Source organism: Lysinibacillus sp. DFXJR4 (assembly GCF_057196045.1).
This window is the reverse complement of record NZ_JBXUNW010000003.1, coordinates 173,015-267,382: the sequence shown is the minus strand read 5'-3', so window position 1 is coordinate 267,382 and position 94,368 is coordinate 173,015. Positions and strand designations below refer to the sequence as shown.

General features: G+C 37.4%; 83 protein-coding genes, 3 tRNA genes, 1 pseudogene, 1 riboswitch and 1 other annotated feature. Of the genes and pseudogenes, 53 read left to right on the top strand and 34 right to left on the bottom strand.

Going from position 1 to position 94,368, the window contains the following annotated elements; translation table 11 throughout:
• The 4 genes from AC2CGN_RS11465 to AC2CGN_RS11450 all read left to right on the top strand — a co-directional run bounded on the left by AC2CGN_RS11465 (position 1) and on the right by AC2CGN_RS11450 (position 3,336).
• Positions 1–77, top strand: a tRNA-Asn gene (locus AC2CGN_RS11465).
• Positions 78–87: 10 nt separating this feature from the next.
• Positions 88–178 (top strand) — tRNA-Ser (locus AC2CGN_RS11460).
• A gap of 2 nt (positions 179–180) precedes the next feature.
• Positions 181–252: transfer RNA gene (locus AC2CGN_RS11455), tRNA-Glu, on the top strand.
• A 303-nt stretch (positions 253–555) separates the two neighbouring features.
• Positions 556–3,336, top strand: a complete 2,781-nt coding sequence (locus tag AC2CGN_RS11450) for an S-layer homology domain-containing protein (RefSeq protein WP_484513930.1) — start codon at positions 556–558, stop codon at positions 3,334–3,336.
• Between the two features lie 99 nt (positions 3,337–3,435).
• On the opposite strand, the gene AC2CGN_RS11445 is transcribed toward AC2CGN_RS11450, so the two are convergent.
• Complete coding sequence (locus AC2CGN_RS11445; protein ID WP_429987875.1) at positions 3,436–4,074, bottom strand: NAD(P)H-binding protein; 639 nt, start codon at positions 4,072–4,074, stop codon at positions 3,436–3,438.
• A gap of 145 nt (positions 4,075–4,219) precedes the next feature.
• Between AC2CGN_RS11445 and AC2CGN_RS11440 the strand changes: the two genes are divergently transcribed.
• The 3 genes from AC2CGN_RS11440 to AC2CGN_RS11430 all read left to right on the top strand — a co-directional run bounded on the left by AC2CGN_RS11440 (position 4,220) and on the right by AC2CGN_RS11430 (position 6,482).
• Positions 4,220–4,981 carry a MerR family transcriptional regulator gene (locus AC2CGN_RS11440; protein WP_484513928.1) on the top strand — a complete coding sequence of 254 codons (762 nt, stop codon included), beginning with the start codon at positions 4,220–4,222 and terminating at the stop codon, positions 4,979–4,981.
• A 91-nt stretch (positions 4,982–5,072) separates the two neighbouring features.
• Positions 5,073–5,510: a TraR/DksA C4-type zinc finger protein gene (locus AC2CGN_RS11435; protein ID WP_484513938.1), complete on the top strand. Its 438-nt coding sequence runs from the start codon at positions 5,073–5,075 to the stop codon at positions 5,508–5,510.
• 45 nt (positions 5,511–5,555) lie between these two features.
• Positions 5,556–6,482: a dipeptidase gene (locus AC2CGN_RS11430; protein ID WP_429985931.1), complete on the top strand. Its 927-nt coding sequence runs from the start codon at positions 5,556–5,558 to the stop codon at positions 6,480–6,482.
• A 32-nt stretch (positions 6,483–6,514) separates the two neighbouring features.
• On the opposite strand, the gene AC2CGN_RS11425 is transcribed toward AC2CGN_RS11430, so the two are convergent.
• Positions 6,515–7,435, bottom strand: a complete 921-nt coding sequence (locus AC2CGN_RS11425; RefSeq protein WP_286923418.1) for a 1,4-dihydroxy-2-naphthoate polyprenyltransferase — start codon at positions 7,433–7,435, stop codon at positions 6,515–6,517.
• 408 nt (positions 7,436–7,843) lie between these two features.
• Between AC2CGN_RS11425 and AC2CGN_RS11420 the strand changes: the two genes are divergently transcribed.
• From AC2CGN_RS11420 to AC2CGN_RS11395, 6 genes are all read left to right on the top strand, one after another.
• Complete coding sequence (locus tag AC2CGN_RS11420) at positions 7,844–9,229, top strand: isochorismate synthase (protein WP_484513925.1); 1,386 nt, start codon at positions 7,844–7,846, stop codon at positions 9,227–9,229.
• A complete protein-coding gene (menD, locus tag AC2CGN_RS11415) occupies positions 9,222–10,946 on the top strand; it encodes a 2-succinyl-5-enolpyruvyl-6-hydroxy-3-cyclohexene-1-carboxylic-acid synthase (protein WP_484513923.1) in 1,725 nt (574 codons plus the stop codon). The genes AC2CGN_RS11420 and menD overlap by 8 nt, the downstream gene beginning before the upstream one ends.
• Positions 10,934–11,743, top strand: a complete 810-nt coding sequence (gene menH / locus AC2CGN_RS11410; RefSeq protein WP_484513921.1) for a 2-succinyl-6-hydroxy-2,4-cyclohexadiene-1-carboxylate synthase — start codon at positions 10,934–10,936, stop codon at positions 11,741–11,743. The genes menD and menH overlap by 13 nt, the downstream gene beginning before the upstream one ends.
• A gap of 213 nt (positions 11,744–11,956) precedes the next feature.
• Positions 11,957–12,775, top strand: a complete 819-nt coding sequence (gene menB, locus AC2CGN_RS11405) for a 1,4-dihydroxy-2-naphthoyl-CoA synthase (protein WP_054771366.1) — start codon at positions 11,957–11,959, stop codon at positions 12,773–12,775.
• Positions 12,776–13,013: 238 nt separating this feature from the next.
• Entirely contained in the window at positions 13,014–14,438 is a 1,425-nt protein-coding gene (locus AC2CGN_RS11400) for an o-succinylbenzoate--CoA ligase (RefSeq protein WP_484513919.1), read from the top strand.
• A gap of 221 nt (positions 14,439–14,659) precedes the next feature.
• Positions 14,660–15,892 carry a transglutaminase domain-containing protein gene (locus tag AC2CGN_RS11395; protein ID WP_429980036.1) on the top strand — a complete coding sequence of 411 codons (1,233 nt, stop codon included), beginning with the start codon at positions 14,660–14,662 and terminating at the stop codon, positions 15,890–15,892.
• Here AC2CGN_RS11395 and AC2CGN_RS11390 read toward each other — a convergent pair.
• The 4 genes from AC2CGN_RS11390 to ytzI form a co-directional block, all read right to left on the bottom strand.
• On the bottom strand, positions 15,834–16,859 hold the full coding sequence (locus AC2CGN_RS11390) for a metal ABC transporter solute-binding protein, Zn/Mn family (protein WP_286923412.1): 1,026 nt from the start codon (positions 16,857–16,859) through the stop codon (positions 15,834–15,836). The two genes, AC2CGN_RS11395 and AC2CGN_RS11390, sit on opposite strands and share 59 nt — an antisense overlap.
• A 108-nt stretch (positions 16,860–16,967) precedes the next feature.
• Positions 16,968–17,201, bottom strand: coding sequence for a membrane protein insertion efficiency factor YidD (gene yidD, locus AC2CGN_RS11385; RefSeq protein ID WP_054771367.1), 234 nt, complete (start codon positions 17,199–17,201; stop codon positions 16,968–16,970).
• Positions 17,198–17,359 (bottom strand): hypothetical protein, encoded by a 162-nt coding sequence (locus tag AC2CGN_RS11380; protein ID WP_286923411.1) that lies wholly within the window; start codon positions 17,357–17,359, stop codon positions 17,198–17,200. Before AC2CGN_RS11380 ends, yidD begins: the two co-directional genes overlap by 4 nt.
• A gap of 61 nt (positions 17,360–17,420) precedes the next feature.
• The gene (gene ytzI, locus AC2CGN_RS11375) at positions 17,421–17,576 is read right to left on the bottom strand and encodes a YtzI protein (protein WP_429980034.1); all 156 of its coding nucleotides are present in this window, start codon (positions 17,574–17,576) and stop codon (positions 17,421–17,423) included.
• Positions 17,577–17,714: 138 nt separating this feature from the next.
• Between ytzI and AC2CGN_RS11370 the strand changes: the two genes are divergently transcribed.
• Positions 17,715–18,032, top strand: a complete 318-nt coding sequence (locus AC2CGN_RS11370; RefSeq protein WP_283869262.1) for a transposase — start codon at positions 17,715–17,717, stop codon at positions 18,030–18,032.
• A gap of 37 nt (positions 18,033–18,069) precedes the next feature.
• Here AC2CGN_RS11370 and AC2CGN_RS11365 read toward each other — a convergent pair whose 3' ends face one another.
• The 4 genes from AC2CGN_RS11365 to AC2CGN_RS11350 all read right to left on the bottom strand — a co-directional run bounded on the left by AC2CGN_RS11365 (position 18,070) and on the right by AC2CGN_RS11350 (position 22,612).
• Positions 18,070–18,741 (bottom strand): AroM family protein, encoded by a 672-nt coding sequence (locus AC2CGN_RS11365; RefSeq protein WP_484513915.1) that lies wholly within the window; start codon positions 18,739–18,741, stop codon positions 18,070–18,072.
• 6 nt (positions 18,742–18,747) lie between these two features.
• Positions 18,748–19,890 carry an amidohydrolase gene (locus AC2CGN_RS11360; protein ID WP_484513913.1) on the bottom strand — a complete coding sequence of 381 codons (1,143 nt, stop codon included), beginning with the start codon at positions 19,888–19,890 and terminating at the stop codon, positions 18,748–18,750.
• On the bottom strand, positions 19,887–20,945 hold the full coding sequence (locus AC2CGN_RS11355) for an amidohydrolase family protein (protein WP_484513911.1): 1,059 nt from the start codon (positions 20,943–20,945) through the stop codon (positions 19,887–19,889). The genes AC2CGN_RS11360 and AC2CGN_RS11355 overlap by 4 nt, the downstream gene beginning before the upstream one ends.
• Before the next feature lie 65 nt (positions 20,946–21,010).
• On the bottom strand, positions 21,011–22,612 hold the full coding sequence (locus tag AC2CGN_RS11350; RefSeq protein ID WP_286923405.1) for an ABC transporter substrate-binding protein: 1,602 nt from the start codon (positions 22,610–22,612) through the stop codon (positions 21,011–21,013).
• Positions 22,613–22,829: 217 nt separating this feature from the next.
• On the opposite strand from AC2CGN_RS11350, the gene AC2CGN_RS11345 reads away from it, so the two are divergent.
• From AC2CGN_RS11345 to AC2CGN_RS11310, 8 genes are all read left to right on the top strand, one after another.
• Positions 22,830–23,792, top strand: coding sequence for an ABC transporter permease (locus tag AC2CGN_RS11345; protein WP_283869258.1), 963 nt, complete (start codon positions 22,830–22,832; stop codon positions 23,790–23,792).
• A gap of 2 nt (positions 23,793–23,794) precedes the next feature.
• Entirely contained in the window at positions 23,795–24,661 is an 867-nt protein-coding gene (locus AC2CGN_RS11340) for an ABC transporter permease (RefSeq protein WP_286923404.1), read from the top strand.
• A gap of 19 nt (positions 24,662–24,680) precedes the next feature.
• Positions 24,681–25,700, top strand: a complete 1,020-nt coding sequence (locus AC2CGN_RS11335; protein ID WP_286923403.1) for an ABC transporter ATP-binding protein — start codon at positions 24,681–24,683, stop codon at positions 25,698–25,700.
• A complete protein-coding gene (locus AC2CGN_RS11330) occupies positions 25,687–26,673 on the top strand; it encodes an ABC transporter ATP-binding protein (RefSeq protein WP_286923402.1) in 987 nt (328 codons plus the stop codon). Before AC2CGN_RS11335 ends, AC2CGN_RS11330 begins: the two co-directional genes overlap by 14 nt.
• A 153-nt stretch (positions 26,674–26,826) precedes the next feature.
• Complete coding sequence (locus AC2CGN_RS11325) at positions 26,827–27,783, top strand: DUF1177 domain-containing protein (protein WP_484513907.1); 957 nt, start codon at positions 26,827–26,829, stop codon at positions 27,781–27,783.
• Positions 27,773–29,044, top strand: coding sequence for a M20 family metallopeptidase (locus AC2CGN_RS11320; protein WP_286923400.1), 1,272 nt, complete (start codon positions 27,773–27,775; stop codon positions 29,042–29,044). The genes AC2CGN_RS11325 and AC2CGN_RS11320 overlap by 11 nt, the downstream gene beginning before the upstream one ends.
• A 347-nt stretch (positions 29,045–29,391) precedes the next feature.
• Positions 29,392–30,153 (top strand): IclR family transcriptional regulator, encoded by a 762-nt coding sequence (locus AC2CGN_RS11315; RefSeq protein ID WP_286923399.1) that lies wholly within the window; start codon positions 29,392–29,394, stop codon positions 30,151–30,153.
• A 13-nt stretch (positions 30,154–30,166) separates the two neighbouring features.
• The gene (locus tag AC2CGN_RS11310; protein ID WP_484513904.1) at positions 30,167–31,090 is read left to right on the top strand and encodes an aminopeptidase; all 924 of its coding nucleotides are present in this window, start codon (positions 30,167–30,169) and stop codon (positions 31,088–31,090) included.
• Between the two features lie 93 nt (positions 31,091–31,183).
• On the opposite strand, the gene AC2CGN_RS11305 is transcribed toward AC2CGN_RS11310, so the two are convergent.
• Complete coding sequence (locus AC2CGN_RS11305; RefSeq protein WP_286923397.1) at positions 31,184–31,573, bottom strand: hypothetical protein; 390 nt, start codon at positions 31,571–31,573, stop codon at positions 31,184–31,186.
• Between the two features lie 365 nt (positions 31,574–31,938).
• On the opposite strand from AC2CGN_RS11305, the gene AC2CGN_RS11300 reads away from it, so the two are divergent.
• Positions 31,939–32,403, top strand: coding sequence for an NUDIX domain-containing protein (locus AC2CGN_RS11300; protein ID WP_484513902.1), 465 nt, complete (start codon positions 31,939–31,941; stop codon positions 32,401–32,403).
• A complete protein-coding gene (locus AC2CGN_RS11295; protein ID WP_429985916.1) occupies positions 32,387–33,163 on the top strand; it encodes an alpha/beta hydrolase family protein in 777 nt (258 codons plus the stop codon). Before AC2CGN_RS11300 ends, AC2CGN_RS11295 begins: the two co-directional genes overlap by 17 nt.
• A gap of 218 nt (positions 33,164–33,381) precedes the next feature.
• Here the strand turns inward: AC2CGN_RS11295 and pckA are convergent, their stop codons facing one another.
• The gene (pckA, locus tag AC2CGN_RS11290; RefSeq protein WP_286923394.1) at positions 33,382–34,968 is read right to left on the bottom strand and encodes a phosphoenolpyruvate carboxykinase (ATP); all 1,587 of its coding nucleotides are present in this window, start codon (positions 34,966–34,968) and stop codon (positions 33,382–33,384) included.
• 535 nt (positions 34,969–35,503) lie between these two features.
• Positions 35,504–35,621: riboswitch (SAM riboswitch) on the top strand.
• A gap of 535 nt (positions 35,622–36,156) precedes the next feature.
• On the opposite strand from pckA, the gene metK reads away from it, so the two are divergent.
• Positions 36,157–37,353, top strand: coding sequence for a methionine adenosyltransferase (gene metK, locus AC2CGN_RS11285; RefSeq protein WP_429982800.1), 1,197 nt, complete (start codon positions 36,157–36,159; stop codon positions 37,351–37,353).
• 252 nt (positions 37,354–37,605) lie between these two features.
• Here metK and AC2CGN_RS11280 read toward each other — a convergent pair whose 3' ends face one another.
• On the bottom strand, positions 37,606–38,127 hold the full coding sequence (locus tag AC2CGN_RS11280) for a gamma carbonic anhydrase (RefSeq protein ID WP_054771373.1): 522 nt from the start codon (positions 38,125–38,127) through the stop codon (positions 37,606–37,608).
• A gap of 134 nt (positions 38,128–38,261) precedes the next feature.
• Between AC2CGN_RS11280 and AC2CGN_RS11275 the strand changes: the two genes are divergently transcribed.
• From AC2CGN_RS11275 to AC2CGN_RS11265, 3 genes are all read left to right on the top strand, one after another.
• Entirely contained in the window at positions 38,262–39,068 is an 807-nt protein-coding gene (locus tag AC2CGN_RS11275) for an alpha/beta hydrolase (protein WP_429987863.1), read from the top strand.
• 128 nt (positions 39,069–39,196) lie between these two features.
• Positions 39,197–40,705: an alanine/glycine:cation symporter family protein gene (locus AC2CGN_RS11270; RefSeq protein WP_429982798.1), complete on the top strand. Its 1,509-nt coding sequence runs from the start codon at positions 39,197–39,199 to the stop codon at positions 40,703–40,705.
• 170 nt (positions 40,706–40,875) lie between these two features.
• Complete coding sequence (locus AC2CGN_RS11265) at positions 40,876–41,508, top strand: superoxide dismutase (protein ID WP_429982797.1); 633 nt, start codon at positions 40,876–40,878, stop codon at positions 41,506–41,508.
• Between the two features lie 137 nt (positions 41,509–41,645).
• On the opposite strand, the gene mnmM is transcribed toward AC2CGN_RS11265, so the two are convergent.
• Both mnmM and mnmL read right to left on the bottom strand, forming a co-directional pair.
• Positions 41,646–42,224: a tRNA 5-(aminomethyl)-2-thiouridylate-methyltransferase MnmM gene (gene mnmM, locus AC2CGN_RS11260; protein WP_484513898.1), complete on the bottom strand. Its 579-nt coding sequence runs from the start codon at positions 42,222–42,224 to the stop codon at positions 41,646–41,648.
• A complete protein-coding gene (gene mnmL / locus AC2CGN_RS11255; protein ID WP_484513896.1) occupies positions 42,221–43,177 on the bottom strand; it encodes a tRNA modification radical SAM protein MnmL/YtqA in 957 nt (318 codons plus the stop codon). The genes mnmM and mnmL overlap by 4 nt, the downstream gene beginning before the upstream one ends.
• A 380-nt stretch (positions 43,178–43,557) precedes the next feature.
• Between mnmL and AC2CGN_RS11250 the strand changes: the two genes are divergently transcribed.
• From AC2CGN_RS11250 to AC2CGN_RS11225, 6 genes and pseudogenes are all read left to right on the top strand, one after another.
• Positions 43,558–43,815, top strand: coding sequence for a hypothetical protein (locus AC2CGN_RS11250; RefSeq protein ID WP_484513894.1), 258 nt, complete (start codon positions 43,558–43,560; stop codon positions 43,813–43,815).
• A gap of 273 nt (positions 43,816–44,088) precedes the next feature.
• Positions 44,089–45,267, top strand: coding sequence for an MDR family MFS transporter (locus AC2CGN_RS11245; protein ID WP_484513893.1), 1,179 nt, complete (start codon positions 44,089–44,091; stop codon positions 45,265–45,267).
• 166 nt (positions 45,268–45,433) lie between these two features.
• Positions 45,434–45,781 (top strand): ArsR/SmtB family transcription factor, encoded by a 348-nt coding sequence (locus AC2CGN_RS11240; RefSeq protein ID WP_283869239.1) that lies wholly within the window; start codon positions 45,434–45,436, stop codon positions 45,779–45,781.
• A gap of 54 nt (positions 45,782–45,835) precedes the next feature.
• On the top strand, positions 45,836–47,575 hold the full coding sequence (locus AC2CGN_RS11235) for a SulP family inorganic anion transporter (RefSeq protein WP_429987862.1): 1,740 nt from the start codon (positions 45,836–45,838) through the stop codon (positions 47,573–47,575).
• A 64-nt stretch (positions 47,576–47,639) separates the two neighbouring features.
• Positions 47,640–47,851 (top strand) — a binding site (T-box leader).
• A gap of 90 nt (positions 47,852–47,941) precedes the next feature.
• On the top strand, positions 47,942–50,359 hold the full coding sequence (gene leuS / locus AC2CGN_RS11230) for a leucine--tRNA ligase (RefSeq protein WP_429982791.1): 2,418 nt from the start codon (positions 47,942–47,944) through the stop codon (positions 50,357–50,359).
• Positions 50,360–50,490: 131 nt separating this feature from the next.
• Positions 50,491–51,054: pseudogene (locus AC2CGN_RS11225) on the top strand (PhzF family phenazine biosynthesis protein); the annotation flags it as partial.
• A 161-nt stretch (positions 51,055–51,215) separates the two neighbouring features.
• Here the strand turns inward: AC2CGN_RS11225 and AC2CGN_RS11220 are convergent.
• Positions 51,216–51,512, bottom strand: a complete 297-nt coding sequence (locus tag AC2CGN_RS11220; RefSeq protein ID WP_429982789.1) for a hypothetical protein — start codon at positions 51,510–51,512, stop codon at positions 51,216–51,218.
• Complete coding sequence (locus AC2CGN_RS11215) at positions 51,494–51,685, bottom strand: hypothetical protein (RefSeq protein ID WP_484513889.1); 192 nt, start codon at positions 51,683–51,685, stop codon at positions 51,494–51,496. Before AC2CGN_RS11215 ends, AC2CGN_RS11220 begins: the two co-directional genes overlap by 19 nt.
• 171 nt (positions 51,686–51,856) lie before the next feature.
• Between AC2CGN_RS11215 and AC2CGN_RS11210 the strand changes: the two genes are divergently transcribed.
• Positions 51,857–52,378, top strand: a complete 522-nt coding sequence (locus tag AC2CGN_RS11210; protein WP_484513887.1) for a sigma-70 family RNA polymerase sigma factor — start codon at positions 51,857–51,859, stop codon at positions 52,376–52,378.
• 7 nt (positions 52,379–52,385) lie between these two features.
• Positions 52,386–53,306, top strand: coding sequence for a DUF4181 domain-containing protein (locus AC2CGN_RS11205; protein WP_484513885.1), 921 nt, complete (start codon positions 52,386–52,388; stop codon positions 53,304–53,306).
• 59 nt (positions 53,307–53,365) lie between these two features.
• On the opposite strand, the gene AC2CGN_RS11200 is transcribed toward AC2CGN_RS11205, so the two are convergent.
• The 7 genes from AC2CGN_RS11200 to AC2CGN_RS11170 are packed head-to-tail and all read right to left on the bottom strand — an operon-like array spanning position 53,366 to position 60,004.
• On the bottom strand, positions 53,366–54,625 hold the full coding sequence (locus AC2CGN_RS11200; protein WP_484513883.1) for a permease: 1,260 nt from the start codon (positions 54,623–54,625) through the stop codon (positions 53,366–53,368).
• 4 nt (positions 54,626–54,629) lie between these two features.
• Positions 54,630–55,328, bottom strand: coding sequence for a response regulator transcription factor (locus AC2CGN_RS11195; protein ID WP_286923379.1), 699 nt, complete (start codon positions 55,326–55,328; stop codon positions 54,630–54,632).
• Between the two features lie 38 nt (positions 55,329–55,366).
• Positions 55,367–56,119: a sensor histidine kinase gene (locus AC2CGN_RS11190; RefSeq protein WP_484513881.1), complete on the bottom strand. Its 753-nt coding sequence runs from the start codon at positions 56,117–56,119 to the stop codon at positions 55,367–55,369.
• Positions 56,120–56,156: 37 nt separating this feature from the next.
• The gene (locus AC2CGN_RS11185; protein WP_429982783.1) at positions 56,157–57,143 is read right to left on the bottom strand and encodes an ABC transporter ATP-binding protein; all 987 of its coding nucleotides are present in this window, start codon (positions 57,141–57,143) and stop codon (positions 56,157–56,159) included.
• Positions 57,140–58,153: an ABC transporter ATP-binding protein gene (locus AC2CGN_RS11180; protein ID WP_429982782.1), complete on the bottom strand. Its 1,014-nt coding sequence runs from the start codon at positions 58,151–58,153 to the stop codon at positions 57,140–57,142. The genes AC2CGN_RS11185 and AC2CGN_RS11180 overlap by 4 nt, the downstream gene beginning before the upstream one ends.
• A 14-nt stretch (positions 58,154–58,167) precedes the next feature.
• Positions 58,168–59,088 carry a nickel ABC transporter permease gene (gene nikB / locus AC2CGN_RS11175; protein ID WP_429982781.1) on the bottom strand — a complete coding sequence of 307 codons (921 nt, stop codon included), beginning with the start codon at positions 59,086–59,088 and terminating at the stop codon, positions 58,168–58,170.
• A gap of 13 nt (positions 59,089–59,101) precedes the next feature.
• Complete coding sequence (locus AC2CGN_RS11170; protein ID WP_484513878.1) at positions 59,102–60,004, bottom strand: ABC transporter permease; 903 nt, start codon at positions 60,002–60,004, stop codon at positions 59,102–59,104.
• A gap of 182 nt (positions 60,005–60,186) precedes the next feature.
• On the opposite strand from AC2CGN_RS11170, the gene AC2CGN_RS11165 reads away from it, so the two are divergent.
• From AC2CGN_RS11165 to AC2CGN_RS11150, 4 genes are all read left to right on the top strand, one after another.
• Positions 60,187–61,746, top strand: coding sequence for a glutathione ABC transporter substrate-binding protein (locus AC2CGN_RS11165; protein WP_484513877.1), 1,560 nt, complete (start codon positions 60,187–60,189; stop codon positions 61,744–61,746).
• 41 nt (positions 61,747–61,787) lie between these two features.
• Entirely contained in the window at positions 61,788–63,038 is a 1,251-nt protein-coding gene (locus AC2CGN_RS11160) for an amidohydrolase family protein (protein ID WP_484513875.1), read from the top strand.
• On the top strand, positions 63,035–64,246 hold the full coding sequence (locus AC2CGN_RS11155; RefSeq protein WP_484513873.1) for an amidohydrolase: 1,212 nt from the start codon (positions 63,035–63,037) through the stop codon (positions 64,244–64,246). Before AC2CGN_RS11160 ends, AC2CGN_RS11155 begins: the two co-directional genes overlap by 4 nt.
• A gap of 196 nt (positions 64,247–64,442) precedes the next feature.
• Positions 64,443–65,348, top strand: coding sequence for a DMT family transporter (locus AC2CGN_RS11150; RefSeq protein WP_484513871.1), 906 nt, complete (start codon positions 64,443–64,445; stop codon positions 65,346–65,348).
• 42 nt (positions 65,349–65,390) lie between these two features.
• On the opposite strand, the gene AC2CGN_RS11145 is transcribed toward AC2CGN_RS11150, so the two are convergent.
• From AC2CGN_RS11145 to AC2CGN_RS11115, 7 genes are all read right to left on the bottom strand, one after another.
• Positions 65,391–66,590: an MFS transporter gene (locus tag AC2CGN_RS11145; protein ID WP_484513869.1), complete on the bottom strand. Its 1,200-nt coding sequence runs from the start codon at positions 66,588–66,590 to the stop codon at positions 65,391–65,393.
• A 10-nt stretch (positions 66,591–66,600) separates the two neighbouring features.
• Positions 66,601–67,869 carry a TRAP transporter large permease gene (locus AC2CGN_RS11140; RefSeq protein WP_429982776.1) on the bottom strand — a complete coding sequence of 423 codons (1,269 nt, stop codon included), beginning with the start codon at positions 67,867–67,869 and terminating at the stop codon, positions 66,601–66,603.
• Positions 67,850–68,347 carry a TRAP transporter small permease gene (locus AC2CGN_RS11135; protein WP_484513867.1) on the bottom strand — a complete coding sequence of 166 codons (498 nt, stop codon included), beginning with the start codon at positions 68,345–68,347 and terminating at the stop codon, positions 67,850–67,852. Before AC2CGN_RS11135 ends, AC2CGN_RS11140 begins: the two co-directional genes overlap by 20 nt.
• Positions 68,348–68,750: 403 nt before the next feature.
• Complete coding sequence (locus tag AC2CGN_RS11130; RefSeq protein ID WP_429982774.1) at positions 68,751–69,794, bottom strand: DctP family TRAP transporter solute-binding subunit; 1,044 nt, start codon at positions 69,792–69,794, stop codon at positions 68,751–68,753.
• Between the two features lie 57 nt (positions 69,795–69,851).
• The gene (locus AC2CGN_RS11125; protein ID WP_286923367.1) at positions 69,852–70,895 is read right to left on the bottom strand and encodes a DctP family TRAP transporter solute-binding subunit; all 1,044 of its coding nucleotides are present in this window, start codon (positions 70,893–70,895) and stop codon (positions 69,852–69,854) included.
• A gap of 302 nt (positions 70,896–71,197) precedes the next feature.
• Positions 71,198–71,866, bottom strand: a complete 669-nt coding sequence (locus tag AC2CGN_RS11120) for a response regulator (RefSeq protein WP_286923366.1) — start codon at positions 71,864–71,866, stop codon at positions 71,198–71,200.
• Positions 71,863–73,434 (bottom strand): ATP-binding protein, encoded by a 1,572-nt coding sequence (locus AC2CGN_RS11115; protein ID WP_286923365.1) that lies wholly within the window; start codon positions 73,432–73,434, stop codon positions 71,863–71,865. Before AC2CGN_RS11115 ends, AC2CGN_RS11120 begins: the two co-directional genes overlap by 4 nt.
• 912 nt (positions 73,435–74,346) lie before the next feature.
• Between AC2CGN_RS11115 and AC2CGN_RS11110 the strand changes: the two genes are divergently transcribed.
• Both AC2CGN_RS11110 and AC2CGN_RS11105 read left to right on the top strand, forming a co-directional pair.
• Positions 74,347–75,618 (top strand): L-lactate MFS transporter, encoded by a 1,272-nt coding sequence (locus AC2CGN_RS11110; protein ID WP_484513863.1) that lies wholly within the window; start codon positions 74,347–74,349, stop codon positions 75,616–75,618.
• A gap of 310 nt (positions 75,619–75,928) precedes the next feature.
• The gene (locus tag AC2CGN_RS11105) at positions 75,929–76,621 is read left to right on the top strand and encodes an AIM24 family protein (RefSeq protein WP_484513861.1); all 693 of its coding nucleotides are present in this window, start codon (positions 75,929–75,931) and stop codon (positions 76,619–76,621) included.
• Positions 76,622–76,826: 205 nt separating this feature from the next.
• Here the strand turns inward: AC2CGN_RS11105 and AC2CGN_RS11100 are convergent, their stop codons facing one another.
• Positions 76,827–78,080 carry a BaiN/RdsA family NAD(P)/FAD-dependent oxidoreductase gene (locus tag AC2CGN_RS11100; protein WP_429982773.1) on the bottom strand — a complete coding sequence of 418 codons (1,254 nt, stop codon included), beginning with the start codon at positions 78,078–78,080 and terminating at the stop codon, positions 76,827–76,829.
• Positions 78,081–78,372: 292 nt separating this feature from the next.
• Between AC2CGN_RS11100 and asnB the strand changes: the two genes are divergently transcribed.
• From asnB to AC2CGN_RS11075, 5 genes are all read left to right on the top strand, one after another.
• Positions 78,373–80,223 (top strand): asparagine synthase (glutamine-hydrolyzing), encoded by a 1,851-nt coding sequence (gene asnB / locus AC2CGN_RS11095; RefSeq protein ID WP_484513936.1) that lies wholly within the window; start codon positions 78,373–78,375, stop codon positions 80,221–80,223.
• Between the two features lie 168 nt (positions 80,224–80,391).
• Positions 80,392–80,940 carry a ribosomal eL19 family protein gene (locus AC2CGN_RS11090; protein ID WP_484513859.1) on the top strand — a complete coding sequence of 183 codons (549 nt, stop codon included), beginning with the start codon at positions 80,392–80,394 and terminating at the stop codon, positions 80,938–80,940.
• A 136-nt stretch (positions 80,941–81,076) separates the two neighbouring features.
• Positions 81,077–82,690 carry a putative polysaccharide biosynthesis protein gene (locus AC2CGN_RS11085; RefSeq protein ID WP_429985900.1) on the top strand — a complete coding sequence of 538 codons (1,614 nt, stop codon included), beginning with the start codon at positions 81,077–81,079 and terminating at the stop codon, positions 82,688–82,690.
• 8 nt (positions 82,691–82,698) lie between these two features.
• Entirely contained in the window at positions 82,699–83,412 is a 714-nt protein-coding gene (locus AC2CGN_RS11080; protein WP_429982770.1) for a pseudouridine synthase, read from the top strand.
• A 170-nt stretch (positions 83,413–83,582) separates the two neighbouring features.
• A complete protein-coding gene (locus tag AC2CGN_RS11075) occupies positions 83,583–85,103 on the top strand; it encodes a GGDEF domain-containing protein (RefSeq protein ID WP_429982769.1) in 1,521 nt (506 codons plus the stop codon).
• A gap of 47 nt (positions 85,104–85,150) precedes the next feature.
• On the opposite strand, the gene AC2CGN_RS11070 is transcribed toward AC2CGN_RS11075, so the two are convergent.
• Both AC2CGN_RS11070 and AC2CGN_RS11065 read right to left on the bottom strand, forming a co-directional pair.
• On the bottom strand, positions 85,151–86,323 hold the full coding sequence (locus AC2CGN_RS11070) for an MDR family MFS transporter (RefSeq protein ID WP_286923358.1): 1,173 nt from the start codon (positions 86,321–86,323) through the stop codon (positions 85,151–85,153).
• 292 nt (positions 86,324–86,615) lie between these two features.
• Positions 86,616–86,837 (bottom strand): DeoR family transcriptional regulator, encoded by a 222-nt coding sequence (locus tag AC2CGN_RS11065; protein WP_049667439.1) that lies wholly within the window; start codon positions 86,835–86,837, stop codon positions 86,616–86,618.
• A 636-nt stretch (positions 86,838–87,473) separates the two neighbouring features.
• Between AC2CGN_RS11065 and pepV the strand changes: the two genes are divergently transcribed.
• The 6 genes from pepV (at position 87,474) to AC2CGN_RS11035 (ending at position 93,758) form a co-directional block, all read left to right on the top strand.
• Positions 87,474–88,880: a dipeptidase PepV gene (gene pepV / locus AC2CGN_RS11060; protein ID WP_484513855.1), complete on the top strand. Its 1,407-nt coding sequence runs from the start codon at positions 87,474–87,476 to the stop codon at positions 88,878–88,880.
• Positions 88,881–88,907: 27 nt separating this feature from the next.
• A complete protein-coding gene (gene dat / locus AC2CGN_RS11055; protein ID WP_484513853.1) occupies positions 88,908–89,762 on the top strand; it encodes a D-amino-acid transaminase in 855 nt (284 codons plus the stop codon).
• 438 nt (positions 89,763–90,200) lie between these two features.
• Positions 90,201–91,205, top strand: coding sequence for a nuclease-related domain-containing protein (locus AC2CGN_RS11050; protein WP_286923355.1), 1,005 nt, complete (start codon positions 90,201–90,203; stop codon positions 91,203–91,205).
• 3 nt (positions 91,206–91,208) lie between these two features.
• A complete protein-coding gene (locus tag AC2CGN_RS11045) occupies positions 91,209–92,159 on the top strand; it encodes a diacylglycerol/lipid kinase family protein (RefSeq protein ID WP_429982766.1) in 951 nt (316 codons plus the stop codon).
• 76 nt (positions 92,160–92,235) lie between these two features.
• On the top strand, positions 92,236–92,883 hold the full coding sequence (gene trmB / locus AC2CGN_RS11040; protein WP_484513850.1) for a tRNA (guanosine(46)-N7)-methyltransferase TrmB: 648 nt from the start codon (positions 92,236–92,238) through the stop codon (positions 92,881–92,883).
• A gap of 11 nt (positions 92,884–92,894) precedes the next feature.
• The gene (locus AC2CGN_RS11035) at positions 92,895–93,758 is read left to right on the top strand and encodes a YtnP family quorum-quenching lactonase (protein WP_429985892.1); all 864 of its coding nucleotides are present in this window, start codon (positions 92,895–92,897) and stop codon (positions 93,756–93,758) included.
• Positions 93,759–94,368 lie beyond the last annotated feature (610 nt).

The following is a 94,368-nucleotide window of genomic DNA, read 5'->3' as shown; positions in this document are numbered from 1 at the left end:
TCCGAAGTAGCTCAGTTGGTAGTAGCACCTGACTGTTAATCAGGTTGTCGCAGGTTCGAGTCCTGCCTTCGGAGCCATTTTTTATTTGGGGAAGTACTCAAGAGGCTGAAGAGGCGCCCCTGCTAAGGGTGTAGGTCGGGTAACCGGCGCGAGGGTTCAAATCCCTCCTTCTCCGCCATTGGCCCGTTGGTCAAGTGGTTAAGACACCGCCCTTTCACGGCGGTAACACGGGTTCGAATCCCGTACGGGTCATACGAGATAAAGCAGTAGATGTTAACTTACATCTACTGCTTTTTTATGATTTTTTCGTTTGTTTTTGCTTGATAAGTTAAGAGCATAAAAAAATCCTTATACACCCTTCGATATAATCTTTCATATCGTTAATTTTTAATCATTGGTTCTGAATAAGCTACAAATACACTCGTAGCCGAATTATTCACTGTCATTTAGACAAATATTCCATGGTAAATCTCGATAATATTGGTATATCCTTTGGAATAACTCTAGCTTTCTTTTATAATAGAGGTTGAATAGAATTAGTAGGAGGTTATAAATATGAAGAAAAAGCAAAATAAATGGATTGTGAGCGCGGCATCTACAGCATTGGTTGCAGCAGCTGTTGTTCCTACTGCAAGTGCAGCCTCCTTTACAGATATTGCAAAGAGTGACCATAAAGAGGGGATTTTGGCATTAGCAGATGCAAAGATAGTTGGTGGATATACTGATGGCACATTTAGACCAAATTCTACCCTTACGCAAAGCAATGTTATTAAATTTTTAGGAAAATGGCTAGTATCAGAGCACTACCAAGTTCCTGCAGATTACAATAAAAAAGTACGCTTTACGGATATGCAGCCAGCAACTACAAAAGATAAAGAATTACTGCAATATGCAGCGCTTATCTATGATAATGGTATAACCAAAGGTACTAACAACAAGTTAATGCCTTCAGCGAATATTACACGTGAACAAATGGCCTCTTATTTGGTAAAAGCGATTGAGACAGTTTATGATATTGATTTAATTGCAAAGTATAAAGAAGAAAACCATAAATCCTCTATTACGGACTTAAAAAATGCAGCAGTAGAGAATCGTGAAGCTATTATTGCCCTTGAGTATGCAAAGATTACTAATGTTAAAACATTTAATCCTAAAAGCACACTAACACGTGGTCAATTTGCATCCTTTTTACATCGTACTATGACCAATATTAAAGAGATGATAAAAGTTCCTGAGGTGCCATTACTTATCCAAACAGTGAAAGTAGTAGATGCGACTACACTACAGGTAACGCTAACAGACGGGACAAGCCATAAGGTAACATTAGCAACGCCACTTATTGAAAATGTGGAAACAAAGGTGGATTTTAAAATTAATGATAAATCCTATTCAGCTGTTGTTACAAATGAAGTCAATGAACTGAAGGTAATATCAGTGGAGGGAATTAATGGCTCTCAAATTAAAGTTGCTTTTAACCTAGCAATTGACCCACTTTCTGTATTAAAAACAGATGGTAAACTACAGGATAATATTGCAGCTTTCTCTAATGTGGATACATTAAGATCATTATCCATTGTGAAAGCAGAAATAAGTGCTGATAAAAAATCAATCATCTTTACAGTCAATGAGCCATTAAAAGGCACACATCGTTATGTACTTAACAACATTAAATCAGAAAAAGGTCTACTACTTAAACAAGTAGATGCGAATTTTGTCACTGCTGGGGATACACAACCCCCTACTATTTTGGGAACTACGCAAGGAAACAACTCTTCAATCGTAAAAGTGCAGTTTTCTGAGCCAATGGCTGCATTTCCAAATGAACGCATTCAATTCACGTTACCAAATGGAACAAGGGTGATGAATGTAGTGGGAAGCATTGAGCAAAACGCTACTGAAGCAACCTTTGATTTATCAGCTGCAACAGTGAATGGTGGTTATTTGGCACCTGGTGCAGCTATGCAGATTACATTTGTAGCAGCAACAGATTTAGCAGGAAATATCATTTCACCAAATCCAGCTACTATCTCAGTGAAAAAAGGGGATAGAGATGGTATTCCGCCAGCGCTATCCACTGTCACACAAACGGGTCCAAATACATTCCAGTTATTGTTTTCAGAGGAGATTCAACCACTTAATGTATATGATTTATCCATTAAAAGTGGACAGACTTCATTCACCATCAATAAGGTTGAGAAAGATCCTAAAAATGGTCGTTTAGTCAATGTAACGGTAGATCCAAGGAATATACTTCAGGGAATTACTACTATTGGGACGGCTACTGGTCGCGTTATTACTGATTTATCAGGTGAAACAGCAACTTTCTCAACAGTGTATAATTTTATCAGAGATGATAAAGCACCTGCTTTAACCAATTCAGAAATTGTTTATGAAGATAATGTAGAATATTTACAATTAACTTTTGATAAGCCTGTACAGTTAGGAGCTTATGCAAAAGCAGCATTTACTGGAAGCTATATGAATAACCATATTTTATATGAACTTTCAAGAGGACCTCAAAGTGATATTCATATAGTAAAAGATCAACCTACAAAACTACGTGTTAAGATAGCAGGATTACTTGGCCCTTATGATGCAAAGGGAGCTCTTTATGATGGTAAATTGACTTTATTTAACGTAACAAATTTATATGGTGTACCTATCACTGAAGTACAAAATGGTAAATTTTCGCGTAATGGTGATTTGAATATTAATAACAATAAACTTTTATTATTGCCGAATAATGGGATTCAAACATCTGCAACAGATAATTCGATTAGAGATAATAATATTGTGTATCTAAATTTCAATTATCCTGTTGATGCAGCACTTGCTCAAAACATTCAAAATTATAGCATTGATAATGCGCTGATTGAAAGTGCAATTGTAGAGGGCTCCAATTTAAATCGTATTAAGCTCACGTTGAAAAAGGATTCCAATTATTTTACTGGAGCTCGAAATATAACAATTAAAGGCTTAAGAGCAGCGAACTCTATGGAGTCATTCGATGAGGTGCGTACATTAATTACTCTTAATGAAAATATTGCACCAAAGATTCAAACTATTAATGTTAACAATTCACAAACATTAGAGCTTATTTTCAGTGAGCCAGTCAAGAATGGTGGTACTATGGATTTTGATATTCTTGTAAATGGTAATTCAGTAGCAGCTACAACTACTTATACACAAGATAATAGAGTCCTAATTACAATACCTCAAAGTGGGTTTGAATACGGTAGAAATGTGACAATTCTAGCTTCACCTAGAAATACGCTTACAGATTATAGTGGGAATAAGTTGGATTTCACTTCGCAGTCAATTATAGTGCAAAGATAATTTGTTTTTTCCCAGCAAATCTACCTAAAGTTGAATACTAAAATGCAGTAGATATCAATTTTATCTACTGCATTTTTTATGAAAATCATGTGATATTTATTAATGTGAGATAAACGGAGATTTATGTATAAACTGAGGATCGTCTAGATGTTTAATAATAAAGGCGGCTATATCCTGATTTGTAATTTTTGTGCCAGGCATATCTGTTTGGCCTACTTTTATAGACTTAGATGTTAAACTATCTTTTACAAAGGGTAATCTAAAAAGTGTCCATTTAATATTTTTATTGTTAGATAAAATTTTCCACTCCAATTTTTTATCTTCCATCATCTTAGGAAAGAGAACTTCAAATAACTTCGCTCCAACACGATTCAACAGGCTCTTTTTGTCTCCATCAATTGTTAAAGAACCACCCGATACACCTATATAGCGGTTAATGTTCAAATCCTGCATCACATCAAGAATAGTTGTAGTGACTTTGCTATAGATTGGATCATCTTTCGCTGGCTGCCCAAATGTATTTATGACAATATTACAGTCTTTGAACAGCTCTCGAATAGTATTTATATCCTGTATCTGACCTTTCACAATGTCCATCTTTTCATTTTTATACGATATTTTTTCAGGATTTCTCGCAAGCATCCGAACGTAATATCCTTGCTGTATAGCTTCCATTGCTAAATGTTTTCCCACTCTCCCCGTTCCACCAATGATTGCTATTTTTTTATAATTTCCCATTTTGTAACCTCCAATTAAGTCTAATAGTATGTTTACGTTTTAGACTTATATTGGTTTCAAATAACTTCCAATGGATATTTTAAAAATATCTATTGACCTTAACGCTACGTAAAGGTTTACAGTAACATTAAAGGGAGGTGAGAAAATGGAATATACAATTCAAGAGCTTGCGCAAATGTCAGGCGTGAGTACTAGAACGCTTCGTTATTATGATGAAATTGGATTATTGAAACCAGGGCGTACGAATGATGCAGGCTATCGATTTTATGGGCAGTTTGAGGTTGATATGCTACAGCAGATTTTATTTTATAGAGCTTTAGATATGAAGTTGGCTACAATCCAACAAATTATTCAAGCATCTGATTTTCAGCCAAAAGAGGCACTTGAAACGCATCGTGCCGCTTTACTTAAGCGGAGGGAGCAGCTTGAACAAATATTACAAACAGTGGAGAGAACTATACAATCAATTGAGGAGGAAAGACCAATGACAAATGAGGAGAAATTTATTGGATTTAAAGAAAAGTTAATTGAAAAGAATGAAAAGCAATACGGTCAAGAAATTCGTGCAAAATATGGGGATGATCAAGTGGATGCTTCAAATGCAAAGCTAATGAATATGACAGAGGAGCAGTATCAGGCAATGCAGCAACTAGAACAGCAGCTTTTTGATCGTTTAAAAGAAGCGATGGAAATCGGAGATACAAATAATGATGTGGCAATGGAGGTAGCAGAGCTTCATAAGCGGTGGTTATGCTTTTCATGGTCACAATATTCCAAAGAGGCTCATGTGGGAATTGCTCAAATGTATACGGCGGATGAACGCTTTACAGCCTATTATGATGAACGCATTACTGGAGGAGCCGCACAATTTTTACACGATGCCATTATTCATTATACAAAAAGATAAGTTAAAGCCTCCTCATACTTGTATGTTTTAGAAATAGTAATTTAGGAAAAAATGAGGGTATGAGGAGGAGATTCTTTTGAACCCACAAGCAATGGAAAAATTAAAAAAGCAATTAGAGCAGGAATTACAGGAGATAGAAAAGCGGCTTGATGAATCGGAGCGACCACAGGCCACAGAGCTCTCTAATTATGATAATCATCCAGCTGACAATGCGAGTGATTTAACGGATCAGCTAACGGAAATGGCAATTGATGAGCACCGGGGTGACGATGCAGAGGAAATAAAGCGGGCACTTCAAGCGATGGAGGAAGGAACATATGGTAAATGCGCTGTATGTGGGGAAGAGATTCCGATTGGTCGCTTAGAGGCAGTGCCAAAAGTAGTAACATGTGTTGAACATGCGGAACAAAAAGCTGACGGTTTAAGGCCAGTAGAAGAAGACGTGTTGTCTGCTAATTCAAAATCGGATGATTTCCTAGAGCTTGAGGAATTTGGCTCTTCTGATACACCACAAGATAAAAGTTTGTAAGAATTTCAACCCTAAAGCAGTATAATAGCTGTATGGGGTGATAATATGGATATAATTGATTTACATTGTGATGCATTATGGAAATTAACTACGTTAGAAAATGTAAAATTTGAAGATGATGTACAGTTGGCTACAAATCGGGGAAGATTACAATTAGGGCAAGTAAAGGCACAAGTTTTTGCTATTTTTATTAATCCTAAAGTTCCTCAAAACGAGCAGTTTTTAGAAGTGGTGCGTCAAATTGAAGCCTTTCATACGCATGTATTGCAAACGGAGGGCATGGTGCATATTACGGATTGGTCACAATTGGACACTTTAGCTCCACATGAAATTGGCGCTATTCTAAGCTTAGAAGGCTGTAGTCCAATTGGTGAGGATTTAACAAAGCTTTCTCTAGTATTAGATGCAGGGGTAAAGCTTGTTGGCCTAACATGGAATGAAGAAAATGCAGTAGCACACGGTGCTGAACAGGATGCAAGCCTTGGATTAAAACCATTTGGTAAAGAGGTTATAAACTTGCTAAATGAGCGAGATATTATTATCGATGTCTCTCATTTAAATGAACAAAGCTTTTGGGATGTGCTGCCATTAGCGAAGCATATCATCGCTAGTCATAGTAATGCACGTGCCCTTTGTGACCATCCACGAAATTTAACGGATGCACAAGTAAAGGCTTTAGTAGAGCATGGCGGACATATTCATTTAGTCTACTTTCCTTCATTTATCGGTGAAAATGCTACAATGGATGATTTAGTAGCGCATGTCAAACATTTAGCCAATATAGTAGGAATAGACCATCTTGGACTAGGTTCTGACTTCGATGGGATAGATGCTACGATAAATGGATTATCACATGCTGGAGAGGCACAAAATTTACTAGAGGCTTTAGGTGAATATTTTTCAATCGAGGAAGTTCGTGGTATTGCAAGCCAGAATTTTCGACGCTATGTAAAAAATGCAGCAACCCGTTAAGGTGCTGCATTTTCTTTTTTCAGCAGTTAATGCTAATAAAAGAAATAATGAATTAATAAACCGATTCCTAAGAGGAAGCCAAAGAATGTATTGGTTTGGGCTGTAAATTTCATGGCAGGCATTACTTCCTTTGCTTCTTTTTTATCGCGGAAAATTTGAATCGCACGAAGAGGCTTTGGTACACATAAGAAAATAAGTAAAGCCCAAAACGTAATACCGTCAATGGCTACAAGAGCGATTACCCATAGGAATGAGATAATAAAAAAGCCAGATAGTACAGAAATTGCCCGATCTCGGCCTACTAAAATAGCAAGTGTTTTTCGACCTCCCTCTGTATCGCCTACTATATCACGGATATTGTTGGATAGCATGATAGCACCAACTAAGATCATACTCGGTACAGATAGCAAAACAGCATCAAATGTCACTGTAAGCGTTTGAATATAAAAGGCGATTAAAACAATTCCCATTCCCATTACGGCACCTGAAACAATTTCTCCAAAAGGTGAATAGGCAATAGGATATGGACCTCCTGTATATAAAAATCCAATAAGCATACAAACGAGGCCAACAGCAGCTAGCCACCAAGAGGTAGAGGCACATATGTAAATGCCAAGTAGCATTGCGATTGCATAAAAGCTTAATGCGATGGTCATGATTGTTTTTGGCTGAACCCCATGACGAACAATGGTTCCACCAATACCAACGGAATGCTCATTATCTAATCCTAGCTTGTAATCGTAATATTCATTGAACATATTTGTTGCTGCTTGTATAAGCATACTTGCAATGAGCATAGCAAAAAATAGTCCAAAATCAATTGTTTGTTTTTCAATCGCTAGTGCAATTGCTGTTCCTAAAAATACTGGAACGAACGAAGCGGTTAAAGTATGTGGACGTGTTAAATGCCACCAAACTTTAAAACCCCTATCAGCTTCAATGACTTTGGTCATAAGGTCTTTCTCTCCTTCAAATGTTGTCGACTCTTCTTATTTTAAACGAAGAATGAGAAAATGGGTAGGTTCACAGCTTATTACATACTGTTTACTGAAAAAAAGTGATACAATAGAACATGCATTTATGAGCTGGAGATAATATATGTATTTTATAGCAATCGTACGAAAAAAAGAATCGTCTTACATAGTACGACGAATTTTTAAACGAATCAAGTAAAGGCTGGTAGACGTCATGAATGTTTTTGTGTGCAAAAAAAGAGGGTTAGAAGAAATGATGGACTTTGACCCACATTGCAAAACCAAGCACAAGCAAACATTACACACATTGTCTCTGAAAAGATAGAGAAACAGTTACAATGCCAAACATGATTGTTGATGTACATTGCAACAACGGAGGTAATTTTCATGCAACAGAAGTGGTACCAAGCCACAGAAGTAGAAGTGGACTCTTTGGGCCAAAGCCTTCATTTTTATATGGAAACAATTGAAGTTAGTCGCTTATCTGCGCTAGCATTTTTTGCAGCAGGCGAAGGTAATTATAAAGGTGAACGATTTTATTGGCAAAATAGAGAAAAAACAATGACATTAGTAGGGCTAGGACATGCCTATACGATTCAGAATAACGCCAAAAATGATCGCTATGATGCTGTAGAAGCAGAATGGAAGAACTTAACAAAGAACTGTATGAAGGGGAAGGGCGAGCTACAGCCAATTTTGTTTGGTGGCTTTACATTTGATCCGCAAAATAATGTAGATGGAGAATGGACCAACTTTCCAGAGGCTTATTTTGCACTTGCCACATATCAGCTTGTTATCCGAGATGACAAAGCCTATGTCAGCATTCATCTTATTACAAAGAAAGAGCAGGCTGAGGATCAATTTGAAGCGTTACGTAAAGAGAGAGATCACCTAATTCATGCTGCTCAGGTAAAAGAAGTGAAAACGTATTCAAAGCCTGAAATTACAAGTTATTACGAACCTTATAAGGATCCGTATCTTGCATCCATTGACCAAGTGACAGCACTGATTAAACAAAAAAAGGCAGATAAAGTGGTGATCGCACGTTCCCTTGCATTGCAATTCAAAGAGCAAGTTTCTTCACCTCAAGTACTGTCACAGATTATTCATGAACAGCCTGAGAGTTATTTATTTGGTTTAGAGCGTCAGGATCTATTGTTTTTTGGTGCGTCACCTGAACGACTAGTAAAGGTAGAAAATGGACGTGCCTTTTCATCTTGTATTGCTGGCTCCATCAAACGGGGAAAGACAGCAGAAGAAGATGAAGCTTATGGTCAAAGCCTATTAAATGACCCGAAAAATGTGGGCGAGCATCAATATGTGGTTGACATGATTGCGGACACATTCCGTAGAAATTGTGTCGATATGAGGATACCTGATCGCCCTCGCCTCTTAAAAATAAGAGATATACAACATCTATACACACCCGTTGAAGGGCAGTTAAATAGTGAGGCTACGATTTTACAGCTGACAAAGTCCTTACATCCTACTCCTGCTCTAGGCGGTGTTCCCAGAACTGAGGCGATGGCAGCGATACGTAAATATGAGCCTATGAATCGAGGCCTTTATGCTGGGCCGATTGGTTGGGTAGATGCGGAAGGCAACGGGGAATTTGCAGTAGCCATACGTTCGGCTGCTTTACTGAAAGATAAAGCTTACTTATATGCTGGTGGCGGAATAGTTGCAGATTCAGAGCCACAATCTGAATATGAGGAAACATTAGTGAAATTCCGTCCAATGCTACGTGCGTTAGGAGGACATGTAAATGAATGAAAGGGAGATTTTAACAGAATACGTTTATCAGATGGTGGCAGCTCTTGTACAAGCTGGTGTAGAGAATGTTGTAGTTAGTCCAGGTTCTCGCTCAACACCTTTGGCTTATGCCTTTGCTTCAACAAAACAGCTTCATATTTATCGCCAGGTAGATGAACGATCTGCTGCCTTTTTCGCATTGGGAATTGCAAAGGCTACAACAAAGCCTGTAGTACTATTATGTACATCTGGAACAGCTGCGGCAAACTATTTTCCGGCCATTGTGGAAGCGAGTTATGCTCGTGTACCACTAATTGTTATTACGGCAGATCGTCCACATGAATTACGAGAGGTTGGGGCACCGCAAGCGATAAATCAGCCAAATTTATATGGTTCACATGTCAAATGGAGTGTAGATTTCCCATTAGCAGATAATGCTGCACCAACATTACCGTTTATCGAGCGCCATATCGCACGAGCAGTAGCCATTGCCACAAGTGCACCATTTGGACCAGTGCATATTAATGTCCCATTCAGGGAGCCGTTATTAATTGATTTTCGAGATGAGTTACCAGAACCAGCATTTAAACAAAGTAGGATGGCTCAATTAATCCCTTCAAAGATAGCTCAGCAGGAATTATCTTCGATTTTACGAGCATCCGAACGAGGCTTTGTTATTATTGGGGAGCTGCCACTCGGTACGGATTTAACAATTATGTGGGATTTTGTTCGCCAGTTAAAATGGCCAGTTATCGTCGAGAGTCTATCAAATATGCGTACTTCAGTACCAGAGGATTGTTTACCTTATATTATTACAACTTATGATGCTATTATGAAGAGTGATGAGTTTAAAGCGCTTGTAAAACCTGATACAGTACTTCGCTTCGGTGCACAGCCTGTTTCTAAATTTATCATGCAGTTTATTACAAATTCCAAGCCAAACGCTTATATTGTTGTTGATGAAGATCCGATGTTCCGGGACGCTACTAGTGTATCTACTCATTTTATTCATGCAGAGTTAGGAGAATGGCTGACGAATTTAGACATCTCTGATACAGCACTAGATGCACAATATTTAGCTGAATGGCAGGATGCCAATGATATAGCGCTTGAATATATTGAGCACTATTCCGAAGCTGCTGTCGATGAGGGAGCAATGGTAAGCCGATTATTAAGGTTTATTCCAAATGGTAGTGATATTTTTGTGAGCAGTAGTATGCCTGTGCGTGATATTGATACGTTTTTAATGGCAACACCAAAAGACATTCGTATCATTGCAAATCGTGGAACAAATGGTATTGATGGTGTCGTGTCAACAGCAATGGGATTTAGTCAGGGGAATAACCGTGAAACCTATCTACTTATTGGTGATTTAGCCTTTTTACATGATATCAATGGTCTTATTGCATCAAGGTACCAAGAATGTAATCTAACCATTATCGTAATGAACAATGATGGCGGTGGTATTTTCTCTTATTTACCACAATCCACTGTAGATGCACATTATGAAGATTTATTTGGTACACCAACTGCCCTTGAATTCAATGATATTGCTCAGATGTATGATATGGACTATATCCATGTAGAAGATATTTCGGAGCTTTCTGAGAAGTTTGCAACAGTAAAAACACGTCCATTGCGCTTACTTGAAATTTTCACAGATAGAGAAGAAAATGTTTATGCGCATCGGGCACTTTGGAATCGCATTAATGCGGGGTTAAAAGCATGGCAAAGCTAATGATTCGAGGACTTGAAACATATGTTGAAATCTGGAACGAGAGAGCACAGCAAACGCTCGTCGCCCTACATGGTTTTACAGGTAGTACGGCTACATGGCGAAATCTGGCGAAAGCTCTGCCGCATATACGAGTGATAGCAATTGATTGTATTGGACATGGTCAAACAGCAGTACCAAAGGAAATCAGTCGTTTCTCCATGGATGAGCAAATTCAAGATTTAGAGGAAGTAATTAGCCAGCTACAGCTAGAGCAATTTACACTGTTAGGCTATTCAATGGGAGGGAGAATCGCATTATCTTATGCAATCGCCTACCCTGAGCGAATCAAAAGGCTTATCTTAGAAAGCGCTTCTCCAGGCTTACGAACTTCACAAGAGCGTTCTGAACGCTGTGTGAGAGATAACGAACTAGCTGAAAAAATAATTCACAATGGATTACAATCATTCGTCAATGCATGGGAGAACATCCCTTTGTTTGAATCCCAAAAATCTTTACCAGACAATGTAAGACAAATGGTTAGGACAGAACGCCTTTCTCAGAAGGTGGAGGGCTTGGCTGGAAGCTTACGAGGTATAGGAACAGGTAATCAGCCATCAAATTGGATGTCATTAGCACAGCTTGAGTTTCCTGTCCTTTTAATAACGGGCACTCTAGATGAAAAGTTTTGTAAAATTGCACAAGAAATGAAAGCGTTATTAAAAAATGTTAAGCATACGACAGTAAATAACGCTGGACATGCAATTCATGTGGAAAATCCCGCTGAGTTTGCTACAATAATAGAGGAGTATTTAACGTAATCATTTCGCCATGGCGTTTGGTTTTTGAATTGTGCCTGCACAATTTAAAAGCCGTGATATCCGCCTGGGGTCTATCTTTATTCAGTAGGTGTTTGGACACTTACCAAAATCGCATTCCTCTCACCATCTGTAGAGGTGGGTGGGTGAATGAAGATAAATTTACGTTAGTGCCTTGATAATAAACGAGGATTATATTGATTAGGAGGCAATTCAATGACACGTCAATGGACTACTTTACATACTTATGAAGACATTAAGTATGAATTTTATAACGGTATCGCAAAAGTTACGATTAACCGTCCAGAAGTTCGCAATGCATTCCGACCAAAAACGGTAATGGAAATGATTGATGCTTTTTCACGTGCACGTGATGACAAAAATGTTGGAGTGATCATTTTAACTGGTGAAGGTGAACATGCTTTCTGCTCAGGTGGAGATCAAAAAGTTCGTGGTCATGGTGGCTATGTTGGAGAAGATGAAATCCCACGTCTAAACGTTCTTGACTTACAACGTTTAATCCGTGTAATTCCAAAACCTGTAGTGGCAATGGTTGCAGGCTATGCAATCGGTGGAGGGCATGTATTACATGTTGTCTGTGACTTAACAATTGCTGCTGACAATGCACGTTTTGGACAAACTGGACCAAAAGTTGGTTCCTTTGATGCTGGTTATGGCTCAGGCTATCTTGCACGTATTATTGGTCATAAAAAGGCACGTGAAATTTGGTATTTATGTCGTCAGTATGATGCACAGCAAGCACTTGATATGGGATTAGTAAACACAGTTGTTCCTTATGAGCAATTAGAGGACGAAACTGTACAATGGTGCGAAGAAATGCTACAAATGTCACCGACTGCTCTACGCTTCCTAAAAGCAGCTATGAATGCAGATACAGACGGTTTAGCAGGTCTTCAACAAATGGCTGGTGATGCTACGCTTCTTTATTACACAACGGATGAAGCAAAAGAAGGTCGTGACGCATTTAAAGAGAAGCGCCAACCAGACTTCGGTCAATTCCCAAGATTCCCTTGATTAAATGAAGGATTGAACAGCTCGTATCTAATTAAAGATACGAGCTTTTTCTTTGTAGAATGGATGGAGTGACGGATAGACTCAGCTAATTGATGGATAGAATGGACAAATTGGTTGTTTGGTCGCTCTAATTGAGGGATTGGCGACCAAAATTGACGGATAGAATGAATGGACCCGTTCAAATAGACGGATGATGCTAGAAAGCGGTAAGATAAAGAGTGATAGGAGGGACAACAAGATGTTTCCAAATTGGATTTTACAGCGAGCAAATTTAACACCATTGCGAAACGCTTTAACCTATAAAGAACAAACATGGACATTTCAACAATTAAATGAATTATCCATTCAGCGTGCCAGACAACTTACAGCCCTTGGTATCAAGCAAGGAGACCGTATTGCGATAATGGGACCAAGCAAGCCGGAACTTGTTATTATGATCTATGCATGTATGCATTTACAGTGTGAAATGGTCATGCTAAATCGTAGGCTATCTCAGGCTGAAATAGCCTATCAGCTAGAGGATTCCGAGGCAGTGGTTATATTAATTGCAGACGAAGATTTTGAAAAACTACCTTCACATGCACCCCACCTTTTATTTTCTGCTATCGAAAAAGGGAATGAAGCCTCTATTGAGATTTCAAAAGAATGGTCCTTACATCAAACAACTTCTATTATGTATACTTCCGGTACGACAGGCTTTCCAAAGGGGGTTCGTCAAACGGTTGGCAATCATCAAGCAAGTGCAACATCTTCTGTTCTTAATATAGGGTTGCAAGCTGATGATACTTGGCTATGTGCTGTACCCTTATTCCATATTAGTGGTTTTTCTATTTTAGTGCGCTCACTTTTATATGGCAATAAAGTTCATTTATATGATTATTTTGATGTAGAGGCTATTTCACAAAATATTATCGATGGCGATGTCACACATATGTCAGTGGTCGCTGTAACCTTAGAAAGAATTCTACATACACTTGAGCAGCGAAATGCGCAAGCCTCATCACGATTTAAACTGATGTTAGCAGGGGGGGGACCTGTACCAGTTGATTATTTAAAGAGAGCCAACGCATTACATTTGGCAGTAGCTCAAACGTATGGCATGACAGAAACCTCGTCACAGACAGCAACCTTAGCAAGCGAGGATGCGATGTTTAAAATAGGTTCAGCAGGAAAGCCTTTATTTTTTAATCAAATTCGAATTGCTGAGCCGAATTTAAGTGGTGAAGGCGAAATTTGTATACGTGGTCCACATGTTACCCCAGGCTATATTGGCCGTTTTGCACAAAAAAGTGCAACTGTTGATGGCTGGCTATATACAGGAGATATTGGTTATTTAGATGATGAGGGGTATTTATTTGTCATTGATCGTCGGGCAGATTTAATTATCTCTGGTGGTGAAAATATTTATCCTGCTGAAATTGAAAACATACTTCTTACACATCCTGCGGTGAAGGAAGCGGGCGTCTGTGGCATTGATGATGAGGAGTGGGGACAGGTTCCAATTGCCTTTGTTGTTTTAAAAGAGCAAATACAGATCGATCAATTATTAGCATTTTGTCAAAAATTCCTTGCTAGATATAAAATACCAAAAAAAATTATCATTACAGATAAACTTCCTCGTAATGGTGCGAACAAACTACTACGCAGAAAGTTAAAGCAATAACCTAAAAAGGATCCTTCCGCTTGAACTGAAAAAGTCGATTTGCCACAAAAAATGTGCTGCAAATCGACTTTTTTTAGTTTCAATGCCTCCCATTTGTGTAGGCCTCTTTTATTTGTGGTAAAAATCCATTTTATTTATATGCTTTAAGAATTAAATGAATTATTTATTAACATAATAAGGAATGTTAGGCATAAACTATTTAGTAAAGGAGAATGGCTCATATGAGAAAATATATATATAATGCTGTCATTATAGTATTTGTTCTACAAATGAGTCATGTGCAAGTATTCGCAAACTATGAACATAAAAAAATGGCAACAGCTAATTCAATAGAGACACTACAAAATCTTATTCAATACGAAGTCATGCAGTTATCTACTAATTTTGATATTCGATATAGTGGTGACACATCAAACATTAAAGATGAACTATCTGATCTTATCAAACAAGCAATCAAAGATCCATATATATATGCCAATATTTCTAGTTTTAAATGGAAGTATGATGGCTATGCCAATAATATTGTCATTAGCTTTGAGTTTACGTATCATATTACACCCACAGAAGAAGCGTTTGTTGAACAGACTTTGAAAAATATTATTGCGCCTATGTATGGATTAACTGAATTGCAGAAGTTACAGGCTGCACATGATTTTATTGTTTTATCGGCCGAGTATTCAAAGGAAACAACCGGAAGTCAATATTCTCCCTATACATTATTAACGGAAAATAAGGGAGTATGTCAGGCGTATGCACTTGTACTTTATCGGATGTTAGAGATGTTAGACTTTGAGGTGCAATACGTACCAGGTAATGTTGGTGAACAGCTACATGCCTGGGTTTTAGTGAAGCTTGAAAATGATTGGTATCATATTGATGTGACATGGGATGATCCATTGCCCGATCGCAAAGGCGAGGTGCGTTACCAATATTTTTTAGTTTCTGATCGCCAACTGGCACAGGATCACTCGTGGGATTATGCTAGTTTTCCAGCAGCTAAAAGTGAAGCTTATGTTGATTTGCAACGCACCAGTAAGGTGGAGGAACTACCAAGACAAATACGAAATAATGACTTCTCTCTTAATAAGGGGAAAATTGTAATCGATAATAATCAAAATCATTTAAAGAGCTTGCTAGTAAAGCCCACAAAATTAAAAATGACCAAGGAAAATGAGGAAACAGTTCAGGTACTTCTTCAAGACGTCGGGCTATCCATTTTTATTGAAGACAGTATCTTGCAGATGAAGAATTGGCAAAAGAAAACCTATGAAGCTGTTAACACAACAGAGAGCTGGCTAACAAGTATTGATAGAATAGAAAAACGAATGCCACAAGAAAAATACGTCATACTAAAGGAGGTGTCCCATAAGATTTTAGGGGCACCTCCTTCTTCATTTATTTCTCTGTACTTAGAGCTGTTTTTAATGTTTGTATATTTTTATTCATCAGTGTAAAGTAAGTTTCTTTATTTTTAACATCATCTGCTGTTAAAACACTTAGATTATGCAGGACAAGGGATTTTGCACCCACTTCTTTTTGGATAACCTCAGCTAATTTAGAGGAAACGTTTTGCTCAAATAAAATGTAATGAATGTGTAGATCATTTGCTTTATCGACAATCGCTGTAAGCTCTTTTTGAGATGGTTCATTTTGTGAATTCAAACCGGCGATTGGCATTTGTGTTAAGCCATATTGACCAGCAATATAGCCAAAGGCAGCGTGGGATACGAAGAAAGTCTTTTCTGGTGCCTTATCAGCCATCGCTTTAAAGGATTGATCTAATTCCTGTAGTTCCTTCACTAATGCTTCATAATTTGCTGTAAATGTAGCTTCTTGTTCTGGCATTTTTTCAATTAAAGTATCTTTAATGGAAAGGGCTAAATCCTGACTGATAATAGGGGATAGCCAAACATGAGGATCTACATTCCCATGATCATGATCGTCATGTCCATGTTCATCCTCAGAATGACTGTGCTCTTCTTCCGTTGCTGCATGATCATGATCTTCTTCATCAGCATGTGTGTGACCAGTGCTAATCGCTAATTTTTCATCTGAAACATGATCGGCAGTTGCAATCATAGTTACGTCTTCTTTAGCAAGCGTTTTTTTGGCATTTTCTACAAAGCCTTCTAATCCTAAACCAACATAGAAAAATAGATCGGCATCTGCTAGCTTCATCATATCTTTTTGAGTTGGCTCAAATGTGTGCTCATTGGCACCAGCCGGATAGATAGAAGATACCTCAACAAAATCGCCACCAATTCGTTTAGTAAAATAACTTAAAGGATAAACCGTTGTATAAATAGTCATTTTCTCTTTACCCTCTGATTGTTTGGGGGATGTTGTTGATGATTTATCCCCACAGGCAGCGGTGAATAAAGCAAGAACAGTAACTAAAAACAATAAAAGTGCTTTTTTCATATTATTATATACCTCTTTCAAATAGTAATCATTACGATTTGTTTTTTAGAACAGTTATTATCATAACGCACATCTGAAAAAAGTACAAGAAAAAATGACCCTCGAAAATTAATTTTTTTTCGAAGGCCATTTTTCAGGAACTGGATCAAAGCCTCCAGGATGAAATGGATGACATTTTGATATACGTGTAATTGTTAAAAAAAATCCTTTGATGGCACCATGTTTTTGAAAGGCTTCAAGCCCATATGAGGAGCATGTGGGATAAAAGCGGCAGGATGGCGGCGTCATTGGTGAAATAAATTTTCTATAAAACTTTATGAGCCATATAAAGGGATATTTCATTGCTGCTGATCCTTTTGTTGCACATCGACTTGCTCAGGCTTAGCATCAATTGTTTGTGTTAAAAAGCTTCCTTTTTTCTTTAAAAGGACAATGACTGATACGCCGAACATAAGCATCATCATGGCAATCATAATTATTATTGGTAATGGTACCCCCATAGTGTTCACTCCAAATTCATTTAATAGTATTAAGTATAAAAGAATTGTATAGAAAAATGTACTAATTGAATTTATCCTCATTTTGTTGAAAGCTTTGTTTCGGCTTTTCATCGATTGTATGTTTAAAGGCATATGCGCGGTTGACACTGAGAATTGTAGCTGCCGTTATTATTATTACAATGATTACTGCCACAACTAAGAGCGTAATTAAACTCATGGCATTCACTCCATTTCCTATTCATCATTTTCTATTATAAGGTAGATACTCTTTTAAATTGTGAAGGAAGTTTGACATTCCAGCGAATAAAACAGCACTTTTACCACCATACTATGGTAAAAGGAGTGTTTTATAGAGATGGATCGCCAGCGAGTATATTTTTCATTAGCCGATAAAATGTATTATACAAACCCGCAAGCAGGACCGTGGAATTTTGAGCTTAATATAGACCGACAAGCATTGGATGTTTTTGAAAGAATCTTTCAGCAAATGCAACTGCTTGAAATTTCCAATGCCTGGCGTGCACAATTACCTTATTTGCAATATCACTTAGATCGAGAAAATGATGAAATAGATTTGCGATTAATGAAAATTTATGCGCTTATTCATGAATATGGGGATGAGGACACGAAGGCCTTTGTGGAACAGCTTCCTTACTTTAATAAACGTGTATAAAAGTAGAGGGTCACTTGAATTAGGTGACCCTCTTTACTTAACATATAGCTTTTAAAATAGTAAAAACAGCTTCTCTTGGTACAACAACAGGGATTGTAAGCTTGTCTTTTAGTGTATTTTTCATGGCGGTTGAGTAGCCCATGCAATCTAGGATAAGTAATTCAGCTCCATGTAATTGCAATTCTTTAGCCTTTAATAATAAATCCTGTTCATTAAAACGATAGGGGGAGCTGGCAGCGAAGGTCACATTAAATTGAGCCTTCTTCCATTTTTCTGCCACAGTCATTTGCTGCTCAGGCTCGGGCCCGATTAAACCAAGCGTTAAATCAGCATTCATCCCTTTTACTAAATAGGTCATTATACGATCAGGGAGCAAAAGATTCTTACCACTTAAGGAGTTAGTGAAATCACCTGTGCACATAAGTAAAATCCATGTAAATTCCTGAAGCTCATAAATCCGTTTTTGGATAAAAGGCATCAGCTTCCTTTTACTAAGTTTTACCTGATTACCTGTAGCAAGAAGAGTAACTAAAACATCTGAATCCTCTCTAGCAGGAGCTAGTGCTGCTATTTCTGAGGAAGTCAGTAAATCGAGAACACCGAATTCTGTTACATGTAAACCTGCATCTTTTAATTGTTGAATATCAGGAGCCATATCCTTGCGAGGTGCTTGTCCAATCGTTACAATTGCGATTTTTGACTTCGCCAATTTTCTTCACTCCGCTTCGTAATATTTTTTACCATTGACATAGGTTTGTAGTACTTTTGCTTCCGTTTCAAAAATGGGATGAGACCATACGACAAAATCTGCATCTTTGCCTACCTCTAAAGAGCCAATTCGATGATCGAGCTGTACAAGCATAGCCGCATGAATGGTGATACTTTTTAATGCTGTTTCTTCATCCAAACCATAGCGAATGGCTTCAGACGCACAATACTTCAAATATTGAATAGGTACAAATGGATGATCAGTCATAATAGCAAATGGAATAGCATGCTCTTTAAAAATTTTTGCGATTGCCGGTGTTGAATTGCGAGTTTCATATTTTGATGGTGTAAGCATATAAGGTCCTACGGTTGCATTAAATCCACTAGCCTTTACAGCATCAACGATCATATGTCCCTCTGTACAATGTTCTAGATGTAGCTGAACATTAAATTCCTTTGCAATACGAATCGCTGTCATAATATCATCTGCTCGGTGACAGTGAAGGCGAAGGGGCATTTCTCCTCGTAGCACCTCGATGAAAGGTCGCAGCTCCAAATTATGCTTGACATGCTCCGATTTTTCTTCTTCACTTAAGCGAGTGGCACGTTGAAAACCATCACGCAGCAATTGAGCAATGGCCATACGCGTCATAGGCTTACGCTTATACTGATTACCGAAAACATTTTTAGGATTTTCACCTAATGCACCCTTTAACCCACTGCGCTCAACAAGTATCCTTGAAGCAAGTGTTGGTCCCGCGGTTTTTAAAATGCTCCAAATACCACCGATAACATTGGCACTGCCTGGACCTGTTTGTACAGTCGTGACGCCACCTTCCAGAGCATGCTGAAACGAGAAGTGTCGAATGTCCACACTATCTAAAGCATGCATTAGGGGTGTAAAGGGTTCACTATATTCATTGGCATCGTTAATATCCTCCGTAACCTCTGCCCATGTACCAACATGCGCATGAATATCGATTAAACCTGGTGTAACAAATGCACCATGTAAATCTATTTTTTCAGCATTGTCAGGGATTTCTTTGGCTGGTCCGGTATACACAATGCGACCATCATCTATCCATAGCTGTTCGAAAGTATCATTCTGTTCATTGACGGCTACAAATTTTGCATTATGGAAAATGATCATATTATACCCTCTTTCCATGAATATTCTTTCTTTCCTTTAATAAAAGTAGCAACCACTTTTGCATCTAAATCTAATGGATGCTTATTCCAAACAACAAAGTCAGCTAATAGCCCATCTTTAATGGACCCTGTTAGATGCTCTATTCCAAGTAAAGTTGCTGCACCTGTCGTTAATGCATAGAGAGCATCCTGACGAGGTAATTTCTCTCGAACTGCTAAACATGCCTCTAATGCTAGATGAGTTGTGCTGCTTACCGGGTGGTCTGTACAAAAGACAAATGGAATTTCACATGCAGCTAATTGTGAATATAACTTTGGTGAAAGTGCCATCATTTCATTATGCTCAATATAACGGAAGGTAGGACCTGCGATCACTGTATTAAAGGATGCTCCCTCAAGCAGTGGAGTTTCAGTACCATGAATTATATGAAATTCAAAAGGGAACTCTTGTTGAAGGCGAGCAATCAGCTCAATATCAACAGCTTTATGTGCTCGAACCAAAATTTTGCGAATCTGCGGCTCTTGTTCTTGGATTTGTTGGAGCGTTTCTCTCATAATTTTGGCAATGCCCATACGTGTAAGTGGTTTTTTCTGCGCTGCAAAAAATGTGCTTTTGGCATTTTGACCGATTGAGAAGGAATAGCCGAAATCTTTTTTAATCACCATTTCATCAACAGTGGAAGGTGTATGGTGTATGATAGCCGTTTTTGCACCAACCAAGCTTTTAGGAGAGGGGACAATATGCGAGGCAGTTATGCCATGTGAAAGGGCATTTTTAAACGCTGTATCAAAGGGATAGATGCCATCAATAACTGAATATTGTAGATGTGATTCAAACTCAAAGCTGTCATCGCCCTCCCAGCGTATGCCAATTTCAGCTAACCCAATTTGTGAGCAGCTATCGATAAGACCTGGTGTAATGTAAAAACCGTGAAGATCGATTTCCGTTTCAGCCGTATTTAATTGTGTGAAATATTGTCCATGTACTTCAAAATCAGTATTTTCAAAACTACGAGTCTCAGAATTGAAAACAAGACCATTTATATAACGAGTCATCGTCTGCGCTCCCTTTCCTATGAATAGAAAAGCGGAGACTAATCATCTCCACTTTTCATGTTAAATTATTTTGAAATTGAAACGTTCGTCCCGTTAGGGTGTACAATTTGTACGGAGTTATCTGCAGAAACCTCAAAGCCTTTTACCTTTTTATTCACGCCAGCTACCGTTTGTGTAGCCTCTAATTCAATACGAGGAACATCAGCTAAAATTAATTTTAAAGCTTCTTGATATAATTTTGCACGTTCTTCTTGGACAACTGTTTCCGATACCGCACGTTCTAATAATTTATCCACCTCTGGATTGCTATAGCCCTTCCCATTACCTAAAGCACCAATTTGATTTGTGTGGAATAATTGGTATAGGAAGAAGTATGGATCTGGATACCATGTCCAGCCACCAATATTCATGGATGCTTTTCCTTTAGCAACTGTATCACTGTAAGTTCCCCACTCAAGAACCTTGATATCTACATCAATGTTTAAGTTTTTCTTTAATTGGCTTTGGAAAATAGTTGCGTAAGGAACACGTGCCTCAGATACAAAAATTTCTGTTTTAAAGCCATCTGGATATCCAGCTTCAGCTAATAACTTTTTAGCTTCCTCAGGATTATATTTTGGTACTAAGTCAATTAAAGCTTTATCATAGCCCCATGAACCTGGAGGCAGAGGTAAATAAGAAACATCGCCACCACCCCATTGGTTAACACCAGTGATAATTTCCTCTACATTTGTTGCCATATAGATAGCTTCACGTACACGCTTATCTGCCGTTGGACCTACCTTGTTATTAAGATCAAGGTAAACAATCGATAAGCCAGGATTTGTTAAAAGCTCAAAATTGCTATCTTGGTTAATAATTTCACGATTTTGGCCTTTTACATCCATTGCGATATCGATATCTCCTGAACGTAATGCATTTGTCATCATGTTTTGATCAGAAATAAATTTCATTGTTACATTATCAAGATGAGGTTTTTCACCCCAGTAACCTTCATTGCGGACTAGCTTTACTTCTTGGTCTTTTTTCCATTCAGTTAATTGGAATGGACCTGTTCCGATGAAATGCTCAGAGAAACTGTCTCCCCAGCCCTCAACCTCTTCTTTTGGGATAATGATGTTACCTGCATCTGTTAACATAGCAAGTAATGCGGCATTTGGAGATGCTAAATGAATCTCAACCTCATAATCAGAAATTACTTTTACCTCTGTTACGCCACTTAGACGATTCATTGCAGATTCTTTTGCGGAGCGCTCTAACGAATATTTTACGTCCTCCGCAGTCATATCACGACCGTCTTGATATTTCCCTTTTTGGAACTTTACTCCCTCACGTAACTTGAATGTATAAACTAACATATCGTCTGATACTTTCCATTCCGTAGCTAAGGAAGGAATGATATCTGATAAATCCTTGTTATAAACAACTAAAGTATCACCCATTTGACGCATTACCTGTGATTCGTAAACCCCAGTGTATTTAATGGGATCAAAAGTTTTAGAATTTGCCGAAAGTCCGATATTTAACGTTCCACCTGATGTAGCTTCGCCTTCTTTTTCTTCTGATGTATTCTTCTTATCAGAGTTACCACCACACGCTGCTAAAATCCCAATCATTAAAGTTAAAAACAGTAGTAGTACAGATTTTTTTACGTTTGTTTTCTTCATACATGCTAGCCTCCTTATATTTTGTTTCACAATATGAACCGTTGATTCAAAAATGGTAGGTTCGAAATAAAAGTAGCACATTTGTAAACAGAAAGTAAATAAAAAATTATAAAGATTCAGAAAAAAATATATTTACAAATAATTATCACTAGGTGTAGTATTTAGTTATTCACAATATGAACCACTGATTCTAATAATGAAAAGGAGGTCTTGAAAAATGGGCTCATTTATTTTAAAAAGGTTAATAAACCTTATCCCGACACTGCTAGTAGTTGGAATCATCGTATTTATTATTACGAGAATGATTCCAGGTGATCCGGCATCTGTTATGTTAGGTCCTCAAGCAAGTGTGGAAGATGTAGAGAATTTAAGGGAAGAGTTAGGGTTAAATAAATCGATCCCATCACAATTTATTTCCTATGTAGCAGACCTAGCGCAGCTTAATCTGGGTTATTCATATTCTTATAGTGAATCTGTCATTGGGCTCATTATAGAAAGATTTCCGAATACAGTGATATTAGCTCTGGCAGCGCTTCTAATTGCAGTAGTCATTGGGATTCCCGCAGGAATATTAGCAGCAAGAAAGCAAAATACAATAATAGATTATGTAGTCATGCTTATATCCTTAGTGGGTGTCTCGATGCCAATCTTTTGGCTAGGAATTATGCTAGTGTTATTCTTTAGCGTTAATCTGGGATGGCTACCTGCAACAGGAATGGGAAATTTAGATGATGGACTTTGGCCATATATCAAACATTTACTGTTGCCAGCATTTGCACTAGCTACTATACCGATGGCGACATTTGCTCGTATAACACGTTCGAGTATGCTGGAAGTTATTTCACAGGATTATATTAAAACTGCACGTTCTAAAGGTATTAAGGAATATTTAGTTATCGGTAAACATGCATTTAAAAATGCATTAACGCCTATTTTAACTGTCCTAGGTATGCAAATCTCAAATTTACTAGGCGGTGCAGTATTAACTGAAACGATTTTTAGTTGGCCGGGTATGGGGCGACTTATTGTAGACGCGATTGATAAGCGTGACTTTGTCGTTGTACAGGGGACAGTTATTTTTATTGCCTTCATCTTTGTCCTTATTAATTTAATCGTGGATGTTTTATATAAAGTCGTAAATCCAAAAGTAAATCTTGAATCGGATGGGGGGAAAAAGTAACGATGGCACAAGTAATTGTAAATGACAACAAAAAGCAAAATACATTATTACGAAAATTGTTAAAAAATAAATTAGCAACAATTGGCTTAATTATTGTAATGCTGATGACCATTGTAGCCATTTTTGCTCCGCTTATTGCGACCCATCCACCAAATGAAATGACTGTTGGTAAATCATTTTTACCAATGAATACAGATGGACATTTACTTGGTACAGATAACTATGGTCGAGATTTGTTTAGTCGTTTAGTGTATGGTACGCGCATTTCAATGGTTGTTGGTGTTGCGGCTGTACTCTTTGGGGCAGTATTTGGGACATTACTTGGATTAGTTGCAGGCTATTTTGGTGGGCGTTTAGATTCTATCATTATGCGGACAATGGATGGTCTGTTTGCTTTTCCATTTATTTTATTAGCTATTACATTAATGACAGTGCTAGGTCAAGGATTAGTAAACGTTATCGTAGCCATTGGTATTGCCAATATACCAGGGTTTGCACGATTGGTGCGTGGACAAGTGTTAAGCGTAAAAGAGGAGGAGTTTATTGAAGTAACTCATTCATTAGGTGCTACACATACACGTATTATTTTTAGTCATATTTTACCAAACTGTCTTGCGCCGTTAATTGTCTACGGCACAATGAGTACGGCTGGGGCCATTATTTCTGAGGCAGCGCTTAGCTTTTTAGGCTTAGGTATACAACCACCTACTGCTTCATGGGGCAGTATTCTGAAGGATGGTAAGGATTTTCTAGTGTTGAATCCTCAAATGGCAACATTCTCTGGAATTTGTATTTTACTAACAGTGCTAGGTATTAATCTATTAGGTGATGGGTTACGTGACGCATTAGATCCAAAAATGAAAGTTTGATAGGGAAGGGGGTGGCATCATGACTGAACGTTTACTAGATGTTGAAAATTTAACGGTTGAATTTAAAAGTGGCGGCTCAACGATGAAAGCTGTAAATGGCGTAAATCTACAATTGAATAAAAAAGAAACACTTGGAATTGTAGGGGAATCAGGATCGGGAAAAAGTGTTACAGCTACAGCATTAATGCGTTTAATCCCATCTCCGCCAGGAAAAATTACAAATGGAAAAATTCACTTTAATGGGCGCGAGTTACTAGGAATTTCAGAAAAGGAAATGCGCAATGTGCGAGGCAATGAAATGTCGATGATTTTCCAGGACCCCATTACAAGCTTGAACCCAGTTCTTACAGTTGGCAATCAAATTATTGAGGTTATTCGTGCGCATGAAAGTTTATCCAAAAAAGAAGCCAATGAAAAAGCCGTTGATATGTTAAAAATGGTGGGGATTCCAGAGCCTGAAAAACGCCTAAAAATGTATCCTCATGAATTTTCAGGTGGTATGAGACAACGAGTTATGATAGCCATTGCACTAGCATGCAATCCTAAGCTGCTCATAGCAGATGAACCAACAACTGCACTAGATGTAACTGTGCAGGCACAGATTCTCGATTTAATGAAGAAGCTACAGCAGGAGCACGATACAGCTATTATTATGATTACTCATGATCTAGGCGTTGTATGGGAACTTTGTGACAAGGTAAATGTGATGTATGCAGGACGTACAGTAGAATCTACTACAACTAGGCAATTATATGAGCAATCTTTGCACCCCTATACATGGGGATTACTAGAATCACAAATTACGATGGGCACACAGGAGCAAAACAGGCTACCAGCGATTCCAGGTAGTCCACCTGATTTAACGATGCCACACAATGGCTGCCATTTTTCTTCTCGCTGTCCAATGGCAACAGATATTTGTCGTAGTAAAATACCAGAATTACAAGAGGTACGAGAAAACCATTTTGTGGCTTGCCATCTGCAATCGAAAGAGCAAATTGTAGAGCGTAAGGAGGGAATTTTTAATGCAGCAAAATAGAGAGCTGGTCTTGAAAGTAAGCAATTTGAAAAAGCATTTCCCTATTAAAAGTTCTATTCCTTTTAAAAAGACAACACAATTTGTAAAAGCGGTGGATGGTGTAAGCTTTGAATTATATAAAGGAGAAACATTAGGCATTGTTGGAGAATCTGGCTGCGGTAAATCAACGGTCGCACGTCTTATTAATCAATTAATTACCCCCACAGAAGGAATAGTTGAGTTTAACGGAACAAATTTAGCAAATTTAAATACAAAGGATATTCGTTCGGCACGAAAATCCATACAAATGGTATTTCAAAATCCATATGCCTCATTGGATCCTAGAAAAACGATTGAATATTTAATTGCTGAGCCACTTGCCATTCACCGTATTGGAGATGATGCCTCACGCAAAAAACGTGTCATTGAATTGCTGGAGACAGTTGGTTTAAGTGCCTATCATGCTAAGCGCTATCCACATGAATTTTCAGGTGGACAAAGGCAGCGCATTAATATTGCTCGTGCACTTGCATTAAATCCAGATATAGTTGTTTGTGATGAGCCAGTTTCAGCATTGGATGTATCTGTACAAGCACAGGTTATTAATTTATTGAAAGATTTACAGAAGGAATTTGGGCTAACCTATATTTTCATTTCACATGATTTAAATGTTGTCAATTATATGTGTGATCGGATTGCTGTAATGTACTTAGGGAAAATAGTAGAGATTGGCACGTATGAAGAGATATATGGAAATCCTCAACATCCATATACACAGGCTTTATTATCAGCAATTCCAAAGGATAATCCCTTTGATAATAAGGAGCGCATTATTTTAACTGGAGACGTTCCAAGTCCAGTCAATCCACCGAGCGGCTGTGCATTTCATAAACGTTGCCGATTCGCGACAGAAAAATGTGCACAAGTTCAGCCTACTCTAGATACAGTTACAGCAACACATCAGGTCTCTTGTCATTTATATAATGCTAATTAAGATAGCAGTAGCTTAGGGTATGCCTAAGAAAATACAACATGAAAAAAAAGCCTCATTAGCATTCATTTATTAGAAGCTTGGGAAAACGTCTATCAAACGATTTCACGAAGTGCTATCAAATGTTGTGAGGTAATAAAAAAGGAGCACAAGAATATGTCATTGAAACATGTTATGGAATTATACGAATTAATGGATAGTATCTATGTAAATGGGGAGGTTGTTAAAGATTACTTACACAATATTGACCCTTCTGCAGATGTTACTGTAAAAACGATTAAGGGTGACAATGGCTCCACTGATTTTGTAAGAGTTTTGGTCAAGGGGAAAAACGGTAAATCATCAGGTGGGAGCGCCCCAACACTAGGTATTATTGGACGTTTAGGTGGAATTGGAGCACGCCCAGAAATGACAGGCTTCGTTTCTGATGGTGATGGTGCATTAGCCTGTATGGCAAGTGCAGCAAAAACAATTGATATGGCTTTAAAGGGCGATCAGCTAGAGGGGGACGTTATTTTTACTACACATATTTGTCCAACAGCCCCAACTTTACCACACGAGCCAGTACCATTTATGAATTCGCCAGTAGATATTAGTGTTATGAATGAAAATGAAGTTGATGAAACGATGGATGCTATATTATCGATTGATACAACAAAGGGTAATCAAATATGTAATCATAAAGGGTTTGCCATCACCCCAACCGTTAAGGAAGGCTATATTTTGAAGGTTAGTGATGATTTACTACATGTGTATACTCAATCGGCAGGAATTTCTCCTGTTGTCATGCCAATTACTACGCAAGATATTACACCATATGGAAATGGTCTATTCCATGTTAATAGTATTTTACAACCGGCTGTTGCCACAACAAGCCCAGTTGTAGGCGTTGCCATTACAACAGAATCTGTGGTAGCAGGCTGTGCAACAGGTGCCACACATGTAACAGATGTAGAAAATGTCGTTCGATTTGTCTTAGAAGTAGCTAAGGTTTTTGGTGCAAAAAAATGTGCATTCTATGATGAAAAGCAATTTGCTCTTATCGAAATTTTATATGGAAGCATGAATCATTTACAAACAAAAGGGAATGAGGTACCTGCTCATGAACAATGATTTACACGCACTCAAGTTACAACTAATTGAAGAAGTTGAACATAATAAAGATGAGTTGATTGAATTATGTTCAAAATTAATTCAAATTCCAAGCGTCAATCCACCAGGAGATACAACGGAAATAACAACTTTTATTGAAAATTATTTAAATGAGATAAATATTCCATATGAAAAATATGAATCTGCGGATAAAATGTTTAATTTAGTAGCCTCTATTGGAAATACAGAGGGGAAAGAGCTAGTTTATTGTGGCCATACAGACGTGGTACCTGTTGGCGATTTGGCTAAGTGGGATTTCGACCCATTTTCAGGGGAAGTAAAGGACGGATGGATGCTTGGTCGTGGCGCCAGTGATATGAAAGCAGGATTAGCAGGAATTATTTTTGCAACTAAGATGCTAAAGAAATTGAATATTGAGCTACCAGGAAAACTGACTTTAGCGATCGTTCCCGATGAGGAGACAGGTGGAGAGTATGGAGTCCCATGGCTATTAGAACGAAATCTAGTAAAGGGTGATGGCTGTTTAATTGCGGAGCCTTCATCACCATTAAATCCTACGATTGGTCAAAAAGGTTCGTACTGGTTTGAATTAGAGGTACGTGGGGAACCTGGTCATGGAAGCCTATCACCATTAGCAGGAAGAAATGCTATTATAGATGCGATTGCTGCTATAAATGAAATACGTACCTTATGGGATTTAGAGATTACAATTCCAGAGGAAGTACAGCCCCTAATTGAAGTATCTAAAAAATACATGCGAGAAGTGGAAAAAGACCGTTTGAAATATCAAGAAGTATTAGAGAAAATTACTGTAAATATTGGTACAATTGAGGGGGGTACGAAGTCCAACGTTATTCCTGATTATTGTAAGGTACAAATAGATTGCCGCTTACCTTTTGGTATTACACAAGAACAAGTTACTGATATATTGGCAAGTAAATTAGATGCATTAAATATTGATTATTCGATAAAACGTTTTGGATTTAAAAGTGTGGCCAACTATACACCAGCTGAAAACCCTGTATGCCAAGCAATCGTAGATAATATCTCATTTGTTACTGGTAAAGAGGCATATGGTGTGATGCAATGGGCAAGTAGTGATGCTCGTCATTTCAGACAATATAATATTCCAGTACTACAATATGGTCCAGCCTATTTGCCAAGTATCCATGGCTATAATGAAAAAGTGCGTGTAGAGGATATCATACGTTGTGCAAAAGTTTATATTACGGCTGCCATAGATTTTTTACATCAAAAGTAAGGGGGAGCTACCTCCTCTCTTACTTTTGATAATGAATTTTAATCGGTGGGGGATGACGTATAGGACGGGTCATTACGAGCCCAAACTTCATCCTCCACTGATTAAAGTTAAACGATCTTGTACAAACGGTTGCCATACATGATACTATCTCGATAATTCCCCCTTATTGAAGTAACCGTAAAGGTAATCTTTTGTACAAGAAAAAGTAAAGTTCTAATTAGAAGGGTTTTCCTCATCCCTACAGATTAGAACTTTACGAATCAGGCATGTGCGGGCAGTTAATTCCTCACCAAACTTGATAGAACTGCCCGTTACTGTCAGATAAATAGATCAAAAGGATGAGAGAGATGCTAAAAACCTTAAATTTATCTATTGCCGTTTTAAAGATGTTTACAAAGGAAAAGCCCACATGGGGTGGTCGTGAGCTAGCAATGGCAATGAATATGAATCATACAAATTTATATCGTATTCTTGAAACATTTGAGAATAATGGATTTATTACGAAAGATCCTATAACTAAAAAGTATTCATTAGGCATTGCCTTATGGGAAATTGGGATGAATATGTATGATTCTTTAAACATTGATCAACTTTGCATGCCAGTTCTCGAAAAATTAAAGGATACAACAGGTGAAACTGCTATTTTTACAGTATTAAATGGCTTAGAGGCGTTAACTTTGCTCAAGGCAGAGCCTGTCAATAAGGTGAAATTCACAGTATCTAGAGGAAGTAGAACACCACTTTATGTAGGAGCCTCCTACCGTTCAATGCTTGCCTTCCTCAATGAAGAGCAAATTTCAAAAGTGATTGATGTGCCACTAATCGCCTACACAAACAATACTATGACAGATACAGTTGAAATTCGAGATGAACTCGTAAAGATACGAGAATGTGGCTATGCAGTTAGTAAAGGTGAATATACTGCGGATGTACTGGCACTTGCAATGCCTGTATTTAATAGTGAAGAAGAAGTGGTAGGTTCAGTTACTGTATCAGGCCCTACTTACCGTTTTACAGAGCAACGTATTCCAGAAGTTTTGGAACCGCTAACACAAGCGAGACAAGAGGTTGAAAATATCATACGTAGGTATCATTTGAATTTTAATTAAGGAGAAAAAATACATGCAGCATTTACAGGAGATTGCACTGAATATCTTAAAAAATAATTTAAATGTTCAATCCTCAGAAACACTGATGATTCTAACAGATGTTCACAAACAAGAGATTGCTGAAATTTTCCATCAGGCAGGTTTAAGCATAACGGAAAACACAATGCTAGTTGTGATGCCACTACTGAAGAAATCTGGACATGAACCAGTGAACGCTATATCGTCACTGATGTCGCAAGTAGATGTTACCTTATGCATTACCTCCCATTCTCTAACACATACAATGGCTCGAAAAAAGGCGTGTGAAAATGGCGGGCGAGTTGCCACAATGCCAGGCGTTACATTCGCAATGCTGGAGCAAGGGGCACTTCATGCTGATGCAAATGAAATAGAAGTACTTGTAGAAAGCTATGTCAATCTACTTAATACTGCAAAGGATGTTCACATTGTAAAAGATGGGTATGAGTTGACGTTTAGCGTAGAAAATCGTTCCGGTATTCGTTCAACAGGTATTGTACGCAATTCCGGAGAATATGGTAATATTCCATCAGGTGAATCCTACATTGCTCCCATTGAAACATCTGCAAATGGTGAGATTTTAGTTGATGGCTCTATTGCCAATATTGGTGTGTTGAAAGAACCATTATTACTAAAGCTTCACAATGGTCGACTAGAGGATGCAATCGGTTCAGATGGCCCGAAATTACTTGAATTACTAGGGGAGGGCAATGGCCGTATCATTGCAGAGTTTGGGATTGGTGCAAACAAAAGTGCTATATTATGTGGGAATGTCCTTGAGGATGAAAAGGTATTTGGTACCATTCATATTGCATTTGGCAGTAATGTACCATTTGGTGGCGCAAATGCAGCAGATGTTCATATTGATTGTGTCGTCAAAAATCCAACCGTCTATTTTGATGGCAAACAAGTTATTTAGGAATAAGTACTGTTCCTGTTTCAACCAAGTGCAAAAGCGTATTCAAATTAAATCGAATACGCTTTTTTGTGTGACATATTGCAAAGATTTTTATTAACCTTCAGCTAATAAATAATAAAATTTAACTTCTCCATCATCTTTCACCATTAACACATCATTTCGTTCTTTTACTGTAAAAATTTCAGTACCCACAGATAACTTGTTTGCTGTTCCATTTTTAAATTCCGCTGCAATTGAAGAGTTAGCTTCAATTTTTCCAACCTTTGAATTTTCAGTAAACTGGAGTTCTTTAATCCAATCAATATTTGTTTTATAGATGATATCATTCCATTGAAATATATCCGCATTACTATCTAATGACAATACTTCCTGTGCATCAGGGTTTTTACTTGTAAAAACGGTAATATCTTTATTTTTATCAGCACAGCCAATTAACACGAATAAAGAAAAAATTAATAGATAAATAAATTTTAGCTTTTTCACTTATGTTACCCTCCCTATGTATTTGACATTTCTAAATCTAAAAAAGTTACATAATCCTACCTGATTAAAAATTATACTTTCCTCATTTATTTTTATGGAAAATTTAATTTTAAATGACTTTCTTTTGAAACTTGTGTTCCCATTTACCCTATAGAGGAAATTATTAGCGATTATTTGTTGATTGTCATTGCATAATTACACTATATTAAAAATAACTGTATCCCCAAAAGAACGTGAAGAATGGAGAATTACGTAGGGAATTCCTTCTTTTTTTGAGGCAGATACAATCTAACTGCTGAAGAATGCCAATATTTTTAGTAATTGATTCGACCCAAAGTATGAAATAAGAGAAGGAGCTGAAAAGGATGTTCTCATTTACAGATTTAAATGGTTTACGAGTGGATTTAAGCTTTACAAGAGGAGAATTAAAAGTTGAACCTAGACATGTTCTTGTTTTTTTGAAATATGATAACAAATGGCTATGTACGATTCATAAAAGACGTGGCGTCGAGGTTCCAGGTGGAAAGCAAGAGCCTGGAGAAACTTTGGAAGAGGCAGCAATTCGAGAAGTGTTTGAAGAAACAGGAGTTCATGTAAAAAATTTAAAGTGGTTTGCAGAATATGCCGTTCATGATGAAGTGTTATTTTGTAAAACGGTTTTTACTGCTCAATTTGCAGGGCAAGAGGACATCGAGTTTGATTTAGAGACATCAGGGATGATCTGGTTAACCGACGATGAATTTGCGAATCATCCAAATTTAAGCTTTCATATGAAGGATGAAGGCATGCAAAAAATGCTGGAGGAGTTGAAACATGATGATCAATGGTGAAATCGTTGAAAAACGCACCTATCCTTCGCCGAATCCAGCTATTCGGTTAACGGAAATTACCTATATATCTTTGGGTCTTCGAGTGAAAGGTTTATTGGCTGAGCCAAAAGCTGAAGGTACATATGATGGCTTTTTATATCTACGTGGAGGCATGCAGAGTATTGGAATGGTTAGACCTTCACGTGTCGCACAATTTGCAGCACAGGGCTTTATTGTTTTCGCACCGTATTACCGAGGGAATCGTGGTGGGGAGGGGCGAGATGAGTTTGCAGGTGCTGATCGATATGATGCTGTTTACGGAGTAAACGTGTTAAAGCAGTACTGCAATGATAATATACATGTCTTTGGCTTCTCACGTGGTGGGATTATGGCACTTTGGACAGCCATATTACGCAGAGATATCACCTCTGTTGTAACGTGGGCAGGCGTTTCTGATGCAACTGCTACTTATTGGGAGCGGATAGATATGCGCCGAATGATGAAGCGAGTTATAGGAGGAACGCCTAATCGAGTGCCAGAGGCTTATGACGCGCGAACACCATTATTTGAAATAGAGCATATTACAGCGCCGGTGCTTATTATTCATGGGTATCAAGATGAAAATGTAGATATCGAGCATGCTAGACAATTAGAATTTTATTTACAGGATGCCAATAAAACTTACGAAACATGGTATGACCGTCATTTTGCCCATCAATATCCTCCGGCAAAAAATCGTGAGACCGTCCATGCTCTTTGCGAATGGATGAAACGTCAGTAACTGGTCCCACCATACCTAAAATTGTGCGTTCATAACGAGGATATGGTGGGAAACAATTACATACTTTTCCTAATAATTATCTCCAACAACCGTCTCTGCTCCTCTCTCATCTTAAAAATACCACACCTGCATAATTAGCTTCGTGTAGCGATTCGAAATTTTGTAAAAGAAAAAGAAAAAAGGGAACGACTACAAATCGTTCCCTTTGTATAAGCAAATTATTTTAATGGCCCACCAAGTGTAGTGATAGCTTCAGAGACATTAGAGAATTTCTTGAAGTTTTCATTGAATAGACCAGCAAGCTCAGTCGCTTTTTTGTCATAAGCTGCTTTGTCTGCCCATGCATCACGAGGGTTAAGTACTTCTGTTGGTACACCTTCAACAGCAGTTGGAATATGTAATCCAAATACTGAATCTTGGATTGTTTCAACATCAGCTAATTTGCCATCGATTGCTGCACGTACCATTGTACGAGTGTAAGAAAGCTTCATACGGCTACCAGTACCATATTCGCCACCAGTCCAACCTGTGTTCACTAAGTATACTTGCGCACCATGTTCGTCAATTTTTTGACCTAACATTTCAGCATAGACAGTTGCTGGAAGTGGAAGGAATGGAGAACCGAAGCAAGTAGAGAATACTGGTTCTGGTTCTGTTACACCACGCTCTGTACCAGCAAGTTTTGATGTGAAGCCACTTAGGAAGTGGTACATTGCTTGCTCTTTTGTTAATTTACTGATTGGAGGTAATACGCCAAATGCATCAGCTGTTAAGAAGATGATTGTTTTTGGGTGACCTGCAACAGATGGATCAACAATATTATCAATATATTGGATCGGATATGCGACACGTGTATTTTCTGTTAATGAACCGTCATCATAATCACAAATTCGAGTTTCTGGGTCGACAGCTACGTTTTCTAAAACAGAACCGAAGCGGATTGCATTGTAGATTTCTGGTTCTTTTTCAGCAGAAAGGTTAATTGTTTTTGCATAGCAACCACCCTCAATGTTGAATACACCGTTATCAGACCAACCATGTTCATCGTCACCGATAAGCTTACGATCGGGATCAGCTGATAAAGTCGTTTTACCAGTTCCAGATAAACCGAAGAATAATGCTACATCTCCAGCTTCACCAACGTTTGCTGAACAATGCATAGAAAGGATGCCTTGTTGTGGTAATAAGTAGTTCATAATACCGAAAATTGATTTTTTAATTTCACCAGCATATTCAGTTCCACCAATTAGGATGGTTTTCTTTTCAAGAGAGACAATGATGAATGTTTCAGAAGCTGTACCATCCACAGCAGGGTCTGCTTTAAAGTTAGGAGCTGAGATAACTGTGAAGTCAGCGACATGGGAAGCTAACTCTTCTTCAGTTGGACGGATAAATAATTGATGAGCAAAAAGATTGTGCCAAGCGTATTCATTGATGACTTGGATGCTTAGTTGTGAATCTTTGTCGGCACCAGCAAAGCCCTTGAATACAAATAATTCGTCACGTTCTTTTAAATATTTTACTACTTTTACATATAAGTTATCGAACACTTCAGAAGAAATTGGTTGGTTTACTTTTCCCCAGTCAATTTTATCCTTTGTGCTTTCTTCTTCTACCGTATATTTATCTTTAGGTGAACGACCAGTGTATTTGCCAGTTTCTGCACGAACTGCGCCATCTACTGTTAACATAGCCTCACCACGAGATGTAGCCTTTTCAGCTAATTGTGGTACTGAAAGTTGAACATTAATGTTACCGCCGCTTAATAATTCCTTCAGTTCGTTTGCAATTTCTACTGAATTCATCGATTAAATACCATCCTTTTTTATAGTATTCCCTTGAGTTTGAGGGAGAATTTCTTAATTTCAAAAATAGTATAACACAATTGCTTAAATAATCTATACTAATTCAGAAATTATTTTTGAGATTTTATTACTTTTCAAGAAAACGACAAAAAGTTAATTAATAATGAGAGATGTCATCATTCATTCACCAGAGCTTAACAGCGTTTGAAGGCGTTTGACCAACATGAGGTTCGCACAAGATGGAAGGTTATAACTCAAGTTTAGAAGAGCAAAACTGAATTCATCTTCCCGCATGTAGGGGTGGGTAGTCTTCAAAGCCACAAATAGTATGCTTTATGATAAAGATATTAGGTCACTTTTTATGTTAACACAGGATATAAGGTAGTAATAGGGATTAATTTGCTTCCATTTACAGCATCACCCAGGTGCTAATCGTATTGGGACCAAAAAATTTCTCTCATACCTTTACAATAATACAGTAAAAAATATTTGACAACGTTCGACCTTTTACGTAATATGAGATATTGAACGGATACTCTTATCCCGAGCTGGTGGAGGGTCAGGCCCTGTGAAACCCGGCAACCTGCATGAACTATTTCACGACATGCGTTGGTGCCAACCTGATGCAAGGGAAACCCCTTGAACGATAAGAGTGAAAGGTTACGAAGTCATTATTCCTTTCCTCATGTAGTAAGCGTGAGAAAAGGATTTTTTTATTGTTAAAAACAAATATAAAGGTAAGTATATGTAGTTCTTTCCTTATTATAATGACGGATCTTTCGAAATCCTCGTGTTAAAAGCATCAGCTGTTTTTATCTTCATTCAGCAGATATTTTTTGTATCAAAAGCAAAGTGGCAGATGTTTTATGCGAGTAAACGTAGCGGCAGATACAGAAGACTCCACCTTTACAGGTAGAGATAAATGCGATTTTGGTTCCTTTTCAGTGGGTGTCCAAACACCTACTGAATGAAGATAAAGCCTCTGGCGGATGTCACGGATTTTCAAAGGAATGAATTGTGAGGGCACAATATAAAATCCGGACGCAATTACGCCTAGGCGAAATTGATACGAAAGCGAAGCGACAGCAGTAACGGCTTGAGAGTTCAATCCTTAGGATCGGACTTGACATGGGTAATGAGTACCGTATTCACAAATACTTTTTGTAAGAGTAATAGGAGGAAAACCAAATGACAAACCGTCGACTGTTTACATCAGAGAGCGTGACAGAAGGACATCCAGACAAAATTTGTGACCAAATTTCGGATGCCATTTTAGATGCCATTTTAGCAGAAGATCCAAATGCACGTGTAGCGTGTGAAACAACAGTAACAACAGGTTTAGTATTAGTAGCAGGAGAAATTACTACTTCTACCTATGTAGATATTAAAGGTATTGTCCGAGATACTGTAGCCGAAATCGGATATACACGTGGGAAATATGGCTTTGATGCAGAAAATCTTGCAGTGCTTGTAGCGATTGGTGAGCAATCACCAGATATTGCACAGGGAGTTGACCAAGCACTAGAGGCTCGTGAAGGCTCTATGACAGACGCTGACATTGAAGCAATCGGTGCGGGTGACCAAGGCTTAATGTTTGGTTATGCATGTAACGAAACACCCGAGCTTATGCCTTTACCAATTAGTCTAGCGCATAAATTAGCACGTCGCTTAACAGAAGCGCGCAAATCTGGTGAACTAGCGTATTTACGTCCTGATGGAAAAACGCAAGTGACGATTGAATATGATGAAAACAATATACCAGTACGAGTAGATACGATTGTCATTTCAACACAACATGATGAAGAGGCAACACTTGAGCAAATTCAGGAAGATTTAAAACAGTTCGTAATTGCACCAGTTGTTCCGAGTGAATTACTAGATGCAAATACTAAATATTTCATTAACCCAACTGGTCGTTTTGTTATCGGTGGTCCGAAAGGTGATGCTGGTCTAACTGGACGCAAAATCATCGTAGATACATACGGTGGTTATGCGCGTCATGGCGGTGGTGCGTTCTCTGGAAAGGATGCAACAAAGGTTGACCGTTCAGCAGCATATGCAGCACGTTATGTAGCCAAAAACATTGTGGCAGCAGGTTTAGCAGAACGAGCTGAAGTACAATTAGCCTATGCAATTGGTGTTGCTCAGCCGGTATCCATTGCTGTTGATACATTTGGTACTGGAAAAGTGAAGGAAAGCGAGATTGTCGAGTGGGTACGTGAGCTATTTGATTTACGTCCAGCAGGGATTATTAAAATGCTTGATTTACGTCGCCCTATCTATAAGCAAACTGCTGCATATGGACATTTCGGTCGTACTGACTTAAATGTGCCTTGGGAGCAAACAGATAGAGCAGAGGCTTTAAGAGAAAGAGCACGTTTATAAACTATCCCGCTAAAGTGTTAAAGTGATTTATAAATTATATTAAAGTATTAATTAGAAAGGGGCTAGTTTATTTACATAGCCCTTTTTCTTAATAAAAAAGAAGCCCCGAAATCATAATTTTATCTTCATTCAGCAGATGTTTTTTGTATCAAAAGCACAGTGGCAGATGTTTTATGCGCGTAAGCGTAGCGGCAGATACAGAAGACTCTCTACAGGTGAAGAGATGAATTGATGAAGTGGGGCTACTTAGTATTATTTATTGTTTGCTTGAAGAGATTTATAATATTGTCCTTTTTCTGCATACTCACGGACGATACGTTCCATATCTTCTTTATCTTCAGCATTTAATTCACGAACAACCTTAGCCGGACGACCTAATGCTAAGCTATTCGGTGGAATGACCTTACCTGGAGGTACTAGACTGCCAGCTCCTATGAATGCACCCTCTCCAATCTCTGCTCCGTCTAATATGATTGATCCCATACCTATTAAGGCATTTTTGCGAATTGTACAGCTATGTAAAGTTACTTGATGTCCCACTGTTACTTCATCTTCAATAATTAGCGGGTATTTCGGACTTTGGTGTAAGCAACAAAGATCTTGAATACTTACTCGTTCACCGATAATTGTTGGTGACACATCACCACGAATAACAGTGTTAAACCAAATAGTTGTTTCAGCACCTATTGTAACGTCCCCAGTAACGGTCGCATAATCAGCAATAAAAACGGATGGATCGATGGTTGGTGTTTTACCTTTAAATGGATAGATCATGAGAATCGCCTCTTTTCTTTCTATGATGTAATATTATCGTATCAAATACGCAACTTGATGGAAATATAAAATTAATGAAGTTAAGTATTTCGTTATAATCAATATGTAATAATTTTTTTAGGAGGACTATGTAAATGTGGAAATGGGAAGCTGATGGACAAGCAAAGGCTGTGGTTGCTATTCTTCATGGTGCATATGAAAATCACCGCTGGTATGCATGGCTGATAGAAAAACTTAGATTGGAAGGCTTCCACATTGTCATGGGGGATTTACCGAATCATGGTGTCAATGCAAGGTTTTCACGTGTTCATGATGAGGATTTTAAAGAATACAACAAGTATACTAGACATTTAATGGAAAATGCTTTTTCGTATAATTTACCTGTGTTTTTAATAGGACATGGGCTTGGTGCAACATTATTACTACATACTATGCACAAGAAAAAATATGAAAGTGCAGGCATTATTCTAACTTCACCATGGCTTCAATTAAAGCTGTTGCCAGGTAAACTATCAAATGCTTTAACAAGTTTAAGTGCGCTTACAGCTAATGTTAAAATAACACATGAAATTACATTGGAGAAATTGACTCGCAGTGTAGAAGGGAGAGAAGAGATGAAGGATGAGATTCCTTTTATGTCAGTTGTCTCAGTGAAATGGTATCGAGAGCTACAGCAAATGATGCGGAATTTAGTATTATTACCAAAGGCTGAATTCCCAAATATGCCTATGCTTGTAATGACAGCTGAAAAAGATAGTATAACGGAAACTAAACAAACTCGTAATTGGCTTCATCAGCAGGAATTTACAGAGTTTCAGTTTAAGGAATGGGCGAATTGCTATCATAATCTATTTCATGAAATAGAGCGGGAAGAGATTTTTGTCTATATTCGTGATTTTATCAACAATGCTCTTCGTAGAATTGGCTATATTATTGAGTAATATTTGACCTCTCCAATTTACTAGAAAATTACTAATTTATTATTCCTGAAATATAATGTTGTAATTTTCAGAAAAGTGTAATACTATAATGACTTATAAAATAGAATTTTTCACATTGGAGGGGTAAGATGGAGGCAATTGTTGGAAAATTGAATGATATTTTGTGGGGACCGTGGTTTATTTATGGTATTTTGTTAATTGGATTGTTTTTTTCAATCATTACACGGTTCTTACAGGTAAGACACATTAAAGATATGTTTGTTTTAATGTTTAAAGGCGAAAAATCGGAAAAGGGGATTTCATCTTTCCAGGCAATGTCTATTGCGTTATCTGGGAGAGTAGGTACAGGTAATATTGCTGGTACAGCTACAGCCATCGGTATGGGTGGGCCAGGTGCTGTTTTTTGGATGTGGGCAATCGCCTTTATTGGCGCAGCAACTGCATATGTGGAATCAACGTTAGCACAAATTTATAAAGAAGAGAAAGATACTGAATATCGCGGTGGACCTGCCTTTTACATAGAAAAGGGAATGGGTCAAAAATGGTTCGCAATAATTTTTGCTATTGCTGCCTTAATAGCAATGTTAATCTTGATGCCAGGTGTTCAATCGAATGCAATTGCAACTGCTGTTGAAAACGCTTTCAATGTTCAAACTTGGATTACAGGGCTTATTATTGTTGTGTTATTAGGTGCAATTATTATTGGTGGAGTTAAATCTATTGCCAATGCTGCACAGATAATTGTTCCGTTTATGGCTTTAGCTTATATTATTATGGCTATCATTATTATTGGGATGAATATCACAGAGATCCCATCCGTATTTGCACTTATTTTTTCTAGCGCATTTGGTGCTCAAGAAATTTTTGGTGGGATTATTGGCTCTGCAATTGCTTGGGGCGTTAAACGTGGTATCTATTCAAATGAGGCTGGTCAAGGAACTGGAGCGCACCCAGCGGCAGCAGCAGAAGTATCGCACCCTGCAAAACAGGGAATTGTGCAAGCAGCATCCGTGTACATTGATACATTATTAATTTGTTCAGCTACAGCATTTATGATTTTATTTACGGGCATGTATAATGTACAGGATGAAAAGGCAGCAGAAGGTACTGATCCATTTATTCACGTTGGAGAATTTAACAAAAATGGCCTTACTGGAGAAGATCAACTAACATTTGCGAAAAGTATTAAGGAAGGTGCAGCATACACACAATTTGCTGTAGATTCTGCATTACCAGGATTCGGTGGTCCATTTGTAGCAATCGCATTATTCTTCTTTGCTTTTACAACAATTATGGCCTATTACTATATTGCTGAAACAAATGTGGCTTATTTGTTCTCTGGTTCAGCTGAAAAAGTCTTCATATGGATTGCGAAGTTTGCGATTTTAATAGCTGCATTCTATGGTACAATTCGTACTTCAGACCTTGCTTGGGCAATGGGGGATGTTGGACTTGGACTGATGGTATGGATTAACGTTATTGCAATTTTAATTATTATGAAACCTGCAATAGTGGCATTGAAGGATTATGAGAAACAGAAAAAAGAAGGAAAAGATCCTGTTTTTGATCCTCGAGAACTTGGTATTAAAGGGGCAGATTTCTGGGTTGATTATAATAAAAAACGTCAAAATAAATAGGTAATATAGGGAAAGCTATTAAATAGAATTTTTTATTTCTATTTGATAGCTTTTTTTGTTTTTGCAAAAAGAAAATAAAATTCCTATTGACGACAATGGAAAAAGAATATATATTTTGTATTAAGGAAATTATTTTTCCTTTAAGAAACTTTTTAGAAGGTGGTGAAAAAATGACTGTGTTCCATTTACCGCAACTATCATATGACTACGATCAATTAGAGCCCTATATTGACGCTAGAACGTTAGAGATTCATCATTCAAAGCATCATGCAACATATGTAAATAATTTAAACATGGCCTTAGAAGGCTATAAGGACCTACAAAATAAATCATTGGAAGATTTATTAAGTAATCTTGATTTGCTTCCAGTTGACATTCAAACTGCCATACAAAATAATGGTGGAGGACACTACTGTCATAGTTTATTTTGGGAAATGATGAGTCCCAATGGCGGTGGTGAGGCTAATGCTGATATTGGACAGGCAATTGAATATTATTTTAAAACGTTTGATAATTTTCAGGATCAGCTTTCTAAAGCAGCAATTACTCGCTTTGGAAGTGGATATGGGTGGCTAGTGCTGGAGGATAATCAACTAAGCATTATGAGTACAGCTAACCAAGATACACCTTTAATTGAAGGAAAAATTCCTTTGCTCGTAATCGATGTGTGGGAACATGCATATTATTTGAACTATCAAAATCGTCGCCCTGATTTTGTTAAAAATTGGTGGAATACTGTCGATTGGGATAAAGTTAATCAACGCTATGTAGAAGCAATGAAACAACAATCTTTAAAAAGTTAACTTAAGCTAAGTTAAATGAAGGTAATTTGACATGAAAATAAGTAACTCCTCCCTATCCCCCGCGCCATCGGGGGATATTTCCTTTTGATAAGCAAAAAAGACATGAATTCGATAAGCATCGAAGCCATGCCTTAAAATTATTCGATTGGGTAATCTTTCATTTTTTCTAGAGCAATAACAAAAGGTGGATCATTTTGTTGATTTAAAAACTCATATTTTAGTACATGTACATATTTTTGAGGAAGCTGACTTACATACTCTATGACAGCATCTCGTTCCTCCTTGCCACCTGGATGACCATGGTAAATGACCAAAACAATCAGTCCACCAATCTTCAGTAACTTTAGTAAATCTTGAATGGCAACTATTGTCGTATTTGGCTTTGTAATGATATCGTGATTACTACCAGGTAAATAACCTAAATTAAATATGGCGGCTGCCACTTGCTTGTGTACATATTTAGCAACTTCCTCATGCCCTCTATGTAAGACAAGTCCACGATGCTCTAAGCCATGATCAAGCAGGCGAAGTAGTGTGGCATCCACAGCACTTTTTTGAACATCAAAGGCATATACTTGACCACTATCCCCGACAAGCTGTGCTAAAAATAATGTATCATGACCGTTACCTGCAGTGGCATCGACCACTGTATCACCCTCCTCAACTGTATCCTTTAACAGTTGTTGAGCATATTGTAAAACACGTTGTAGCTTCATTTGACAACCTCAGCCTGATAAAATTTCCCTTGCCAGCTTCCACGGCGTTCAAGCTCTGCATCAATGCCATTTAATACTTCCCACTTATTAACGCTCCACATTGGGCCGATCATTAAATCAATGGGTCCATCCCCTGTAATACGGTGAATCACCATACCCGGAGGTAAAATCTCAAGTTGATCTGCTACAAGCTTTGTATAAACATCCTGATCTAAAAATTCTAGCATGCCCTTTTCGTACTGTTTGACCAAAGGCGTTCCCTTTAAAAGGTGTAGCAAGTGAATTTTTATGCCTTGTACATCAAGCCTTGCCACTTCACGTGCAGTTTCCATCATCATGTCATAGTCTTCAAGAGGAAGGCCGTTAATAATGTGTGAGCATACACGTATACCATGTTTTCGAAGCTTTTCAACACCTTCAACATATGTGGCATAATCATGGGCACGGTTTATTAGATTTGCTGTTTTTTCATGCACTGTTTGAAGACCGAGCTCAATCCATAAATAAGTACGCTCATTTAATTCAGCTAAATACTCTACTACGTCATCTGGAAGACAATCTGGACGAGTAGCAATCGATAAACCTACAACGCCATCCTGCGCCAGTGCCGCTTCAAATTTTTCTTTTAATACGGGAAGTGGGGCATGTGTATTTGTATAAGCTTGGAAATAAGCCATGTACTTGCCATCCTTCCATTTTTGATGCATTTTGTCTCGAATTTCAGCGAATTGCACATCTATAGGATCGACTTTATTGCCAGCAAAATCACCAGAGCCTGCTGCACTGCAAAAAGTACAGCCACCAAAAGCAACGGTACCATCACGATTTGGACAATCGAAGCCTGCGTCCAGTGCTACTTTAAAGACTTTATGACCAAATTGCTCACGTAAATAGCGATTCCATGTATAGTATCTTTTCCCATCTGAAGAAAAAGGAAAGCTTGTTTCTGTCATTTATTTCACTCCTCTAACACTATATTTTATCATGTACTAGTGCTTTCCGTCATGAGGGAAGAATTCAATAAAGCGAAACTTCAAACAGAGGTATTTTCTGTATTCCCATAGGGGTATTTTACACCAATTCATTTAACGTAAAGTTGCTTCAATTTTAGGCAACCTGAGCAGAAAAAGGGAAAGCGGAGCGAAAAGCTGGTTACCCCGAGCGGATGAAGAGGAAAGCGGAGCGAAAAGCCAGCCACCCCGAGCGGATGAAGAGGAGAGCGGAGCGGAAAGTTAGCCATCCTGAGCGGATAAAGAGGGAAGCGGAGCGAAAAGCAGGCCAACCTGAGCGGATGAAGAGGAAAGCGGAGCTGAAAACTAGTTAGCCCAAGCAGATGATGTGGAAAGCGGAGCGGAAAGTTGAGCCACCCGAGCGGATAAAGAGGAAAACGGAGCGAAAAGCGGGCCACCCCGAGCGGATGATGTGGAAAGCGGATCGAAAAGTTGAGCCACCCGAGCGGATGAAGAGGAAAGCGGAGCGAAAAGCCGGTTACCCCGAGCGGATGATGTGGAAAGCGGATCGAAAAGTTGAGCCACCCGAGCGGATGAAGAGGGAAGCGGAGCGGAAAGCCAGTCAACCTGAGCGGATATAGAGGAGAGCGGAGCGAAAAGCCGGTCACCCCGAGCGGATAAAGAGGGAAGCGGAGCGGAAAGCCAGTTTGCCCGAGCGGATGAAGAGGAAAGCGGAGCGAAAAGCCGTCCACCCCGAGCAAAATAAAGAGAAAACAAAGAAATTAGCTTGAACACAGATACACTTTTTTATATTGTGTTGCCACTGTAAAAAAGGTAAAATTGTTTTCCTTGTGCTTTTGTATTTTTCAGCATAAACTAACTATTTAGAGTAGCGAAATAATGGAGGTCATTCTATGCCAAAAAGTGTTTGGTTTTTAATTATTGGAATGCTTGTGAACACAACGGGCAATTCATTTTTATGGCCTTTGAACGCCATTTATATGCACGATTATTTAGGGAAGTCACTGGCGATGGCTGGCTTTGTATTAATGTTGAATTCTGCTGCTGGGGTACTAGGTAATCTATTAGGTGGTTATTTATTTGATAGAATAGGTGGCTATAAGTCAATTATGCTTGGCATTCTTTTAACGATTGCCTCATTAATAGGGTTAACGATTTGGCATGGCTGGCCGCATTATGTATGGTTCTTAACGATTCTTGGCTTTAGTGGAGGAATCGTATTTCCTGGGATGTTTGCTTTAGCTGGAACGGCATGGCCTGAGGGCGGAAGAAAGGCCTTTAATGCTATTTATCTTGCTCAAAATGTAGGGGTTGCTATTGGACCAGCACTTGCGGGAATCGTGGCTGACTATCAATTTGACTACGTATTCAAGGTAAATCTAGTCATGTATATTTTATTCTTTTTTATAGCGTTATTTACTTTTAAGCGATTAGAGGTAGGCAGTATTGCGCCGAAAAATGTGGTAGGTGAGAGTAAGAAAATCATTAATAAAGCACCATTTTATGCATTATTAATTATTAGTGCATCCTCTGTGCTATGCTGGTTGGCTTATTCGCAATGGAGCGCGACTATTTCTTCGTATACACAGGATTTAGGATTAGGCTTAAAACAATATAGCCTACTGTGGACAATTAACGGTCTTCTCATTGTTATTGGGCAACCACTTATTGCGCCACTTGTCAAGCGATGGGAGCATACATTAAAACGTCAATTAGTATTTGGCGTTACGTTGATTGCACTTTCATTTGGAATTATTGCCTTTGCGAGTGATTTTACAATGTTTGCGGCTGCTATGGTTGTCTTAACTTTCGGTGAAATGTTTTATACACCTGCTTTGCCAACGATTGCAAATCAGCTTGCGCCCAAGGGACGACAGGGCTTCTACCAAGGAATTATCAACAGTGCGGCAACAGCTGGTAGGATGATTGGACCCCTGTTTGGTGGTATTATGGTTGATCAGTTTGGGATGATCGTACTTGTTTTAATACTAGTAATCATTGTATTGTTTGCCATTGTGCCATGTTTAATCTATGACTATCCTTTACGAAAACATCAAACAACCACCGAATGATGGTTGATTTAACAAAAAAAGTATGTAAACGAGTGAAAACTATGCAAAAAGTATAGTTTTCACTCTTTTTTTAGATTGGATATTGATTAAAAGTAAAAACAGGCGTACAATCATACATATTCAAATATTTGAATATGTTGAAGTGAAATTCCTTGGAGGGATGAAAGTGGAAGAGGGATTACAGCAGTTTAAGGCAGATTTTTTTAAAGCCTTAGCTCATCCATTACGAATAAGAATACTAGAATTATTAGTAGATGGTAAAAAAAGTGTCAATGAGATACAAAGCTGTTTAGAAAAAGAGGGCTCGGCTGTTTCTCAGCAGTTAAGTGTTTTACGAGCAAAAAATATCGTTTATGGGATAAAAGAAGGAAAAAAAGTTTACTACTCCTTAAGTGATCCGATGATTGGTGAGCTGCTTGGAGTAGCCAAGGAGATTTTTAACAATCATTTAATTAATACGATTACAAGATTAGAAGAAATGACCATCAATGGAAGTGACGAAGAAAATATATAATCATATTTTTTGAAAAATTTGCTTTGCTTATTATTTCGAAGGGAAGATTTATGTATGAAGTCACTGATAATAGGGAGATTTGAAGGATATTCAGTTCATCATTTTAAGAAGGACTTACTGTCGGGGATTATTGTCGGAATCGTAGCAATCCCGCTAGCAATGTCTTTTGCGATTGCTTCGGGTGTCAAGCCAGAGTATGGAATATATACAGCTTGTATTGCTGGTATACTTATTTCAATCTTTGGTGGTTCGAAATATCAAATTGGTGGTCCAACAGGTGCATTTGTGCCAATTCTTCTAGGAATCGTTCTAACATATGGCTACGAAAATTTATTAATTGCTGGTTTGATGGCAGGGATTATGCTGTGCTTAATGGGTATTTTTAAGCTAGGCTCCTTAATTAAGTTTATCCCACGTCCTGTAACAGTAGGTTTTACTGCTGGAATTGCCGTGATTATTTTTACGGGGCAGATTGCCAATTTCTTAGGGCTGACAAATATGACAAGGCACGAGTATTTTATTGCCAATTTAAAAGAAATTGTGATGCATATTGGCACGACGAATTTTTACAGTATTGTCACAGCAATTATTTGTCTCGTTTTTATTTTATTGACACCGAAAGTTTTACCGAAAGTACCAGGAGCGTTAGTAGGTATTGTTGTTTCCACACTTATTGCAACGTTCTTTTTTTCAGGACAAGTTGCTACCATAGCGACTGCCTATGGTCAAATTCCAAGCACTTTACCAGACTTTGCAATACCGGATATTACATTGGAAAGAATTCAGCTACTTATAGGACCAGCCTTTGTTATTGCAATGCTTGGTGGTATTGAATCACTTTTATCTGCGGTTGTCGCGGATGGTATGACAAATAGTAAACACCATAGCAATCGAGAGCTTGTTGGCCAAGGCATTGCGAATATTGTTACACCATTGTTTGGAGGAATCCCGGCAACTGGTGCTATTGCCCGTACAGCGACAAATATCAAAACAGGTGCGGTTTCGCCAATGTCAGGTATTATTCATGGTGTATTTGTCTTACTTACTTTATTGCTATTAGCTCCGTATGCTTCTCATATTCCTTTAGCGAGTATGGCGCCTGTCTTAATGGTTGTTGCCTGGAATATGAGTGAACAAAAGCATTTTGCACATATTGTGAAGTTGAAATCAGGAGATTCACTAGTTTTAATTATTACCTTCCTACTGACTGTTTTTACAAGTTTAACACTAGCTGTGGAGGTTGGGCTGGTGTTAGCTGTTGTGTTATTTGCAAAGCGTATGAGTGAGAAGCTTGTCGTCACAAAAGTATTACCAGATCACTCATTAAAGCATGAAAAAGTACAATCACACGTTGTTCATCAGCAGCATGATTGTCCACAAATTAGTATCTATACAATTGAGGGGCCGCTTTTTTTTGGGGCAGCGTCTACTTTCGAGCAGGCCATTGCCGCTCCCACTCACCAATCTAAAGTTTTAATATTACGAATGGGGAAAGTGCCCTTTATGGACTCAACAGGTGAGACATATTTTGGTAGTATTATTCGGAATTTCAAAACGCAAGGTGGTACCATTTTAATAACAGGATTACAGGATGAAATGAAAGTCGCGCTTCAGCATAATGGTCTCTATGATGAAATAGGGGAAGCTCATTTTTATCCACATACAGGAGAAGCAATTAATGAGGCTTTTCGCTATTTAGATACAAATAAGTGTATAGGATGTAAACATTTTGCCTTCCGTGAATGTCAGGAATTATCACAATCTAAGGAAAAAAGGGATTTAATTGTACAGTAATGGTTAGTATATGAACAAAGGCTTGTGCTTTTCAACACTTTCCATTAGAATAAATGCAATACATGTAAAGACAGTGATGAGGAATAGTAAATTTGTGATTCTTTTTAGAGAGCTAGCGGCTGGTGGAAGCTAGTAAGAAAGCAAATCGAACTCACCTTCTGAGTCTGCCCGCGTGAAGCAACGCGTGCCGTTCCTTCCGCGTTAAGGAAGCTTGAGCCGAGTGTGATCACTAATTTGGGTGGTACCGCGGGAGATACGAATTCTCTCGTCCCTTTCTTAATGAAGAAAGGGGCGAGTTTTTTTATTTTTTAAATATTTTGTCAATTCTTAAGGTGAAAAGCATGGCACAATTAAAGGAGGAAAAAAATGAGTTTTAATCATCAACAAATTGAAAAAAAGTGGCAGCGATATTGGGCTGATAATAAAACGTTTAAAACAGTAAATGAAGCAGAAAAACCAAAATTTTATGCGCTAGATATGTTCCCCTACCCATCTGGAGCTGGTCTTCATGTGGGACACCCAGAAGGGTATACAGCGACAGATATCCTGTCACGCTTCAAGCGCATGCAAGGCTTTAACGTGCTACATCCAATGGGCTGGGATGCATTCGGTTTACCAGCAGAACAATACGCACTTGACACAGGAAATGATCCTGCTGAATTTACGGCAAAAAATATTGCGACATTTAAACGTCAAATTCAAGAGCTTGGCTTCAGCTATGATTGGGATCGTGAAATAAACACAACGGACCCAGAATATTATAAATGGACACAATGGATCTTTATTCAGCTATATAAAAAAGGCCTAGCCTATGTAGATGAAGTAGCTGTAAACTGGTGCCCAGCATTAGGAACAGTATTGGCAAATGAGGAAGTAATTGATGGAAAATCAGAACGCGGTGGTCACCCTGTAGAGCGTCGCCCAATGAAGCAATGGATGCTGAAAATTACAGCTTATGCGGACCGTTTAATCGACGACCTTGAGGAAGTTGATTGGCCAGAGTCTATTAAAGATATGCAACGTAACTGGATTGGTCGTTCTGAAGGTGCTGAAGTCACATTTGGCATTGATGGCACTGATGAAAGTTTTACAGTATTTACAACGCGTCCTGATACTTTATTTGGTGCTACATACTGTGTGCTTGCACCTGAGCATAAATTAGTGGAGCAAATTACAACGGCTGATCAACGACAGGCTGTTGATGCTTACTTAGAAAAGGTAAAAATGAAATCTGACTTAGAGCGTACGGATTTAGCAAAAGAAAAAACAGGCGTATTTACAGGTGCCTATGCAGTGAATCCGATTAACGGTAAAAAGGTGCCAATTTGGATTGCAGACTATGTACTAGTTTCTTATGGTACTGGTGCTATCATGGCAGTACCAGCGCATGATGAACGCGATTATGAGTTTGCTACAGAGTTTAATTTAGAGATTATTCCTGTCCTTGAAGGTGGAGACATTAGTAAAGAAGCATTTACAGGTGATGGTCAGCATATTAATTCCGATTTCCTTAATGGCTTAAATAAAGCAGATGGCATTGCGAAGGCCATTGAATGGTTAGAGGAAAAGGGCGTTGGGGAGAAGAAAATTTCTTATCGTCTTCGTGACTGGTTATTCTCTCGTCAGCGTTACTGGGGTGAGCCAATCCCAATGATTCATTGGGAAGATGGTTCAATTACACCAGTGCCTGAATCTGAATTACCATTAATGCTTCCAAAAACAGATAATATCCGTCCTTCTGGTACAGGTGAATCTCCATTAGCAAATATTGCAGAGTGGGTAAATGTTGTTGATCCAGAGACAGGTAAAAAAGGACGCCGTGAAACAAATACAATGCCACAATGGGCAGGCTCAAGCTGGTACTTCTTACGCTATATTGATCCAACAAATTCAGAAGCAATAGCTGATCCAGAATTGCTAAAACGTTGGTTACCAGTTGATATTTATATTGGTGGTGCAGAGCACGCTGTATTACATTTACTATACGCACGCTTCTGGCATAAAGTGTTATATGATTTAGGCGTTGTTCACACGAAAGAGCCATTCCAAAAATTATTTAACCAAGGCATGATTCTTGGCGAAGGTAATGAAAAAATGTCTAAATCAAAAGGCAATGTAGTTAATCCAGATGAAATCATTTCTTCACATGGTGCGGATACATTACGTCTTTATGAAATGTTTATGGGACCACTTGAGGCGTCTGTGGCATGGTCTACAAATGGCTTAGACGGAGCACGTCGCTTCTTAGATCGTATTTGGCGTTTATTTGTCAATGAAGAAGATGGTGCAATTTCTTCAAAAATTCAAGTTTCAGATGATAAAACACTCGAGAAATCCTATCACCAAACAGTGAAAAAGGTGACAGAGGATTATGAAGGCATCCGCTTTAATACAGCTATTTCACAAATGATGGTCTTCATCAATGATTGCTACAAGGCAGATGTCATTCCAGCAGCTTACGCGGATGGCTTCGTAAAAATGCTAGCACCAATCGTCCCACATATTGCTGAGGAATTATGGCAACTACTAGGACATCATGCAACCCTTTCTTATGAGCAGTGGCCAGTATATGATGAATCTAAGCTTGTGGATGATGAAGTAGAAATCGCTGTGCAAGTTGCAGGTAAAGTACGAGCAAAAATTATCGTAGCAAAAGATGCTTCTAAGGAAGAAATCGAAAAAGTAGCACTTACTGACAGCAAAGTACAAGAGCATATGGCAGGCAAAGACTTAGTAAAAGTCATTGTTATTCCAGGTAAGCTTGTCAATATCGTAGTAAAATAAAGATAAAAAAGTGTCCTACTATGTAACAAACTAACTTTTTTTAAGTTAGTACACCTTCAGACTGTAGACAAACTATTTTTGGAGAGTTCATATGCTAAAAATAGTTTGTCTCTTTCTTTATAGTTATCCAACACAGCGGCGTTCTTACTATTACCATAAAAGATGACATCATATTCATGGAACAAAACAAACCGATATTCTATGATGTTGTATCTCCAAACGAGTTCATCGACTGTTTTGACATTAAAGCTGTAGACAATAAATACCCAATTCAAATTGTCTCCACAGGCTTAAAAGATATTTTAATTCCTATAAAAAGCGAAACACGATTACATGCACTGCAACCTAATTTTGAAAAAATTAAAGAAATCAGCAAGTATTATAATGTTGTCGGGATGCATCTATATACTTTTAATGACAATCGAATGATATGCAGAAATTTTGCTCCACTCTACGACATCAATGAAGAAGCAGCGACTGGAACTTCAAACGGTGCATTAGCTTGCAATCTTTATGAACAGCACTACTTGCAAAAAGAAGTCTATGTATTTGAACAAGGTTATTCTTTACACTCGCCTTCCGAAATATTAGTTAAATTAGCAACCAATAGCAAGAATAAAATAGAAAAAGTTTATGTTGGCGGCAAAGGCTATTACTGTGAAACTAAGTGTATAAATGTAGAAAATATTGAGTGAAAATAAAAAAACACCGAATAAAAAGATTGAGAAAATAATTTCTAGTACTAACTTTTTTAAAGTTAGTACCTTATCCTTTTCTAACTCTACTGTAGATTTGAAATAAAGTTGGGACGAAACATCCCTTTAGATTATATTGGTCTAAAGGGGTGTTTTTATGTCTATAGAGCGAGTTGAGCTGGTTGTCCCGTACGTTTCCGTTTCTTTACCTTTATACGACATTGCCAGCCGTATTTTTGCATCACACGTTGCACAGTTTTCTCACCAATGCCTATAAGTAATTCTGCGATTTTTCGATAGATTTGTTGGCCACGAAGATTCTTGTGTGTTAATTTATTTTTATCGACCTTCCATCGGTAATATGACGAACGAGCTACACCTAAATGACGGCAGATTTCACCAATTGGCATCATTTCTTTTAATTCCTCTACTAGCTCTACTACAACTTTTGGGACCACTTCCTCTCCAACTCTGCGTACTTTTTTAACACTTCAATTTGTTGCTTTAAATAACGATTCTCTGCTTGTAACTTAGCGGTTTCACTTTCATATTCAGGTCCTTTGCCAAATGTATATTGTTTTCCTACAGGCTGTTCAAGACGATGTAATTCGCCGTTCCTGTACCATTTCATCCATGTTTTTAACTGAGAATGGTTACGAATATTTAGCCCCTCTAGTACTTGTTTTATTGTAAACAAATTGTTGACTTTTAATAAAAAACATTTGGGCACTTTTTTTATTATATTGAAACTAATATAAATGTTGTTACGACTATAGTTTGAATGGGAATAGGAGGTGTTTGCTTGAGTGAGCATTTAACAGCAATTATGGATGAGCATGGTGAATATTGCTTACGGGTGGCCTATCTCTATGTGAATGACTGGGCCGTAGCGGAGGAAATCGTTCAGGATGTATTTTTCGCCTATTATTGTCAACAGGAGCGCTTTGAACAACGGTCCTCATTGAAAATATATTTAGTAAAAATAACTGTACATAAAAGTCACGACTATTTACGAAGCTGGAAAAATAAACGGCATATGTTATTAGAAAAATTGCATATTGGCGTGAGTAAGCGAACACCTGAAAAAGAATTAGTAGAGAAGGATAATCGTCGGATTTTGACAACAGCTTTATTTGAACTTCCAATAGCTTATAGGGAAGTACTTATTCTTTACTATTATCAAGAATTAAAAATACGAGAGATTGCAGAAATCCTAGCATCCACGGAAAATACAGTAAAAACTAGATTACGTAGAGCAAGACAAAAGCTACAAGAAAAACTAGATAGAAATGATTGGGAGGTGTTAGGGGATGACATTCTTTAAGAACAAATTGGATAAAGAGCTTGGTGAAGCGCCACGGTTTTCACAGCCATTACAAGAGCGCATTTTACAGCATGTTAAGCACAACACGAGAAGAAGCAGGCAATATCCATTGATAGCTATTGGAGCAGTCATGATAACACTACTGTTGTTATATGTAATAGGTCCTTGGGGACAAGTGGAAACTACGAAACATGCTACGATTGTTGAATTAGCAGAACAGGCAGAAATTAAACAGTTTACTATGGTACAGAATTGGGATGAGGAATCCTTTAAAGCTGGAAGAGCTGGTTGGATTATAGGACAGCAAGCGTATAAAGAAGAATCAGAAAGAAAATTGCTGAAACAAATATTTCAACAAGCTACTGTTACACTGAGGGATAATAATTTTATCGCTTATGCGAAGAGTGATATATGGGTCGAGTTTGATAATGAGCAGGTCATAAAGCTAAAGATGTACTTAAAGGATACCGAATTAGTTTTCACGGATCAACAGACAAACATATCTTACAAAGTAAAGAATGAAAACATAGCGTCTGCTTATAAAAATCTTGTACAGAAAAGTGAATTTACTATTAACAGTTCAGAATTAATTACTTTTTTAATTATTTTTATCTTTATTGGGTGGCTAGTTGCTAAACTTTTGCGAAGGAAGTTTAATATTCCTAAAGAGCCGAAATACGTAAATGAAGGTCATCAACGCTCCGTGTATATCTTGAAATTTCTGAATGTAATTTTTATTTTTTTATTTTCAATAAATGGATGGCTCTTGTATACAGCTGCTACAAGTGCATTTTTGGCTGTAGTTATAATAAGTTCTATAATGATTGAGTATTACTATGGTCGCGAAGAGAAAAGACATTATGTGTCAATTATTTCTTCCATTGTAATGCTTCTAGCTTTTTTTATATTCTTTATGTATATTTTTTAGCTGTATTCGGTTAGCAAAATGAAAGATGAGCTGGGCATTGAGCTCGATTGAAACCGAGCTCATATGTTTCGACTATCCATATTTTCAGTCTGAAGCAAAAATTGAGCTATACATGAGATTATAAAGCTAACAGCTAGACCATATAAAAAGTTAAAGTATAAACCAATACCGACACCGATTATTATAGAAAGAAATATTGCAAACCAACTATGCTTATGAATTATTCGCTTTGTAAATAAAAGAATAATGATAAAGGGCAGCATGGTGATGTGAAGAAAAGCAAAGATGTAAATAACCCCTAAGATTGTCATATCGATTGATAAAAATAAGGTAAACGAGAATAGTATAAGGCCTATCAAGTAGTAATAATAGGGTTTTTTTGTGGAAAAGAAGCGTTTCGTTGCTCGCATTTCAACAAGTAAGGTTGTCACAATAGCTAAAAATGTAAAGACAAAAAAAGCAAAAGTAAGGAAACCTGGCTGTACCTCATATAAAAAGGTAAGGACTAAAATTTGAAATTGTCCATAAGAGCCGCTATATAGGGCGATCATTAAGACGGCAGTAAAGGATAAAGTTAATAAAGCTAAAATAATGCCTGCCGAAAATAAACTTCGACGTATTTTTTTAGGTTTTATAAAGGCAATTAGAAACCATGTTGATTTATCGAACAATACTTGTCCTAAAATTGCTAATTGTAAAACAACATAAAACAAAAGGATTTCACTGTTTTTAAAATAAAACAAATATGGATGATACAATCGAATTCCTTCATATACAGTACTAGCACCATTTTGTACAAAATAAAAAATAGGGATAAAAATAAGTAAAGAAAAAAGTATAACGATAAATAAAATATCCATCCATAATATTCCTTTTATCGATAGGAATCGATCCAATAATAACATCCCGATTAAAAATAAGATTAGTGTTATCGGCACTGGTATATTAAACATAATTGTTGATAAAACACTAACAGTTATTAATTGAATTAGCCATATTTCAACGCCTGTTACTAAATAGAAAAATTGTAAGACTTTTAAATTAATGCCACTTAATTTTTCCTGTATTTTCAGAATCAAAAAACTTTGTTCGTTTTGGCTTTGCGTAAAGCCACTTCTCTTTAAAAATGAACCAAGCACAATAAAAGATATGGCTGTTGCTAGTGTGTAACAAATGCCTGCCATAAAACCATAAGAAATAAGGGCAGAAGGAGAGGACAATAGTAAATTACCATTAATCCATCTTGCTAAAAGAATAATGACCCCTGCTGCTGTGCTTAAACTTGCAAACGGTATGAGCGATGAAGATTTTTTTAACATACAATTAATACCCTTTACTCATTTTAGAGGTTTTATATTGGCGAGGTGATTGATGATATTTTTTCTTAAAAGCTACACTAAAATAGTGTTGGCTATTGAATCCACAGCTCTCAGCAATAGCAGACATACTTGTGTCTAGATTTTCACTTATTTTTTTGATAGCCATCTCTAAGCGATAATTATTAATATATTCATTAATGCCGATGGATTGCTCCTCCAAAAATTTACGACTTAAATAGCTAGGATTCAAATGAATTTTTTCAGCAATAATATTTAAACTTAGCTTTTCATGATAATTTTCATGAATATAGGACAGAGCACTTTGAATGGCATCATGGTTAGAGCTCCATACTTTATATTTCTCCACGATAGCATCTAACTCACTAGCGATAACAGGTTTTGTAAGATAATCCTTAACCCCGATACGTAATGCTTGTTGGGCATATTCAAAGGTCTGATAAGCTGTCACCATAATAATGTCTACTTCATAAAGTTCTTTTAATTCCTTGCTCAAAGTGATTCCATCTTTCCCAGGCATTTGAATATCCAAAAAGGCGATAGTCATACGGTGTTTTTTAGCTAATTGCAGAGCTTGTGAGGCATCCTGAGCAGTATGGAATGTCCAATTAGGGAAATGAGGCTTTAACAAATAAATCATTTGCTCAAGCTCTAACGGCTCATCATCTGCGATTAATATATTCATGGTGAGGTTCTCCTTTCACATTCAAATTTCTAGAAAGCCTAAGCGGGAACATGGATCGTTACAGTGTAAAGCTGTTCATAATTTTGAATCGAGAATAAAATATTTTCGAGTCCATAAATGAGCTCAAGTCGTTTTCTAATATTTTCAAGACCATAGCCTTGCTGCAATTCATCCTCTACCTGCTCAATAACAGTTTCTATTTTTTCTGATGGTTGTGTATTTTTTATTTCTATTAATAAAAACTTGTCCATTTTTTTGATAAAAATGGATAGCTCTGCAGGTCCTATATGTTGTTCAAAGCCGTGTTTATACGCATTTTCAATAATGGTCTGGAGAATAAATGGAGGTATTTGTACGGATAGGGCTGCATCATCGACATACTTGTGGATCGTTAAACGATGCCCAAAGCGTAGTTGTTGAATATTTAAGTAGCTATCGACAAATTGTACCTCGTTTTTTAAAGCAATTAACACCTCGTGATTATTGTATTTAAATTTAAAAAACGTTGCTAAGGACTCAATGCCCGCAACCAAATCTTCCTTCCGATTGATGCGGGCAAGGCTCAGTAATGAATTTAAGGCATTAAAAAAGAAATGTGGCTGTATTTGCTGATTTAATTGCAGAATATTGGCTCTTTGTAAATCCTGCTCTAACTCTAAATGCCTTTTTTCTTCCTCAAGGCTATCAATTTGTTTTTCAAATATAAAAATAAACGTAAGCAGAAAAGCTCCAATAATTGGAGCAATTACACATAGGAGAATATATATGTTGAAGGTTTCTAGTTGTAACATAATGACCTCTCCATTTATTTTATTAGTGTAAGTTACATTAAACTAAATTTTCTGCAAAATGGCAAGCTACCTTATGCGTTGCAGAAATTTCTCGTAATGCTGGCACCTCTGCTTTACATTTATCTGTTGCGAATGGGCAACGCGTATGGAAGCTACAGCCAGTAGGAGGATTAAGTGGTGAAGGTAGGTCCCCCTTCAAAATAATGCGCTCTTTGCGATGGTGCTTATCGATTACTGGAATCGATGAAAAAAGTGCTTTTGTATAAGGATGATGTGGCTGTGAAAAAAGTGAATGCTTATCAGCGATTTCTACCACTTTTCCAAGATACATGACCATAATTCGGTCTGAAATATGGCGAACGACGCTTAGATCATGAGAGATAAATAAAAAGGTTAAATCTAAATCTTTTTGTAGTTGCTTCAGTAAGTTTAAAATTTGTGCTTGAATGGAAACATCTAAGGCAGAAACCGATTCATCACAAATAATTATTTTTGGATTGACAGCAAGGGCTCTTGCAATACCAATACGCTGACGCTGTCCACCTGAAAATTCATGTGGATAGCGCTCTAAGTATTCAGGACGTAAACCCACAAGCGACATTAACTCAATCATGCGTGCCTCTTGTTGCTCTGGTGGTACTATTTTTTGAATTGACATAGCCTCCATTAACATTTTACGAATTGTTCGTCGCGGGTTGAGAGATGCATAGGGATCTTGGAAAATAATTTGTATATCCTTACGCGCAGCTCGCAGCTCTTTTTTGTTCATGTTCACTAGGTTTTTACCGAATAACAACACTTCTCCAGCGGTAGGCTCGTCCAATCTTAAAATTGAACGACCAGTTGTTGATTTTCCACAACCCGATTCTCCAACGATGCTGAGTGTTTCTCCAGGAAGAATTTCGAAGGACACACCATCCACAGCTTTAACAACCTGCTGTGGACCTAAAAGCTTTTCTTTTTTTAAGAAAAAATGTTGCTTTAAATTATTTACTTCTAATAGAGGTTGCTGCTTTGTTGTCATACTGTCATCTCCTTCATATGTGTTTCGCCTTGCCATTCATTACTGTACATCCAGCATCTTACTTTTTTCTCTGGTTCAACAGTAAGGAGTTCAGGCTGTTTTTCACGGCATAAATCTGTAGCAAATGGACAGCGCTCTGCATAACGACAGCCAATTGGGTAATTGTATGGGCTTGGAACGGTTCCATGAATAGTAGATAGTTCCTCTTGATCTTCATATAGCTTTGGTAAGGATTGAATGAGTCCATTCGTATAGGGATGTAACGGTTTTTCAAAAAGACTTTCTGTTGTACCTTCCTCTACAACTTGACCCGCATACATAACGGCTATTTTATCGCATATTTCTGCAACTACACCAAGGTCATGGGTAATGAAGATTATACTCATCCCTAATTGTTTTTGCAGATTTTGAATAATATCAATAATTTGAGCCTGAATGGTCACATCTAGAGCAGTTGTCGGTTCATCAGCAATTAACACGTCTGGTGTACAGGCAAGTGCCATTGCAATCATAATGCGTTGACGCATCCCGCCACTTAGCTGATAGGGCTCCTGTTTTGCTCTTTTTTCAGGTGCGGGAATCCCAACAAGACGAATCATGTCGACAGCCTTTTGCCATGCTTCTTTGCGTGATAAACCTTGGTGCAAACGTATAGATTCAGCAATTTGCTCCCCAACAGATAACACGGGATTTAAGCTTGTCATTGGCTCTTGGAAAATCATTGATATTTTATTGCCCCGTATTTTGCGTAATTCTTCATCTGATAATTTCAAGATATCTGTATTATTTAAGAGAATTTCACCATTGATGATTTTACCAGGGGGTGAAGGTACTAAACGTAGTAATGATAGGGAAGTCATTGATTTCCCACAACCAGATTCTCCAACAATGCCTAATGTTTCTCCTTTTTGAAGTGTAAATGACACACCGTCAACTGCTTTGGCGACTCCCTCACTTGAATAGAAATAAGTTTGTAAGTCTTTTACTTCCAACACTGTTTCTTGTTTCATCTTTTTTCCCCTCCCTAGTTTAAATCCATTCGCTTATTAAAGAATCGATACATAATGTCTACGAAAAGATTAATGAAAACGAATATTAATGAGGCGACAAGAACGCCACCCTGAACGACTGGTATATCTCGTGTACGAATAGCATCTACAATCATTCGCCCTAATCCATTGACAGCAAAAACAGATTCTACTAATACTGTTCCACCAAGTAAACTACCAAACTGTAAACCTACAACTGTAATAACGGGAATTAAGGCATTGCGTAATGCGTGCTTTAAAATGATAATGTAACCTTTTAAGCCCTTTGCTTTGGCAGTACGAATATAATCCTGGTTCACGACCTCTAACATACTAGAACGAGTCATCCGTGCAACGATGGCAGCACCACCAGCACCGAGCGTAACAGCTGGAAGAATAATATGTTTGGCACTATCCCAGCCTGCCACAGGAAGCCAGTGTAATTGTACAGAGAAAACATACATTAATAAAATACCTAACCAAAAACTTGGTAGAGAAATCCCTAATAATGCAACAACCATTAATCCAACATCCATAAATGAGTAGGGGCGGATTGCTGAGATGATGCCCGCAATAAGCCCTAGAACAATTGTGATTAAAATACTATAAAAGGCTAGCTCAATTGTGATAGGTAAACGAGCAGTAATTTCCTCGAATACAGGTTGGTTATTTTTTAACGAATTACCCATGTCACCTTGTAGTAGGTTTTTAATGTAATCTGTGTATTGAACAGCTAAAGGTTTATTGAGCCCTAAATTTTCACGTAATTCTGCAACAGTTTCCTGTGAAGCGCCTTCACCTGCTAAAATTATCGCTGGGTCGCCAGGGATCATCTGCATAATTAGAAAAACAACAAGCGTTACACCGAGCGTCACAGGGATAATTTGAGCAAGTCGTTTTAAGATAAATAATGTCATGGTCTTCTCTCCTTTAATTTTTCATTCTAGGGTCTAAAGCATCGCGTAATCCATCACCAAATAGGTTAAACCCGAGTACAAGTAAAGAAATCATAATACCTGGGAATAACGCCATATAAGGAGCGGTAAACAGGAAATCACGACCGTTTGATAGCATGGCACCCCATTCTGGAGATGGTGGTTGTGCACCTAGTCCTAAGAATGATAGTCCTGCTGCAGATAAAATAGCAGTTGCTAAGCGCATAGATGCTTGAACAATAATCGGTGATAAAATATTCGGGAATATATGCTTGATTAATATAGTCATGTCATTTGCTCCAAGTGTTTTAACCGCATCAATATACTCCAACTTTTTCACTTCCATTGTCGATCCACGTACAATACGTGCAAACATTGGAATAGAGAAAAAGCCAACTGCAATTGTTACATTAATAAGACTTGGTCCTAATGCACTGATAATCGCTAAAGCTAGTAATATACCTGGAAAGGCAAGCATGATATCTAAAATACGACTAATAATAGAATCAACCCATTTGCCATAGTAGCCAGAGATGAGCCCTAAAAGTGTTCCAATTGTTCCACCAAACAACACAGCTGAAATACCAACACCAATAGATAAACGTGAGCCATATAGTATTCGGCTTAAAATATCTCGTCCTTTGTCATCAGTGCCCATTAGGTGATCTAAACTCGGTCCCTGTAATTTTTGATCTAACTGTACGTCAAAGGGATCGTAGGGGGCTATAATTGGCCCAATGAGAAACATCAATATATAGAGAAGAATGATGATGCCTCCTGCGACAGCTGCTTTATTTTTTTTGATTTTATTTAGGAATGAAACAAGATTCTTTTTTCTAGATGCCTTGCGTGCATTCACTAAAACAGAATGATCGATAGTAGTAGTTACTTTATTCATACCGAATGCTCCTTTTCTATTTGATGTGATTTCAATTTAGTGAAAAGCGTAAAGAATGTAAATATTTTAGAGTATATTAGTCAGAAAATTAAAAAAACACGTAAAAATTTTAAAAAACAAGTGAATTTTATTTCTTTATAATTCGAAATGTAAGTATCAAATCACACAAGGAGGAAATGTTTATGAAGAAAATGAAGCTGTTTTTATTCATGACTCTAATTACAGTTCTAGTTTTGCAGGCATGCTCGACTGCTAGTAATAAAAGTGCAGAGGGTTCCAAAGAGGGGGCAAAAAGTGTAGGAGGGGAATTGGTTATTTTAAGGGCTTCGGATGCGACAAGCCTTGATCCACACTTTATTACAGATATTCCTTCAGCAAATATTATTCATGGCAAGGTATACGAAACACTTGTTGCTTTTGATAGAGATCGAAAAATTGTTCCATTACTTGCAAAAGAGTGGGAGCAAAAAGATGATGTTACTTGGACATTTACATTGAATGAAGGCATTAAATTCCATGATGGAGCAGATTTTAATGCAGAGGCTGTAAAAGCTACATTTGATCGTATTTTAGATCCTGCAACTGGTTCACCACAGCGTGATAAGTTATCAATGATTAGTGAAGTAATAGTAGATGATACGTATATTGTGACATTGAAGTTAAAAGAACCATATGCACCGCTTTTATCTATTTTAGCAAGCCAAGAAGGAAGTATGATCAGCCCGAAAGCTATTGCGGAAGCGGCAGATGAATTAGCAACATATCCAGTAGGGACAGGTCCATTTGTATTTGAATCTTGGAAATCTGGACAGGAAATTACACTAAATACAAATAAAGATTATTGGGGCAATGTTCCGAAAGTAGATAAAGTAACATTTAAAGTGGTACCAGAGGATTCTACTCGTTTAGCAATGATTGAAAGCGGAGAAGCCCATATTGCTGAGCAAGTACCAGTAACAGAAATAGATCGCATTGAAAATTCACCGTCTATGAATCTATTCCGTGCAGAAGGACTTGCAGTAGAATTCATTGGTTTCAATGTGAAAGACTCTTTATTATCTGATGTTAAAGTACGTCAAGCAATAAGCTATGCAGTTGACCGTGAAGCAATTATTAGCGGAATTTATGATAATGTAGGGACACTTGCGAATTCAGCAATGAGTCCAAAGGTGATTGGCTATTCAAGTGAAACGAAGGCATATGATTATGATGTTGTAAAAGCAAAACAGCTTTTAAAAGAAGCAGGAATTAAAGAAGGAACGAAAATTAAACTTCTAACAAGTGATCGTAAAGAACGAATTAATATGGCAGAGGTTGTGCAATCGCAATTAAAGGGCATTGGCTTAGATGTAGATATTCAAGTTATGGAGTATGGTGCATTTATCTCAGAAATCACAAAAGAGCAGCATCAATTGTTTATAAGTGGCTGGGGCAATGCTACTGGTGACGCTGATTATAACCAATACAATCTATTCCATTCAGCCTCTATGGGTGCACCAGGAAATCATTTCTATTACAGTAATCCTGAGATAGATAAGCTAATTGAGGAAGGACGCTCTGAATCCGATCAAGCAACTCGTAATGAAATCTACAAAAAAGCAATGCAAATGGAGTTAGAAGATGCTGTGTATATGCCAGTTCGTAACTATGAGCATTTAGCAGTTTACAGCAATGCTGTGAAAGGTTTCTGGTTAGATGCATCAAACTACACAATAATTAGTGGCGTTGAAATTGTAGAATAATCAAACTTGGTGATCAATAAAATACCAATTAGGAGGAAACTATGCGTAAACTACTGCTGAAAAATGTGAGATTAGAAGAAGCTTATGAGTACGAAAATGAACATATTGTCGGAACTCGTACAGCTATTTATGATGTCCTAATTGAAGGTGGACATGTCCAACAAGTGGATAAAAATATAGTGGTTGACGGAGATGTAGAGGTATTGGATGCTCAAAAGCAACTACTAGTTCCTTCATTCCGTGAAATGCATATTCATATCGATAAAACTTATTTTGGTGGAGAATGGCAGGCACCAAGACCGATTACAAAAGGGATATTAACGCGTATTGAAGAAGAAAGAACGCTTTTACCAAAACAATTGCCAACAGCTGCCTTTCGAGCAGAAGAAATGGTCAAGTGGCTAATAGCACAGGGACATACACATATTCGCTCCCATTGTAATGTGGATCCACAAATTGGGGCAAAGCACATTGAAATTACGAAACAAGTTTTAGAAAAATATCAAGATCAGATCACCTATGATATTGTAGCGTTCCCACAACATGGCTTACTACGATCCAATGTGGAAGAACTTATTCGTGAGGCAATGACAATGGGGGCAACGCTTGTTGGTGGCGTTGATCCATCCATCGTTGATCGAGATATTGAAAGATCACTACAAACAACAATGCAAATTGCACAGGACTATAACGCTGGTATCGATATTCATATTCATACACCCAATACATTGGGAGAATTTGAATTTTATAAGTTGATTGATTTGACAAAACAGGCTAAAAAAGAAGGACAGGTTACAATCAGTCATGCGATGGCACTAGCTGATTTACCACAGCCTCAGCTAGAAAGCCTAGTACAAGCGATGGCTTCTGTACAAATGGATGTGACAACAACAGTGCCTGTGGCTATTAATCGCTCTACAATTCCAATTCCCTATTTATATGACAATGGAGTAAACGTTTCGGTAGGGCATGATAGCTTAACAGATCATTGGTCCCCTTATGGTACAGGAAATACAATTACAAAATTAAATATTATGGCAGAAAGATTTCGTTTCATGGATGAATATTCTTTAAGTCGTGCATGGAAATATGCTTCTGGCGGTATAACACCTCTTAATGATAAGGGTGAGCGTGTATGGCCAAAGGTTGGTGATGCTGCGAATATGCTTTTAGTAGATGGCGTGAGCTCAGCCCATATTGTGGCTAGAAGATGCCCGATATCTACTGTTATTTCACAAGGCAAAGTAATTCATCAGCAGGAAGTGGGAGAGTTGAAAGGAGAATTCAGATGAAGCAATGGCTTACAAACGTTCTACTTGAAACAGGAGAATATATAAAAGAGAATGAGACAGTTGGCACGAAGGTTGAGCTTTTTAACCTTGAGATTACTGATGGTTTTATCTCACAAATCATATCTGCAGCACAACCCATTGATTCTTCACAACAGGTTACAGATATGAAGGGGAAGCTACTATTACCTGCTTTTAAGGAAATGCATAATCATTTAGATAAAACGTATCTTTCCTTACCTTGGAAAGCGGTAGTACCAGCAAAAAACCTAAAGGATCGACTGGAGCAAGAAGCAAGAGAGTTACCTATTTTAGCTACTACAGGCAAACAGCGTGCTCTTGCTATGATTGAAAAAATAATTAGTAATGGCACTAATCATATTCGGACACATGTCAATATTGATCCATATATAGGGTTGAAAAATTTAGAGGGTGTACTAGCAGCCTTAGATGACTATAAAGATATTGTGACAGCTGAGGTCATTGCCTTTCCACAGCACGGCTTATTACAGGATGATGTGCCAAAGCTACTACGTGAGGCATTACGTAACGGTGCTACAATGATTGGTGGGCTTGATCCAGCAGGAATAGATAACACCATTGAACGTTCTCTTTACGGGACAATGGATATTGCACATGAATTTAATGTTGATGTTGATATTCATTTACATGATGGAGGACATGTTGGCTACTATACAATTGACAAATGGATTGATATTGTCGAAGAGGCAAATTATCGAGGACGAACAGCAATTAGCCATGCCTTCGCACTAGGAGATGTCTCTCTAATGGAGCAGCATACAATTGCTGATAGACTCGCACAGCAACAAATAAAAATCATGTCAACCGTACCATTTAATATTAATCGTGTAATGCCACCGATTGATTTATTGTCAGTGCATGGTGTCGATGTTCATTTTGGTTGTGATGGATTTTATGATTCATGGAGTCCATATGGTTCAGGAGATGTATTAGAAAAAGCAACTACCTTCGCAGATATAACTAGAAAACTTGATGAACGCTCTATTCGCCAAGTATTGAAATATATTACAAATGGTATTACACCATTGAATACAGATGGTCAAATGGTTTGGCCAAATGTTAAAGATGAAGCTAGCTTTGTATTCTTTGATGCGGTATCAAGTGCTGAGGTCATTGCTAGAAGACCAATAGATCGAATTGTGATGTCTAAAGGAAAATTTATTCGCTAGACATTGGAACTGCATACTGTGTAGTTGCCAATTTAAATTATACCCCCTTATACAAATTTATATAGATGAAAATCCGCTTACATTCCGTGCTACCGTTTCGCTATCATACCGATTGCGCTACTTTGCATGGAAAGCGAAGCGGATTTTTTCCATTGAAGCAAGTATATTGACATTATCATGTGAGAAGGTGCAAGAGATGAAACAACTAACGACATACATGATTTTATTTAGCTGTGTATTTTTTTGGGCAAGTAATTTTATTATTGGTTCTATCCTTATTAATCATTGGGAGCCTATAGTAATTGCTATTTACAGACTAATAATCATTGTTCTTTTTTTAGGGTGTATTCATTGGCAAGCGATTGTCCATGTAACATTTACGCGTAATGATTTTTTATTATTAATGATTGCTGGCATTTTGGGTGTTGCCATTAATCACTACAGCTTTTATGCAAGTCTTCAGCACACTTCTCCCATTACAGCAGCCCTTGTATTAGCCTGTGCACCAATTGTTACGTCACTACTTAATAAAATGATTTATAAGGAATATCGAAACATTATTTTTTGGATAGGTACTATTATTTCGTTAATGGGCGTATCGCTGATCATTACGAAGGGAGCCTTACTTGTTATTTCAATTGGTAAAGGTGAGATTCTAAGCTTGGTGACAATGCTAAGTTTTGCCCTGTTCCTTATTATTGTGAATCATCTTAGTCTAAAAATTCCGGCTGAGGCTATTACGTTTTATACAAATTTAGTAGGACTAATCGCGCTTACACCATTTGGCACAACTATATTGACGCAAAAGAATATGCCAGTGGAATTTCCGTATTGGTTCCTTTTAATCGTGTCAGCCATAATTATTCATGGGATTAGTAATTTAATGTGGAATAGAAAAATGAAAGATATTGGCTCTACAAATGCCTCACTTTTGTTAAATTTTGAACCAGCTATTGCGATGATTTTAAGTGCCGTTTTTTTACAACAACTGCCCACCATCATTCAGATTTACGGCTCTTTATTGATTCTCTTAGGTATTCTGCTATGTGTTTATTATAAAGAAATAAAAGCTTTATCTTTTATAAAAAGAAAAGCGAGCTAAAAAGATGTTTGAATCGTTTCCGAGCATCTCTTTTTAGCTTGCTTAGCTTTGATTTTTTTTGTGTAATGTGTAATTTAAAAAAGCGATATATAGGATAGGAAGGAGTACGGTAATCATGACAATTCCCTGCCATTTAAAATGCAGCCAGATTGGACTGAGTAAAGTACTACCTGATGCAACACCTATATAATAAGAAACGAGATATAAACTGGATGCAAGCCCCTTTTGATGAATCGCTGTCCGGCTAACTGTTGCAGAGGTTAAGGCATGAGCGGTGAAAAAACCTAAGCATGCAATACAGAGCCCAACAATAATCATCATAAGGGAGAAGCTTAACGTTAATAAAATCCCGCACACTAATAGAAGTACTCCAAATGTTCGGATCATATTGATGCCGACTTTACCTGCAAGGGAGTTTGCAATTGGCGAACCAATAATTCCTAAGCCATATGCTAAAAAAATAAAGGAAATCGTTTTTAACGATAATAAGAACGGTGGTTCAGCTAAATAGTACGGGATAAATGACCACATTCCTGTAAATGATAGCTGCAAAATGATCCCAAATCCAAAAAGAATCAGTAAATTTGGATTTTTTAAATGCAGCCAAAAACCATGTAAATCCTTTTGAATAGTACGCTGATGGACTGAAAAATTTCTTGATTTTGGAAGGGTAAGCCACACTAGAATGAATATAATGCCACCCAAAAGTGCTAAAGAGAAAAATGCAACCTCCCAAGATTTATTTTCTGTCAGATAGCCCATCATCAGACGACCAATTGTTCCACCTAGAGCATTACAGGAAATGTAAAGTGCTGTTGCAAAGCCCATTGATTGCTGATTTATTTCTTCACTGATATAGGCAAGTGCTGCTGCAGGCACACCAGCAATCGCAAAGCCTTGGATAAAACGCAAAAAAATAATCATAGAAAAAGAATCCGTTAAAGGCATTAAGAGAAAAGGGATAATCGTTAAAACAATCGAAAGTCGAATAAACAGGACTCGTCCATATCGATCAGATAAAAAACCTAAAACAATTAACCCGATAATTACGGATAAAGTTGTTACAGACATGGCCAGACTTGCAGTGGAGACAGAAATTTGAAATTGCTCTGTAAAAAAGGGGAGCAGCGGCTGTACTGAGTACATTGCTGCAAATACAAACACCGAAGCTCCTCCTAAGCTAATCACAATTGTCCAAAATTGGCGATCCTTAATCGAATACCTCTTTGTCAATGATTCCATAGAGAGGCCCTTATTTCATTTGCTCTGGTAACCAAAGTGATAGTTGTGGCAATAAAACCACTAAACCTAAGAAAATAATCATTAAAACGATGAAAGGAATGACCCCTTTTACCACCTCACCAAGCTTTTCCTTAGCAATTCCACTTACGACAAAGAGATTCAGTCCCACTGGCGGTGTAATCATGCCAAGCTCCATGTTAATTGTCATAATAATAGCAAAGTGAATCAGATTAATATCGAAATGTGCTAGAATCGGTAATAGAATTGGTAAAGTAATTAAAATAATGGATACAGCCTCTAAGAACATGCCCATAACAAAGAATAGAATATTAACAATTATCATGAATATCCACTTGTTCATATCACTTTCGGCAATCCATGCACCAACCTGCTGTGGTACTTGTGCATTTGTTAAATATAATCCAAATAATGAAGCGGCACCGATAATCAAGAAAATCATGGCTGTAATATTAATGGACTCTACCAAGACCTCGCGGAAATCCTTTAGCTTCATTTCTCTATAGATAAACAGGGATACGATAAGACCATAGAAAACGGCAATAACCGCTGATTCAGTTGGTGTTACAACCCCTGAATAGATTGTTCCTAAAATTAAGAATGGTAAAAATGCACCCCAAATTGCTTTTAAAGATTTACGACCACGCTCACTCCAAGAAGCTGGTTCATCTCCTTTAAAACCATTGCGTTTCGCATAAACAATAGCTGCTACTATTAAAATGCCTGTTAATGCAAGTCCTGGAATAACACCAGCCATAAATAATTCACCAATAGATTGCTCTGATGTAATACCATAAATGATTAGCGGTACACTTGGTGGAATTAAAATACCTAATGTACCACCAGCGGCAACAAGCCCCATAGAATAGCGCTTCTTATAGCCAGCAGAAATCATCGCAGGAATCATGATAGAACCAATTGCAGCAGCCGTTGCAGGTGAAGAGCCTGAAATCGCTGCAAAAATAGCACAGGCGATGATTGTTACAACAGCAAGACCACCTGGAAGATGGCCAATCCATGCACGTAAGGCTTCAATAAGATATTTTGAAATTCCACCACGCGCCATGAGTACCCCTGCAAGGACGAAGCCTGGAATTGCCATCATTGGAAAGGAATCCAATGCAGTAAAAATACGCTGAGGAATCATATTCATATTAAAATCAATTTGGAAGAACACAAGAATTGTCGATAGTGCTAAACTAATCGCGACCGGTACTCGTAGGAATAGTAATAAAAAGAAACTAAGTAAGAGGATTAGCATATTCTTCGTCCTTTCCTCGTAGAATGTTGACTAATCTTTCTACGAATCTTAGTAAAAATAAAACGCCTGAAATCGGTAAAACTAAGTATACAATCCACATTGGTATCCCAATATCAAGTGATACCATGCCTGATGTATAACGGTTTTCTACTAAAACAAAGCCGTAATACGTATAAATTAAACAAAAGGCAATGCTTAACCCAGTTGCTACTAAATCCAGTACACGTTTCATAGAAGGCTTTAATTTATCGTATAAAATATCTACTTGAATATGTTGATTGTGGCGAAGGGCTAAGCCAAATCCTAGAAATGTACCCCAAATAATTGAATAACGTGCTAATTCCTCTACCCATGCTTGCGGTTCATTGAATATGTAACGCATAATTACGCCATAAAAAATAAGAACTACACCTGCTACGAAAAAGATTCCAGCTAGGATTTCTTCTAAATAGCCCCAGATTTTATGTAAGGCCTTCATTCAATTGCCTCCTTCATGTATATATTTGAAAAAAGAATGATGATTATTCATCATTTAAGTACAAACGGGTGCTTAATCTCCCACTATAGTAATGTTGCTGCTTGTAGTGAGCGTCTTAGCACCCGTTCGTACAGGTTTTGTGTAAGCGATTTACTAAAATTTAATAATTCTCCATCTTTATTCGACAGATCTTTACTGTGCGAAAGCGCAGTGTATAATGTTGACCTCAATTCCCTACGGATGGCACGGATTTTGAAAAAGAATCTGCATGAATTCTGCGGATTATACCTACAAGGCTCATCTGTATGATGAACCCTGTGGCTTATCCGTGAAAATGAGCAGATTCTTATTTAAACGATTTAATTCCCCGAATAGAAAGATTTTTTAATAACCCAAAATTACGTTATTTCAGATCACGAATACCATTAATTAATTCTTCAGTGATCACTTCACCAAACTCTTCATATACTGGTTCAAGTTTTGCTTTAATAGCTTCTTTTTGTTCAGTCGTTAACTCAAGAACTTCAATACCAGAGTTTTTAATGTTCTCAAATGATTTTGCGTTTTCATCAGCAGCTAAATCCCAAGCTAGTTTCGTTGCTTCATCTAGTGATGCTTCTACTGCTGTTAATAAATCAGCAGGGATTTTCTCCCAGAATGATTTGTTAACAAAGATTGCATAGTCAAGGCGACCATGTTCAGATACTGAGAAATATTTTTGAACTTCTTGGTATTTTTGTGTATCAAAGTTGTTGAATGTATTTTCTTGTCCATCAACTGTTCCTTGTTGTAAGGCAGCATATGTTTCACCAAATGCAATTGTTGCAGAGCCGGCATTTAGCGCTTTAAATTGAGCTTCTAATACTTTTCCTGCTTGTGCACGGAATTTCAATCCTTTAAAATCTTCTACTTTTTCAAGTGGATGCTTGTTATTTGAGAAATGTTTAAAGCCATTTTCCCAGAATACTAAACCTTTAATATCATTTGCTGCTAATTGATTCGATTCAAGAATTGTTTTAGCTACGTCAGAAGTAAAGAATTTACGTACGTGCTCTTCGTTCTCAAATAGATAAGGCATATCAACATATTGCCAACGTGGGTCGATTTTAACCATTTTTGTTACAGAAGGAGCAATCATATGAACATTTCCAGATACTAGCGCATCTAGTTCATCATTATCCCCATATAATTGTGAAGAAGGGTAAACTTCAACTTTTACTTTACCTTCTGTTTTTTCATCTACTAATTTCGCAAAAGCATCAGCTGCTTTTCCTTTTACACTATCAATTGATGTTACATGTGAGAATTTAATAACAAGCGGTTTGTCCTTGGTATAGCCGCCATCACCCTCAGCTGCTGGTGCAGATGTTTCTTTTTTGTCACCACTACAAGCTGCAAGTGCTAAAACTAGTACAGCCATAAGTGACATGAAAAGCCATTTTTTCATTACATATCCCCCTAAATGTTATGATTATAGTTAAAAGGTGAACCTTTTTAACCCATGCTAGTGTTGTGATTGGTTTTTAGGAAGTGCTTGGATATATTTTTTTCCATAGTTTTCTGCATAATAGCGATAAACAGGCTCGAATGCAGATTCCCATTCTTCCTTCTCTTCATCTGATAAATTGTAGATTTTAATGCAATCACATGCTTCCATTTCTTCAAGTCGCTCTGCTGTTAAATTTTCTGCAAGTTGCCATTCCCATTCTTGTACTTCCTTTAGTGTTTCTATGAGCAGAGTTTGCACATCTTCCGGTAGGGAATTCCAAAATTCATGATTCATTAGCAGTAAATAACCAAGATAGCCATGGTTACTAATCGTTAAGTAGTCTTGTAGCGAATGTAAATTTTTGCTTGTAATGTTTGTCAGCGTATTTTCCTGACCATCGACATTGCCTCTTTGTAGTTGATGAAAAACAGTATTGAAGTCAATGCGTTTTGGATAGGCTCCAACAATGGAAAACTGTTCAGATAAAACATCACTTGGCATAATCCTCATACGCAAGCCATTCAAATCTTGCACAGTTTCTATAGGTCGAATACTATTACTAAATTGCTTAAATCCACTATCCCAAACGCCCATGGAAAATAGATTATGAGCATTTAATTTTGTCATTAACGATTGACCAACATCACTGTTGACATATGTATGCACTTCATCTGCATTTTTAAATGCATAAGGTAGATCCATAACTGACCACTCTGGTACAAGCGTTGTAATTTTTGAAATAGCAGGGGCGATCATTTGAATATCCCCACGTAATAATGCATTCATTTCTTCGCCATCTTTATAAAGAACCCCATTTGGAAACACTTGAATCTCGACATGTCCATTACTACGTTCTTTGATTAGCTCTGCAAATTTTACGGCTGCCATTCCTTTCGGTGTATTTTCACCAACTACATGTGAAAATCGAATAACGATTTGTTCCTCATGACTTAACTGCTCATTGTCGGTAGGGTAAACGTCTTCCTGACATGAAACTAACAGAATTGTTATGAAAATGAGAACGCTAACAAAACTGCGTGCAAAACGATTACTCCACATACAAATTCACCCCTAATCTCTATAAGATGTGAACGATTTTCATTGTAGTTCATTTCATTAAATACTCAATATTATGGTTTTAATGGACATTTTGGTATTTATGGTATATAACAATTTGTTATTTTAAAAAACTGTTACAAAACAGATTCAAAAGAAATCCTTATTAAAAATCTGTAAAGAAAAAGAACCTGCCTTATTCCTTGATACAAGCTAACAGAATACATTTCAATCTAATGTAGGAATTGGAATATATTCGAGGAAGGGCAGATTCTTGCTATTTAGTTAATAAACTAAATCTTATTCTACTTAATGGAATAGTATTTTGTCGGACGACCTACTGTCCCGTATTGTAATTCAATTGAGACAGTTCCCTTAGTAGCCAAAAAATCCAAGTATTTACGCACAGTTACTCTGGCCATTCCGACATTTTGAGCTAGCTGCTCTGAGGTAATAGCTGCACGATGTGTCGTTAAATAATCAAGAATCTGTTGCATTGTTATCGTGTTTAGTCCCTTGGGAAGCTCCGTTGTTTCATGCTGTATCCCTAGCCATTTGTCGATGTCCTCTTGATTAAATGCCTGCGAGCTTTGTAGCTTTTTGGTAGAGCTTTTGTATTGCTGCAATGCTTTTTCAAAGCGATCAAAACGAAATGGCTTGATAAGATAGTCGATGGCTCCCAGTCGAAGTGCCTCCTGAACTGTTGGCGCATCTCTTGCAGCAGTAATCATAATAATATCCGAGGGGACACGTTCTGCACGAAGCTTTAAGAATAGTTCCATGCCTGTCATATCTGGTAAAAACATATCGAGTAAAATTAAATTTGGCTTCTTTCTTATAATTTTGTCATAGGCTTCACGACCATTGACTGATTCACCCACGAGCTGAAAACCATTCAATTTATTTAAAAAACCTTTATTTACTTCAAGTACCATTGGATCGTCTTCTACGATAAACACTGAAAGATTACTCATTGTTCTTCAGTCACCCCTACTTCTATTGTAATGATTGTTCCAACATTGACGGTTGATTCTACTAGAATAATTCCATTGTTTGATTCCACAATCTGTTTCACAAGAGCAAGTCCAATACCATGACCATCCTTTTGTTTTGTGCTAAAGCCATAATCGAAAATCCGATTTGGCAAACCAGTAATTCCCTTACCACTATCCTGTACTTCAATGAATAAATGATGTTTATGGCCAATTAATGTAATATGAACATCTTTATGAGCACATTCAAAGCATGCCTCCATTGCATTGTCCAATAAGTTACCAATAATAGTTACCATGTCACCACTGGAAAAACCACTCATAAAATCAACGAGCTTTGAGTCCTCATCAATTGTCAGCTCCACACCAAGCTCTTTTGCACGTGAAAATTTACCAAGTAATAATCCTTGAATCGAATAATCATGAATCTTGTCATGCAAGCTTTGAATAATCTCTTCCTCATCTGTAATTTCATCAATAATCAAGCTTAGAGCATCATCATCCCGTTCCAATTGTATTAATCCTGCAATACTATGTAAGCGATTCATATATTCATGTTGCTGGGCACGTAATGAATCCACTAGTATTTTTATGCCAGTTAATTCTTCAGCTAACATATTTGCTTCTTTTCGATCGGTTAGCATAATAAGGTAGCCAGCATTTTGTTCCATGATACGAATAGGAAAGGTGCGAACTAAGTACATTTGCTCAAACATCAATAGAGGTCTATATACTTCATGCTGTTGTAGCGTATCCTCTGCGAGCCAGGTCCCTTTAAACAAAGCTTTTCTAGAAATCTTCTGTCCGAAGAAATGTGTATATTGCCTTGCTAAACGATTAATAAAGGTGACATTACCGCTTTCATCAGTTGCTAAGATACCGATATCCATCGCTTGAATAATACCAGACCGTTCTTCTACTAATCGGGCTATTTCGTAAGGCTCCAAATTAAAGGTTTGGCGCTTTAAATGATTGGCAACCCATACAGACCCACCTAAGCCGATGATTAATCCCCAAAAAAGAGACATCAGGATATCAAATTGATATTCATCTACAAGGTTATACCATTTTGGTGCAAGTAATCCGACAGTAATAACACCAACTTGCCTTGTACCTTCTTCATTCATTATAGGTACGAATGCTCTGATAGAATATCCTAAAACACCTCTTGCCTTCGATATATACTCATGCTGAGAAAAGGCTTCTATTTCGTCTCCACCTTCAAAGACTGTACCTAGCTTACTTTCTGATGGGTGTGAATAACGAATTCGATTCATATCAATAATCACAATATAATCTACATCAGTTGTTAAGCGAATACGCTCTGCAATTGGTTGAATAATTTCAAAACCAGCCGGCTTGCCTACATTATTTTGAACATCTGTAAGCTGTGATACAGTTCTTGCAATTGCGATCGCTCGTGCACCAAACTCTTTTTCAAAAGCTCCTCCAAGATTATGAATCATGATAGCTCCACTTGTGGCAATTGAAAAAATAACAATTATGAATGAAAAAATAAACATTTTTAGTCGTAAAGAAATATTTTTCATAGGAATGTGAAAGGAATAGGAGTACTCCCTTTACTTAATTCAACACCTCTTTAAATAAAGATAATTGTAAGACAATGAATCTTAGATGAACGAACAATTCTTGTAAAAAAATGATAAGAGTACATAGGAGGACCAAACTAGGAATTTCATTCTATTATAAATTAACATAAATAATTAGTTTGTTGTAATACAACTTTAGTTGAAAAGTACTGTTTTCATTTGTGTACTATAACAAATTTGTGGATGTAATTAAACACAGTGCTTTCTTATTACTTTATATAGCATCATTTGATTATGAGGAAGAGAGAAGTATCACTTGTTTCCTAAAGAAAAATTTATATTTGAATAATAAAAATGAATAAGAAAAGATTATTCGAAATGGAATATACAAAACATGCATTATAATTATTTGGATATTAAACTAGAAAAAGGGAAAATTGATAACTAGATTTCTTTTTTACTTCCACTTTGTGTAGATAAATTTTGTACATTTTAGTTTTAAAATTCTCTTTCGTTCTTAATATTTCTCTATGATAAAAATTTGATTATGTTGTTATTCGAGAGAAATGGGGACAATATTCTAATCGAAAAAAGAGTAATATACACCATGAGAATGTGAAAATATGCACAAATAAAATTATTTTTAAATAATTTTAAGTTATGGAGATAATAGAGTAGAAAAATATTATTATCTAAAATATGTTGCGATTTCTCTTTGATAAGCGTTGTTTCACTTAGAGGCTGTAGGATTTATGACGGAGATATAATACGCTGATAAAGAAAATACTTTTTGGAGAAATAATATTTTTTAGAAAAACATCTTGCATTTGAATAATTCTAAGTGGTAAATTGTTTTACATGGACGTTCATAGAATTTTCACAGGTAGCAAAAGAGGGGAGAAATGAGAATTTATGAATAAAAATAGATGGTTAATTGCATTATCTGCAATCGCTATTCACCTTTCAATCGGTGGAGCTTATGCATACAGTGTATACAAGCTACCGATTGTCACAGAGATGGGATGGAGTGAAACAAAGGTAACGGTTGCCTTTACGATTATGATGGGGCTTGCGGGTTTTTCAGCCGCACTATTTGGTAGTTTAGTAGAAAAATTGGGGCCACGTAAATCTGCCATGGTAGCAGCTGTTCTATTTGGGGCAGGACAAGCTGGTGCTGGTGTAGCAATTTCAATGGATTCTGTAACATTGTATTGGTTAACATATGGCGTGTTAAGTGGATTAGGTATGGGGATAGGCTATATTGCGCCTGTATCAACATTAGTAAAATGGTTCCCAGACCGTAGAGGCTTGGCAACAGGTATGGCTGTACTTGGATTTGGATCTGGAGCATTAATTACAGCACCAGTAGCAGCAAACTTAATGGAGGCTGTTGGAATTTCTACAACATACTTTATTTTAGGGGCAAGTTATTTCACGTTAATGATTTTAGGGGCTTTATATATTGCACCGCCTGCACCTGAATATATGCCAGCAAACATGAAGGCTGCTGCAAATGGTGGTAAAGAAGTAGTAAAAAAAGATTTAGCAGTTATGTCTGCTCGTGAGGCTGTTAAAACAAAGCATTTCTGGATGCTATGGTCAATGCATTTAGTAAATGTAACAGCAGGGATTATGATGATTTCTGTCGCCTCTCCAATGGCCCAAGAAATTGTGGGATTATCAGTTGCGGGAGCTGCAGCAATGGTAGGTATTATGGGGTTATTTAACGGTGGTGGTCGTTTAATTTGGGCTGCTGTGTCTGACTATATTGGTCGTTCGAACGTCTTTGTTATTTTCTTTACGGCACAGTTAATTACATTTATTGTGTTACCACATACGACGAACGTGATACTTTTCCAAGCACTTATTTTCTTAGTTGTTAGTTGCTATGGTGGTGGCTTCTCGAATTTACCTGCATTTGCAAGTGATTTATTTGGTACAAAGCAACTAGGTGTTATTCATGGTTATTTATTAACGACTTGGTCATTAGGCGGTATTTTTGGTCCTTTACTGGTGAGCACAATTAAAAATGCTTATGGAAGTTACATTCCAGTATTCTATGTATTTGCTGGGTTAATCGCAGCATCATTAATTATTTCATTAACATTACGTGCAGATGTACGTAAACGAACAGCTTTAAAAGCAGCAGCACAAAATGTTGGAGACGTCTCCGCTACACAATAAACGTTACTTTCAATTCGCACTTGAAGGTACTAGGTCTTGACCATATAAGTATCATTTCGCACATGATGCTTGTATGGTTTTTTTGTTGTAGCGAGTGTTATATAACAATAGATTAATCTTTGTTTAATGTATAACAGAGGTTGTCTGATGTCAATAACATTACGGGAAATAAAGTGATTTCGCTACCAAAAGAGCAATTTCGAAACGAAAAGCAAACTATAGAAGTCAGGAGCAACATTTTAGCTATTGTTGAAATGTTGAATCTTTTCCTCGACTAAAGCGTATATAAGGTAATAAGGAGTGATTGAAGATGGGGAAATTTTCTTTACACGAGTTCATCAATAAAACACAGCAGGATGATAATGAAAACGATTATTTTGAGCTAGAAACGGAGCGTGTACTGGAGATCAATTTAGATGGCGAGGTTTGGTCTAAAATGGGCGCTATGATTTCTTACATAGGCGACATTAAGTTTGAGCGAGAGCGTGTGCTGGAGCATGGATTAGGAAAAATGTTTAAAAAGGCACTAACAGGTGAAGGAACACAGCTTATGAAGGCAAAAGGTAAAGGGCGACTTTATTTAGCTGATCAAGGGAAGAAGGTTACGATTTTTGATTTGAAAAATGAAAGTATTTGCGTCAATGGCAATGATTTGCTTGCATTTGAACCAAGCATCGATTGGGATATTCATTTAATGCGTAAAATGGCAGGCATCATGTCAGGCGGATTGTTTAATGTAACTTTAAAAGGAACAGGAAAGGTAGCCATTACCACCCATTTTGAACCTTTAACACTATTAGTACGCCCAGGTGAGACGGTATATACTGATCCTCATGCCACAGTAGCATGGTCAGGTAATTTAGCACCTGAGTTTAAAACAGATATCAGCTTCCGTACACTTATCGGTCGAGGCAGTGGCGAATCCATTCAAATGGCATTTTCAGGTGAAGGTTTTGTCATTATTCAACCATTTGAGGAAGTTTATATGTCTAGCGAAAGCTAAAAAATGCGTGCCTAATTATTCGAGGGCACTGAAAAAGTCGATTTGCCACAAAAAATGTGATGCAAATCGACTTTTTTAAGTTTCTAAATCGAACAAAAGACAGATTTATAATATAGAAAAATGAATTTCTGTAGTTTTTCAGTGTCCTCAATTATTCAGGACACGTTTTTTAATGATAAGAAGTGTCTCTTATTCGCGTGGAAAATTATTTAAGTCCTGCGTTCATTCCAGCAATACGTCCGGTAACAAGTGCAGATGTAATATTATAGCCTCCTGTATAGCCATGAATATCAAGGATTTCACCGCAGAAGAATAAACCATTCTTTTTCTTAGAGGCCATTGTCTTCGGCTCTATTTCTTTAACAGAAATACCCCCACCAGTAACAAATGCCTTTTCAAGAGATTGTGTTCCACTTACAGTCATCGTAAAATGGACAAGCAAACGAGCTAAATGGCGAATTTTTTCCTGTGCTATTTCAGTGCCTGTCATTTGTACATCAATGCCAGCACGTTCACATAAAAACAATAGCCATCGTTCAGGGGCTATCCCTTTCCATACGTTTTTAACCGCTCTCTTTGGATCTTCTTTCCATAGCTTATTTAAGGATTGCAGACATGTTTCTTCATTATAATGGACAAGCGTTTGAATACGGATTGTCACTGGTTCATAGCCAGTTTTCATTAATTCTTTTACGATAAATTGGCTACAGCGTAAAATAGCAGGACCACTTAATCCGAAATGAGTAAAGAGCATGTCCATTTGATGGGTTACGAGCACTTTACCTTTTTTATTTAAAACCGAAACAGCAACCTCTCGTAAAGCCAGCCCCTGAAGCTCACGATTTTGTATAAAGTCTTCCTTCGAAAGCACAGGAACCTCTGTAGGGAATAACGTTGTAATTGTATGACCTGCGCGCTCTGCCCATGGATAACCATCACCAGTTGAGCCTGTTTGTGGAACCGCTTTTCCACCTACAGCAACTATTACAGCCTCGCTACGGACTTCTAAACCGTCTGCAAGGCGAACACCAAGAATTTTTTCCTCATCCATTAAAAGCTTACTGACAGGGGTATTTAACCGAACTTCTACATGCAAACGCTGTAATTGACGGATTAATGCGTCAACAACATCTTGCGCGCGGTTAGACACGGGAAACATACGCCCATGATCCTCCTCTTTTAGGGCAACACCGAGCCCTTCAAAAAAGGCAATAATATCCTCATTATTATAAACTGTGAATGGGCTATATAAAAACCGCCCATTACCTGGTATATGTTTAACAATTTCTTCTATAGGTAAACGATTTGTCACATTACAGCGACCCCCACCAGAAATAGCAAGCTTTTTACCAAGCTTATTCCCTTTTTCTACTAGTAATACTTTCTTTTTTCGTTCTCCAGCAGCGATTGCAGCCATTAAGCCTGAGGGACCTCCACCTATCACAATTACATCATACATATATAGAAACTCACTTTCTGTTCAAATTAGGAATCTTTCCTATTATACATGAAGTCTATATAGAGGGGCTTCTTTCACATTGAAAATAATGCGAAAGTGTTTTATAATTCCTTATCTCATCTAAATCGATGAAAAGTTAGTTTTTTGTTAATTCAAGGAATCGGAATACGATTATCTATGTAAAACAGGCTACCCGATGAAAGTTTTTTTTCTGTGTTGTCAGCATGAAATGAACGTCTATTCGTGCTATTATGGAAAAGGTTATGCACTAAATTATGAGGTGAAAAATAGAATGTGCGGATTTATAGGCTATATTAGTGGAACAAATGTAATCGATCATCATCAAACGATTGAAAATATGATGAATACTATTATTCACCGTGGACCAGATAGCGGTGGTATTCACAGTGACGATAAAGTTACGTTGGGATTCCGACGATTAAGTATTATCGACTTGTCAGATGTGGCAAATCAACCATTGTACAGTGCAGATGGTAATATTGTGCTTGTATTTAATGGAGAAATCTTTAATTTCCAAGCGCTACGTGAAGATTTAATTGCTAAGGGACATACATTTAAAACACAATCTGATAGTGAAGTTATAATTTATGGTTATGTAGAATATGGTGTAGAGTTTGTTAAACAATTACGAGGTATGTTTGCATTCTGCATTTGGGATAAAAAGAATGATTTACAATTTATTGCCCGTGATGGCTTTGGTATTAAGCCGTTGTATTACTCAGAGAATACAACAGATGGAACCTTTATTTTCGGTTCAGAAATTAAATCCTTCTTACCCCACCCATCCTTTATTAAAGAATTAAATAAAAATGCCCTTCGTCCATATTTAACTTTCCAATATTCGTCAATGGATGAAACTTTCTTTAAAGGTGTGTTTAAACTACCACCAGCGCATTATATGTTAATTCAAAATGGGAAAAAGAAAATCGTGCAGTACTGGGATAAAAAATTCCATGCGAAAGAGGCACCAATTGAAAAATATGTAGAAGACATTCGTTCTACAGTAAGAGAATCAGTAGAAGCACATCAAATCAGCGATGTAAAGGTTGGTTCATTCTTATCAGGAGGAATTGATTCAAGCTATATAACGGCATTACTGCGTCCTGATAAGTCCTTCTCTGTTGGTTTTTCTGACTATGAAGATATGTTTAATGAAACAAACTTAGCAAAAGATTTATCAGATACATTAAACATTCAAAATGAGCGTAAATATATATCAGCTGATGAATGCTTTGAGGCTTTACCAAAAATTCAATGGCATATGGACGAGCCACAATCCAATCCATCTTCTGTACCACTTTATTTCCTTTCTGAGCTAGCTTCGAAGGACGTAACAGTTGTCCTTTCAGGTGAAGGAGCGGATGAAATTTTTGGTGGCTACTCATGGTATCAAAACTCAGGTAAAATGCAACAATACGAAAAAATTCCTTTTGGTATTCGTAAGGCATTACGAGGTCTTGCAGAGGCATTACCTAAAAATCAATACACAAACTTCCTTATAAAAGGTGGACAATCAGTCGAAGAACGCTTTATAGGTGAAGCGGTTGTCTGGGATGAAGAAGATGCATTAAATGTATTAAAACCAGACTATAAAAATGGTCCATCTGTTAAGTCCATAACAAAGCGTATCTATGATGAAGTACCTGGCGATGATGATGTGACAAAGATGCAGTACTTAGATTTAAATCTATGGATGCCTGGCGATATTTTATTAAAAGCAGATAAAATGAGTATGGCGCATTCAATTGAATTACGTGTACCATTTTTAGATAAAGAAGTAATGGAATTAGCGAAAAACATTCCATCAAGATATCGTGTCAACGACATTGATACGAAATATGTGCTTCGTCAAGCAGCTCATCAGGAATTACCAGAGGAATGGGCAAAACGTCCAAAGCTAGGCTTCCCAGTACCAATCCGTCATTGGCTACGTGAAGAGAAATACTACAACATGGTAAAAGAAATGTTCACAACAGATTTTGCCAATAAATTCTTTGATACAAAGCAATTAGTAGGCTATCTCGATGAGCATTATGAAGGTAAGGCAAATCGTGGGCGCTATATTTGGACTGCCTATGTATTCTTAGTATGGTATAAACAATTTTTTATAGACATGAAATAGCTACTGAGTCGGTGGAGGTTTTTTAATCTCCACCGATTATTTTGAGCATTTTATTATCAGAATAAAAATAAATTTACTGTCTTTTTGATGGACTAGCCTAAAGCTAGAACTTTTTGATAGAATAATGCGTCTGTTTACCTATAAATATGTTAAGATTACAAGTGGTTTATGCAATTACGCTGGGGCGTAAATGAAATTATGTTTACAATTATCTTTGGCAGCGTTTGCATGTGGCGAAAGCAGTTAAATTTACTTGTAACGAGTAAATCTGCTCCGTTGTCGGTGAAAACTGCTCGGGTACCAAGTAAACCTGGTCCGTTGTTGTTGAAAACTGCTCGGGTACCAAGTAAACCTGGTCCGTTGTTGTTGAAAACTGCTCGGGTGCCAAGTAAACCCGCTCCGTTGTCGTTGAGAACTGCTCGGGTGCCAAGTAAAATTGCTCCGTTGCCAGTCAGAACTGCTCGGGTGCCAAGTAAACCTGCTCCGTTGTCGGTGAAAACTGCTCGGGTGCCAAGTAAACTCGCTCCGTTGCCAGTCAGAACTGCTCGGGTACCAAGTAAACCTGCTCCGTTGTCATTGAAAACTGCTCGGGTGCCAAGTAAACCCGCTCCGTTGTCGTTGAAAACTGCTCGGGTACCGTGTAAACCCGCTCCGTTGTCGTTGAGAACTGCTCGGGTGCCAAGTAAACCTGCTCCGTTGTCAGTTAGAACTGCTTAGGTAACGAGTAAAACCGCAGTGATCAGTTAAAAAACTCGCTCAGATACCGAAAAATCTGATTATAGTGAATATTTTCCAATGCTTATTCTATGTGTTACGATGAAATTATTGATTTTATGATGAATGGATGGGTACAATGTCCAATTTAATGAAAGGTACTGCGATATTAACAATGGGGATGTTTTTATCGAAGGTACTCGGATTAATTTATATTTTTCCGTTTTATGCAATTGTGGGCGAGGAAAATATTGCGCTCTATCAATATGCATACATTCCCTATTCGATTATGCTAGCAGTAGCCATCTCTGGTGCGCCAATTGCTGTATCTAAGTTTGTTTCTAAATACAATGCACTTGGTGATTATCAATCAGGCCGCAAGCTTATGAAATCAGGCATACTGATTATGATGATAACTGGTCTAGCCGCATTTATTGCCCTTTTTATATTAGCTACACCTATAGCGGGGCTTGTCATAAAAAGTGATGAGCAGGCTTTTACAGTCGAGCAAATTGCTTCCGTGATTCGTTGGGTTAGCTTTGCTTTAATTGTTGTCCCATTTATGAGTCTTTGGCGTGGATTTTTCCAAGGTTATGACAAAATGGAACCTACAGCAGTTTCGCAATTAGTTGAACAAATTGTTCGTATTGTTGTGTTATTAGGTGGATCGTTCCTAGTAGTAGTTGTCTTTAATGGCAAACCACAAACAGCCGTTTCCTTTGCCGTATTCGCAGCCTTTATCGGGGCTATTGGCGGGTTGATGGTACTCTATTATTATTGGAAAAAATACCAACCTGAATTTAATTTATTGCGCAGTCAAAGTGTTACATCTACTCAACTGCCAATGTCCAATATTTATAAAGAAGTTATTACGTATTCCATTCCAATGGTATTCGTAGGTGTTGCCAATCCATTATTTCAGCTAGTGGATATGTTAACGTTTAACGGTGCAATGACATCCATAGGCTTAGCAGAAGTAACCGATAAATATTTATCAATGATTAATTTCACCACACATAAAGTTGTGATTATTCCGGTTATGCTAGCTACAGGTTTTTCGATGGCACTAGTACCGACGATTACTAAGTATTTTACACAGGGTGAATATTTATCACTGCGACATGCAATGGATAAAACCTATCAAATATTAATTTTTATTACATTGCCTGCTGTAGTGGGGATTTCATTGTTAGCGAATGAAATATACTTTATGCTCTATTCTGAAAGTGAAATGGGGGCTACCATTTTAGCTCACTATGCGCCTGTTGCTATTTTATTTGCATTGTTCCAGGTAACAGCAGCTTTATTACAGGGGATCGACTTCCAGAAATGGATTGTCTTCAGCCTGTTATCAGGGATTTTTGTCAAGCTAGCAATCAACATACCTTTAATTCGATGGATTGAGGCTGATGGAGCCATTCTTGCCACAGCCATTGGCTACGGGGTTTCAATTATTATTAATATGCTAGTACTAAGAAAAGCACTGAATTACAAATCTGAGATGGTTCTTCGCCGTGTCATGCTTATCTCTCTTTTGACTCTTGCAATGGTCATCAGTGTATTGATTGTGCATAAGCTGCTAGGCTTTGTGATGGGACCAGTGGATGGAAAATTCTCTGCATTTGTTTACTCAGTTATTTGTGCTGGCGTAGGTGTTGGGGTATATGGTTATTTATCTTTACGTCTAGGCTTAGCTCAAAAATTACTCGGTGAACGACTGACAAAAATTACGAACAAACTTGGATTTAAATAGGAGGATTTATGCGTTTAGATAAATTACTAGCAAATATGGGGTATGGGTCACGCAAGGAAGTGAAGCAGCTTCTTAAGCAAAAGGCAGTAACTGTGGATGGTGCATATGTAAAGGATGCAGCATTGCATGTAGACCCTGAAAAACAAGATGTTTCCGTTTTTGGTGAACGTGTTGTTTACACAGAATTTGTATACTTTATGATGAATAAACCTCCTGGCGTTATTTCTGCAACAGAGGATGTACGAGATGAGACGGTCATTGATTTGTTAGAGCCCTTACATCAACATTTTCAGCCTTTTCCAGTTGGGCGCTTAGATAAAGATACAGAAGGGTTGCTGCTGTTAACGAATGACGGTCAGCTAGCACATCATTTATTGTCTCCCAAAAAGCATGTGCCTAAAGTTTATTATGCGCAAATAGAAGGACTTGTGACAGAGGAAGACTGCAAAAAATTTGCACAGGGCGTAGAGCTGGACGACGGTTATGTGACAAAACCAGGCAAGCTCATTATCTTAAAATCTGACCTTCAATCAGAAATAGAGCTAACCATTCAAGAAGGTAAGTTTCATCAGGTGAAGCGTATGTTTGAGTCAGTTGGTAAGCGTGTTACCTATTTAAAGCGATTATCAATGGGAAGCCTTAAGCTAGATGACAATTTAGCTTTAGGGGAATATAGAGAATTAACTACAAAAGAACTAACAGCCTTACAAAATAGGGATTAATAGAAACCTCGATGCTAATAAAAATTAGTATCGAGGTATTTTTATATACATTCTTAAACTAGTAACTGTATAATATAATGTAACTTTTAATAAATTGTTATCTAGTCTTTAGTACTAATTTCAAAAAAACTTCAGAAAATGATTTTGGAAAAATAATAGAGGATAAGTGCATGAAAAACCTAAGAATTAAATTATTAATATCTTTAATTGCCTTCGCCCTAATATTGGTTGCTGTGATTTCTTATGTAAACAGACAAATACTAGTGGCAGATATCGAACAACAAGAAGCCATGAATAGGGCGTTAATTGAAAATCATATTTTAACTGATATGCAAACTGTAGATAATGCGCATTTTTATTTTGATCAAAATCTTTCAGATAAGATGGAGCAAGCACTCCGAAAGCTCGTTACATATTATGAAGAAAATCCAAAGGTTGCAACTTGGGATCTACAGAAAATAAAAAAAGAGTACGGTATGGATGTATACATAATAGATCAATCCAATACGGTTATTTATACAACTTTTGAAAAAGATAAAGGGTTAAATTTTTCCTTATGCTGTAAGCGTTTTTCTACCTTACTAGATGAACGGCGAACAAGTGGAAAATATTATAATGATGGTATAGATATCTCGACGACTACTGGAGGATATCGGAAGTTTGGGTATTTAGGGACACCTGATAAGAAATATTTGTTAGAGCTAGGCATTGATTTACTCAATGATCCCGTTTTTCAAACCTTTAATTTTGGGAAGACTGCTGACTATTTAGTTGATAAATATACAGATTTATTAGAAGTGCAAACAATAAATGCGGGGGGAGTTTACTTTGATGATTCAAATCCCGTTAAAATTACAGTGAAGGATCAACCAGCCATATTTCAAGAACATTTTGAGTTAGCTATACAATCGATGAAGCCAACGGAATTTCAAAAGAAATATTCAAATGGCTATATTGAAAAGTATCGTTTTTTACCATATGAAGCTGAAACAATTCGTGGTGAATCTACGAAAAGGATTATATATGTAAAATACGGAAATTATACAGAATTAGAGGCACTATCTAAAAATACAAAACAGTTTTGGCTATTGCTTTGTATAGCATTAGGAACTTCTTTCATTATGCTTATCGTCATTAACAAAATCCTTTCTAAAACTATTCATCTTGCAACATATGATCCGCTAACAAATGTCTTTAATCGAGCTACTTATATTAGAAAAATGGACAATCTATTAAGAAAACGCAAGACAAATCAGCCAGGTTTATTATTGATAGATTTGGATAATTTCAAGCAAGTGAACGATCAGTTTGGACATGGTGCTGGCGATAAAATTCTGATTGATACTGCGAGGATTTTAAAACAAGAGGTTGGAAATGATGGCTTTGTTGTGAGGTTTGGTGGGGATGAATTTGCAATCGTTTTGTATGACGCAAAGTCGGAAAATATGTGGCAGTTAGCTCATTCGATATTGGGCAAATTTCGTCACTATAAGCATGTAGACAATGTCAATATTGATCAATGGTCTGTCATCTCTGTCAGTATGGGAGGCGCCATTTGTCATCATCTAGATGAGTCAGAAAGAAGCTTGTTTGAGCGTGCGGACAAGGCATTGTATCAGTCAAAAAATGCTGGCAAAGATCAATACACGAGCTTTGAAGAAGTTGAAGAGAGTTACACTAATGTTTACTAGTATAAAAAGTGCTCCATAGCTTTTAAAATCAAGCTATAGAGCATTTTTTATGCATGGGGCTTTAGCTTAGATTTATAGAAGAGACAACTACATAATACAAGAACAGCAATTACTACAAACAATGCGTCGATGTAATGTGTTAACAGCCAGCCACCAATAATTGGTCCAAGAAAACCTCCTAAATTTTTGAATTGCGCTGCCCCTAAATAAGTTCCCTTTTGTGTATCAGGTGCAATTTCATCAATCATGACATTCATCGTTGGGAAGGCAAAAATTTCACCAATCGTAAAGATAATCATCGCGATAATATAAAGCGTATAGTTATTGGAGAAGCCGAACAATAATAGTCCGATTGCAAAAAACAGAATGCCTACTAAAAGAGTAGCGGTGGATGAAAAACGTTCTGATACAATACTAATTGGTAATTGTAGTAATAAAACAACCGCTGCATTTAGCGAGATGAGTAACGAATAGAGTTTGGTACCATCTTCAATTTTAAGCTCAATCACTTGTGGTAATGTTGAATCGAATTGAGAATAGCCAATATTGATTAAAATAGCACCAAAAATAAAGCTTAGTAGTACACGATTCGTTAATAATAAAGTAAAGGTTTGTAGTATTTTTGTTTGTGTTGTAGCTTTTGGCTGTTGCATTTCGTAACGATTCAGTACGAAAAATAAAAATACAGCATAAACAATATACATAATTCCTGTAAGCATAAATGGAATACTTGGGCTAGACAATTGAGCAATATAAACACCGATGATTGGACCAATAACTGCAGCTATATTAATTGCCGTATAGCGAAGCGAAAATAATCTTTTTCGTTTATCGGCAGGTGTAAAATCAATCATTAATGCTTGTGTTGAAGGTTCAAAGAAAGAACGACAAAGTCCATTCAGAGCATTGAATAATACAAAAAACCATACTTCATGAGCTGTTGCAAAGCCAAAGAACACAAGACTCCAAATGAAAATCGTCAGCAGAATGACACTTTTTCTGCCGAAACGATCAGTTAGGTAACCACCAAAAAATCCCCCAACAGTAGAGATAAGTGGAGCAATTCCAATCGTTAATCCGATTTGTAAAGGGGAGGCTTCGATTTCATTATGTAAATAGATAGCTAAAAAGGGCATTGCCATGAAGCTTGCAATACGTGTGAAAATCGTCCCGCCGAGTATAATCCAAACTAATGGATGAAACATCTTAGACAATTTCATATTAAATCCTCCTCTCAACATGTAGAATGTTTCGAGTTTAACGGATTGTTAAGCAACTGTAAATAGTCAAAATAATGAAGGTGAGGATCGATGGTGAGAAACGTATGTGAAATGGAGTGCTTTCGTTTTCAGATAGTTGAGTATAATGGGGCTTTAATTCCCCCTTCTTTTTAATAATTTCAATAAAAAAGAGGAGTTTTCAATTGACTAAAAAATGATGAACAAAAAAGAATGACCCCGACGAAAGGCCATTCTTTTTCCATACTCAATGCTTTACGTACTCAACGTAAAACTAAGACGTCAATTTTACTTTTTTCTTCGTCGTTGTCCATTTGCCTCGACTTGGACTCATAACCAAATCGTTAAAGGCTAACACGTTCAAATCTCTTTGAACGGTGCGAGGAGTGATACTAAACTCTTCGACTAAATCCTGTGTAGACACGGTTCCTTTGTCTAAAATAAACATGTACACGTCTTTAATACGATTAAGCATTCGATCAGTAGTTGGTTTCATTAAATGAACCACTCCTTCATCTTAATTCTCTTGGCAAAGACTAGCGGACGACAATATGTGCGGAGTGCACTTAGGCTGATAAGTAGCTGCCTTAGACATCCCCTTTTCTATTTTTATATTCAGAACAATTATTCTGATAACTTTATTATATAGAAAAACTAGTTGATTTTCTAGTGAATGCAAGAGAAATTTACAATAAAAACAAAAAATTTATACTGTTTTTTGTGGAAATACGTGAAAAACATGCTATATGTGGTAGTCTTAATAGTTAATACTGAAAATAGTTGTCAGGAAGATGATTGTTTTATATGTTGTAAAGTGTAAAATATGTTTATCTTGATTTAGCAGAACTTTACTGTACGAAAGCGTAGCGGCAGGTACAGAATGCACTCACCTTTAGAGGTGGCAGGATAAATGTGTTTTTTTCCTATTAAGCGAGCATACAAACGCTCGTAAAAATATAGGAACTCAGGCTTAAGATCTACATCCTGTGAAAACGGCTGGTAAACAACATTGTGTTGGTTAAAGTCCCCGGCGGATGTTAACGGATTTTAAAGAGGAGCTTTCAAAGGAGCTCGAAAAATCCAGACGCAATTACGCTGGGACGTATTTGATAATTTGGAGGAGGTATATCATATGGATTGGTTACAGGCCGCAAAAGAAAGGCAAGATGAATTAATACAAGATTTACAGGAGCTTGTGCAAATTAATAGTGTTCTTGATGAGGATACGATCACTTCTGAAGTACCATTTGGTGATGGTCCACTTAAAGCGCTTGAATGGTTGCTAGATAAAGGGCAGACTGAAGGGCTATTAACGAAAAATGTTGATAATTATGCTGGACATATTGAAATGGGTGCTGGGGAAGATTTATTAGGAATTTTATGTCATGTTGATGTTGTTCCTATTGGTGATGAAGCTGATTGGACATACCCACCATTTAGCGGCACCATTGCAGATGGAAAATTATATGCTCGCGGTGCGATTGATGATAAAGGTCCAACAGTAGCTGCATGGATGGCTATGAAACTTATTAAAGATGCAGGCATTCAGCTTAATAAAAAAGTACGTATGATTATCGGTACGGATGAAGAAACAGGCTTCCGCTGTGTCGACCACTACTTTAAACAAGAGGAAATGCCGACAATTGGCTTTGCACCAGATGCGGATTTCCCGCTCATTAATGCTGAAAAGGGCATTGCAGAGCTTGTGTTCTCTCATAATAAAATAGGTGATAAAACGAAAGAACAGCTACTACTATTTAATGCTGGAAAACGCCCAAATATGGTACCTGATTTTGCAGAAGCAAAGGTTCAGTTTGTTTCTCAACAGTTCGAACAGAATTTTCAAACATTTTTAAGCAAAAATCAGCTAGAAGGCACTTTATTAATGGAGGGCTCTCGCTATATAATAACTATCAAAGGTAAAGCAGCCCATGCAATGGAGCCAGAAAAAGGTGTCAATGCGGCTGTTTATCTTGCAGCATTTTTACAACAAGAATTGACGACAGAGGCAAGTAAGCAATTTGTCGGCTTTATTGCAGATGCTTTTTATCAAGATCATTATGGCCATCACTTAAATTTACAATTTGAGGATGAAATGTCTGGGAAAACGACATTAAATCCGGGCATTGTAAGCTATGATGTGGCTAAAGGCGGCAGTTTGGTAATCAGTATGCGTTACGCTGTCACATATCCATTTGATAAAAAAATTACGGCTGCACAACGCTTCACTGTGACGAAGGGATTTTCATTAGATATTCAGGATAACTCGAAACCTCACTATGTAAGTGAACATGATCCATTCATTCAAACACTAACAGAAATCTATAGACGTCAGACAGGTGATTATGAAACACCACTACTTTCTACAGGCGGCGGTACGTATGCACGTGTGATGAAAAAGGGGGTAGCATTTGGTATGTTATTCCCTGGTGAACCTGATGTAGCGCATAGAGCGGATGAGTTTGTTGTCGTTGATAACCTAGTCAGAGCAGCAGCTATTTATGCTGAAGCAATTGTTGAACTTGCAGGAAAAAAATAATTCAAATATGAAAAGGATGAGCGAAACATGGCATATTCATTATGGAATGATCAAATCGTTGAAGAAGGGTCTATTGTAGTATCACCTGAAGATAGAGGTTACCAATTTGGTGACGGAATTTATGAAGTAATCAAAGTTTATAACGGAAACATGTTCACAGCACAAGAACATATTGATCGTTTCTACGCGAGTGCCGAAAAAATTCGTCTAGTCATTCCTTATACAAAAGACGTTTTACACAAATTATTACATGAACTTATTGAAAAAAATAATTTAGATACAGGTCATGTTTACTTCCAAATCACACGTGGTGCAATTTCTCGTAATCATATTTTCCCAGATGCAAGTGTCCCTGCCGTATTAACAGGTAATGTAAAAGTTGGTGAGCGCTCCTATGAAAATTTTGAAAAAGGAGTAAAGGCGACTTTTGTTGAGGACATTCGTTGGTTACGTTGTGATATCAAATCATTAAATTTACTTGGTGCAGTATTAGCAAAACAGGAAGCATCTGAAAAAGGCTGCTATGAAGCTATTTTACATCGTGGAGATATTGTTACCGAATGTTCATCTGCAAATGTTTATGGTATTAAAGATGGTAAGCTTTACACACACCCAGCAAATAACTTTATTTTAAACGGTATTACTCGCCAAGTGATTTTAAAATGCGCTGAAGAAATTAATTTACCAGTGATTGAGGAGCCGATGACGAAGGCAGATTTATTAACAATGGATGAAATCATTGTATCATCAGTATCTTCTGAAGTTACCCCTGTTATTGATGTGGATGGCAAGCAAATTGGTGCTGGAGTTCCGGGTGAATGGACTCGTAAATTACAGCAAGCTTTTGAGGCAAAATTACCGCTTTCAATGAATGCTAAGTAAATATTTGGAGAGAACTACCCTAATTTTGGTTTATACCAAGCTATTAGGGTAGTTCTTTTATCTTGATTCAGTAAATAGAGGGTGCGGATGTATAAATGCCTAAACCAGGCCCTTAGCGTATGTCACAGATTTTGACATTGAGCTTTTCGAGTGAGCACAAAAAAATCTGGACGTAATTACGATGAGGTGAAATTGATTTCTCGTAAAATGAATAAGGGGTGGAAAAGTAATCATTTGCTGATTGAAGTTTTCTTTATAGAGCAAATTATGGATGTTTTCTCCTGAACCGTCATGTAAAATAAATAAGATAGATTAATCTATAGGAATTTATATTTGGAAAGCAAATGTCGATGTAATAAAGGCGAAGCGATAACTTCCTACATTCACAAAAGATAGGTTAATTACATAGAGGGTAAGTAAGAATGGAGTGACCTTAAAATGGCACAATTAGTGAAATTACAGGACTATATTTCACGTTATCAAATTGATTTAGCAAGATATCCTACACAATTTGTACGTTTAAAGAAAAGCCAGTGGGAGCGTGTCAAACGACAGTGGGAGCTTGGAGAAGATATTACTGAATGGCAACATGCTGATTCTGTTGCTGAACAAGAACCCTTTGAGGAAAAAGAGCGCTTTTCTGTATTAAAAAAATTATTTGCTGGTCGTCAGAAAGAAGAAAAAGAAGATATTGAACAACTCGAAATTTCAAATGAATTAGTCAGTGATGAGGACAGTATTCCTGAAGAAGAGACAACATTAACATTTGAACCGCAAATTGTTTATGCACCACAGTCTATCCATGAACTAAAACGAATGTTTATCGATCAATTTTTCCATTTTCAGATGAAATGGGCGAGCTCAACATTACGTGAAAAATCATATGTTGACCCTCGTTTTATGCGTGATTCTTTGCTACGTAATTTATTGCAACAATTACCTGATAACTATTTACTTTTTTATTACCCAATTTTACAAATCAGAAAAGCACCTATAGAGCTTGATGTTGTACTGATGTCACCGACAGAATGCATTTGTATTACCGTATTAGAAGCGGAGAATCAGGCGGTGTATGTAGGAGGCAGTGATCGATTCTGGATTAAAAAGGTGGGAACAAAGGATTCCAAAGTCCTGAATCCAACGATTAATTTAAGTCGTATGGAGTCTGTATTAACGCAATTATTTAAGCAGGACAATATTGACATGCCAATTCGTAAGGTTGTTTTAACGCGTAATGGCTATTTTGATTATCCAGGATCACCATATGGTGTACAATTTATTGATTATCGAAATTATGGTGGATGGATGGAGCATTTAAAAAAGGTATCTTCTCCGATGAAGCATATGCAAATTCGTGCTGCCCAAACAATTTTAACTAATGTACAAACGACATCCTTTAATCGAGATATTTGGCAGCAATCTTCTAAACAAGCTGAGGATTAGTGCATGCAAGTATTATTTATTGTGAATGAAGCAGCAGGTAATGGAAAAGGTAAAAAGGTTTGGCGTCAGCTTCAACGCCATTTAACCATCGACTATCAAGTTGTCTTCACAGAGTATGAAGGACATGGACAGAAACTTGCACAACTTTGGGCACAAAATACACAAACAAAAAAACTATTTGTTATTGTTGGCGGGGACGGCACAATACATGAGGTTGTAAGTGGTGTTGTACATAATGAATATATAGTTATTGGTGTAGTGCCTGCCGGGTCTGGAAATGACTTCGCGCGATACTTTACAACCTTTCAAAATGCTATACAAATTGAAGCTTATATACAGGGGAATATGTCTAGTCTTTCGATGGATGCTGGTACCATTCAGCTTGGAGAACTTCAGCATGAGATATTTGTTAATAATGCGGGTGTAGGCTTTGATGCTTTTGTTACAAAGTACATTAATAAATCTCGTTTGAAGTTTTATCTCAATAAAATAGGGCTTGGCAAGTTATCCTATGCTGCAGCCGTTGTAAAAGGCTTATTTAGCTTTGAGCGCTTTGATGTAACCATTCGTGCAAACAATGAACAATGGCAGTTCAAGCAGACATGGTTTGTTGCAATGAGTAATCATCCTTATTTTGGAGGAGGCATGAAAATTTCTCCTTGCTCCAAACCTAATGATGAGAAAATAGAGCTAACAATCGTTCATGGTATTTCACGTCTTAAGTTATTGCTTGTGTTTATTACTGTATTTTTTGGCAAGCACACTAAATTTAAAGAAATTACATTTTTACAAGGTAATGCATTTGAAATATTGCTCCAATCACAGCATATTGATTGTCATACAGATGGGAATTATATTGGTGAAATAGGACAGGGAATAAACATTCATTGTGCTGTTCAACGTGAAGCTTGGCAGGTTGTAGCAGAAGAAACGAACAATATCATTTCGCAATAATTTTATGCGAATTTTATGGTAATACGTTATACTATAAAAAATCAATAATTTTACATGAAAGAAATGAGGAAAAAAATTGAGATTAAGAAATAAGCCTTGGGCGGAGGAAATGATTACGAGTCATCCAGAGGTGATTGTTCCAAATCCTGAAGACTTTAAAGGAAAATGGCAGGCTGCTTTCAGCAACGATAATCCAATCCATATAGAGGTAGGTACTGGGAAAGGACAATTTGTTACTGGCATGGCCCTACAAAATCCTGATATTAATTATATTGGTATCGAGCTTTATGACAGTGTCATTGTATGTGCATTGGAAAAAATTTTAGAGGCTAAATCTCCAGCGAATTTACGATTATTAAAAGTAAATGGCGCAGATTTATATAAATATTTTGCAAAAAACGATGTAGATCGTGTGTATTTGAATTTCTCAGATCCTTGGCCAAAAACACGCCATGCGAAGCGACGTTTAACGCACGGGGATTTTTTGAAATTATATGAGTCGATTTTAGTGGATAATGGGGAAATCCATTTTAAAACGGACAACCGCGGTTTGTTTGAGTATTCATTAATTAGTATGTCTGAATATGGTATGTTACTAAAGTATGTATCACTCGACCTACATGCAAATATGCCTGAGGATAATGTAATGACTGAGTATGAGCAGAAATTTTCTGCTAAAGGACAGCCAATTTATCGTCTAGAATCGCAATTCATTACTAAATAGGGGGAGTATGGATGGATCAGTTACAGTTTCACAATATGTCATTATCATGGCTAAATGGGGGTGTCACTTGCCTTGACGGTGGTGCTATGTTTGGAGTCGTGCCCAAACCACTTTGGTCACGTAAATATCCTGTAAACGAAAAGAATCAAATTGAGTTACCAACCGAGCCAATTTTAATTCAATTTGAAGGGAAAAATTACCTCGTTGATACAGGTGTTGGCTTTAACAAATTAAATGAAAAGCAGCTTCGTAATTTTGGCGTTACTGAAGAATCAACTTTAGCGGATAGCCTACAGGAGCTAGGATTAACAACGGCAGATATTGATGCAATATTAATGACACATTTGCATTTTGATCATGCTGGTGGTTTAACGCAATGGGAAGATGATGTACTTGTACCAACTTTCCCGAATGCTAAAATTTTCGTGACGAAAATTGAATGGGATGAGATGCGTGAGCCAAATGTCCGCTCGAAAAATACGTATTGGAAAGAAAACTGGGAGCCTGTACAGCATTTAGTTGAAACGTATGAAGGTTCGCTGGAGGTAGTTCCTGGTATAGAAATGATTCATACTGGTGGTCATAGTGATGGACATGCCATCATTAAATTAACTCAAAACGATGAAGTGCTGTTGCATATGGCTGATATTATGCCAACACATGCACATCAAAATCCATTATGGGTTTTAGCCTATGATGATTATCCAATGACAAGTGTTTTTGCAAAGGAACGTATTATGAAAGAAGCACTAGCAAATGGCTATGGATTTATTTTCTATCATGATGCATACTATCGTATGATTAAATGGGATGAAACAGGTAAGGAAATAGTTGATAAGCTTGAGCGCAGCAGACAAGCTGTCATTACATTCTAATGGGAAAAGGGCGTGCAAACATAAACCGTTTGCACGTTTCATGTTGTTGAAATACTATTATGTTAATGAAATCAAGGTGACAAATTAAAAAGTATGCCCTTTTTCAAAACGAGGGGTTGATCTCCGTTCCGACTGAGTGCTTTGTAGCTGTCGCTTTGCTTTCGATACTGAAAACATTTGCCGCTGACGCTTCGCTTTCGCGCAGAGCAGAGCTTGGGGCAACAGGAGGTTGGTCACGAAGGCGTTGTCACAGGACGTGACGATTTTAGCCTTTGTTCCCCTAATCTGCTCACTGAATCCCCAAGGAGTCACTCAGTCTACACTCCAATCAACCATTGCTCATAGTATTTTCATTGGCATTTCACATAAATATATAGTGATAAATTGAAGTCTTAACCATCACTATTTTTCGCAAAAATGAAGCTGATAACATTTTTCTATGCGAAAGCAGTCCAGCAATAAGTAGCTTTATGTTTAGTTATAAAGGAGTTTTATGTACAAAAATGTAGGTTGACAGCTATAGAATTGTACTACTATTCTATCCATTTAATGTTGGTGAGTAATATGCTTTTACTTTACTTTTGAAGGAAGAAAATATTTAAAGTTCTAC

What these genes read in the sequence shown, in the direction of transcription:
- AC2CGN_RS11100 (WP_429982773.1), bottom strand. Translation starts at nt 78,080, where the DNA reads ATGTATGATGTAATTGTGATAGGTGGAGGTCCCTCAGGCTTAATGGCT.
- AC2CGN_RS11280 (WP_054771373.1), bottom strand. Translation starts at nt 38,127, where the DNA reads ATGATCTATCCATTTAAAGGTAAAACACCAACCATCGATCCATCCGTT.
- AC2CGN_RS11160 (WP_484513875.1), top strand. Translation starts at nt 61,788, where the DNA reads ATGCGTAAACTACTGCTGAAAAATGTGAGATTAGAAGAAGCTTATGAG.
- AC2CGN_RS11320 (WP_286923400.1), top strand. Translation starts at nt 27,773, where the DNA reads ATGAACAATGATTTACACGCACTCAAGTTACAACTAATTGAAGAAGTT.
- yidD (WP_054771367.1), bottom strand. Translation starts at nt 17,201, where the DNA reads ATGAAATATCCCTTTATATGGCTCATAAAGTTTTATAGAAAATTTATT.
- AC2CGN_RS11340 (WP_286923404.1), top strand. Translation starts at nt 23,795, where the DNA reads ATGGCACAAGTAATTGTAAATGACAACAAAAAGCAAAATACATTATTA.
- AC2CGN_RS11035 (WP_429985892.1), top strand. Translation starts at nt 92,895, where the DNA reads ATGGATCAGTTACAGTTTCACAATATGTCATTATCATGGCTAAATGGG.
- metK (WP_429982800.1), top strand. Translation starts at nt 36,157, where the DNA reads ATGACAAACCGTCGACTGTTTACATCAGAGAGCGTGACAGAAGGACAT.
- AC2CGN_RS11445 (WP_429987875.1), bottom strand. Translation starts at nt 4,074, where the DNA reads ATGGGAAATTATAAAAAAATAGCAATCATTGGTGGAACGGGGAGAGTG.
- AC2CGN_RS11195 (WP_286923379.1), bottom strand. Translation starts at nt 55,328, where the DNA reads ATGAATATATTAATCGCAGATGATGAGCCGTTAGAGCTTGAGCAAATG.
- mnmM (WP_484513898.1), bottom strand. Translation starts at nt 42,224, where the DNA reads ATGAAGCTACAACGTGTTTTACAATATGCTCAACAACTGTTAAAGGAT.
- AC2CGN_RS11425 (WP_286923418.1), bottom strand. Translation starts at nt 7,435, where the DNA reads ATGACCAAAGTCATTGAAGCTGATAGGGGTTTTAAAGTTTGGTGGCAT.
- AC2CGN_RS11150 (WP_484513871.1), top strand. Translation starts at nt 64,443, where the DNA reads ATGAAACAACTAACGACATACATGATTTTATTTAGCTGTGTATTTTTT.
- AC2CGN_RS11440 (WP_484513928.1), top strand. Translation starts at nt 4,220, where the DNA reads ATGGAATATACAATTCAAGAGCTTGCGCAAATGTCAGGCGTGAGTACT.
- AC2CGN_RS11395 (WP_429980036.1), top strand. Translation starts at nt 14,660, where the DNA reads ATGAGAAAATATATATATAATGCTGTCATTATAGTATTTGTTCTACAA.
- AC2CGN_RS11420 (WP_484513925.1), top strand. Translation starts at nt 7,844, where the DNA reads ATGCAACAGAAGTGGTACCAAGCCACAGAAGTAGAAGTGGACTCTTTG.
- mnmL (WP_484513896.1), bottom strand. Translation starts at nt 43,177, where the DNA reads ATGACAGAAACAAGCTTTCCTTTTTCTTCAGATGGGAAAAGATACTAT.
- AC2CGN_RS11295 (WP_429985916.1), top strand. Translation starts at nt 32,387, where the DNA reads ATGATGATCAATGGTGAAATCGTTGAAAAACGCACCTATCCTTCGCCG.
- AC2CGN_RS11390 (WP_286923412.1), bottom strand. Translation starts at nt 16,859, where the DNA reads ATGAAAAAAGCACTTTTATTGTTTTTAGTTACTGTTCTTGCTTTATTC.
- AC2CGN_RS11050 (WP_286923355.1), top strand. Translation starts at nt 90,201, where the DNA reads ATGGCACAATTAGTGAAATTACAGGACTATATTTCACGTTATCAAATT.
- AC2CGN_RS11310 (WP_484513904.1), top strand. Translation starts at nt 30,167, where the DNA reads ATGCAGCATTTACAGGAGATTGCACTGAATATCTTAAAAAATAATTTA.
- AC2CGN_RS11245 (WP_484513893.1), top strand. Translation starts at nt 44,089, where the DNA reads ATGCCAAAAAGTGTTTGGTTTTTAATTATTGGAATGCTTGTGAACACA.
- menD (WP_484513923.1), top strand. Translation starts at nt 9,222, where the DNA reads ATGAATGAAAGGGAGATTTTAACAGAATACGTTTATCAGATGGTGGCA.
- AC2CGN_RS11325 (WP_484513907.1), top strand. Translation starts at nt 26,827, where the DNA reads ATGTCATTGAAACATGTTATGGAATTATACGAATTAATGGATAGTATC.
- AC2CGN_RS11140 (WP_429982776.1), bottom strand. Translation starts at nt 67,869, where the DNA reads ATGCTAATCCTCTTACTTAGTTTCTTTTTATTACTATTCCTACGAGTA.
- AC2CGN_RS11250 (WP_484513894.1), top strand. Translation starts at nt 43,558, where the DNA reads ATGATGTGGAAAGCGGAGCGGAAAGTTGAGCCACCCGAGCGGATAAAG.
- AC2CGN_RS11110 (WP_484513863.1), top strand. Translation starts at nt 74,347, where the DNA reads ATGAATAAAAATAGATGGTTAATTGCATTATCTGCAATCGCTATTCAC.
- leuS (WP_429982791.1), top strand. Translation starts at nt 47,942, where the DNA reads ATGAGTTTTAATCATCAACAAATTGAAAAAAAGTGGCAGCGATATTGG.
- AC2CGN_RS11075 (WP_429982769.1), top strand. Translation starts at nt 83,583, where the DNA reads ATGAAAAACCTAAGAATTAAATTATTAATATCTTTAATTGCCTTCGCC.
- AC2CGN_RS11400 (WP_484513919.1), top strand. Translation starts at nt 13,014, where the DNA reads ATGTTTCCAAATTGGATTTTACAGCGAGCAAATTTAACACCATTGCGA.
- AC2CGN_RS11450 (WP_484513930.1), top strand. Translation starts at nt 556, where the DNA reads ATGAAGAAAAAGCAAAATAAATGGATTGTGAGCGCGGCATCTACAGCA.
- AC2CGN_RS11435 (WP_484513938.1), top strand. Translation starts at nt 5,073, where the DNA reads ATGGAAAAATTAAAAAAGCAATTAGAGCAGGAATTACAGGAGATAGAA.
- AC2CGN_RS11275 (WP_429987863.1), top strand. Translation starts at nt 38,262, where the DNA reads ATGTGGAAATGGGAAGCTGATGGACAAGCAAAGGCTGTGGTTGCTATT.
- AC2CGN_RS11345 (WP_283869258.1), top strand. Translation starts at nt 22,830, where the DNA reads ATGGGCTCATTTATTTTAAAAAGGTTAATAAACCTTATCCCGACACTG.
- AC2CGN_RS11165 (WP_484513877.1), top strand. Translation starts at nt 60,187, where the DNA reads ATGAAGAAAATGAAGCTGTTTTTATTCATGACTCTAATTACAGTTCTA.
- AC2CGN_RS11045 (WP_429982766.1), top strand. Translation starts at nt 91,209, where the DNA reads ATGCAAGTATTATTTATTGTGAATGAAGCAGCAGGTAATGGAAAAGGT.
- AC2CGN_RS11235 (WP_429987862.1), top strand. Translation starts at nt 45,836, where the DNA reads ATGAAGTCACTGATAATAGGGAGATTTGAAGGATATTCAGTTCATCAT.
- AC2CGN_RS11300 (WP_484513902.1), top strand. Translation starts at nt 31,939, where the DNA reads ATGTTCTCATTTACAGATTTAAATGGTTTACGAGTGGATTTAAGCTTT.
- AC2CGN_RS11370 (WP_283869262.1), top strand. Translation starts at nt 17,715, where the DNA reads ATGGATCGCCAGCGAGTATATTTTTCATTAGCCGATAAAATGTATTAT.
- dat (WP_484513853.1), top strand. Translation starts at nt 88,908, where the DNA reads ATGGCATATTCATTATGGAATGATCAAATCGTTGAAGAAGGGTCTATT.
- AC2CGN_RS11125 (WP_286923367.1), bottom strand. Translation starts at nt 70,895, where the DNA reads ATGTGGAGTAATCGTTTTGCACGCAGTTTTGTTAGCGTTCTCATTTTC.
- AC2CGN_RS11145 (WP_484513869.1), bottom strand. Translation starts at nt 66,590, where the DNA reads ATGGAATCATTGACAAAGAGGTATTCGATTAAGGATCGCCAATTTTGG.
- AC2CGN_RS11090 (WP_484513859.1), top strand. Translation starts at nt 80,392, where the DNA reads ATGCAATTACGCTGGGGCGTAAATGAAATTATGTTTACAATTATCTTT.
- asnB (WP_484513936.1), top strand. Translation starts at nt 78,373, where the DNA reads ATGTGCGGATTTATAGGCTATATTAGTGGAACAAATGTAATCGATCAT.
- AC2CGN_RS11070 (WP_286923358.1), bottom strand. Translation starts at nt 86,323, where the DNA reads ATGAAATTGTCTAAGATGTTTCATCCATTAGTTTGGATTATACTCGGC.
- AC2CGN_RS11085 (WP_429985900.1), top strand. Translation starts at nt 81,077, where the DNA reads ATGTCCAATTTAATGAAAGGTACTGCGATATTAACAATGGGGATGTTT.
- AC2CGN_RS11335 (WP_286923403.1), top strand. Translation starts at nt 24,681, where the DNA reads ATGACTGAACGTTTACTAGATGTTGAAAATTTAACGGTTGAATTTAAA.
- AC2CGN_RS11315 (WP_286923399.1), top strand. Translation starts at nt 29,392, where the DNA reads ATGCTAAAAACCTTAAATTTATCTATTGCCGTTTTAAAGATGTTTACA.
- AC2CGN_RS11080 (WP_429982770.1), top strand. Translation starts at nt 82,699, where the DNA reads ATGCGTTTAGATAAATTACTAGCAAATATGGGGTATGGGTCACGCAAG.
- AC2CGN_RS11130 (WP_429982774.1), bottom strand. Translation starts at nt 69,794, where the DNA reads ATGAAAAAATGGCTTTTCATGTCACTTATGGCTGTACTAGTTTTAGCA.
- pepV (WP_484513855.1), top strand. Translation starts at nt 87,474, where the DNA reads ATGGATTGGTTACAGGCCGCAAAAGAAAGGCAAGATGAATTAATACAA.
- AC2CGN_RS11350 (WP_286923405.1), bottom strand. Translation starts at nt 22,612, where the DNA reads ATGAAGAAAACAAACGTAAAAAAATCTGTACTACTACTGTTTTTAACT.
- AC2CGN_RS11185 (WP_429982783.1), bottom strand. Translation starts at nt 57,143, where the DNA reads ATGACAACAAAGCAGCAACCTCTATTAGAAGTAAATAATTTAAAGCAA.
- AC2CGN_RS11430 (WP_429985931.1), top strand. Translation starts at nt 5,556, where the DNA reads ATGGATATAATTGATTTACATTGTGATGCATTATGGAAATTAACTACG.
- AC2CGN_RS11155 (WP_484513873.1), top strand. Translation starts at nt 63,035, where the DNA reads ATGAAGCAATGGCTTACAAACGTTCTACTTGAAACAGGAGAATATATA.
- menH (WP_484513921.1), top strand. Translation starts at nt 10,934, where the DNA reads ATGGCAAAGCTAATGATTCGAGGACTTGAAACATATGTTGAAATCTGG.
- menB (WP_054771366.1), top strand. Translation starts at nt 11,957, where the DNA reads ATGACACGTCAATGGACTACTTTACATACTTATGAAGACATTAAGTAT.
- AC2CGN_RS11215 (WP_484513889.1), bottom strand. Translation starts at nt 51,685, where the DNA reads ATGAAATGGTACAGGAACGGCGAATTACATCGTCTTGAACAGCCTGTA.
- AC2CGN_RS11105 (WP_484513861.1), top strand. Translation starts at nt 75,929, where the DNA reads ATGGGGAAATTTTCTTTACACGAGTTCATCAATAAAACACAGCAGGAT.
- AC2CGN_RS11355 (WP_484513911.1), bottom strand. Translation starts at nt 20,945, where the DNA reads ATGACTCGTTATATAAATGGTCTTGTTTTCAATTCTGAGACTCGTAGT.
- AC2CGN_RS11190 (WP_484513881.1), bottom strand. Translation starts at nt 56,119, where the DNA reads ATGTTACAACTAGAAACCTTCAACATATATATTCTCCTATGTGTAATT.
- AC2CGN_RS11065 (WP_049667439.1), bottom strand. Translation starts at nt 86,837, where the DNA reads ATGAAACCAACTACTGATCGAATGCTTAATCGTATTAAAGACGTGTAC.
- AC2CGN_RS11120 (WP_286923366.1), bottom strand. Translation starts at nt 71,866, where the DNA reads ATGAGTAATCTTTCAGTGTTTATCGTAGAAGACGATCCAATGGTACTT.
- AC2CGN_RS11380 (WP_286923411.1), bottom strand. Translation starts at nt 17,359, where the DNA reads ATGGGGGTACCATTACCAATAATAATTATGATTGCCATGATGATGCTT.
- AC2CGN_RS11200 (WP_484513883.1), bottom strand. Translation starts at nt 54,625, where the DNA reads ATGTTAAAAAAATCTTCATCGCTCATACCGTTTGCAAGTTTAAGCACA.
- AC2CGN_RS11180 (WP_429982782.1), bottom strand. Translation starts at nt 58,153, where the DNA reads ATGAAACAAGAAACAGTGTTGGAAGTAAAAGACTTACAAACTTATTTC.
- nikB (WP_429982781.1), bottom strand. Translation starts at nt 59,088, where the DNA reads ATGACATTATTTATCTTAAAACGACTTGCTCAAATTATCCCTGTGACG.
- AC2CGN_RS11265 (WP_429982797.1), top strand. Translation starts at nt 40,876, where the DNA reads ATGACTGTGTTCCATTTACCGCAACTATCATATGACTACGATCAATTA.
- ytzI (WP_429980034.1), bottom strand. Translation starts at nt 17,576, where the DNA reads ATGAGTTTAATTACGCTCTTAGTTGTGGCAGTAATCATTGTAATAATA.
- pckA (WP_286923394.1), bottom strand. Translation starts at nt 34,968, where the DNA reads ATGAATTCAGTAGAAATTGCAAACGAACTGAAGGAATTATTAAGCGGC.
- AC2CGN_RS11170 (WP_484513878.1), bottom strand. Translation starts at nt 60,004, where the DNA reads ATGAATAAAGTAACTACTACTATCGATCATTCTGTTTTAGTGAATGCA.
- AC2CGN_RS11330 (WP_286923402.1), top strand. Translation starts at nt 25,687, where the DNA reads ATGCAGCAAAATAGAGAGCTGGTCTTGAAAGTAAGCAATTTGAAAAAG.
- AC2CGN_RS11135 (WP_484513867.1), bottom strand. Translation starts at nt 68,347, where the DNA reads ATGAAGGCCTTACATAAAATCTGGGGCTATTTAGAAGAAATCCTAGCT.
- AC2CGN_RS11115 (WP_286923365.1), bottom strand. Translation starts at nt 73,434, where the DNA reads ATGAAAAATATTTCTTTACGACTAAAAATGTTTATTTTTTCATTCATA.
- AC2CGN_RS11360 (WP_484513913.1), bottom strand. Translation starts at nt 19,890, where the DNA reads ATGATCATTTTCCATAATGCAAAATTTGTAGCCGTCAATGAACAGAAT.
- AC2CGN_RS11270 (WP_429982798.1), top strand. Translation starts at nt 39,197, where the DNA reads ATGGAGGCAATTGTTGGAAAATTGAATGATATTTTGTGGGGACCGTGG.